Raw genomic sequence first — 111251 nt, 5'->3', positions numbered from 1 at the left:
CAATTATACGGACTTTATCCACTATTTTCCTATAATAATTACCAAATTGTCTAGAATTGTAGTGAAACTAACCAACTGAGTATCTTATCAATACTAAATTTCAAAATAAGTATAATATTTAAATTAATTTTCTTAAATTAAATAATGGTAATTTTTATCAATAAATCTAAAAAATCGTTACAATAGAATTAATAATAATTCGATTACAGGAGACTACTCATGAAAAGGATGCTTTTTTACATATTATTATGCTTTATATTAGCAATCATTGGACATGGCTATGTTATCTATAGATTTATAAATGAGGGTGTTTTATTTACGGGGCCCAATGATGGCATGGAACAAATGATACCGATGCAAATGTATTTGTATGATAAATGGAGTCAAGGTCAATGGTTTTACGCCACTGATTTCGGATTAGGTGGAGATTTTTTCACTGACCTAAGTTACTATTTTTCAACCAATATTTTGTTTATACTTAATGTAATTTTCATCTTTCTCATAAAGTTAGCGATTGATTGGGACACGCAAGACATTATGTTTTGGATGACAAATGCTATTGTATTGTCCATTTTTAAATCAACATTAGCGATGTTAGCAACTTTTGGTTTTGTACGCTATATTACTCAAAATAAAAGCATCGCAGTACTAACGTCATATCTTTTTGTCATATCACCACTCTATTTTAGATTTACTGTATATTGGCCATTTTTCAGTGATATTTTTATATTATTACCGCTACTCTTATGGTCTATTGAATTATTTTTACAAAAAGAAAAAAAAGCCATGTTTATCATCGTAGTCACAGTTTCCTTAATAAATAACTTTTATTTTGCGTATTATCAACTCATCGTAGGTCTAATCTATTTTACAGTTAGACTAATATTTAAACATAGACATGATATCGTACCTAGGTTTAAAGCAATATATACCATCTTCATTGCTGCAATTTTAGCATTTGGTTGCAGTCTTTTCTTTTTTTATCACGGTTTACGTGCTTATACCAATAACAGACGTATACCTTTTAATGGAGACGTAGATTTTTTAGAACCTTTCAACCAAAACACGAATGTATTTTATGACAATTACTTAATAGTCATTTTATTTATAGTAATACAAGCACTGTTATCATTTAAACTATACAAGCATTTTTATTTTAAGTTATTTGCAATTTTTATGATACTTACTATAGGTGCTAATTATTTGCCATTTGTCGACCAGCTCTTTAATGGTTTTTCTGCTCCCCAAAAAAGATGGCATTACCTAATTGCTTTTAACGCTGCATTACTCATTGGGTTATATGTAAAATACTTTAGCACGTTAACAATTAAAAACTATATTTTTTCTTCAATCATCAGTTTAAGTTTTATTTATGTGAGTGCATGGATTTATGATGATTTTGTTGCATGGCTCTGGTTTACACCTATTGTTTGTTTGATAGGCTTGCTAGTACTATGTCTTAAAACTTCAGCTTATCGTAAACGTTTCATTTATTTTTATTATACTGCCATATTGATATTAGCGACACTTGTAGTAGCCGTTTTTATACGCAATCAAATTTATTTTGAAGACCATGTTGAACGAGCAAATCGCTATTATGTCAATGCAAGTCTATTTAACACACCGTTACAAAGACAATTAGTCTCTGAAATGAATCATTCAAAAACGGAAGATGAACGTATCGATTGGCGTGTTAATGAACAAGATAACACACCGATGTATCAATTCTTTAAAGGTTCAAGTTTATATTCAAGTATTTTTCATCATAACATTTTAGACTATTACTATGATGATTTGAAAATTAACCTTCAATCTGAATCAGTGAGTAGATACCAAAGTACTAATGGACGACAAAATATTAGCAGTTTATTTTCAATGAAATATTTAATGTTAAAAGATTACGAAAACAATGTGCCTAGTTATTTTAAAAATGTAAAAAGTGAGGGACAATACCACATTTATGAGAATACTTTAAACTTGCCTACTGTAAAAGTGACTAATCAAATATATAATTCCGACACTTTAAAAACGCCTATCGATCGAGAACATGCGATGTTGGATGGTGTTGTTATAAAAAATTCAGGTAAACCTTACACGGATAACGCACAAAACCTTATCGATGCGACTAAAATATCTTACCAAAATATAAAAGTGAAAAATAATCAACAAATCTATCTGACCAAAAACCAAGGTCAGATTAAAATTCACGTCCCAAATCACATAAGAAAACGTTATTCAGACTTTTATTTAAATTTAAAAGTTCGACGTGGTCAACCCGACAGTAATTATACAATTAATATAAATAATTATGCTAACCACCGGTTGTATAACAATTCGACCTATAAAACTGGTGTTGAAAACCAACTATATAGTACACAACCAGACAAAGATGGTAATATTAACATAGCTATTAACCCTAGAGGTAGTTATTATTTTGATATTCAAAGTCTTCATGGTGAAAATTATAGCAAACTCAAAAAAGCCTATAATAAGAAACAAAATCATTATTATAATGACATTAAAAATGGAGTAAAAGTGAAGTTAGCACCACATACAAAGGGAATTGCAACGATTAACATTCCATATCGTGACGGTATGGTGGCTTATGTAGATCATAAAAAAGTAAAACCTAAAAAAGTAAATTATATGATGACTGGCGTACCAGTCACTAAACAAGATAGTGAAATTATCATTAAATACCGCCCTAAATATTGGTTTACGATGATTATAATTTCAGTTATAAGTATCTTAATAAGTATTTTTTGGTGTCTAAAGAAAAAATCTAAACTTAAATAAAGGAGTTTATCTGAGATGAGGTATGACCGTGTTTCATAGAATTTGGTCCCACAAACTAACAAGATTTTTAACAATTCTTTTAATGGGCGTCGGCGTAGCTTTATTAACGTTCACACCGTATATTTATCGCTATTTAACTGACGGTACTGTATTTAGTGGTCATGGTGATGGTTTTAGGCAAATGATGCCTTTCCAAATGTATCTTTACGAACACCTTAGCCAATTCAAAAGTTTTTATGACCATTCTTTTGGTTTAGGTGGAGATTATGTTAAAGATTTATCCTATTACTACGCAACCTCACCTTTTGTACTAATTAATTTTTTATTCGTATGGTTATCTGAAGTAATATTTAATAGCAACCCTAGCGACATCACGTATTGGGCAAGCAATCAATTAATAGTAGCTTTTTTCAAATGCATCGCTACATATATCGTTGCGTTCTATTTCTTTAATTATATCAAGCTCAAAAAACACATAGTATTTTTGGCTTCAATGTTATATGCAGCTTCAACAACCGTTATTTATTTTAATTTTACTTGGTCATATTATGGAGATTTATTAATTTTTCTTCCCCTATCTTTGCTCGGTATTGAACGGTTTTACAAAGAAAGAAAAATAGGATTATTTATTTTTTCTATTGCTTTAACATTATTTTCTAATTTTTATTTTAGTTATTACGAAGCCATTGTAATTTTGAGTTACTTTATCTATAGATGTGTATTTCCTCATGCAAAAGATATTGTTACTAGGAAACAACAACTTTGGATGATTCCTACAGCTGTTATATTAAGTTCTTTAATTGCTATTTGGGGCTTTTATACTGGCGTTTCTTCTTTTTTAAACAATGATAGAGTAAGTAATCCTAATTTTAATTTTGGTGTCATTACAGATTTCGCACGACAAAAACATTTTTTTACAAACGGATTTTATATCACTGTGACTATCATCGCACTCATTGCCTTACTATCTTTTAAACTATATCGACATTATTATTATAAACTTTTTGCGATTGCAACTTGGATCATGCTTATAGGGTCACTAACCCCTCTTTTCGATAGTATGTTTAATGGGTTCTCAACGCCTGAACGCCGTTGGGTTTATATATTTGCACTTACTACTGCTGGATTAATAGCATTGTTCATTCATTATTTATCTGAATTATCTTTGAAGTCGTATATATTCGCTTCCCTTCCAGTATTAATGATTATGGGAATCATGCAAATGATCGTTAAAGTCCAGAAAATGACATGGATGGGCATCTGTCTCGTAATTATGATTTTTATCGGCATATTGCTTTATAAAAAATCACTATTCAAATTAAAATGGCCGTCTATTGTGCTAATCATATTATTCATTATTCAACAAGCGATTATTTTAGATAACGACCATTTCAATAATGTTCAAAAATACGAATCAACTGTTTCATCAATGCATGATTCAAAATATAAAAGTCCTGCACTAGCGAATAAAATAGATAAAATTAAACAGCATCAAGACGATCCATTCAGTAGAATTGATTACATGTCACAATACGGCTTGAATTCACCAATGATATATCATTTTAACGGTATTGCATTATATTCAAGCATTTTCGATGGCGACATTTTAAAGTATTATGATAAAACATTACAAATCAATATGCATACGGATAAAAACAGCACTTATCGTCTACTTTCAAATAGAGCAAATTTGATGGCACTTTGGGATGTCAATGATCGTATACGTCGCCCAGAAGACAAGAATATCCCCTATGGCTTTTCTAAGCATAGTACAATCAAACATTCTGATGAGGAATCCTTTATACATTCAACAAATAAAGCCAATTATCCAAGTGCGCACATTACAAATAAAGTATTCGATAAAAAAGATCTCAAATCGCCTATGGATAAAGAACAAGCTATGTTACAGGGGGTAGTTTTTGATCAAGCAGATGAATATTCTACAAATCAACAGTTCACACCAAATAAAAACTTACTATCAGAAACTTCTACCAATTTAATTAATGCAAAGCGTACGCAAAAAAATAAATTAACCGTTTCTAAGGATGGTGGAGGTGTCCATTATCAGTTACCAGCATCTATTGCAAATCAGTATGAAGATCTCTATGTAGAGATGGATGTTGAATTGTTAGGGCCAGACAAGGCTCACAATGTTGGTGTGAATGAATATAATCAACATCGTAATAACCTATCTTATAAATATAGACGTTTTGTCACTCCAGTAACGATGCGAGTAAAATCTGTGCAAGACTTGAATATAAAATTATCTAAAGGTAATTATCGCTTTAATGTTAAAGGAATTTATGGAGAAAACTATGATGTATTAAAGAAAGCACATAAACAACTACATTCTGTGAAAGTTTCACAAAATTCACGTCATTATACAATTAAAAAAAATAAAAATGATGAAGGCTACCTCGTATTGCCAATGCCTTATAGAGATGGAATGAAAGCTTATACAGACAAAGGCAAAACATTACCAGTTAAAAAAGGTAATGGTATCATGACAGTAATTCCTGTAGAGCAAGGACAAAAGACAATTACACTTAAATATACACCGCCCCATACATGGTTATTAGTAATAATAAGTATTATTGGAATCATTTTAAGTTTCGTTTATACAAAATGGATTTATATAAAAAAATGATAATATCATCTTCAAATTGATTACAAAATATAAAAAAGAAGCAGTTCCGATTAGGAACCGCTTCTTTTTTATGACTTTTATGCTGATTAACGAATTTCTTTAATTCTAGCAGCTTTACCACGTAATTCACGTAAGTAATATAATTTAGCACGACGTACTTTACCGCGACGTTTAACTTCAATTTTTTCGATTTTTGGAGTGTGTAATGGGAATGTACGTTCCACACCTACACCTGAAGAAATCTTACGTACTGTGAAAGTTTCTGAAATACCTCCACCGCGACGTTTGATTACAACACCTTCGAATACTTGGATACGTTCGCGAGTACCTTCAATAATACGTACGTGAACTCTTAAAGTGTCACCTGGACGGAATGAAGGTAAGTCTGTGCGTAATTGTGATTGTGTTACTGCTTCGATTAATTTGTGATTACTCATTATTTTTTCTCTCCTTCAACCTATGTTCTTGCCTAGACAAATATATAGCAGCGGATCATAGTGATTTTCGTGTGTGTCGCACACTTAAATTATTTTAGCACACTGTTATTCATTTTTCAATTGCTTTTTGTATCTTTCTAAAATATCTTTGTCTTTATCCGTAAGTGGATAATTTTCTAATAAATCTGGACGCTTTTCCCATGTACGTATCAGTTTTTGTTCATGACGCCATTGATCAATATGCGCATGATTCCCTGACAATAATACCTCTGGTACGTTCATATCTTGATAGGAACGTGGTCTAGTATATTGTGGAAATTCTAATAATCCATCCTGAAAAGAATCATCTTCATGTGATTGTTGATTACCTAAAACACCTGGAATTAATCTTACTATTGCATCGGTCATTACCATCGCAGGTAATTCTCCACCTGTTAAAACATAATCTCCCATAGAAATTTCATCCGTAACTAAATGCTGACGGATACGTTCATCATATCCTTCATAATGCCCACAAATAAAAACTAAATGTTCGGAATGACTGAGTTCCTGTGCAATTTCTTGATTAAATGGTCGACCTTGTGGACACATTAAAATCACACGTGTATTTTCTGTTTTGTCAATGTCTTTCATTGCATTAAATATAGGTTCTGGTTTAAGCACCATACCTTGCCCTCCACCGAATGGATAATCATCTACTTGATTATGCTTATTTTCAGCAAAATCTCTAAAATCGACAGTATTAATTTGTAGCATTTCCTTATCTTGCGCTCTTTTTAAAATCGATTGATTTAATACACCGTCAAACATTTGAGGGAACAAAGTTAAATAATCTATCTTCATTACTCCAACAGTCCTTCCATAGGCGTAATATCAATTCGTCTACCTTCAATATCTATATGTTTAACAACATCTTCTATATATGGTATAAGATATTCTTTATCACCTTTGACAACCCAAACATCATTGGCACCCGTTTCAAAAATTTCTATCACTCTTCCAATAGGTGTTTCATTATCATCGAATACGGTACAGCCAATAATATCTGAGTAATAGTATTCATGCTCCCCTAATTCAATTTCTTCGTGGTCTCTATCTTGTAAAAGGATTTCACCTTTTAGGTGCTCAATATCATTAATATTGTTGATACCTTCAAAGGTCAACATGTGCAACCCTTTATGCATACGATATGTCGCAATTTTCAATTCTAATGTTGGTTCGTTTTGACGTTCTATCATCACAGTTTCACCTGGTTGAAAGCGTACATCTGTAAAATCTGAGTGAGATTGGACTTTAATTTCGCCTTTTATACCATGTGTATTGATAATTTTGCCTATTTCTACTTTCATATAAGCTCCTCCGATAATGTATATGTATCATTGAAATTCGTTATTTTTTTATTTTTCGACTAAAATAATTATAACATGAATTGTTAGTATTATTTTAAACCTTCTCTATATGTTATGAGCTAAAATATTGTATAAATCATCTTAAGTCATTCTTGATCAATGTATTCACTCGTATAAGCCTACTAAATTGTTGATGTTGCTTTATATAAATGATTACCGGTATGCTAATTTAAAAGGCTGGGACAAACGAATTGTCTCAGCCTTTTATGATTATATTGGCATGCACAATGGTTAACATTCAACCATAGTCATCCATACCGAGATGAGTCGTCGAAATCATTTTAAATGACTACGATTTCCACGACTCTCTCTTTTTTAAAAATTTTTATGTGCTAATAATGACGATTATTTTTGATCGTCAAATTTTTTCAAGATACCTTCTCTTGATAAGATGTTGTGTACAGTATCTGTTGGTTTAGCACCATTTTTCAACCATTTTAATGCTAACTCTTCGTCAATTTTAACTTCTGGAGCATTTACATTATTTGGATTATAAGTTCCGATTTGTTCGATGTTACGACCATCACGTGGCGCACGAGCATCTGCTGCTACGATACGATAGAATGGATTTCTTTTTGAGCCTAAACGTGTTAAACGTAATTTAACTGCCATTTATATTCTCTCCTTTGATTGTTCTAATTTTTATTTTCTACAAGAAATAATATTAACAGTTATCTAGAAGTTTGTAAAGAGTTTCTTCTTTACCATTTTATACTTTTAATCACTTCATTGTACCAATATTATTTTCGATATCATCGTAAACTTGACATTAACTATTAAACACTATAAATTGAAAATAAATTAAATATTAAATGCACTAGGGGTGTTTTTTAACTGAGATGAGATTTACTCAAACCCTTTGAACCTGATCTAGTCCATACTAGCGGAGGGAAGTGTTACAAAAATAACAAAGCTATATCAACATATTAACTATAGATTGTAGATTTTTAGTACACAGCTTCTCTTATGGAGGTTGTGTATTTTTTTATTTAATAAATGATTCTAGGAGTGAAATGATGAGTAAAACAATACTTATAACTGGTAGCAGTAGAGGATTAGGAGCATCCATTGCAAAAACTTTAGGTAGCCAAGGGCATCATGTAATTATCAATTATTTTCAGAATAAGACATTAGCAGAAAAGGTTGTAGACGAAATTGGTCACGAACATGCAATTGCGATTCGTGCTGATGTCACAGACAGAGCACAAGTAGATCAATTAATTGCAGAAGCCACCAATCATTTTGGAAAAATAGATGCTGTTGTGAATAATGCGCTTATAGGGTTTAAATTTGATCCTTCTCGCCAAAAATCATTTAAAGACTTAAATTGGTCAGATTACCAACAACAAATTGACGGCACTCTAAAAGGCGCTTTTAATGTAACCCAAAGTGTTATCGACCAATTTATTGAGCATAAATCAGGTACTATTATATCTATCGGAACGAATTTATACCAAAATCCTGTCGTTCCCTATCATGAATATACTACCGCTAAATCAAGTTTAATCGGTTTTACAAGAAATATTGCTGCTGAACTTGGTCAATATGGCATCAAAGCTAATGTCGTTTCTGGTGGTTTATTAAAAACTACAGACGCCAGTGCTGCCACTTCAGATGAAGTATTTGATTTAATTGAACAGACTACACCATTACATAAAGTAACAACACCACAAGATGTAGCAAATATGGTGGCATTTCTAGTTAGCGATCAAGCTAATGGTATCACTGGTCAAAATATTACCGTAGATGGCGGTTTAACAATGAACTAAAATATGGAGGGCATCAATTATGACGCACGATCAACATCTCAATATAGGTGTATTAATTTACGGTTGTGGCCATCACCAAGCTGCATGGCGTATGCAAGATTCTAGTATTGAACGAATCGGTGATATCAATTATTATCAATCGTTAGCTCGACTATCAGAACGAGGCTTGCTAGATGCTATATTTTTTGCTGATAATCAATCTTTCCCTGCAAAAACGGATAATGACATGCCTGCTTTTTGGTTTGACCCTTTAATGAATTTAGCAGCAATTGCGCAAGTAACTCATCATATAGGTCTTGTTGCGACTATCTCAAGTACATTTTCGAATCCTTTTACTGCTGCAAGACAATTATTGAGTCTTGATCATATGAGCCAAGGACGTGCAGGTTGGAATTTAGTAACATCTATGACGGATTTAGAAGCTGCAAATCATAGCATGTCTAGTTTACCCGCACATCACGAACGCTACAAAAAAGCAGATGAATTTGCATGTGTTATGAATCAACTATTAACATCTTGGAGCTTAGAAGATTTTGTACATGACAAGACACAAGATATTCTAATCAATGCAAATCATATCCATGCCATTAGTCATACTGGAGAACACTTTAAAGTACAAGGACCTTTAACAACACCAAGTAGCCTACAAGGAAAACCTGTTGCTATGCAAGCTGGTGCATCCGACCCTGGTATTGCACTAGCTACGAAATACGCAGATGCCGTTTATGCAGTAGCTTGGAATATACAACAAGCTACTACATTTAGAAAAAGATTAAATCATCAACTGGAATTAGCAGGTAAATCAAAGAACAGTTTAAAAGTCTTTCCAGGACTAGTCACATATGTCGCACCAACATACGAAGAAGCTTATGCTAAAAAGCAAAAACTAGACACACATTTAGCAACTGAAACAGCATTAAATCAATTAGAATTTTTCATTCATCAAGATTGTCATAATTGGGATTTGGATGAACCGGTCCCACCTTTACCACCATTGGAATCTTTTAATGGCCCTAAAGGTCGTTACCAAACTGTATTGGAAATTATAAAAGATAAAAACCCAACTTTACGACAATTGTTAGGCTATCTCAGTGCAGGTGGTGGACACTTGACACTCATCGGAACGCCTGAACAGATTGTTGACGAAATGGAACGTTGGTTCAATGCAGGGGTAGCTGATGGATTTAATTTAATGCCACCAACTTTACCAAATAGCTTAGAAGATTTTGTAGATTACATCATTCCTGAATTACAAAAAAGAAATCTTTTTAGAATACAATATGAGGGTAAGACATTTAGGGAAAATATGAATTTACCTAAATCAAATTAAATAACTTCCCACCTACACATAAAATTTCATCACTTAATATTTTCCATGATTTTGTAACGCGCTGACGCCTAGGGTTATGATATGAGCGAGAGACTACTGGCTCGAGCCATATCCCCAGGCAAGCATGCACGAGCAAAATCACTTATGATTCATATAAAAAGGACCAATCCATTTTCATACGGATTGGTCCTTTACTTTGTAATATGCCTTATGTTCTACTCACTGCTTTTACAACTATTTTATAGACAAAATTGTTAAAATGGTAAATTCATACCATTTAACATATTCTCCATTTGCTTACGTTTACCTTTTTTACCTTTGCCGCCACCAGAAAATTGCTTCATCATTTTCTTCATTTCATTAAATTGTTTCATCAATCTGTTAACTTCTTGAACAGTACGTCCTGAACCCTTAGCTATTCGTTTTTTACGTGATACATTTAATGTTTCTGGATTATTTCGTTCATTAGGTGTCATAGATTGAATAATAGCTTTAATATGGTCAATTTGTTTATCATCCATATTAAGATTATTCATCCCTTTCATTTTGTTCATGCCAGGAATCATTTTCATAATGTCATCTAATGGGCCAAGGTTTTTAACTTGATCTAATTGTTCTAAGAAATCTTCCAAAGTAAATGAGGACGTACGCATTTTCTTTTCTAAATCTTTCGCTTTATCTTCATCTACATCTTGTTGTGCTTTTTCTATTAAACTTAATACATCACCCATACCTAATATTCGAGAAGCCATACGTTCTGGATGAAATGGTTCTAAACCATCTAATTTTTCACTCATACCAACAAATTTAATTGGCTTTTGTGTCACTGATCTAATTGATAAAGCAGCACCACCACGTGTATCACCATCTAGTTTAGTCAAGGTTACACCTGAAACTTCTAGCTGTTCATCAAACGATTGCGCTACATTTACTGCGTCTTGACCAGTCATCGCATCAACAACAAGCATAATCTCATCTGGTTTAGTAATTTCTTTTACATCACTTAATTCTTCCATTAATGCTTCATCAACATGCAAACGACCTGCCGTATCAATAATAACAAAATCTAAATGTTCTTCCTTTGCGTGTTTAATGGCATTTTCTACAATTTGTTGAGGTTTTACTTGATCCCCTTCACTGTAAACAGGAATATCAATTTGCTTACCAACAGTTTGTAATTGGTCAATCGCAGCTGGTCTATAAATATCGGCTGCTACTAATAATGGTTTTTTGTTGTATTTTTTACGCATGAGTAATGCTAATTTACCTGCAGTTGTAGTTTTACCTGCACCTTGTAAACCAACCATCATCACAACTGTTGGCGGTTTATTGGCCATCTTGATGGTTGCATTTTCGCCACCCATCAGTTGTGTAAGTTCTTCTTGTACTATCTTAATGACTTGTTGTCCAGGTGTTAATGACTTCATTACATCTGAACCTAAAGCTCGTTCTGATACGGTTTTGACAAAATCCTTTACGACTTTAAAGTTAACGTCTGCTTCAAGTAATGCTAGTCGAACTTCTCGCATCATTAATTTAATATCTGCTTCTGTAACTTTTCCTTTGCCACGGATCTTTTGCATCGTCCCTTGAAGACGATCGGATAATCCTTCAAATGCCATATCATTACCCTCCTTTATACTCTCAATTATTCCAAATCTTCAAGCGTTTGAAGATACTGTTCAATTATTTCTGGCTCATCAATATGCTTTTTGATCGCTTCATATATGTTTTGTCGTTTTTCAAAATTTTGATAAAGGCCTAGTTTCATTTCATAATCTTCTACTAAATCACCAGTTCTTCTTATGTTATCATACACTGCTTGGCGGCTCACATCAAACGTATCTGCAATCTCACTTAAAGAATAATCTTGTAGATAAAATAGTTCTAGATAGTTACGTTGTTTTTCCGTTAATAATGATTGATAAAAATCAAATAAATAATTCATACGTATGGTCTTAATTAAATCATTTTGTGTCATCTGTATGACCTTCATTCTGTACATCCGTGCTATCTGTATGATCATCCGCTGCATTTGAATCATCAACATTTTGTTCAATCATATCAGCAAACAGTCCATATACATAGCTTTCTGGATTAAATGGTTGTAAATCATCTAATTTTTCACCTAAACCAACATATTTAACTGGTATTTTTAATTCATTACGTATCGCTAAAACGATACCGCCTTTTGCAGTACCATCCAGTTTAGTTAATACAATACCAGTCACACTCGTAACCTCTTTGAATGATTTAGCTTGGGACAAGGCATTTTGTCCAGTAGTAGCATCTAAACAAAGTAGGACTTCATGAGGCGCTTCAGGTACTGCTCTACCTATCACACGTTTTACTTTTTCTAGTTCATTCATCAAATTAGATTTGTTTTGTAAACGCCCAGCAGTATCACATATTAAAATATCTACACCCTTACTTTTAGCTGCATTAATGGCATCATACATAACCGCTGCAGGATCCGAACCTTCTTTTTGACTCATTACTTCTACGCCAACACGCTCTCCCCAAATTTTGAGTTGTTCAATAGCACCAGCTCTAAAAGTATCACCAGCTGCTAGCATCACTTTCTTACCTTCAGCTTGGTAGCGATGTGCTAATTTACCAATTGTTGTCGTTTTGCCCACACCATTGACGCCTACCATTAAGATGACATTTAATCCTTCATTTTCAATGTTCATAATTTCTGAGTGTTCATCGTCTTGATGATAGATTTCTACAATTTTTTCTACGATAACTTCTCGTAAATCTTCAGTTTCTGAAATATTACGACGTTGTGCTTCGGTACGTAATTCTTCCACGAGTTCCATCACTGTGTTAAAACCAACATCTGCAGTTATTAACATTTCTTCCAGTGCTTCAAAGAAATCTTCATCAACTTTACGATAACGTGCAATTAAATTGTTTAACTGCTCTTGGAAATTTTCACGTGATTTTTCTAATCCAGCTCTAAATTTTGCACCAAGTTGTTGCGCTTCAATTTCTTCAAAGTCCTCAATTGAAATTAATCCATCGTCATCAAAATCAGCTTCTTTTAATTTTTTTGGCTGCTTTGTTTTTTCCTTAGGTGCTTCGGATGATTGAGGTTGATCTACATCTAATTCAGATTGTTGTTCTTGTTCTAATTCGTCTGGTTTTTGATTTTCTGCAGACGTTGTGAATTTATCTTTTAGTCGTTTGAAAAAGCTCATACTTGTTCCTCCTTAATGACTTCATCAATCGTATTTAAATTGACACTTACTAATTTTGATACACCTGACTCTTGCATCGTTACACCGTATAAGCGATCAGAAAATTCCATTGTACCCTTACGATGTGTAATGACAATAAATTGAGTTTGGTTTGATAATGCTTTTAAATATTGTGCATAACGTATAACATTGGCTTCGTCTAAAGCTGCTTCTACTTCATCTAAAATGACAAATGGTGCCGATCTCACTTTTAAAATAGCGAACAACAAAGCAATTGCACTCAAAGCACGTTCCCCACCACTTAATAGTGATAAGTTTTGCAGTTTCTTACCTGGTGGTTGAACAATAATATCTACCCCTGCTGATAAATAATCATCATCTGTCAAGCGCAACTCTGCTTGTCCTCCACCGAATAATGATTTAAATACTTCAGAAAAATGACCTTGTACAGCGTGAAAAGTTTCTTTAAATCGTTCTTTCACTTCATTATCCATTTCTTCTATTAATTGTTCTAACGTCGCTTTGGCTGCTCTTAAATCAGCACGTTGTTCATTCAAGAATGTATAGCGTTCGTTGATTTCTTCAAATTGTTCAATTGCATTTAAATTTACGGGGCCTAATTCTTCTATAGACATTTTGGTTAATTTTACTTTTTTTCGTAAACTGTCAATATCCTCTTCTAGTGTATATAATTCACTTGCCCGTTCATAAGTAAGATGATACTGTTCGCTCAAATGGTCTATCGCATGATTGATTAGCACATCTAAACGAGATTGTTCTGCTTTAATATCTTGGTAACGATTTTCAATCGATAAAATATCTTGATTTGCTACTTCCAACTTACGCTCTGTTGTCTCAATTGTATCATTCAAAGTTTGGCGTTGTGATTTAATAGTAGCCAAGTCTTCTGTTAATTGCGCTTTATTACTTTTACTTTGTTCAATATTATTTTGAATCGTTTCGAAAGCTTTTTCACCAGTTATCTCATCCGAATTAAATAATTCAATTTGCTCACTCAATTTTTGTTTTTGCTCTTTTAATTGTTTAAGTTGATTAGTTAACCTTGTTTCCGTTTGCTTTTGAGTACTTAATCTTTCTTTAACTACTGCTAAATCAGATTGTTTTTGATGTAATTTTTGTTGTATTAACGTTGTACTCTCTTTACCTTCTTTTGATAATTTTGTATAGATATTAATATCTTCTTCTAATTTTTGCAATTGCGTTTGGATTGTTGCCAATTGCGCTTTTTTTTCATTTAAGGTTTGCTTACTTGTTTCACTTTGGTAACCATCATTTTTCTCAAATTCAAATTCTTCATGCTCATTTTTTAAATGTGTTTCTTGTTTACGTAATCTATCTAATTCTAAGTCAAATTTATGTACGTTTTGTTTTATCGTATTATAACTTTGACTCGTATCGAAATAAGTATTACTTAACGCATCGGCTTCTTCTTTAATTGCTTGAAATTGTTTTTCAAATGAAGCAGTTTGTTGCTGATAATCTTCTAATTGCGCACGCATTGTTGAGAGCTCATCTTTTTGAGATAAAATGCTCTTACTTTTGCGATCACCACCACCAGTCATGGAACCTCCTGGATTTACAATATCTCCCTCTAACGTTACGATACGTGTTCGATACCGAATTTTTCTAGCTAATTCGTTAGCATTTTTCAAGTTGTCTACAATTATTGTATTGCCTAATAAATTTTGAATCACATGTTTATAATCATTTTCAACTTGTATCGCACTTGAAGCAACGTTCACAAAACCAATTGAACTATTAGCTATCTTCAAAATATCGCTGGCAATATTACGAGGTTGAATGACGTTTAATGGTAAAAATGTAGCTCTTCCTAGACCATTTTGTTTTAAATATTGTATTGCTTGACGACCATCTTTTTCAGAATCCACGATGATATGTTGTAGCGAAGCACCTAATGCAGTTTCAATCGCTTTCGTTAAATTCGAAGGTACTTGGATAACTTCTGCTACTGCACCACGGATGCCAGAAAGTTTATTATCTTTCATTTTCAATATGTGTTTTACACCATTGAAAAAATAACTATATTCTTCTTGTTGTGTTGCTAAACTATCAATACGTGATTTTAATTTTTCATTAAATCTGTATGCTTGATGTAATTTCTCTTCGTATTCATTTTGTTGATTTTTAAGTTGCGTTAGTTTTTTTTCATAAGATGCCAAATCACTTTCTGCTTTTTTCAACTCTTTTTTCGCGATTGAACTTTGTTTCTCTGTTTCAGTGATTTGAGTTTGAATATTTTTTAATTCCTTATATGCATCAAGCAAGCGTGAATCTAAACGTGATTGCTTCGTTTCATTTTCTTGAATTGTATGCTCTAAAAAGCGTATATCATTATTGACATCTGATTGTTCTGACATGAGTTGATAGTATTCATCTTTTATTGATTCTAACTTTTCATCATGTTGTTCATCGGACACATAAAGTTGTGATTCATATTGTTGTATCTCTTCATTTAGATCATTTTGTTTCGTTTTTAACTGTTTGATTTGTTCTTTTACTTCTGATTGCTCTTGCTTTAAATTTGTCACTTGTGTCTCTAAGCTTTCTTGTTCTTCTTCAAATCGTGCATTGGTTTGCGATTGATTCTTCTTACGTTCTTCTAACACATTCAATTGTCCAGCAAATTTTTCAACTTCTTCAGTCGCTTTAACAAGTTTAAAATTTAAAGATTCTATCTTTTCATCTAATTGTTGCCGTTCAGATTTATATTGATTTAATGATTGTGTATGCTGCGCCTTTTCCGCATTTTTTGAAGCTTGTTGACTTTTTAAGCGATTGAGATTTTCGTCTAGTTCATAAATATTTTGATTATATTGTCCAATATCATAAACAGTGACCAACACATCACTTTTTTCCATTTCACTAGACAGATGTTTATATTCTTTTGCTATTGCAGCTTCTTCACGTAATGGTTCGACTCGACCTTCTAAATCAAATAAGATATCTTCTACACGCGTCAGGTTATCTTCTGTTTGATCTAATTTTTGCACAGAAGTTGCCTTTCTTTTTTTATATTTTAGTACACCTGCAGATTCTTCCAATATTTGCCTTCTATCAATTGGCTTTGCATTAAGAATTTCATCTACGCGACCTTGAGATATTATACTGAATGCTTCTTTTCCTAATCCTGAATCTAAAAATAGTTCTATAATATCTTTAAGTCGTGATCGGTCATTATTTAAATAATATTCACTTTCCCCGCTTCTATATAAACGACGTGTGACTACGAGTTCTTCTGTATCAACATTTAATTTACCTGAACTATTATCTAATTTTAATTTTACTTCAGCAAAATTTTGAGCTTTTCTATGTTCTGCACCAGAAAAAATAATATCTTCCATCTTTGCGCCACGTAATGATTTAGCAGATTGTTCACCCAAAACCCACTTAATTGCATCTGTAATATTACTCTTACCACTACCATTAGGTCCTACTATTGCCGTGACACCTTCATCAAACTGTACATTTGTATGTTCAGCAAATGATTTAAATCCAAAGGCATCAATAGATTTCAAATATACCATGCTATTCTCCTTTAAAGTGTTTCTCAGATGCGAGATAAAAACAACGTAATGCAAATACGTTCATGCTCTCGCTTCTATATGATTAGTGCATCAATAAATTTGTCACAGCGACTTGCAATGATTACATGCTTTATTAACTCATCTATTAGAAATGCTTTCACATCATTCATTAACGCATCTTAAATTATTTACATTTTCGTCCAACATGCGCTAAATCGTCTGTAAGCTACACCACAATATACGATGGAACTGACATTAAACCTCTTTATTTTTCAAGAGTTTATAAGCACTTTCTGCTGCTTGTTGCTCTGATTCTTTTTTCGTTTTGCCTTTGCCTATCGCAACCGGCTTGTTTTCTAAAATCACTTCCGACGTAAATAAACGATGATGTGCAGGACCTTCTTCATTGATTAAACGATAAGTAACGTCACCTTTGTTTTGCTGATGCACATATTCTTGAAACTGTGTTTTAAAGTCGACGACACCATCCAGTTTATCGTCTTCCACAAATGGAAAAATCACATTTTCAGCAAATTTCCAAACAGCGGTTAGGCCTTGGTCCAAATACAGTGCACCTACAAAAGCTTCAAATGCATCTGATACAAGTGAGGGTCTTGTTCTACCACCTGTTTTTTCTTCTCCTTTACCTAACAAGATAAGTTCGTGTAATGCAATTTTATTCGCGAATATTACAAGTGAAGGCTCACAAACAATTGTCGCACGCATTTTCGTTAAATTACCTTCTGGCAACTCTGGATATTTGTCAAACAAATAGCGTGAAACCGTCAATTCTAATACCGCATCTCCTAAAAATTCTAAACGTTCATTATGATCTAATCTATCCATATTGAAATCATTGATAAAGCTCGAATGTGAAAATGCTTGTTGATATAAATTCACTTTATTAAAATTCAAATTTAATTCTTGCATTTTTTTTGAAAACTTTTCTTGGAATGCATTAACCATTTCCTTTTTTTTATGATTCGTCAATACTTTTCCACCTCAATTTAAAGTAATTTTGTATATACTTATGCCTTTATATTTTACGTGAATTTATTATAAAACTAAAGGGAAAACTGCTAATCATACATTCATTTTATCATTTATAGTACATTAATCCTCTTTAACGATTACTATTGATATGATTACTAAAGTTAACTGCTTTTTAATAGAAAAAATCTGAGCCGTAAAATCCACGACTCAGATATTTGTTTATTATTTTTCCATACTATTGATAAAGTTAACTGCATCACCAACAGTGTTGATTTTTTCAGCTTCTTCATCTGGAATTTCAGTACCAAATTCGTCTTCTAATTCCATAACTAATTCAGCAATATCAAGTGAGTCAGCGCCTAAATCATCTTTGAAAGATGCATCTTGAGTTACTTTTTCAGCGTCAACACCTAAACGGTCAACGATGATATCTTTTACTTTGTCGAAGTTTTCCACGTCGATTCACCTCCTTTTAAAAGCCTATGATAGACTTTTATATTTTCCCATTTTATCGATTGAAATACAAGTAGTATTTCAATGAATTACATACTTAGAGCATGACATACATCCATAAGTCATATCAAGTCATGTTCAAAATGGTATGTCCGTACAGTTACACTATTCCATAAACATACCACCATTGACATGTATTGTTTGACCAGTAATATATTTTGCTTTGTCTGAAGCTAAAAATGCTACTGTATTTGCAATGTCAGTGTCTTCTCCAAATCTTGCTAATGGAATTTGTTGCAACATTTGATCTTTTAAATCATCTGATAATGCATCTGTCATGTCAGATACAATAAATCCTGGTGCAACGGCATTAACTGTGATATTTCTTGAAGCTAATTCTTTCGCAGCAGATTTAGTCAATCCAATAACGCCTGCTTTTGTTGCAACATAATTAGCTTGGCCTGGATTTCCTACTGCACCAACTACACTAGATAAATTGATGATTGACCCACTTTTTTGTCTTAACATTTGTGGTGTAACCTTTTGAATACAGTTAAACACACCTTTTAAATTAGTGTCGATAACGTCATCCCATTCACTTTCTTTCATACGCATCAACAAATTATCTCTAGTAATACCTGCATTATTGACTAATACATCGACTGTACCAAATTGGTTTACTACTTCTTTAATCATTGCTTTTACTTCATCGCCATTGGCAACATTAGCTTGAATTGCTAAGCTTTCTACACCTTTAGCTTTCACTTCTTCTACTACAGCCTCTGCTTTTTCTCTATTACCTGCATAGTTTACTGCTACGTTATAACCTTCTTCAGCTAACTGAATTGCTATACTACGACCAATACCTCTAGATGCTCCAGTTACTAATGCATTTTTAGTCATTTTCATTCCACCCTTTTACGTCTTCTAATGTTTGAATTGAAGTAAGCTTAACATCTCTATTTATTTTTTTTATTAATCCTGAAAGTACTTTACCTGGCCCAATTTCAATAAAATGGTCGACACCTTGATCAAGTAGCCATGTCACAGAATCTATAAATTGAACCGGAGAATATAATTGTTTAATCATATTCTCTTTAATTTCTTTAGCATCTGTTTCACCTTTAGCATTTACATTTTGTACCACTGGATAATTGGCGTCGTTCCATTCAAATTGTTCGATATAATTTGCAAAGTCCGATTCAATAACTTGCATCATGGATGAATGGAAAGGACCAGAAACGGCTAAAGGCATGACGCGTTTAGCACCCAAAGATTTTCCTTCAGCAACAAGTTGATCTATTAATGTTTTATGCCCTGAAACCACAATTTGTCCAGGTGCATTGATATTAGCAGGTTCTATGACTTCGTCTTCTGTTGAAAGTTGTTTGCAAATGTCATCAACTTCACTGTAATTTAAACCTAGGACAGCTGCCATGCTACCAACACCATCAGGAAAAGCTGCTGCCATCAATTGTCCACGTTTACGAACTATTTTTACCGCGTCCTCAAACTTTAATACGCCACTCGCTACTAGACTCGCGTACTCACCTAAGCTATGACCCATTGTATAATCTGCATCAATTTGTTTTAATGCCATTAATAAAGCGGTACTATGTGTAAGTAATGCTGGTTGTGTATTTTCAGTTTGGCCTAATTTACCTTCGGCATCTTCAAACATTGTTTCTAAGATATCAAAATCCAATTGTGCTTGTGCTTCATTTAAAATTGATGTTGCGGCATCAATTTCATTAAACAAATCACTAGCCATGCCTACTTTTTGTGACCCTTGTCCAGGAAAAATAATCGCTGTTTTACCCATTTTTTGACCCCACCGTTTCTCTCATTGTATCTACTATATTTAATTCTCCAGCAACCTTAGCTTGACGAATTGCTGAATAAAATGCCTTGGCATTAGAACTACCATGTGCTTTTACAACGATACCATTCAATCCTAGTAAAACTGAACCACCATATTCTGCATAGTCCATTTTTGTAGTTAACTCATTTAAATCTTTGCGTAAGACTAACGCTGCTAATTTATTTTTTAAACTACTTAAAAGTGTAGATTTCAACATTTTTCCTATAGATTTTGCTACACCTTCTAGATTTTTTAGGATCATGTTACCAGTATAGCCATCTGTGACAACGACATCTGCAGCATCATCCATTAATACTTTCGCTTCTACATTACCAGCAAAATGAAATTCTTGTTGTTCATCCATTAAATTAAACGCTTTTTTAGTTAATGTATTTCCCTTAGCTGCTTCAGTTCCTATATTAAGCAATGCTACAGAAGGTTGTTCAATATTACGTATTTTTTGTGCGTAAATATTGCCTAATTGTGCATATTGCAATAAGTGTTCTGCTTTAGCATCCGCATTTGCACCGACATCCATAAATACAAAACCTTTACCTGATACAGTAGGTAAAGTAAGCACTAATGCTGGTCTTTCTACACCTTTAATTCTACCAACAATAAATAGTCCTGCAGACATTAATGCACCTGTATTACCGGCTGATACACATCCATCCGCTTCACCAGATTTTACTGCTTCAGCCATGCGCACCATCGAACTATTTTTTTTTCGTTTAATTGCTCTTACAGGGTCATCTTCCATCGTTATCGCTTCTGTACAGTGACGTACTTCCACTCTTTCGTGATTAATATTACATTTATTTTGGTCTCCAAATAATATAATTTCTAAATCTTTAAAATCATTGACCGCTTTTTCAACAGCTTCTAAAACGATGCCAGGTGCGTCATCGCCACCCATCATGTCGATAGCTATTTTAACCATTTTGTTCATCCTCACTTGTATAATACATTTTGAATGTACCTCTAAATACTAAAGTATCTTTGACATACGAATTTACTTTTATCTTAAAATATTTATTCGTTATTTCGACAGCTTGTGCTTCAGCACGTACTGTATCGTTTAATTTAACTTGTTTTAAAAATGAAACATTACTTTCTTTAGTTAAAACGACTGGTTTATGTATAAGTGCCACACATAATGAATTGGCCTGTGCAAACAACACATGACCTCTGGCAATCTTATTTCTTGTAAATACTGAATCTTCATCAATATTAATCAGAGATGTTGCTTGATGATCTGGTTCAACGTTAATCACATCACCTATGATTTCACTTCCATCAATAGATCGAATACTTTCGTGATTTTTTCTCGCAACGGATTTTATTCTTTTTCTCAATTCAGGAATATTTAAGTGTGTACGATCCAACCTTATTGTTTGGATACTGACTGAAAAAAGACTGCTTAAATCAAGATCAGTAATAAAGGGATTTTTTTCTATTTCTTTTTTTATCGCTTCACGACGTTCTTGTTTTTTTAACTTCATAGTTTACTACTCCCTAATTTTAGTACCAAGTCTTAAACATTCCTAACATATCATAACACTTTCTATTTCAATTGCTCAACTAAAAACATAAGACTTTCTCCATTATATTGAGTTAAAGCTGAACACTTTTATAACCAAAGCAAAAAAAGTTTTTAAAGTTAATATATAACTTTTAATAATAATATGTTAAATTATATAAAAATAAAATTTATCGTTTTTAAAACACTTAACTATTAAAAATTTTTCAGAAATACATAGATTATTCATTCCAATTCAAAGGGGTTGTAAACATTGAAAAAAGTAGTGACCAATGCATTGCTATCTGCAACATTTTTTGCAGCTTTTTCCACTCAGAGTAACGCAAAAGAAATCAATAGTATCGTTCCTGAAAACTTAGAAACTTCAACTGAAACAAAAATTTCCAATAAAATAGATGTAGAACATTTCCTACAAAACAACGCTACATCTGTGCTCAATACAAATAAAACTAAAACAGAATCTATTAATAAAAATGCATTTAAACAATACAAAGTAATCAATAGCAGTGTTGATTCAACTGGTGTTAAACATTATGAATTAAAACCAAAAATCAATCATATTTTAGCTAATGATAGCACAATTAAAGTCCATGTGAACTCTGATGGAAACGTATCACTTATCAATGGTCATATACACAGACAACATATCGACGTTAATAATACGGTGAAACTATCTTCTTCCCAAGCAGAAAAATTAGCCTTTAAAGCAATTGGTAAAAAAAGCAATGACGTTACAAACATTGATGGCTTTAAAGTAGTGTCTAAAAACAAACTAGATGTTAATAGTAAAAAAGAAAGATATATATATAATATAGAATTAAATTACATATCTCCTAAGCCTGCACATTGGCAAATACAAGTTGATGCTAGCACTGGGGAGATATTAAAAAAACAAAATGTGATTGAACACGCTTTAGAAAAAGGTTCTGGTATCGGAGTGAATGGTGATAAAAAATCACCACTTAATGTATCTAGCAACAATGGACAATATACTTTAAATGATACAACGACAGATGCACATATTAATACTGAAAGTGCCAATGGAACCACTGATCAATTTTCTCCTATCATAAATGATTCAAAATATTTTGATGAAAAACAACAACGTCCTGGCGTCGATGCACACTATTACGCAAAAGCAGTTTATGATTATTATTTAAATACACACGATAGAAATAGTTACGACGATAATGCTGCTGATATTAATTCAGTTGTCCATTTTGATAAGAACTATAATAATGCAGCATGGACCGGACAATATATGGTTTACGGTGACGGTGATGGTCAAACATTTAATCCCTTATCAGGCGCTAAAGATATTGTTGCTCATGAATTAACACATGCGGTAACTGAAAGAACTGCTAATTTAGAATATGTAAATCAATCGGGTGCACTCAACGAATCTTTCTCAGATGTATTTGGGTATTTTATTGACCCTGATAACTGGCTGATGGGTGAAGATGTATATACTCCCAATCAAGATGGTGACGCTTTAAGAAGCTTAAAAGATCCAGAAAAATACGATCAACCAGCACATATGGATCAATTTTATACTGGCGCTGAAGATAATGGTGGTGTCCATATTAATAGTGGTATTCCAAACAAAGCTGCATATCTCACGATACAATCAATTGGTAAAGAAAAAGCCGAGCAAATATACTATCTCGCATTAACTCAATATTTGACGTCCAATGCTGAATTTTCTGATGCCAAAATTGCCTTAAAACAAGCAGCAGATGAATTATATGGCCATAATAGTAACGAATCACAATCTGTAGCACAAGCATGGACTAAAGTAGGTGTAGGCTCGTAAATATAAAAAAACAGCAGTTTAGCAAATGACACGCTAAATTGCTGTTTTTGTTAATCAAAACTAGTATATAGTAAATTATCTTCTACAAATGTTCTTAATCTTTGATACTCATCTTCAAAAAAAGCACCGGATTGAATTAATTCTGCTGCCTCATCTCTCGCTACTTCTAACATTTTATAATCTTCAACAACATTCGCTACTAAAAAGTCAGGTAACCCACTTTGTTTCACACCAAAGAAATCACCAGGTCCTCTCATTTCTAAATCACGTTCACTTAATTCAAAACCATCTGTTGTTTGTGTCATTACATTCATACGTTCTATCCCTGTTTCAGTTTTCGGTGAAGCAATTAATACACAATAGCTTTGGTGTTCACTTCTACCAACACGTCCTCTTAATTGATGTAAAGTCGATAATCCAAATCGATCCGCATCATATATCATCATAAATGTTGCATTAGGGACGTTAACTCCTACTTCTACCACTGTCGTTGACACTAATATATCAATTTCATGTTTACTAAATTGTTGCATCACTTGATCTTTTTCTTCTGAGGTTAATTTACCATGAAGTAGTCCAACTTTTCCTTTACCATAAAAGGCTTGTAAAGATTCGAACAATTCAACTACATTTTGTACATCTTCTAAATGCTCTGAACTTTCTATCAATGGACAAATCACATATGCTTGTCTACCTTTTTTTAATTCAGCAGACATTTGTTGTAATACACTTTCGTATGCTTCATGTTTAGACCAAGAGGTTATAATAGGCTTCCTACCCTTTGGTAACTGTTTGATTGAGGATACATCCATTTCTCCAAAAACTGAAATTGCTAATGTGCGTGGAATAGGTGTCGCTGTCATAAACAAAACGTTTGTCATCGCGCCTTTTTCTCTCAGCAATTGTCGTTGATTGACACCAAAACGATGCTGTTCATCTGTAATTACAAGGCCCACATTATTAAAGACAACATCATCTTGAATAAGCGCATGTGTACCAATAATACAATCTATCTCATTTTGCTCGAGCTGTTCCAACAAAATTTTGCGTTTTTTCCCTTTTACTGAACCTGTAAGTAAAGCAATGTTCATTCTGTCACCAAAGATTTCTGCAAGACTTTCAGCATGCTGTTCTGCAAGTATTTCAGTAGGTACCATTAAAGCAGATTGATAACCTGCTGTTTTTAATGCATACATACAAATTGCAGCTACGACTGTTTTTCCTGATCCAACATCACCTTGTAACAATCTATGCATGCGAATAGGCGCTTTTAAATCTCTAAATATCTCGTTTACACTTTGCTTTTGTGCATCAGTTAATTCAAATGGTAAACATGATATAAAATTTCTTACTAATTGAATATCATAATCAATTTCGATTGCGTCATCTGATATTTTTTCCAACCTATTTAGCCATTGCATTCTAAGTTCAAACATAAATAATTCAATAAATGCGTAAGTTCTTCTCGCTTTGAGCAATGAAGTTTTGTCCGGTGCAAGGTGTAATGTTTTGATTGTATCTTCTAGTGTTTCTAATTTATATTTTTCTCTCAATGAATCTGATATCCATTCATGAATCGTAACATGTTCTAAAACTTGCCTAATCATATCACGTAATGGTTTTTGCTTTATCCCTTCTTTAATTCGATAAATGGGTTCAAATTGTACATCTTCCATTGCTGGTTGATTAAAAAACATTCGATTTCCGTTAATTTCTTGCTTATTTCTATTCCATTTTCCTTTAATCGTAACCGTTTGGTGTAGTTCTAGTTTCTTTTTCAAGTAGGGTTGATTAAAAAATACACATTTTACTGCAATATTGTTAACCATTAAATGAACTGTCAACTTAGATTTATTCCTACCAAAAAAAGCGACAGTGGGTGTTGAGTATACTTCCCCAACAACAGTCACCATCGCTTGATCTTCTGCTTCATTCAAGTCAACTACAGTATTGTCTTCATAACGCGTTGGTAAATATAAGATTAAATCTTCTACTGTATAAATGTTCAATTCATTTAATACCGCTAACCGCTTAGGACCTAAACCCTTGATTTGTGATAATGGAAATGGGCTTTCTATTAAATTGACTTTTGACATTTTAATCACCAAATATTTCTTGTTTTAAACGCTGTCCTGTCGGTGTGCCTGCTAAACCTCCACGACCAGTTTCACGCAACGCTGAAGGCATCGTTTGCCCTATTTTATACATTGCTTCTATTACTTCGTCTGTCGGGATTCTGGAAGTTACACCTGCTAATGCCATATCGGCTGAGACGATTGCATTAGATGCCCCAGCTGCATTTCTTTTTACACAAGGTACTTCTACTAATCCAGCTACAGGGTCACATACTAAACCTAGCATATTTTTCAAACAAATTGCAAAAGCTTCCGAAGATTGTTGTGGTGTACCACCTGCAAGCTCAACTGTCGCACCTGCAGCCATAGCTGCGGCCGATCCAACTTCTGCCTGACAACCACCTGCTGCTCCAGATATCGATGCATTATTTGCTACAACAAATCCAAATGCGCCTGAAGTTAATAAGAAATTCAACATATCTTTACGTGTAGGTTCTAATCGTGGTTTCAAACCAAACAGAACCCCAGGAACGACTCCAGCTGAACCAGCCGTTGGTGTAGCACAAATTTTACCCATTGCTGCATTTACTTCATTTGTTGCTACTGCTTTGCTCACAGCATCTAATAATGTTGCACCAGATAAAGATTTACCTGTTTTTAAATATTCTTTTATTAAAACAGCGTCTCCACCTGTTAGACCAGTCGTTGAAGTTACGCCTTCTAAGCCTTCATCTAATGCATTTTCCATAGTTTGTAAATTTTTATCCATATGTGCATATACTTCTTCTTCTGATAAACCAGTAACTTCCATTTCTTGCTCAAGCATCACTTCATATATTTTTTTATCTTCTGTCTCACATTTTTCAATAAGTTCTTTTACACTTTTAAACATTGATATCCCTCCATTAGGCGTCGCCCATGAGTGAGACTGTCACTACACCATCGACGTTTTTTATTTTTTCTATTATTTCATCATTGATAGCATCATCTAATTCACAAGTCATTAATGCTTGGTCACCTTTTTCTTTTCTTGAAACTTGCATGCTACCAACATTAATACTGGAATCACCTAATATATTAGCTACACGGCCGATCGTACCAAATGTATCTTTATGGAATACTAAAAGTGCTGGATAGTTACCACTAATTGCAATACTAAAACCATTGATTGCAACAACTTCTATCTTACCGCCACCAATTGACACACCTTCAACAGAAATTTCTTTTTCTCCGTCTCTCATATTAATAATTGCAGTGTTTGGGTGAGAGCGTTCTTCTGCCATTTCAATAAAATTCACTTTCATGCCAATTTCTTCAGCAGTCTCTAAACTTTTTTGGATTCGATCATCGTCTGTATCATATCCTAATAAGCCACCCACAAGTGCTACATCTGTACCATGGCCCTTATATGTTTCCATAAATGACCCATACAAATATATATCAACTTGTTTTGGTATTTGATTAAATAAATCTTTAGCTACTAAGCCAATTCTGACTGCACCTGCTGTATGTGAAGATGATGGACCAACCATTGTTGGACCAATTATATCGAAAACTGTTTTATATTTCATAATGGATACCCCACCCTTATTTTTAATCATTCTAAAGTGTTGCGCTTACATTTTATTTGCACCTTTATTATTATAACAATTTAAGTTAACATTATAAACTAATTTTAGTTGTACTGCTTTTAATTCAAAATTATTACAAATTGCACACTATTGTGAATTGAATACACATATAAACATAATGAAAATAATTATTCTTTACCGTGAATATTATTACGATATTTACATCTATTTAGTATATACTTCTTTAAACATTAACTTCACCCATTTTTTTGCGTCAAAATAAATATACGTAACCAGATATGACACATACCTAATTACGTATATTGATAGAAATTTTTGTCGTTATCAACAAACTAACATTATTCCACAGAAAACAGATATTGATATACAGGCTGATCACCTTGATGTTGATCTATTTCAATATCTGGATACGTTGTTTCAATCCAGGATTCAACATTAGATGTTATATCACTATTGGCATCTTCACCGATAATCATAGTGATTATTTCACTTTCGTCCGTAATCATTTGAGACAATAACTGTTTAACAGTCTCAAATTCATCTTCATTGCTTGTGACAATTTTATCCTCGACTAATCCCATAAATGCATCTTTTTTTATTTCTACACCATCGACTTTGGTATCTCTAACAGCGTAAGTAACAGAGCCAGAAGTTATCACTTCTAATGATTCAATCATGCGTGCTTTATTATCAATTAATTCGTCTGATTCATCATAATTAAATAATGCAGCTATTCCTTGTGGTATAGATTTCGAAGGAATCACAATAGCTTCAGCATCTACAATTGATGCAGCTTGTTCACTCGCCATCATAATATTTTTATTATTTGGCAAGATGATTGCACGTTTACATTGGGATTGTTCAATCACTTTCACAATATCTTCAGTAGAAGGGTTCATTGTCTGGCCACCACTTATTAAATGTGTCGCACCCATGGATTTAAACAATTCTGATATGCCTTCTCCCATAGAAATAGCGATGACAGCAGTGTCTACTGTTGAAGTTTCTTGATTAGATTGTTGTGTATTTGTACCTTTTTGTTCTTTTTTTACAACTTCACGATGTTGTTCTCGCATATTCTCAACTTTTAATTTAATTAATTCACCATATTGTTGTCCGTAATTAAAAACATCGCCAGGTTTTTCTGTATGTACATGAACTTTTACAATTTCATCATCATTAATAACTAATAATGAATCCCCAAATTGACTCATTTCTTCTCTAAAAGTATCTTCATCGAATACTTTTTTATTTACCCCAAAACGAACCATCATTTCGGTACAATATCCATAAACAATATCTTCAGTATTAATCACACCGTGGAAGTCATGTTCTTCATTCACTAAAGTTTCTGTATCTAATTTTGGAGTTTCTGCAGTTACAGTTTCACCTTTTAAAGCTTTTAGAAAACCTTCATAAACGATAACTAATCCTTTACCACCACTATCAACTACACCAACTTCTTTTAATACAGGTAATAAATTAGGCGTATTCTCTAAAGAAATTTGGGCTTGTTCTATAATATATGTCACAAGTTCAATGCAATCTTCTGTTTCTTGTGCCTTTTGTATACCTGCATCCGCAGCATCTCTAGCAACAGTTAAAATTGTGCCTTCTACGGGTTTCATAATTGCTTTATATGCAGTGTTAACACCAGCTTTAAAACTTTCTGCTAATTGCTCTGCATTAATTTCGCTAAAACTTTCTAAATTTTTGCTAAATCCTCTAAAAAGCTGTGATAAGATAACGCCAGAATTTCCACGTGCCCCCATTAATAAGCCTTTTGAAAATGTTTTACCTAACTCGCCAATATGCTGTGATAAATTCTCTTCTACTGCTTCTCTGCCTGATGTCATTGTTAAGTTCATATTTGTCCCTGTATCCCCATCTGGCACCGGGTATACATTTAATGAATCTACTAAATCTGAATGATTAGATAAATTTTGTGCCCCTTGAATAATCATTTCGGCAAATAATTTACCATTTATTTTACTAACCATCTCGTTATGTCCTCCTAGTTTTTCTTGCCATTATCCACTCGTACGCCTTGTACAAATATATTAATTGAATTTACTTTAACTTTTAATGTTTGTTCTAATGTATATTTGACAGTTGATTGAACATTGCTTGCAACTTCTGATATCTTTGTACCGTAACTTACAATGATATACATATCAACATCCAACACACTATTTTCTTCTCTCACAACAATGCCTTTTGCATAATTTTCATAACCTAAAATTTCAGCAATTCCATCTCTTACTTGTTGTCTAGAAGCCATTCCTACAATGCCATAACATTCTACCGCTTTACTACCCACAACTGAAGCTATTACTTCGTTTGAAATGTCTATGCTACCATAATCATTTGTAATTTCTAATGTCATTTTATTGGGCCTCCTAGTTTATGGTTCTCAGTTTATTTTGATACTTTAAAACTTTATATTAAGATTAAAAAATACAATATTATCCATAGTTTACAATTATATCATAAAATGAGTGTAACAAAAGTAGAAGCTATGTAAAGAAATTTTTTTCATTTTATTGCCATTATTTTTTTTATGTGGTACATTATTCAAGTATGTAGTAGATATGTGTATTTATATTTATTAAAGGAGGTACTTTCATGGGCAAACAATGTTTCGTAACAGGTCGCAAAGCTTCAACTGGAAACAATCGTTCACACGCTTTAAATTCTTCTAAAAGAAGATGGAATGCTAACCTTCAAAAAGTTAGAATTCTTGTAGACGGAAAACCTAAAAAAGTTTGGGTTTCTGCACGTGCTTTAAAATCTGGTAAAGTAACTAGAGTTTAATAAATATAATGCACGAAAAAGACCAATCCTTATGTGGAGGATTGGTCTTTTTTTTATAATTAATTTTGCTACGATTTATCAATCTTTACTTTTAATCATTAATACGCTACCTGAATAAATAGAAACAGTACCTCGTGGTTTTATTAGTTCATTAGATATTGTCAGCGTAGAACCGAGTTGTAAAGATGCTTGCTTCAATTCATATTTAAAATTAATTAATGAAATAACAGTAGGATACGCAATTGGGATGAATGATATATATGGATAATTGAAGTCTCTTTCAACACAATGATCTTTAGCAGATAAATATGAAATTTCATTTTGGTGATCAATGATTTTAATATTAATTTTCTTTTTTGTATATTCTGGCTTCTCTAAAATTTGCAATGCACCCATAAAATGGTCTAAACGCCCACCGGTTGCTCCATAAACACATATTTCACTATAGCCTGAATGGATTGCTTGATCGATACCCAATGCTAAATCAGTGTCATCTTTTTCAGAATGATATGGATTAATTGCTAGTTTTTCAGCCAAATAATCCTTTTCTTCTTTAGTTATTGAATCAAAATCACCGACTGCAAATTGAGGCATAATACCTGATTCAATCAAAATTAATGCACCTCGGTCAATCCCTATCCATGACTCATTTGCCTTATTTTGTAAAATATTTTCTGGTAAATTTCTTGCACCACATAATAAATTGACTTTCATTGACTTCAACCTTTCAATGTTTGCGTCACTTGTTTATAATCTTTTTGTTTAAAGAAATATGAACCAGCTACCAACATAGTGGCACCATGTTCGATAACAGTTGCAACTGTTTCATCGTTAATGCCACCATCAACTTCGATTTCAAATGATAAGTTTAATGCTTTTTTTATCTTAACTAGTTCGTCCAATTTGCAAATGCTATCTTGAATGAATGTTTGACCGCCAAATCCAGGGTTAACTGTCATGACAAGTACATAATCCACCATTTTCAGCACTGGCATAATCGTATTCACCGATGTACCTGGGTTAATGACTACACCAGCTTTTACATTTGTCTTTTTAATCTGTTGTATTACTCTATGAATATGTGGTGTTGCTTCCACATGTACTGAAATCATGTCTGCACCCTGTGCTGCAAAAAGCTCCACATATTTTTCTGGTTCTTCTATCATTAAATGCACATCTATTGGTAAATTAGTACCCTTTCTAACGGCTTCTAATATAGGCAATCCAATTGAAATATTTGGAACAAATTGACCGTCCATCACATCAAAGTGCACACCATCAACACCTGCATCTTCTAATGCCTTTAATTCCTTTTGTAATTGTAAAAAATCAGCTGATAATAATGATGGATATAATTTTGCCACTTAATATCTTTCCTTTCTGTTTGCAATTTCATTAAATAATTGTAAATAATGTTCATATCTAAAGTGAGCTATATTCCCTTTTTCTATTTCATGCTTAACGTTACACTTGGGTTCGTTTATATGGTTGCAATCTCTAAATTTACAAAGTTCACCATATTCATTGATTTCCATGAAATAATGTTTCACTTCATCTTTTTGAATATGATTAAAATCTAATGCGCTAAATCCAGGTGTGTCAGCTATAAAGCCATTTTTCCGTTCAAATAATTCTACATGCCTTGTAGTATGTCTCCCTCTATTTAACGCTCTAGATATATGTTGTGTTTCAATATTCAATTCAGGAAAATATCGATTTAATAACGTAGATTTCCCAACACCTGATTGACCGCTTAATACTACTAGTCCTTCTCCCCATTGCATGAAAACTTCATCGATATGATCTTCAACACTTATAAATTGTGTATAATATCCCATATCTTCATAAACTTTTAGTGTCTGTAATATTTTGTTTTCCATGCTAGGTGGAGTAATATCACGTTTAGTTACTAATATGCGAGGTCTCATATGATACGAGTGTGCTATGACTAAAAATCTATCCAATAACTGAGTTGAAAATTCAGGTTCTACCGCACTCATCACTAATACTAGATGATCAACATTGCTAACTGGAGGTCTTTTTAATTCATTTTTTCGTTCGTGAACACGGTGAATATAACCTTCTGTAATATTTTCAACTTCAAAATCTACAACATCACCAACAATAGGTGAAAATTTATTTTTTCTAAATAATCCACGTGGTTTTGTGTCGTACATTTCGCCATTTACATCTACGCGATATACACCACTTAATGATTTTATGATGCGTCCTGTTTTCACTTAGGCACCCCTCTTTTAAAAGCTTTACATACTATATTATAGCAAAGGCTTTTTAATTTAAATACGATTTGAGACTATTTCAGTTAAAAATAAATAACAGAGCATTATTACTACATGGAATGATAGCAATAATACTCTGTTATAAACGTTTTTTAAAAGTAGTTCGCAGAAGCCTTTGGCTTCTGCATAAGCGCAACTAAACTCCCTTCACTTTGTTCGTTAAGTTGCGCTAAAAATCATAAGGAATATCTTTATCAGCTACAATCTTGCCATCAACTCGAATCGTATAACCCGCCGTCTCTCCTTTTTCAATCGTCATTGGAATAGTAACGGTTTTATCATCTTTAATTTTGAAGCTTTGTGCAGCTGATGATCCTTTGTCATCCTTGTCTCTCACATATACTTTCACTTCTTGGCTTTCATCATCATCACCCGTATAGGGAACTTGATAGGTTTCTGTATATGTTTTAGTTTGAGGTTTATCATCTTCTTTAGATGACTTATCTTCTTGCTCCTCAGAATCTTTATCTTCTTTTTTCTCTGATGCTTTCGGTTTACCTGTAGATACTACGAATTCTACGGTAGAACCTTCATCTACTTCTTCGTCTTTAGGTGATTGACTAATGACATTGTCCTTTTTAACTGTTTTATCAGAGCGTTTTTCTACAGTAACTACTTTAAATCCTTTAGATTCTAGTTCAGATTTAGCTGTCTTGAATGATTTTTTCTCATAATCATCCACATAAACTTGTTTAACACCTAATGATTCAGTCAATTTAATGTCACTATCATTTATTTTCACTCTATCACCTGGCGAAACACTCTGTGCTTCAATTAAGCCTTTAGCTACATTTTGTTTCGTATAAGATTGGTCTACTTTTGCATCATCAATTCCTAATTTTTTTAATTTATTTAATGCTTCTGCTTTTGGTAATCCATATAAATTTGGCATTTCTGCAGTTTTAGGTCCTTTTGATAATACAATGTCCACTTTACTTTGTTGTTCTAAACGTTCACCTTTACCAGGTGATGTTTTAATAATTTTATTCTCAGGATATTTATCACTATAAGCTCTTGTAGTTTTGCCTAATTCTAGTTTGTTATCCTTTAAAATACCTTCAGCTTCTTTTTCAGTCTTACCTATTAAATTAGGTGTTTCCAAATATTTATTACCAAACATTCCCATGGCCATAAAACCAAATAATCCAAACAACAGTAATACAATGATTAAACCATAGAAAAACTTTTTCTTTTTTGATCTTTTTTTCGGAGGCATTGTATATAATTGTTCCTCATTTGATTGAAAATATTGTTGATTAACAATTGGAATTTGCATGGTTTGATTCATGCTTTTTGCTTTATCTTCATCACGAGTCTGATTAGCAATCTCTGCTTTATCAATAGGCACTGTTTTAGTGTCAGCGTCAACAGAATGATAGGGTGATTCATTTTCACGCTCTTTTGTCAGGACAGTAGACAAGTCATCTTGCATTTCCTGAACCGATTGATAGCGATCTTTCTTATCTTTTTCAGTCGCTTTAAGCACGACGTTGCTCAATGATTGTGGGACTTCAGAACGTTTGTTAGAAACATTAGGCATCGGATCTTGGATATGTTTTATAGCGATGCTTACTGCTGTTTCACCGGAAAAAGGAGGTTGTCCTACTAACATTTCATACAGTACAACACCAATAGAATATATATCAGTGCCGTTATCTGTTACATCACCGCGCGCTTGTTCAGGAGAAAGGTATTGAACCGTCCCTAAAACATGATTTGTTTGGGTCATCGTCGTTTCGCTTAATGCTTTTGCAATACCAAAATCTAATATTTTTAGTGTTTGATCACGATTCACCAAAATATTTTGAGGTTTTACATCACGATGAACAATCTTTGTATCATGTGCATGCTTTATTCCTTCAATAATTTGTTCAGTAAATTTGATTACGGTTTTGATGTCTAGAGGTCGATGTTGTTGAATATATTCTGATAAAGTGGGACCTTCTATGTACTCCATCACTAAAAAGAAATTTTCATCATTTTCAGTGACATCAAAAACATTAACGATATTTTTATGTGAAAGTTGTGTTAAATTGTGGACTTCACGTTCAAAACGCTTAATTGTTTCTTCTTTTTCACCAGAAGGTATCCTAATAGCTTTAATTGCTACATTGCGATTTAAAATTGTGTCATCAGCCAAATATACCGTGCTCATGCCACCGCCGCCAAGCTTTTTTATCACTTTATAACGTTCGCTTATTAATTTTCCAATCATACCTTATCTCCTTCAATTTCTGCTAAAACAATACTCACATTGTCATTCGTTTCTTGAGATATTGCTAATTCAATAAGATTCCGGCCGTGTGTTTCTAAATCATTTTCTTGCATTAATTCTTCTTGAATCATATGATTTCTCGCAAAATCTGTTAATCCATCCGAGTTAAGTAATAGAAAATCATAAAAATTAGTTCTTTTTACAAAAATATCTGGTGTTACTACCTTATCCGTACCCATAACTTTTGTAATAATATTTTTTTGCGGATGATTGAATGCTTCTTCAGCACTAATTTGACCAATCATCACTAAATGATTAACGAAAGAATGATCGTTTGTAATTTGTTCAATCTCTCTACTATTAACCAAATATCCTCTTGAATCACCAATATTTGCCACCACTACATAATCATCAAATACTAACGCACAAACACAAGTTGTTCCCATGCCAAAATAGTCTGTATTATCAACAGAGAGTTGATATAATTCACGATTAATCGCTTTAAGTGTACTTCTCAGCCAATCCTCGGCTTGGTTAGGTTCAATTAAATTTTCTTCTTCAAAACGACGTTGCAATTCATCTGTTACAAATTGACTTGCTACTTCTCCTGCTAAATGTCCACCCATACCATCACAGAGTACAAGTAATTGTTGTTCTGTTTTATTATAGAACACACCACCTGCATCTTCGTTCTTATCACGATATTGACCTGTGTCAGTAAAAAATTGTGCTTTTAGCATACTATTACCTCGTTTCTACTTTTCGTTCCTTAGCTCTTAATTGACCACATGCTGCATCTATATCAGCACCTTGTTCTCTTCTTATAGTTGCATTAATACCTAGTCTCTTTAATTCTTTTTCAAATTTAAAGATATCTTCTTTAGGCGTCTTGACGTAATTTCTTTCTGGTACATGGTTCACAGGTATTAAATTTACATGACAGTTTAATTTTTGAATTAAATGTGCTAACTCTCTCGCATGCTCAACTTGATCGTTGACGCCTCCAAATAGACCATATTCAAATGTAACACGTCTATTTGTTGTTTCTTGATAATATTTAATGGCTTCCATTAATTTTTCAACATTATACGCTCGGTTAATAGGCATTAATCGAGAACGAATTTCGTCATTAGCCCCATGTAAGCTTACTGCAAAATTGATTTGAATATCTTCGTCAGCAAAATCATAAATTCTAGGTATAATACCAGAAGTAGAAACAGTAATATGACGCGCACCTATATTTAAACCATTGTCATGATTAACAATCTTCAAAAAGTCCATCATTTCATCATAGTTTTCAAATGGCTCACCAATACCCATGATGACGATTTGAGATACACGTTCTTCGGTTTCATCTAATGCTTTTTGGACAGTAAGCACTTGAGATACAATTTCTCCCGCTTCTAAATTACGCTTTAAGCCACCTAGTGTAGATGCACAGAATGTACAACCTATACGGCAACCCACTTGAGTAGTAACACATACGGAATTACCATATTCATGTCTCATTAATACTGTTTCGATTGTGTACCCATCTTGTAATTCAAATAAGAATTTGATTGTACCATCTTTGCTTTCTTGTTTAACTACTGTCGTCATCACTGTCATTGCAAAATGATCTTTCAATAGTGCTCTTAACTCTTTAGACAAATTTGTCATTTCATCAATGCTGTCTACTCGTTTTTCATATAACCATTCAAAGATTTGTTTCGCTCTGAATTTTTGTTGCCCATTTTCCTTTAACCAATTTTCCATTTCATCATATCTTAAAGAGTATATAGATTGCTTTTCAAAATTGGGAAGAAATTTATTCTTTTTCTTCTTTTCTGCAGTTATCATTATTTATTGGTCCTTTCTTTTTATCCTAGTAATGAAAAAGCCATCAGAATTAAAATGCTGAGGTAACACTTGTAAAGTTTTTACCTTTTCTCCACTGATTGGATGTTCAAATAAATCAAATTCAAAATCTTTATTTTCTTTTAAAAATGTATATATTACATTTTCATTTTCTAACTGTTCTATTGTACAAGTTGAATAAACTAAAGTGCCTCCTGGACGTAAATGATGTTTCACATTATTTAAAATTTCTAGTTGAATATTCACTAAAGATTGAATACTTTGCTGACTTTGTTCGTATTTGATTTCTGGCTTATGTCTAAGTACACCTAAGCCACTACAAGGTGCATCTACTAAAATCTTATCATACACTTTATCATAATTTTCCGTCGCATCGTGACTAAAGGCGGAAATGTTAGATAATCGTAATTTTCGAATGTTAAAATCAATCAAATCAATTTTATGTTCATGGATGTCTGTCGCATCTACATGTCCAGTACCATGTAGCCTTTCTGCTATATGACATGCTTTTCCGCCAGGTGCACTACAAGCATCTAATACAAGGTCGCCATCTTGAAGATTCATCACGTCAGCTACAAACATAGAACTTTTATCTTGGATAGATACTAAACCATCTTTAAATACGCGTGACTCTATAATCGGTTTACCACTAATATGTAAACAAATTGTAATGTCATTATCTTGCGTTACAGTGTAACCTTCTTCTTCTAAACGTTGCATCACATGTTCAACTGAAATTCTTGTCAAATTAACCCTTACAGTTGTTGTCACTTTTGTTAAAAATGATTGTGCAATTGCTTCAGTTTCTTCTATTCCAAAGTGTGTCACCCAGTGATCAACAAGCCATTTAGGCAAACTATACTGAATAGCAATTCGCTTCTTATCGTCCGAAATTTCATTGAAATTTGGTAACTCACTGCGCATAAGGGTTCTCAAGATTCCATTAACCACATTACCGTTATGTGGGCCGCCTTTATATTTTGCTATATTAACAGCTTCATTAATAATCGCATGTTCAGGAACTTTATCCAAATACATATACTGATAGATACTCATCCATAGTAACTGTCTGACCCAACCTTTAAGTTTAGTTTGTACAAATGGTTTCAAATAATAATCTAGTGTATATTTTCTTTTTAACGTACCATATACTAATTCGGTTAATAAATTCTTATCAGCTCGATTTAACTCATTATTTGTTAATACCTCATTAATAATAATATTACTATAAGCTTTATCATTAATAATATCTTGTAGTGTTTCAAAAGCTAATAACCTTACATTAGTTTCAATTGTCATTTTAATACCTTCCCAACGAGTGTTGATTGTACACCACTTAAGTAATTAGCTGTAGGCATTCTCTTTTTACCAGCAACTTGAATCTCTGTTAATGCAATCGCATCACTAGAACCTGTAGCCACAATAATTGCTTTCTTAGTTGTCTCTATTATTGTACCTGGCTCACCGTCTTTATCTTTTTCAATACGTGAAGCATAGACTTTTAAGTTTTCTCCATCCATAATTGTGTAGGCAACCGGCCATGGAGATAGACCTCTAATATGGTTATAAACTACTTCAGCAGGTTCTGACCAATCAATTTTTTCATCTTCTCGACGAATGTTAGATGCAAATGTTGCTTCGTCTTCATTTTGAACAATACTTTCATTCGTACCATTAATGATAGAAGGAAGGGTTTCTTTTAATAATTCAGCACCTAAAAAGCTTAATTTATCATGCATTACACCAACGTCATCTTGTGGTTCAATATCGATCGCTTTTTGAGCTATAATATTTCCAGCATCCAATTTCTTAGCCATATACATGATAGAAATACCAGTTTGTGTTTCTCCATCTATAATCGCTTGATGTATCGGGGCTCCACCTCTATATTTAGGTAATAATGATGCATGCACATTGATAGCACCTAACTTTGGTGAATCCAATAAACGTTGTGGTAATAATTGGCCAAATGCCGCAGTAACAATTAAATCCGCGTTTAAATCAATCAACATCTCTAATTCTTCAGATTTTGACAGTTTTTCAGGCTGATATACAGGAATCGCATGTTCTATTGCAACTTGTTTCACTGGTGGTGGTGTTAATTTTCGTTTTCTGCCAACTGGTCGATCAGGTTGAGTAACGACTGCAATCACGTTATGTTCTGCAATTAACATTTCTAACACTTTTGTTGAAAAATCTGGTGTCCCCATAAAAATAATTTTACTCATTTTCAAAATACGCCTCCACTTCTGCTTCAGTCAAAATTTTATCTGCACGTTCTGTAAAAAGTTTACCTTCAAAATGATCAATCATATGCAATATCATGCGTGCAATATCATCATATGCAGTCATTTCTACTTCGTTTCCATTTTTATCGTTACTTTTAACAACAATCATTTTACTTCTTTCAACTTCACCATAAATGTCAGGTAATGAAATAGAGCCCTCTAACTCAGTTACTTTTTGGTCAGATTCTCGAATGATTTTTGGATTAATAAGTTGTAACAATCCATCTATTTCCATATCTATAATAGCTACCTTTTGTAAAATGCCAATTTGCGGGGCACATATGGCAGAAGCCTCAACTTCATACATTGTGTCTTCTAAATCGAGCAATAATTGAGCTAAGTTTTCGTCAAATCGTGATACATCCGGCACGTGCTTTTGCAAAATTGGATTTTCTGCTGTAACAAGTTGCTTTATTGTCATACAAATTACTCCTCATAAAAATTCATCATATCATTATAACTTATTTTAGTTAAATTTGCACCAAGCTTTGATGAAATACACGAACTGAAATCACATATATTTTCACTTTAATTTTATTCCGTCATCACAAATATAACCGTAAGCCCCCTATACAAGCTTACGGTTTACAAAATATTTATTATCCAGTTAATGTTGTAATATCATAGTGATAACTTATTTATTTGATTGCCAGATTCATCAAAATTATATTCGTTCAACCAATTCTCAAACTTAGTTTTATATACTGACCACTCATCATCTAACATAGCGAGCCAGTATGTATCTCTACTTCTTTGTTTATAAATAGTATGATTTTTAAACAAACCTTCATATTTAAAGCCAAGTCGTTTAGCTGCTTTTATAGAAGGCTCATTGAATGCATCACATTTCCATTCATACCTTCTATATCCCAAAGTATCAAAGATATATTTTGCTAATAAGTAGTGTGTTTCTGTAGCAATACGTGTTCGTTTCATTTTATTAGCATAATGAATATGACCAACTTCAATTGTTGCATTTGGTTCATTTATTCTAAGTAATGATAAAATACCTACTACATCATTATCAAATTGATCTATTATAGCAAAAAAATATGGATCCTTTGTTTGTACTTTATTTTTTATATAGGTTGCAAAATCATCATAACTTTTAGGCTGCGCGTCTGGTAAATACGTCCAATTAGGTGCATCTTCTTGCTCCTTAAAATGAGTGAATAAAGGGTTAATATGTTTTGAAGCTAATTTTTCTAATCTACAATACTTCCCTTCTAACACATCAGCCGTTGGTGTTTTGGGTTGAGAAAAATCGATTAATGACTTACCGATAGGTTGTTCAAACTGATTATATTCCATTTATATCCCCCCTTTTAATCAATGACTAGAGAACTTTATCGCATAATTTATCACGCGAAATATTAATCATTAAAATGTTTAGCAATTGCGTATAATACATCTATACCAATTTTTATAAATTAATATTATGTTATCATTGTAACTTATAATGCGAAAGCATTTTTATTAATCAGTTTATATTCTTTTTAATATTTTATAATATGAATTAATTAAAAAGTAGAAGTAAAAAGAAATAAATACTAGCTGAATGATATTCTTCTTACTTCTACTTTTTCATTTTATATTTATATTTATTTTAACTATAGCAAGACATTACTTTATTATTTCTTCAATAAAATAAACCTTAAATTTATACCTTATATTAAAATTTAGTTTATTTAGAAACATCCAAAACGTTAAACTAAATAAACGATATAATAATAATTAGCTTTATATCTATTACTGTTTCGCTTCACTATTTGCTAACTCAATGGTCATGGATGATACATTTTTTATAAAACCAATTTTAGAATATAATGGCTCTGCTTGAGTCGAAGCTTTTAAATTAACGATATTCACCTGTTCTGTTTTACACTTTAATAAAAGCTCTTCTAGAATTTGTTTACTCAAACCTAATCCTCTATATAATTTAGTTGTATAAACATTAGTAATATAACCTTCTACACCATAATGATTATCATATGCAGGTGGTATCTGTTGGAAGACAACAGCTCCTGTTGCTACAACTTGATGATTATCTATCATAAATACTTGGTAGATGTTTCCTTTATCGAAAACATCTTTAAAATATGCTCTCATATTATCATCAATATCTTCAGTACCATGCATGCCTTGATCAAGTAATTGTTCTTTTCTTAATTTTATAATTGTTTCAATATCATTTTTATTTGCAATTCTCATCTCCATATCTAGTACTCCTTTAAAAAAATATGAGCAAATAAATTTACTATATCTATCAATCATATTCAACCATTAATATTTAATATTCAATAAAAAGAGAGCCTTAAAACCAATAAAATACTGATTTTAAGACCCCCCTTTTATACACTGCAATTAATCCATTTACAACAACAACCTACATCATCATTTGTGGATTGATGTCTATCTTCAGTGATAATTTGTCTTTTAAATACTGATCATGATAAAAATCATCTAAATACTTTAATGCTTCGTGCAATGAAGGTTCGCTTTTATATTTTATTAATATTTGGAAGCGATATTCATTATTAATCCGTGATAAAGCTGCTGGAGAAGGGCCTAGAACTAATGCCTTATCTGATAAATGCTGTAACAATATTTTGTGTATATGTTTAGAAGCTTCCATTACTTTTTTCATATTATTATGCGCAATCGTAAAATTAATTAAAAAGAAATATGGTGGATATTTACCTAACTTTCTATAATTCATTTCTTTTTCGAAAAAGGAATGATAGTCATTATCTTGAACATCTTTAATAGCATAATGATCAGGATTATATGTTTGTATAATCACCTGTCCCTCTTTTTCATGACGGCCTGCACGTCCTGAAACTTGCGTCAACAATTGATATGTACGCTCACTAGCTCTAAAGTCAGGCAAGTTTAACATCGTATCAGCATTTAATACGCCAACCAAAGTAATATTTGGAAAGTCCAAACCTTTCGCTATCATCTGTGTCCCCAGTAAAATATCCCCTTTACCTGAACCAAAGTCATCTAATAATTGTTCGTGTGCACCTTTTCGAGAAGTGGTATCAACATCCATACGAATAATTTTTGCTTCCTGAAAATTTTCTTGTAATAGTTCTTCAACTCTTTGTGTACCTGTGCCTACCTGTCTGATATGTTCACTTTCACAGTTGGGACACTTATTAGGTGGTACTTCTTGATGACCACAATAATGGCATTTCAATTGATCCGTAGACTTATGATATGTGAGAGAAATATCACAGTTAGGACATTGAGGGACATGGCCACAATCTCGACACAACATAAATGACGCATATCCACGTCTATTTAAAAATAAAACAACTTGTTCTTTTTTATCTAAACGCTCTTGAATCGCACTACGCAAATCTTCTGAAAACATAGAACGATTGCCAGAAGCAAGTTCAGCACGCATATCTACGATATTCACGTCTGGCAAAGCTTGCTGATTCACTCTATGAGGTAATGATAATAGTTCATAAACACCTTTAGTTGCACGTGCATATGTCTCTAAACTTGGTGTAGCACTGCCTAATACTAAAGGGCAATGATGATATTGACTGCGCCATTGTGCAATATCTCTAGCATGGTATCTAGGATAATCCTCTTGTTTATAGGAAGACTCATGTTCTTCATCAATAATGATCATACCTAAATCTTTGAAAGGTGCAAATACACTTGAGCGAGCTCCTACACTCACACTCGCTTTTCCATCTCTAATTTTTTGCCATTCATCATAACGTTCCCCTTTAGATAATCCTGAGTGTAAAACTGCTACTTCGTCTCCAAATCTTCGTTTAAATCTTAATACCATTTGAGGAGTGAGTGCAATTTCTGGCACTAACATCATCGCTTGTTTACCTTGATTGAGTACATTTTCTATAGTTTGCAAGTAAACTTCCGTCTTACCAGAACCCGTTACGCCATGTAATAAAAATGTACGTTGTTCACCTTTATTAATCGTCTCGAGTATCGCATCATATGCATCTTGTTGTTCTTGCGTAAGTTGTTGCTTTTGATCTTGTTCAAATACCCGTGTTGCAAAAGGATCTCGCTCTACAGTTGTATCATATTTCTCAATAAAGCCTTTACGGACTAACGTCTCAATGCTAGATTTTGAAAAACCCATTTCTTCCAACTGTTTTAAAAAAACTACGTGATGATTTTCATCAATTAAATAAGCATATAATTCATATTGCTTTTTTGATTTTTCCAAAGATTCTAATACTGTATCATCATTAAAGCCTTCGACAATGCGCACTGCGCGTTGTTTCTTTTTCTTTAAACTTTGAGACAAAATCGTATCTTCAAGAATTGCACCTTGCTTTAAAAATGGTGAAATGAGCGTTAAGTCTTCATTTTTTTGTGCTACTTTATATGCATAATGTCCTTCCGAATCAAATCGTTTCAACAATTTTTCTGGTATGGCTTCAGTATCTTTAACTGCAAATACTTTAGTATATTTGGCTTTGATTGCGCTTGGAAGCATAACCTCTAACATAGAAATTCGTTTTGTAACAAAATACGTATGATACCAATCTGCAAGTTGTATTAATTCTTTCGTTAATTCAGGTTTAATATCTTGTATTTCTTTTATTGCTTTTAATTTTGATATGTCCATACTAGTGTCGGTTTGCTGAGTGATGTCCATAACATAACCTTGAATCGTTCTCGGTCCAAAAGGTACAATCACGCGCATACCAACTTCAACCATCGCTTGAAATTTTTGTGGAATTAAATAATCAAACGTAAAGTCAACACTTTTAGATGGTATATCTACGATTACTTTTGCTATCATTTTATTTCCACCTTGTTTCTAAACTGTCTAATATATGCTCCGCTAATATGACTTTTTTATGTTTCCCTAATGATATTGTTTCACCGTTTTTATAGTACATAGTATATGCATTATCATCAGAGCTAAACCCAATGGTACGATCGCCAACATTATTCGCTATGATGACATCTGCGTTTTTACTTTTTAGTTTTTTTTGAGCATATGATTCAATATTTTGTGTTTCTGCTGCAAAACCAACTAAAAATTGTTTATCTTTATGCTCACCCAAGTATTTTAAAATATCGGGTGTGCGTTTAAAAGTAACAGTCAAATCACCTTGTCGTTTTTTAAGTTTATGTTCTAATAATTCAGTTGGAGCATAATCTGATACCGCTGCAGATTTAAAGACAATATCCATCTTATCGAATCGCGTTTTAACCGCTTCAAACATCTGTTGTGCACTTTCTACTTGAATGACTTCTACATTCTTAGGTGGTGTTAGATGAGTTGGACCAGATATAAGTGTCACGGTCGCCCCTCTTTGAGCTAAAGATTCTGCGAGTGCATATCCCATTTTACCTGATGAGCGGTTGGATAAATAACGAACAGGGTCTAGCTCTTCTATGGTTGGCCCCGCTGTCACCAATGCTTGTATACCGTTAAATCTACTATTTTTTGTCACTGACGTGTTGTTTTTAAAATACTGATTTAATCTTTCTACAATTTGTAAAGGCTCTTCCATTCTTCCTTTTGCTACATAACCACAAGCTAGGAATCCTTCACCAGGTTCTAAGAAATAATAACCGTCCGAACTTAATGTTGCTAAGTTATGTTGCGTTCTTTTGTTCTCATACATATGTACATTCATTGCAGGAGCGATAAATTTGGGTGTTTCTGTAGCTAATAATGTTGATGTAACCATGTCATCAGCAATACCATTTGCTAGTTTAGCGATGGTATTTGCAGTTGCCGGTGCTACAACAATCGCATCTGCCCAATCTCCTAAAGCAACATGCTGAATTTCTTCTGGATTGTGTTCTCTAAAAGTACTCGTATAAACAGGATTTCTACCAATAGCCTGAAAAGCTAAAGGAGTTACAAACTCTTGTGCATGATCTGTTAACATCACTCTCACGTTATAATCAGCCTGTGTGAGTTTACTCGTTAAATCTATTGCTTTATACGCAGCGATACCACCAGTGACAGCAAGTAAAATATTTTTCATCGTAGTTTTCCTCCAAATCGTTAATATCTTTCTATTAATTGTTTAACTTTGTAGTTTATATTTTGAAATTTTAAATATATCTAAATATGAACAAATGTTTTAATTCTGTATCAAGGTCGTACAAATAACTACACAATGTATTTTATGTTACTCAGCCAATGAATTATTTTATGCAATATCTTATTTTAGCTTCATTGCTTTAAATATAAATATGATTACTGCTTATTATACACAAATTATTGCCCAAATTAAAAAAGCACACCTTGGCTATGAAACCTCAAAGTCATCACATGCGTCTGACTTTTGAAGTGCACATCATTAACCTGGTGTACTTTTCAAAAATATAAAATTATATGATTTAATATTCGCTTAGAAAGTGTTATTTTGTAGTTTCAGGATAAACTTCGCCGCCAGCTATTTCTTCCAAAGCTTTTCCCACTGCTTTTTCTGAATTATATTTGTTTAATAGTGTACTATTTGGATGCTCGTCCAACTCACGTGCACGTTTAGCTGCAGTTGTAGCGATTAAATATTTTGATGTGATTTTAGATGTTAAATCATTTAATGGTGGATATAACATTATTTTTTTGCCTCCAATATCATTTTTCTATATTTTGCTTCAATTCTTTCCCTTTTCAAATGCTCAGCTTCAACAATGGATTGAATACGTTGCTTAGCTAATTCTACTTCATCGTTAACGACAACATAATCGTATAAATTCATCATTTCAACTTCTTTACGAGCTTCAAGTACTCTGCTTTGAATTTTTTCGTCTGACTCAGTACCACGCCCTACTAAGCGCTCACGTAAATGATCTAAACTTGGTGGAGCTAGAAAAATAAATAATGCATCAGGGAATTTCTTTCGAACCTGTTTGGCACCTTCAACTTCAATTTCTAAAAATACATCATGTCCTTGGTCCATAGTATCTTTTACGTATTGCACTGGTGTACCGTAATAATTTCCCACATATTCTGCATATTCTATAAATTGATCTTGTTTAATTAACGCTTCAAACTCTGCCTTTGTTTTGAAGAAATAATCTACACCATCGACTTCACCTTCACGCATATTACGTGTCGTCATCGAGATAGAATATTTATAAGATGTGGTTGGGTCATCAAATATTTTTTTTCTAACTGTACCTTTTCCTACACCAGATGGTCCAGAAAGTACAATCAACAAACCTTTCTCATTATCCATGCCTTACTACCTCTCTAAGCTATTCTTCTATTATTAAACTATGATACCATAATGAGCGTTTGGTTGTATAGCATACGTTCAAACAAACTTTGCTCATGACCAAATCTTTTCACCATGTTACAATATGATGAATGACTAAAAATAAGGTGGCTGATAGTAATGGCATACGATGGTTTATTTACACGAAAAATGGTAGAATCTTTACAATTTCTCGTTGATGGTAGGATTCATAAAATCAATCAACCTGAAAACGATACAATCATCATGGTAATACGTCAAAATCGTAAAAACCATCAACTTCTACTCTCGATCCATCCTAGTTTTGCTAGAATGCATTTAACGAATAAAAAATATGATAATCCATTTGAACCACCAATGTTTGCAAGAGTATTCCGTAAACATTTAGAGGGTGGTTTCATTAAAGCTATAAGACAAATCGGAAACGATAGACGTGTAGAAATAGATATTCACAGTAAAGATGAAATCGGTGATACCACATACCGCACAGTTATTTTAGAAATAATGGGTAAACACAGTAATTTAATGTTAGTAGATGATCAACGCAAGATTATTGAAGGTTTTAAACATTTAACTCCAAATACAAATCAATATCGTACAGTTATGCCTGGGTTTCAATATGAAGCGCCCCCTACCCAAAATAAAACAAATCCATATAGTATTACGGGTACAGAAGTTTTAAAATTCATCGATTTCAATAGTGGAAAAATCGCTAGGCAACTGCTAAATCAATTTGAAGGCTTTAGTCCCTTAATTACGAATGAAATTGTCAATCGTAAACAATTTATGACGACCGACACGTTACCAGAGGCATTTAATTCAGTTATGAATGAGACAATGGAATTACCTACTCCTGTTTTTCATAAGAATCATGAAACAGGAAAAGAAGATTTCTATTTTATGCACTTAAATCAATTTTACGATGATATGGTTGAATATGATTCTCTACATGATTTATTAGATAGATATTACGATGCTAGAGGAGAAAGAGAACGCGTTAAACAACGTGCAAATGATTTAGTCAAATTTGTACAGCAACAACTGCATAAATATCAAAATAAACTCAGTAAATTAATCGACGAACAAGAAGGTACTAAGGATAAAGAAATACAGCAATTATACGGTGAATTAATCACTGCAAATATTTATAGAATTAAACAAGGTGATAAGTATCTGACGACTACCAATTATTATGATGGTCAGGAAGTAACCATTCCCTTAGATACAACAAAGTCACCAGCTACAAACGCTCAAATGTATTATAAAAAATATAATAAATTGAAAACACGTGCACATGAATTAACACGACAAATCGATTTAACAAAAGAAAACATCACATATTTTGAAAATATAGAACAACAACTCGCACACATATCTGTGGATGACATTGATGATATTAGAGAAGAGCTTGCTGAACAAGGTTATATGAAACAGCGGAAGCAAAAAAATAAGAAAAAGAAACCGACCATTCAATTGCAAACGTATGTTTCAACTGATGGAGATACCATACTTGTAGGAAAAAATAATAAGCAAAATGATTATTTAACGAATAAAAAAGCCAGCAAACAGCATCTTTGGTTTCATACGAAAGAGATCCCAGGGTCTCATGTGGTTATCTTAAATGATGCGCCAAGTGAAAATACTATTAAAGAAGCGGCTATGCTAGCCGGTTATTTTTCAAAAGCTGGAAATTCTGGTCAAATACCAGTTGATTACACTGAAATTAGACACGTTCACAAACCTTCTGGCGCAAAACCAGGATTTGTAACATATGATCACCAAAAAACACTCTATGCTACACCTGATTACGATCATATTCAAAAAATGAAGGTGACATGATAACACCAAATACTTTAAAGCATTAGTAACATATTTCAATCTAAAAAAAGGCTAAGATTATGAGTAAGCAGCACATGTAACACGTGCATGATACTTTATCTTAGCCTTTTTAATATTTATTTTTTATCTGGTAATGCAAGCTGAAAATTAACGCCAAATCTATCTACAATCCATGTAAATTCTCTGAATGGTGGCATTTCCGTTTTAGGCATTAAAATTGCCCCACCACTTTTCAATTTGCTGAATAATCTTTCCATTTCTAACGGACTATCTACAGTGACATATAAAGACATTGCTGGATTCATGTCTACATCGACACCATTCATATTATCAATCGCCATAAAAACTTGATCTTTTAAGCGAAAGATAGCATGTTGTACGGCACCAGTGGGTTCTTTATCATCTTCTTCATATTTAACCATCGCTAATATTTCTGCATCTTCAAATGCATCTACATATAAATTGATTGCTTCTTCTGCTTGTCCATTGAACATTAGAAATGTCGTTATTTTGGGAATTGCCATTTAACTGCCTCCTTAAAACATCTTAGTTCTAGAATAAAACAAATGCTTAAAAAAATCGAACGAATAAAATTTGCAATTAACAACACATCACATGAAGTGCTCCTTTGCCAATCTATCATTAAGATAAATTTATAAATCCATTACCTAATACATCTCTCACATCATGAATGACTAAAAAGGCATTTTCATCTACCTCATTTACAAGCTTTTTAACTCTAGTTACTTGTGATTGTGGAACTACAACATACAACATGCTTGTTTCATGTTTACCATAACCACCTTTACCCTTTAAAAGTGTTGAACCTCTACCTGTAAAGCTATTGATTTCATCACTTATAATCTCATTTCTACTTGATATCACAGTCACCGCTTTTTTAGGATGGAACCCTTCTATAATGAATGCAGTAGCACGTTCAGTTATAAATATCATAATTACAGTAAATAAGACGTTTTCTAAAGGTAAGACAAATAAAAAAGACAAGACAACTAATCCATCTAAAACAAAAATGCCTTGCGATGTTTTGATGTCAAAGTATTTATTTAGCATCTTAGCAATGACTGATGTCCCACCTATCACACCACCAGAAGCAATTACTAATCCAATACCTACACCTACTAAAACGCCACCAAACGAAGCATTTATTACAAAATTATCAATACCTGTCTTAAAATTTTCAGTTAAATCTAAAAAGATTGAAATCGCTGTATTAGCAATAAACGTATATACTGCTGTTCTGGTACTTAAAAAACGCCAGCCTACAATAATGACCAATGTATTAATAATTAATGAGGATATCGCTGGTGAAAAACCAAAGGCATATTTTAATGCTAATGACATACCCACAGTACCCCCATCACCTAAATTAGACTCTAATATAAATGAATTTACAGCAATCGCACTTACAAATGCGCCAATTAAGCATACAATAATATTTTTAGTATGGTTTTTTAAAAGTTGCTTCATACGTTTCATATCATATCCCCTTACATTTGATAATATAAAATTAAATAAGGTAAGCTAAAAAAGTGTATTCAAATCATGCCTCACTTTAATTTTACAAATTTGTTTTTTATACTCACAAATCTATTTAAAACCAAAATAAATGAAAATATAACATTTGTTACAGTTACATAGTATAATTGCAAATGTAACACAACCCATTTCAATATACCACTTCATGTAGTTTGCAACATTAATTTGTAAAGTGTGTAATATTGAAAGCTTTGACGGCTTAAAACCATAAAATCACTTTACTTTTAAATATTTATAGTTAAAATAAATACAAATATAATTGGAGGTATTTCATGTTTTATTACATTATTCCATTACTGATTGCCGCTTTAGTGATACTCATTGGCTTTATCATCATTAAAATTATGATTCGTTAATCCATTTTATATCATAACTTTATAACGATACTTTTTAATCATTTTAATAACATTAATCATTTCAATCATTTTTGTATTATATTAAACAAAACACGCAGTAAAGTAGACATTAAAACCTTGTCTACCATACTGCGTTGCTGTTTTTTACGTTACTTTCTACAATTAATCTTTTTTTAATCTTTCTTTACGATTTCACCAGTTTATCAAATTTTTTATTTAAATTCTTTACTAAAGAGCGTTACAAGTAGCAAAATAATAAAAGCTGCAATAACTGCAGTTAAAAATATAGGCATATACGCTAGGTGTGTAGCATCCTCAATGCCATTTGTAATTGCATGTCTTAATGTATCATTAGAAATTTGATTCACTTGTTCTAATATTTTAGTAAGATTGCCTGAATTATGTTCCATCGTTTTCATTAACGAAACGGGTATATCTTTAAAACCAAAATGGGCTGAATTTATACTTTCTTTAATTTTACTACCCATTTGGCTATATCCGAATTGAATGAATGTCGTAAACATAGTCGGTGCAATTGTTATGCCGACTTGTCTAGAAACGGATAATGTTCCAATTACAGTACTATTATTTTTATCTGAATGTGCTGATCTAGTTGCTAATACAGTCATTGGTGCACCAATAGTAAAACCAAAACCTAAACCTGCGATAATTGAAAATATTAAAAATGGCGTAATTGAATAAGTTAAAAAGGCTAACCCTCCATACCCAATTATGCTAATGATACTCGCAATCACTAATGCAAATATCGGGCCTTTTTTATCAACAATCTTCCCGCCCATTGACGCGCCAATACCTGAAGCTAACGCTAAGGGTGTCATCCAATAGCCACTGTTCTCAGCTTTAACATGCAATACATTTTCAACAAAGGAAGGAATGAAAATAATGGAACCAATTAACATCCCTGATAAAACGCCCATAATCAATACTACTGAAAAAGCTGGTTTTTTTAATAAATAGAAAGGTAAGAACGCATCTATATCAGTTGCTTCGTTTTTATATTCTACTAAAATCAAAATACCATAACCAATGATTGCCAATATAAATAAACCAATCACTGAAAAGCTAAGTATACTATTAGCAATGTTATTCGTTTGTATATTATTAATCGCAAACATCATCAGCAACGTTGAAAATGAAAATATAATGATGGCGTACTTATCAATTTTAGTTTTAACTTTTTCTTGTGTTTCTGGCATTTTAAGAATCATAAAAATAACAATCATTACTGCCACTGGCACATTGATTAGGAATAGCCAATGCCATGTTCCACTTAGGTTAATTAATAAACTTCCTATATTTGGCCCTAATACCGAAGCAATACCATTCATTGCACCTAACCCACCAAGCATGCTACCTTGTTTTTCCTTGGTGTAAGTAGCTATAATATGTGAACTAGCGATTACAAATAAACCGCCTCCACCAAATGATTGAATTAATCGTGCAATAATAAATATTGTATAATTTGGACTTAAAGCAACTAACAATGATCCTAAACCAAATAAAATGACTTCAATAACAAATATTTTTTTACGACCATACATATCAGCAAGTTTACCCGCTATAGGTGTAGTTACAGCCATACCTAATGTGTAAATCGTTATGCCCCATGACCCCATTTGTGCTGAAATTTCAAAAGATTGATTTATTGTGGTTAACGCTGCACTAATAATGCCGTTGTCTAAAGCTGCCATAAACACACCAATGAGTAAAAATAGTGCAACAATATCAAATTTTTTTTGATTCAAGTTCATTCATTCCTTTCTATCTTGGAATTTCATATGATACTCATTATTTAAAACCTATTTTGTGAACTAAATATGAACAAAATATATTTATATATTAAAAAATGCCTAAAAGACCTTTTATCAATATAAAAGTCTTTTAAGCATTTTTTAACCAATTTAATTAAATAAATTTTTAATGTTGTCTCAAATTCTCATAATATATTTACATATATCGTTTATTTAATATGTCCTTTTTGCTTTAGATTTAATTTTGATCTTTTATAAATATTTGATTCTGTAGCGTTAAACAACCATTTATTTTCGTCTTCTGAAGTTGTTTGTGCTCTATAGTCTTCTGATTTTTTGAGGAATTTATTTAAATGAGCAAAATGATTATAAGCTACATTTGAGTCTTTTGTCATAACATCCCCTCCATCTAACATTTTATGACAAGTTATCTCTCCAATCAACTAATGTAGTAATATCATTTTCAGAAATTTCTCCATTTTCTCTAGCAACCTCAATTAGTTCATTATAATTGCTTAATGTATAGAAGGGTATATCAGCTCGTGCAAATTGGTCATCTGCTTTTTTCAAACCATAAGTAAAGATTGCTACTACACCTAATACATTTGCACCTGCAGCTTTTAGTGCATCTACTGCAGTTATTGAAGAGCCACCTGTAGATATTAAATCTTCTATAACTACTACATTTTTACCTTCACTTGATGCGCCTTCAATTTGATTCTGTTTACCATGACTTTTGCTTTTTGATCTAACGTAATTCATCGGTAAGTTCATCACTTCTGAGACATATGCTGCATGTGGAATCCCGGCTGTTGCAGTTCCTGATATAACTTCAATATCTTTAAAATGTGTTTCAATCAATGCTTGCAGGCCATCTCTAATATGAGTACGTACATCAGGAAAACCTAGTGTGATGCGATTATCACAGTATATTGGCGATTTAATACCTGAACTCCAAGTAAACGGATCATTGGGAGATAATGATACAGCTTTTATATCTAACAATGCTTGTGCAATTGATTTAGTCATGTGATTTCAACCAACTTTCTTTAATTTTTTGATAACTCGTTACCGGATTTTCACTTTGTGTAATCGGTCGTCCTACAACAATGTGTGTAGCGCCTAAAACACTTGCTTTTTCTGGTGTCGTAATACGTTGTTGATCATCTGAAGAAGTGTTTTCTGGTCTGATGCCTGGTGTCACTTTCAAGAAAGATTCACCTAATTCCTGTTTTACTAAATTTGCTTCAAGTGGTGAACATACAACGCCATCTAATCCTGATAATTGAGCTAGACGAGCATAATTCAACACTGCTTCATCCATTGTACTTTGGATATTTTGTTCATCACGCAACATTGTTTCTGTAGTCGACGTTAATTGTGTAACCGCAATAATTTTAATATTACTGTTATATTTTCTAATACCTTCTACAGCACGTTTCATCATTTCTGAACCACCAGCTGCGTGTACATTTACTAAATCGACATCTAATTTGCTTAAGCCTTCCATTGCTTTACCAACAGTGTTAGGAATATCATGCAATTTTAAATCTAAGAATATGCTATGACCACGTTTCTTAATATCAGTGATTAATGAAGGCCCAGTTTGATAAAAAAGTTCCATTCCAACTTTGACAAATAAAGGTTCATCAAATTGATTTAAAAATTGTGTAACCGCTTCTGCTGATTCAAAATCTAAAGCAATGATAGGTAGATTATTTTGCATATATATCGCCTCTCATCTATAGCTATTTTATTATATTTGCCAAGCGTGTATGGACATATGACAGCAATAATATTTTGGAATTTTTTTCATACTGACAAGGACGACTAAGAGAAAAATTTCATAAATATATTTTTATCCTAGCCGTCTATTGCCAATAGCATTTCTTTGCATTAAAGTATAAAAATTATTTCAGTTTTTTTATTATATTTTACATATTTTTCATCGTGAAAGTCATGCTTTCTATAACGGATGTTAATGCTTCTGCAGTATCTAATGAAGTTAGACATGGTACGCCATTTTCAACAGAGGCACGTCTAATTTGAAAACCATCACGTTCAACTTCTTTCCCTTTTGTCATCGTATTGATCACAATTTGAACATCATTCGTTTGTATACGTGATAATAAATCGTTTTCTCCACCAATTTTACCTACAGTTTCTGCAGTGATATGGTTACTTTCTAATTTTTTAGCAGTACCTTCCGTAGCTAATATTTTATAGCCGACTTCATTTAAGCGAGCCGCGATATTCACAATTTCATCTTTGTCTTTATCACTTACGGTCATCAATACCGTACCATAATCTTTTACTTCCATACCACTTGCTGTCAAACCTTTATATAATGCTTTTTCCATGGTTAAATCTTTCCCCATGACTTCCCCAGTTGATTTCATTTCAGGTCCTAAGGTAATATCTACATTTTTCAATTTGTTAAAGCTAAATACCGGAGCTTTAACAAAGACACCTTCACTATATGGTTGAACGCCCTCGTTATAACCTAAATCCTTAAGTTTCTCACCTACAATAGCGCGCATGGCCAACTGTGCCATTTGAATATGCGTAATTTTACTTAAGAAAGGAACTGTACGACTTGCACGAGGATTCACTTCTAAAACATAAACACCATCATGTGCAATGACAAATTGTATATTGATTAGACCTATGATATTTAGCCCTTTCGCTAAGCGAATTGTATAATCTTCTAATGTTTTAAGTTCATTTGGTGTCAACGATTGTGGAGGATATACCGCAATCGAATCACCTGAATGGACACCAGCGCGTTCAATATGTTCCATAATCCCTGGAATAATTACCGTTTCACCATCAGAAATAGCATCGACTTCAATTTCTTTACCTGTGAGATATCTATCAACTAATACAGGATGATCCGGACTCGCTTTCACTGCTTGATTCATATAATTGGTTAACTCTTCATCGTTATACACGATTTCCATGGCACGTCCACCTAATACATACGAAGGTCTAACTACTACAGGATAACCGATTGTACGTGCATTATTGAGCGCTTCATCAGTTGACGTTGCTGTCTTGCCTTTAGGTTGAGGTACATCAATTTTATGTAACAGTGCCTCAAATTCTTTACGATCTTCCGCACGATTCAAATCTTCGAGTGACGTTCCTAAAATTTTCACACCATACTTTTCAATTTTATCTGCTAAATTAATCGCAGTTTGACCACCAAACTGTACTACTACACCTTTTGGCTGTTCAATATTTATAATATTCATGACATCTTCTTCTGTTAATGGCTCAAAATATAATTTGTCTGAAATTGAAAAGTCTGTAGATACTGTTTCAGGGTTATTATTGACGATAATAGCTTCATAACCAGCTTGTTGAATAGCCCACACAGCATGCACAGTTGCATAATCAAATTCGACACCTTGACCGATTCTTATTGGCCCTGATCCCAAGACTAATATTTTTTCTTTTTCAGTGATAATGGATTCATTTTCTTGTTCATACGTACCATAGTAATATGGTGTAGCTGATTCAAATTCTGCTGCGCATGTATCTACCATTTTATATACTGGTGAAATATTATGTTGTTTTCTTAAGTTATAAACTTCTGATTCTGACATATCAAAACGATGTGCAATAACGCGATCACTAAACCCATAACTCTTAGCAAATTTTAAATAATCTATATCTCCTTTGTGTACTTTTAAGTCATGTTCTATATCAATGATGTGCAAGAATTTATTTAAGAAGAAGTAATCAATCTTAGTCAGTTCGTGTATTTCTTCTAAAGATGTACCTCTTCTTATCGCTTCTCCTATAAAGAATAAGCGCTCATCATCTTGGTCTTGTATACGCGCTTTTATATAATCTAAATCGTATGTTTCACCATTTGGTAATCCCAAATGATGCACGCCATATTCGAGTGAGCGAATTGCTTTTAATAAAGACTCTTCATATGTTCGGCCAATCGCCATTACCTCACCAGTTGCTTTCATTTGTGTACCGAGCACACGTTCACCCTTTTCAAATTTATCGAAAGGAAAACGTGGGATTTTTGAAATAACATAGTCCAACGTCGGTTCAAATGCAGCATAAGAGGTTTTAGTGATTGGATTCAACATTTCATCTAATGATAAACCTATCGCTATTTTTGCAGCTAATTTTGCAATCGGATAGCCTGTAGCCTTAGAAGCTAAAGCTGATGAACGTGACACACGTGGGTTCACTTCAATTATATAATATTTCATTGAGTGTGGGTCTAATGCCAGTTGTACATTACAACCACCTTCAATGCCTAAAGCACGAATAACTTTTAACGACACATCACGTAACATTTGATATTCAACATCTGATAAAGTTTGACTAGGTGCTACTACAATTGAATCGCCAGTATGTATGCCGACTGGGTCTATATTTTCCATGTTACATACAACAATGGCATTATCATTTTTATCTCGCATCACTTCATATTCAATCTCTTTAAAACCTGCGATTGATTTTTCAATTAAGCATTGTGTTGCCGGACTGTAATGTAAGCCATTCGTTACCACTTGTTTAAACTCTTCATCATTATGGCAAATACCACCACCAGTACCGCCCATCGTGAAAGCCGGTCTCACAATTAATGGGTACCCTACCGCTTCTTTAAATTCAAACGCCTGTTCTAGAGTATTGACGATATCGCTTTCTGGAACTGGAACATCTAGCTCATTCATTAAGTCTCTAAATAATTCTCTATCTTCCGCTTGTTGAATAGAAGCCAATTTAGTACCTAGTAATTGTACGTTGTTCGCTTCTAATACACCGCTATCATGTAATTGAATCGCCATATTAAGCCCTGTTTGACCACCTAATGTTGGTAACAGCGCATCAGGTTGTTCTTTACGAATAATACGTGCAATAAAGTCATGCGTTAAAGGTTCAATGTAGACTTTGTCAGCAATTTCATTATCTGTCATGATTGTAGCTGGATTTGAATTTACTAATATAACGCGATAACCTTCTTCTCGTAATGCTAAGCATGCTTGTGTCCCCGCATAATCAAATTCTGCAGCTTGGCCTATAATAATGGGTCCAGATCCTATAACTAAAATCGTTTTAATATCGTTACGTTTAGGCATTTGTCAAAATCTCCTTTTCTTTAAAGTCATGCATCATTTTAATAAATTCATCAAACAAATAATTTGAATCTGTAGGTCCAGGACTTGCTTCAGGATGATATTGTACTGAAAACGCAGGTAATGATTGGTGTCTTAAACCTTCAACTGTACCGTCATTAATCGCTATATGTGTTATTTCTAAAGGTGTACTGGCTAATGAATCTTTATCGATCGCATAACCATGATTTTGGCTAGTTAATGCTATTTTCCCACTCTTTAAATCTTTCACAGGATGGTTTGCCCCTCTATGTCCAAATTTCATTTTAAACGATGTAGCGCCTTGTGAAAGTGCAAATAATTGATGGCCTAAACAGATACCAAAGAAAGGAATTTTTCCTAAAATACCATTAATCATATTAATTGCAACTTTGACTTCTTCTGGATCACCAGGTCCATTAGACAACATGACTCCATCTGGTGACATTCTAATAATTTCTTCTGCTGTCGAATCATAAGGTACAACTGTAACATTACAACCACGTAAATTAAGTTCTCTCACAATATTTTGTTTTTTACCAAAATCTACAAGTACAACACTTAAATCATAACCCGTAGAGACATATGGTGTTTTGGTAGACACTGTTTTCACTTCATCTCTAGGTAATTCAATTACTTTCAACTCTTCTATTAATTGTGGAATATCTGCCTTATTATCTGTAAAAGCTGCTTTTAAAACGCCATAGTTTCTAATTTTTCGAGTAATACTACGTGTATCCACACCTGAAATACCTGGTATATCATAATCTTTTAACACTTCGTGGAATGTTTTTTGCATGCGAAAATGACTCGGATATGTGCTTGCTTCTTTGACAACAACACCATTCAATGTTGGTATCAAAGATTCAAAATCATCTCGATTAATTCCGTAGTTTCCTATTAATGGATAAGTAAACGTAATAATTTGCCCTGTATAAGATGGATCTGATATCGTTTCTTGATACCCAGTCATAGCCGTATTAAATACTATTTCGCCTTTCGTTAAATGGTCCGATCCTAATGGATAACCTTCATAATATGTTCCATCTTCTAAAACTAAATAGCGTTTTTGCAACATTACTTTTCCTCCTTAAATTTAACTTCACCTTCTACCAATGTTAATACTGGAGTTCCGTATACTTTTTCACCTATAAATGGTGTGTTTGACCCTTTTGACGCAAAATCTTCTGCCCTAATCTCTTTCTCGTCTTCTAAATTAATGGCAGTAAGGTCAGCTAAACCACCCTCTTCTAATCTTCCATAAGGTAAATCAAATATTTGAGATGGTTTAATCGTTAAATAGTCAACCAATTGTTGCAATGACCAGTTACCATTTTTTACAAAGTGTGTATACAATAATGGAAATGCTGTTTCACTACCAACAATGCCGAAAGGCGCTTTTGTCATTGGTTGTGCTTTTTCTTCTTTCGCATGTGGCGCATGGTCTGTAGCAATACAATCAATTGTCCCATCTAATAATCCTTCGATTAGTGCAGATCGATCTGCTTTACTTCTTAAAGGTGGATTCATTTTATAAATTGCATCATCACCAGGCACATCATCTTCTGTTAATAATAAATGATGCGGTGTCACTTCTGCTGTTACATGAATTCCTGCCTTTTTAGCATCTCTTATAGCTCGTACACTTTCTTTTGTAGATACGTGACAGACATGGTAATGTGCACCTGCTGCTTCAGCTAGCAAAACATCTCTCGCAATTTGTACCGCTTCACAAATATTAGGTATCCCCGGTATGCCTAATGCTTTACTACGTTCCCCTTCATGCATAGCGCCGCCATATATCAAGCTATTATCCTCACAATGAGCAACGACTGCTTTATTCACTTTAGCTGCTTGTTGCATAGCTTCATACATCATATTTGCTTGTTGTACACCTACGCCATCATCAGTAAAAGCAAATGTGCCTAACTGGGCTAAAGCTTCAAAATCAACATGTTCAGTACCTGCTTGCCTAACTGTGATTGCACTATATGGTAAAACTCTGACGTGTGCATTTTCGTCGATTAATTTGTTTAAACGTTCTAAATTTTCAACAGAGTCAGGTACAGGTCGTGTATTTGGCATTGGACAAACTGTCGTAAAACCGCCTCTTGCAGCTGCTTGTGTTCCCGTTGCAATTGTTTCTTTATGTTCACCGCCTGGTTCACGCAAATGTACATGAACATCAACTAAACCTGGAGCAACAAAATGTCCTTTTAAATCAATGATTTCAACATCGGCATCAACCTCTATGTCTGACGCAATTTTTTTTATGGTTTTACCTTCTATTAAAATTGAAGTGGTTTTAAGTTCACCATTTTCTAAGATTTTCGCATTAGTTAGCAATTTCATTTATTGCTGCCTCCTTTGTTTGTAATATATACTCAATTACTGCCATACGTGTATACATACCATTTTCCATCTGTTTAAAGATGCGAGATTTTTCTGCTTCTACTAAGCAATCATCTATTTCAACACCGCGATTGACAGGCGCGGGATGCATAACAATTGCAGATGACTTCAATCGATTATAACGCGCTTTTGTCAAACCAAAATTTTCATGATAATTTTGATTTTCAAAATTCATTGTTTCTTCATCACCATGTCTTTCATGCTGTACTCTTAGTAGCATGACAATGTCTATGTCCTCTATGACTTTATCTATATCAACATAAGGTGCTTCTAAAGTGTCATCTCTCCACGCTTCTGGACTTGAGAACATCACATTTGCACCGAGTGCGGTTAAACTTTGAAAGTTACTTCTCGCTACACGGGAGTTTTTAATATCTCCACATATTAATATATTTAAATCTTTAAAGGTTTCATACTCTTCGTATATTGTCATTAGGTCTAATAAACTTTGTGTTGGATGCTGTCCACTACCATCACCTGCATTAATAATCGGTAACTTAAGTGAATTTAAATCATTATAGTATGTTGTATCTGAATGTCTAATTACTAGAACATCTGCACCTACTTGTTCTAATGTTTTACACGTATCGTATAAGCTCTCACCTTTTTGAACAGAAGAAGTGCTCGTCTCGAAATCAATCAGTTTTAATCCTAATTTTTGCTCTGCTACTAAAAAGCTACTTTTCGTACGGGTAGAATTTTCAAAAAATAAGTTTGCTACAAATTTGTCTTCATAATTATGTGGTTTAAATGATCCATTTTTAATACCACTTGCAATTTCTATTAGTTCATAAATCTCATTTGTAGTTAGATGTTCCATTGATAGTAAGTTATCCATTTTTTCAGCCTCCTAGTATTGAAATAGACGTTTATTTATTTGACTCAATCTCTTGCGGTAAAATTAAGTTTAGTAGAATACCTGCCAATGCTGCTAATGCCATCCCTTCAATTTCTAAATTTATACCTATACCATTCAGATTGAAGACTAGGTTGCCAATACCTATAACTAATATGACTGATGCGATGACTAGATTTCGGTTACTTGCAAAATCAACTTCACTTTCTACAAGCATTCGCAGACCACTTGCTGCAATAATTCCGAAAAGTAATATCGATACACCTCCCATAACAGGGGTTGGTATAGATGAAACTAATGCTGTGAATTTGCCTACAAAACCTAATATTATAGCGATGACTGCAGCACCTCCAATAACATATATACTATAAATTTTCGTGATAGCTAAAACACCTATATTTTCTCCGTATGTTGTACTTGGTGGGCCACCTATAATACTTGCAAACATCGTTGACACTCCGTCACCAATAATTGATTTGTCTAATCCTGGATCCTTAAAGAAATTTCTTCCTACGATTTTGTTAATCACCATTTGATGTCCAATGTGCTCACTAACTGTCACAAAAACGATTGGTATTAAGACAAGTACTAAACCTAGATGAAATGATGGTGTGTAATCTTTAAATGGTAGGTACACTTCTGGAAGTTGCAGCCATTTTGCTTCAGCTACAGGTTTAAAATTAACAAGCCCCATAAATATTGACACAATGTACCCCGTTATAATGCCGATTAATACAGGTATAAGGGACAAGAAGCCTTTAAAGTATCCTTGAACTATAATCGTCACCAGCAGCGTAATCATTGCTACTACTAAATAACTTAAGTTATAGCCTTTCATATCTCCTGAATTTTCAAACATCGCCATATTGACTGCGGTAGGTGCCAGACTCAAACCAATCACCATAATAACTGGTCCAACAACAACCGGGGGAAGTAAGTGCATAAGCCACCCTGTTCCACTTAACCTAATAGCTAATCCAATAAGCACATACATCACTCCGCTCATAAACAATGCTACTAACATGTCACCTAAGCTATGTGAATTCAATCCAGTTATGATTGGTGTGATAAATGCGAAACTTGAACCTAAATATGCGGGTATTTTCGCTTGTGTAATTAATATATATAATAATGTCCCTATCCCTGATGCTAGTAAAGCAGATGATATTGGTAATCCAGTTAAAAATGGTACGAGGACAGTCGATCCAAACATTGCAAATAAATGTTGAGTGCTTAGAAATGCCCATTGTCCTAATTTAGGTTTATCTCGTACATCTAATACTGGTTTAGCTGTCCGTTCAAACATTGTTTCATTTTCCATGACTTTCCGCTTCCTCTCATAAAAAAAGTCCCTTTACATTGTTTTCATGTAAAGAGACTTAAAAAGTATCTATCCTCAAATCAAAATTCAGCTTGTTCAAACAACATTACGACTTAAATCATCAGCATTGCTGTTTGAATAGTTAGCTTAAATTAAGTTCAGATGATATGGAGAGAATCTATAGTATATGTTTTTTATAATATAACTATATTTTGAAGTGTGGCTTCCTAGCAACTTGCCTTTGACTTCCACATGATTCTCTTCCCTTTCTCAGTCTCTCGTACTGAATTAAAAGGTGTTGATTTATTCAATTACAACTGCATTTCTACTATCTATTTCACTAAGAAAAACCGAGACAGCTTCTTCTCTAGCGGTCGGTATATTTTTACCAACAAAGTCTGCGCGTATTGGAAGCTCTCTATGTCCACGATCAATAAGCGTTGCTAATCCTATTTTTCTAGGTCTTGCATATTGAAGTACTGCATCAAGCGATGCTCTAACTGTACGCCCAGTATATAGAACATCATCCACAATAATCACGACTTGATTTGTTATATTGACATCAATTTCATACGTCTGTTCTGCCACTTGATCTATTGTCTGTTCTAAATCATCTCTAAATTGTGTAATATCAATCGTACCTGTCGGGACAGTTATTTCCTCAATTTGTTCAATTTTTTGTTGGATACGTCGTGCTAAAAATGCCCCTCTTGTTTTAATGCCTAATAAAATTAATTCATCAGTACCTTTGTTGTATTCTAAGATTTCGTGTGCAATACGTGTAACTGTTCTTTGTATTGCTGCTTCATCCATAATTACGCGTTCTGACATTTTGGGCACCTACCTTAATTTTAATGATATTAAAAAAACCTCACATCTTCAGAAGACATGAGGTAGCGTAATAAAATATTACAAACAAAATGTAGAGACATATCTAAAACTTAGATGATTTCTCCATCATAACCATTTTTGTACTTGTGATTATGACTTTTATCGCGTTTTACGAAAAACTACGATGGCTTTAGCTATTGTTATAACTTAAATACTTTGTTTGTATATTCTATTTTCATTACATGTCTTCGAAGCCTCTCTGGACTTTCAATTAAAGACGTTCGTTCTTTATTAAACTGTCATTATATTATCATGAATAACATATCGTTGCAAGTCTATATTAGAATATCGTTCGTTTTATAAAAGCGATCGTTTGCCTTTAAATCATTTTTTCACTTCTATTCATGCTTGTTGGGGTGAGATAACGAAATCTAATTAATAAAATTAGATTTCTGTTCCAATCCCATTTATATATCATGGTATTATCTAAAATTCACGATATAACTTAGCAAAGCATTATTAATTATCAGATTTACGAATATCATTTAAGAGTTGCTCAAATTCCTCTGGTAAAGGTGCTGTCTTTTCAATATACGCTTGTGTAACTGGATGTTCAAAACCGATTACTGCAGCATGCAATGCTTGACCACCAATATCTAATGTTTTTTTCTGACCATATTTGGGATCTCCTACTAATGGGTAACCAATGTATTTCATATGCACACGAATTTGGTGAGTACGGCCTGTTTCTAACTGACATTCTATTAACGTATATTTATTAAAATGTTCTAATACATTAAAGTGAGTAATCGCGTCTTTACCATCATCAACTACAGCCATAGATTGGCGGTCATTCTTATTTCTACCAATAGGTGCATCAACAGTACCATAATCATGTGGAATGTTACCATGTACCAATGCAATATATTTACGCGTTACTGATTTATCTATCAACTGTTCTACTAAACTACGATGTGCAACATCATTTTTTGCAATCATTAATAACCCGGAAGTGTCTTTGTCAATACGATGTACAATTCCTGGACGTATCTCTCCGTTTATACCAGATAAGTCTTTCATTTGATACATTAGTCCATTTACTAATGTACCCGTATAATGACCTGCTGATGGATGTACTACCATCCCTTTAGGTTTATATACAATTGCGACATCATCGTCTTCATAATAAAAATTCAGATTAAGATTTTCTGGTTTAATATCTGCCTCAACAATTTCTTTCTCAGTTACTATAATTTTATCATTTGACTTAGTTTTATAATTGGATTTTATCACTTTACCATTGACTTTAACCAGGCCTTCTTTAATCCAATCTTGCATTTGAGTACGTGACCATTCAGTATTAAATTCAGGCAATAATTTATCTATTCGTTGTCCTACATTAGCTGGGTCGTCTATATTAAACTCATGAAATTCCATACACTATCTCTCCTATTCTTCTGTCCTCATATCCCTTAATAATGCGATTATTACTAAAACGACGCCTATAGTTAAACTAGAATCAGCTACGTTAAATATTGGAAAATTATAACTAAATATATAAGTATCAACAAAGTCTACAACTTCACCATTTAATACACGATCAATAAAGTTACCTAAAGCACCAGCAAACAATAAACTTATAGCAATTTGCATTAACAAATTATGCTTCGCTTCTTTTATAAAAAAGACAATGAGTATGATCAGAATAATGACAGTTATAATATAGAAAAAAGCCATCTTTCCACTTAAAATTCCCCATGCTGCACCATTATTTCTATGTGAAGTGATACTCAAAAAATTAGGGATTACTTCAAATGAGTCACCAATTTGCATTGTTTTAGTTATTATAAATTTTGTGATTTGATCTAATATAAGTATAACAATTGTTATAAATATAGAAATACCAATATAGTACTGACGTTTCATGTCTGTACCTCCTATTTGTTCTTCGTGCGGTCGCTTTTTACAACAACTCTCATTATATCCTAATCAAACTTATAAAAAAAGTTACAGTTCAAATAATAAGTTGATTTTTTAAAATGTTATTAAAATAGACATTATTCTAGAGTACGGAATAATAATTAAACCTAAATTGAATACCATCAGGTCCAGCTAATAATTTATGTGTTGTTTCTGGAAAATGAAAATCTACACACGCTAAACCATAAGTTCTATGATTTTCTATACGTTTTACACTTGATAACCAATTATTCACTACGAGATGTTGGTGATAACCATTTGAAGCTAAATAAACCGCACTGTCAGTTTCTACAGAAGAAGGTACCAAACCAATGTAATTTTTATAATATTGCTTAACTCTATTTAATCGAATTGTTTTTAAATTTATATATCCAATAATACTTTCATTAGGAATACCTTGCCACTTCTCATCTGAGACATAAGTTAGTAATTTAGGTACATTTAATGGTTTTGTTTCTAAAACTGCTTTTTCATTTTCAATAGACCATTCATCAATGGGATTATCTACATAAAACTCCAAGCCGTTTCCTTCCGTATCTTCTAAATATAATGAAGTTGAAATGTTGTGTTCGCCACCATTGATAGGTATTTTATATTCACTGAATTGCACAAGCAAGTCTGCTAAGTCTGTTTTAGATGGTAATTTTATCGCTAAGTGAAATAAACCTGCTTCTGAAACAAGAGGTTCTCTTCCCATATTGATTTGATTAAGTGTCATGAAGTGATTCAGATTACCAACCTCATATTGAATTGTAGAATATGATTCATTTACTACATTTAATCCAATAATATCTCCATAAAATTTTTTCATTTCATCTTTATCTCTTACATTTAATATAATGCCATTTACAAAATGGGCACTTTCGTTATGGAACATATTTAACACCTTTCTAATTGCTTATTGCATCCATTATATCTGATTTATTTAATTTTAAATTTTAATATGCTCATTTTAATCTTACTTTTGGATTCGTGAAATAACTCGTTTCATTTTTATATTAGCGAAAAGAAAACCTGGGACATCGTACTGATGTCTCAGGTTTTTCAAAAATATTAGTCATAACTTGTTTTAATGTAAAAATACATATCGCACTTTTTATAATTCTATTTAAATACATCAGAACAAAACCGTTTAATATTTTATGAATAACGTATTTGCCATGTTCTTACTTTAACATTTATCAATATTTAAACAAGTGTTTTAACTACTGCTTGACAACGTGGACATAGGTTATCTAATTCACCTACTGAACCCAATGATTCACTATAGTTCCAACAACGTTCACACTTTTCTCCGTGAGCATGTTCAATGTGGATATCACCATATTGATATGATTCTCCATTTTCAACTTTATCAACTACCTCCGCTTGTGAAGTAATAAATAATTGTTGTAGGTCAGAGAATTGTTGTAAAAATGTAGTCGCATCAAAGTTATCATTGCTACCGATTACCACTTTGGCTTCTAATGATTTACCAATTACTTTTTCATTACGCGCAACTTCTAAAGCACGGTTCACATCGTCACGCAATTTCATAAATGTATTCCATTTTTCCATGAATTCAGCATCAACTGCTACACGTTCAGGCATACGTGTTAAATGAACACTTTCTTCCTCTACATGTGGGATATGTGACCACACTTCTTCAGACGTATGCGCTAGGATAGGCGCTAATAATTTTGTCATGTCTACTACAATTTGGTACAACACTGTTTGCATACTGCGACGTTTATGTGCATTCTGCTCTTCAATGTACAAGATATCTTTACCGTAATCTAAATAGAAATTACTTAATTCAACGTTAATGAAATTTTGTAATTCTTGATATATATCTAAATAATCATAATTATCGTAATTGTCTAGCGTATTCGCAGTAAATTCACGTAATCTATTTAATAAATATTTATCTACTTCTAATAGCTCAGATTCTGCAATTGCATCTGTTGAAGGATTATAATCATTTAAATTACCTAACATAAATCTTAAGGTATTTCTAATTTTACGATATACATCAGAAGTTTGTTTTAAAATTTCATCAGAAATACGCACATCTGATAAATAATCTACACTACTTACCCAAAGACGCGCAATATCTGCACCTTTTTGTTTGACGATTTGATCAGGTACAATGACATTACCTAATGATTTACTCATCTTTTTACCTTCACCATCCATCACAAATCCATGTGAAAGTAACATTTTATATGGTGAAATTCCTCTCGTAGCAACAGAAGTTGTAATTGAAGAGTTAAACCAACCACGGTACTGGTCACTACCTTCTAGATATAAATCAGCAGGATATGAAAGTTCCGGACGTTCTTCTAATACACCACGGTGTGATGATCCAGAATCGAACCAAACGTCCATGATATCTGTTTCTTTTGTAAACACACCATTTGGACTGCTTGGATGTGTGAACCCTTCAGGTAGTAACTCTGCAGCTTCTCGCTCAAACCATACATTTGAACCATGTTCTTGGAATAAATCTGCAACATGATTAACAGTTTCCTTAGTCATAATAATATCGCCATTTTCCGCATAAAATACTGGTAATGGTACACCCCAAACACGTTGACGTGATATAACCCATTCGCCACGATCTCTTACCATGTTATAAATACGAGTTCTACCCCAATCAACCTTGAAGTGTGTATCTTCGATTGCATCTAAAATATCTTGACGTACTTTATCAATAGAGGCAAACCATTGTGGTGTTGCACGGAAAATAACAGGTTTTTTAGTACGCCAATCATGTGGGTAACTATGAGTAATAAATTCTAATTTTAATAATGAACCATTTTCTTTTAATAAATCTGTAATTTCTTTGTTCGCTTTATCGTAGAACATACCTTCAAATTGACCGGCTTCTTCTGTAAATACACCTTTATCATCTACAGGGCTAATAACAGGCAAGTTATATTTTTGACCTACTACAAAGTCGTCTTCCCCATGTCCAGGTGCCGTATGAACACACCCTGTACCAGCATCTGTTGTCACATGTAATCCATTAATCACGAGTGACACACGATCAACAAAAGGATGTTGTGTTTCGATATACTCTAAGTCACTACCTTTGAATTCTTTTTCTAATTCAATGGCATCTTCGTTCCATCCTAATGCTTCAGCAACATTAGCAACTAAGTCTTTACCGATGATATATTTGTCACCATTCACATTATATTGACCATAAATTAAATCTGGGTGTACTGTGATCGCAACATTCGATGGTAATGTCCAAGGTGTAGTAGTCCAAATAACGAATTTTGCATCTTCATCAACAATACCTTTGCTATCTTTAACATCAAATGCTACATAAATAGATGGCGAACGCTTATCTTGATATTCAATTTCTGCTTCAGCAAGCGATGATTCACTAGATGGTGACCAATAAACTGGTTTTTTACCTTTGTAAATAAGACCTTTATCAGCCATTTCACCAAATAAACGAATTTGTGCAGCTTCATATTCCGGTTTTAATGTAATATATGGATCAGCAAAATCTCCTTTAACACCAAGGCGTTTAAAATCTTTTTTTTGATTTTCTATTTGTTCTAACGCAAATGCTTCACATTTTCTTCTAAATTCAGCAATTGATAATTCTTTACGCTTAACACCTTTTTTAGTAAGCGCTTGTTCAATTGGTAACCCATGTGTATCCCAACCAGGAACATATGGTGTATAGAAACCTTGCATTGTTTTATAACGCGTAATAAAATCCTTCAAAATTTTATTTAACGCATGTCCCATATGTAAGTTACCATTTGCATATGGTGGACCATCATGTAAAATATAATGTTCGTTATCTTTATTTTTGTCTAATGCTTTTTGATAAATATCATTAGCATCCCATTCTTCTTGGATTTTTGGCTCTTTATTCGGTAATCCTCCACGCATTGGAAAATTCGTTTTCGGCATTAATAACGTATCTTTGTAGTCCATTTCCTACACTCCTTATTACAATATTCTGACTTGATTAGTATTTAACAATAAAAAGAACTCTAAGTTCAATTAACAGGGACGATATATACCGCGTTACCACCCTGATTAACTCAACTTAGAGTTCTCTCATTGCATGTTATTCAGTTAAAACTACAGTGATATAAGAAACAAATATATATTAGGCTCACACTATCCCTAACTCGCTTGAATATATCGACTGTTTCTTACGCGTCTGCTGTTTATTGTTTATTATTCTCATTATCTGTTGAACCGCTGTTATCTGTTGCTTCTGCATCCGCCTCTGCCGTACTATCTGCTTCAGCTTTTGCTTTCATCGCTTTTTCTTCTTCAGTTAATTCATTTTCATTTAAATGATTAATATTCTCTTGTGTTACTTGTTCAGAATCAAGGTCATAATTTAATAAATAATCCCAATCATCATTTTTAAGTAAATCTAACTGTGCTTCTACTAACATACGGAAACGAGATCTAAATATTTTAGATTGGCGTTTCATATCTTCTGTTTGGAAAGAAAGACGACGAGCTTTTTCAACTGCATCATTGACAATACGATCTGCTTCGCTTTTTGCTTTAGCAATTGTTGCCTCTGCATCTTTATTGGCTGCTGCTTTCGTCTCTTCTCCAGCTTGTTTCGCTTGAACTAATGCATCGCTCACAGATTGATGCACATCTTTATAAGATTGAATATTTGTTTCTTTATCTTCGACAACTTTTTCTAGTTGTGCTTTATCTTCTTTTAAACGTTCAATTTCATTACTGAGCTGTTCTAGATAACTTTCAACTTCAGTTGGTTCAAAACCCGTTTTCACACGAGTAAAGGATTTGTTTTTTATTTCACTTGGTGTAAAAGCCATGCGTCATTATCCTCCTTCTATCATACACTATTTTGTAATTTCATTAAATATCATAAATAAAATTTCATCTAATATGGTATCATTGCTTATATTAGTCGTTAAAATTCGGTTGTTCTACACCTTATAAGTATAACTTATTTAAATAAAGTTTTGTAGGAAATTCGTACTTTATCTTTTTTTGTTTTTCCACCAATATCAGTAATCATTGCTCTGCCATACCCTTGAATAGATAGTAAGTCACCTTTATCCAGTTGGAAATCTGCAGAATCAATAATCGTATGATTAACTTTAACACGTTTCTTTTCGATTAACTGTTTGCTAATGGAACGAGATTTACGAATCATTTCTTTTAGAACGACATCTAAACGTAAACCAGTTACGGTTGTTTCGGATGAGTACCAGTTCTCTACTGATTGTATCATATCTTTTATTGGTAGCGCATTTAGTTTAACTGTCGCGCCTTTAATTTTATTTAATTCCAATATAATATATGATTCTAATTGCTTTGTCAAAGTAAATTGTATGCGATTATCTACAACAATATCACCTAATTGGTCTCTTTCGATTCCCAATGACATAATTGTGCCCAAGACATGTTGGTGTTGAAGTGTGACAAATTTTTGAGGATAATCGATTTCAAAAAGAATGATTTCAAAATCTTCCACCTCAGGTTGAAAGTAATCTGGTGCTATGATGGCTCTTTGTCTCTCAGCATATGGCCCACCATAAAAAGTAACTTCTAAATCTTGAAAACTACCAACTACAACATTTAATATATATTGGCCTCTGGGATCTAAAAAGGAAGTTAATACAGGTGCAAACTGGTCGTTGGCACGATAACACTTATCGATGAGTTGATCGATTAATTCATGTTCTTCTTTTCTAAAATGTTGATAAATATCGATGTGATTTCACTCCAAATATAAGTTAAAGCACCTCTCGTTTTTAACGTTAGGTGCTTAACATTTATTTTATAATTTATTCAAATATCATTTATCCTCAATACAAAACTTACACTAAATAATTTAAAATTAAATTAAAAATATTTTCTAAACCAGTTCGGAATAATACAAGTACAATTATTGCAACAATGGATGAAATATCAATCATGCCAATAGGTGGAATAATTTTACGGAATGGTTCTAAAAACGGTTCATACAATTTTGATAAAAATTGACCGAATTTATTTTCACGTGCGCCTGGAAGCCATGACATAAAGAAATATACAATCATCCCAAAGTAATAAATTTGAACCAAGAATAAAATAAATTGAAATATATTTGCTAATAAACCTATATCCATGAATGTTTACCTCTATTCACCTTGGTATTCCATATTTTCGATTTGATCTGTTATGCTTCCTGCAACTTCAACATTATCTGGCGTACATAAGAATATGTCAGAACCTACACGTTGAATGTCTCCACCAATTGCATAAACGGTACCACTTAGAAAATCGATAATTCTTTTTGCAGATACTTTATCAATACGTTGTAAGTTCACTAAAGTTGCTCTGCGATTTTTTAATTCGTCCGCAATGTCTTGAGTATCTGAAAAGACGCGTGGTTCAAATAAACACATTTTAGAACTTTCTTGCGTAAAACCATAATTGTTTTGATCTTGATTATTCATGTTCACAACGTTCCTAGTATTATTTTTAGGTGCACTGTTATTCATTTGATACTTCCTTTCCCCGGTTGATTGTTGTAATCTTGTTGGTTGTTTTTTGGGTACGGACTGTATGCGTTGTCTTTCTGTATTGTCATTTTGTTGATTATTATAATTTGTTTGAGACTGCGCTTGTTGTCTATCTTGTTCTTCTTCAGGTGGCGCTTGTAAATCATCGTCTTCCTCTTCAACTACGAAAAAACCACTAAATAAATCTTTTAAAGCCACGGGGCTCACTCCTCTTTTCCTACAAGTTTAGTCCCAATTCTCACAAATGATGCACCTTCTTCGGCTGCTAAATGGTAATCATTACTCATTCCCATTGACAATTCTGTGCATGGTGCATAATTTAAATTGAGCGCTTTAATTTCATCTCTCTTTGCTCTTAATGATTTGAATAAATCTTTAATATACGGTTCATCATCCGTATAAGGTGCCATCGTCATAAGACCAATTATTTCTATGTTTTCATATTGCTCTAAATCCTTAATAAACGTATCTACCTCATCTAAAGCGATACCTTGTTTTGACGTTTCTCCAGAAACGTTGACTTGAACAAAACATTTCACTTTATGTTCAGCTCTTTTATTAATCTCTTTTGCTAATTTCAGACGATCTAAAGCGTGAAAATAGTCGATATCGTTAATGACCTCTTTAACTTTTCTTGTTTGTAAAGAACCGATAAAATGCATGACTACATCGTCTGGTAAAGCTGCTTTCTTTTGTTGAAAACCTTCTAAACGATTCTCACCAAAATGTCTAATACCTGCTTGATAAGCATTATTAGCTCGCTCTATTGTAACATATTTTGTCACTGCTATCACGTGCGGGACTGTTGTAATATTACCTTTTTCGCAATGTATTTTCAATTGTTCATTTATTTGCGCTAAACTTTGTTGTACATCCAATTTTTATACACCTCTTAGTTATTGACCAATATAAGCTAACATTCGACCTGTATCGCCTTTCTCTACTCTATATGAAAAGAATAAATTTAAATCTTCCGATGTCGCATAATTCGTTATATAAATATTATTTTTCGGAACACCATCATACTCTAACAACATAGCATTCGCCTTTTTTAGGTCTATGCCATGACGATTGTCACCTCTTGTTTCGATATATTGATGAGCATCTATAGGTAATTGCTCAAACTTGCTTTTAATATCATCATTAATTTCATATGAATTTGCAGTTGCTGGTCCAATAACAACGCTTAAGTCGTTCCAATCAAATGGTATACATTTTAACATTTGATTGACAATTTGACCTACTGTGCCACGCCAACCTGCATGAGCTAAGCCTACAAAGTGATGTTTTTCGCTATAAAAATAAATTGGTACACAATCTGCATAACACATAGTTAATAAAATGTCATTTTCAAATGTATACATACCATCTATACCATGTAATGCATTAGAAAGACTATCAATATTAGTACCTTTATCTTTGTTTGTAATTTCAACTACCTTATTTTCATGTGTTTGAATCGGGAAAACCCATTGATTTCTCGGAAACTGAATTACAGAAGCAAGTAACGCTTGGTGTCTCGTTACATTATCTTGATCATCATTAATGTATCTAGCCATATTAAATGCATCTTTCGGGTAATGGCTGTATCCTTCTTCTCTTGTTGTTATACCCAATTTCACATTCTTTAATTGATTATCGTCATATTTTAAAATATGACGATCTTTGATAAATTTCTCTTGCATGCTATAAACCTCCAGCTATTCAACATTTATAAACTATCTAAAGACATTCGGGAGATTCTAAATAATTGAAAACTATATTTTTCTACATAATAATGTAGTTCACAACAAATGATATGCCAACTTCTAAATTCAAAAAAGTCATCAGATCTTTGGACCTGATGACATTTATATATTTTATATTGCCTAAATTATTATTAATTATTATGAAAAACTAACAGAAGAAGAAGTCCATTCGAGATTAACGTCTAGTTCTTCTAGAACGTCTTTCTTCACGATTTCTGATAAAGCTAGGAATATCATCTTCATTTGTAGTATGTGTTCTACCTTCATTTGCACTGTCTGTCGTTTGTGATGCACTAGAAGAGAATGAATCTTCTTTTGCAGTTGTACTTCCAGATGATGCACTGTTGCCAAATCCAGTATTTGAAGCTTTGCGACCTTGAGATGAAGGTTTATCTTCAAATCCAGTAGCAATGACTGTTACTACGATTTCATCTTGTAATTCTGGGTTAATCACAGTACCGAAAATCATATTAACATCTTCATCAGCTGCATCTTGAACAATGTCTGCTGCTTCTTGTGCTTCAAATAATGATAATGACTCTCCACCAGTAATGTTCATTAGCACACCTTGCGCACCTACAATAGAAGTTTCTAATAATGGAGAAGAAATAGCTTTTTTAGCAGCTTCTACAGCACGGTTTTCACCAGAAGATACACCGATACCCATTAATGCAGAACCTTGGTTAGACATAATTGTTTTAACGTCTGCAAAGTCAAGGTTAACTTCACCTGAAACAGCGATTAAGTCTGAAATACCTTGAACACCTTGACGTAATACATTGTCTGCTTCTTTAAATGCTTCCATCATTGGTGTTGACTTATCAACAATATCTAATAAACGGTCGTTAGGGATGACGATTAATGTATCAACAGCAGCTTTCATTGATTCTACACCAGCAGCTGCTTGTGTTTGACGCTTACGGCCTTCAAACCCGAATGGACGTGTAACAACACCAACTGTTAACGCTCCCATTTCTTTTGCAATTTTTGCTACAACTGGAGCAGCACCTGTACCAGTACCGCCGCCCATTCCTGCTGTTACGAATACCATATCAGCACCTTGGATTGCATCTTCAATTTGCTCACGAGATTCTTCGGCAGCTTTTTTACCAATTTCAGGGTTTGCACCAGCGCCTAAACCACGTGTTAATTTTTCACCAATTTGGATTTTAGACTCAGCTTTAGATAAGTTTAAAGCTTGTCCATCCGTATTGATTGAAATAAATTCAACATTATTCATACCATGATCAATCATTCGGTTAACAGCGTTATTTCCGCCGCCCCCTACACCGATGACTTTTAACGTCGCTAAATGATTAAATCCTTGTTCAAATTCTAACATTTAAATTTCCTCCTAGTTTTAGTGGCCAATCAATCGAATAGAGATTTCATAAGTTTCTTGAACTTACTTTCTTCTTTGTCTTGAGGTTTACTTTCTTCTTCTTGTTCTATGTTGTCTTCATGTTCGTATGCCTCAGACGCTTCTGGTTCTTCTATATCAGAAGTTGATGTATGTGGCTCTTCTTGTTTGTTTGATTTCTTTTTGAACCAATCAAATCCGCTTGACTTCGTACTATTTTCTCGATCATTTGATTCTATGACTTCTTCTTCAAATTCTTCACTGTCATGATTATTTATTGTAACATAATCTAGTAATTCGTCGAAAGTAATGCTACTAGAAATCGTTGAAATCGCTGAAGAAAACTCTGGTTTTCTTATACCCATTTGGGATGGCGTATGAATTCTTACTTTTTCACTTACCATGTCTTGCAGCAATTCTTTAACGCCTAGTAAATTGGCCGAACCACCTGTTACAACGAAACCACCATTTACTTTTGTAAGACCTAACTCTTGTAATACATCAAACACATTAAAGAATATATCTTCCACACGTGCTTCTATCACATCTGCCAAATCTTTTTGAGTAAATTGTGCTTCTTCTTCGCTATTTATTTGATCAATAGTAAACACATCATGATCTGACGCTGAATCAAAGAAAGCGTGACCATATTGATGTTTGATTTTTTCAGCCGTTTCATAAGAAGTATTTAAACCTTTTGCAATATCTTCCGTTATATCTCTACCAGCCATTTCTATAGCATCAGCATCTACAAGCTCTCCTCTTTCGTAAAATGCCAATTGTGTTATATCCTCACCAATGTCAATAATGCATGCGCCAAGTTCTTTCTCAGTTGCCGAAAGTACTGAGCCATAGTTATATGCATCAGAGTATACATCTAATACATCTACACCACAAGATTCTACACATTTAATCATGTTTATTAAAATTGATTTTTGAATCGCAATAACACCAGCTTCAACTTTCAAACTATGTCTTGCAATGAGTTCTTTAGGATCTGACACTTCATTATCGCCATCCACAACAAATTTAATTGGGAAAGCGTTTATTATTTCTGTTTCGGGTACATCATTTTTTTCACGAATACCTTCAAGTACACGCTCAATGTGTGTACCATCTAGTTCAGTATCTTCATAAAATTCAATTTCATTTGACTCATCAAATACCTCAGTTCCGATAATTGGAAGTTTTAAAAATACTTCCTTAACATCGACGCCTGATGCAATAGAGGCTTTTTTGATTGTATCTTTAACCGCTTGTTTTGCGATGTCGAAATCATCAATAAGACCATTTTTTATACCACTTGTGTAGGTCTGTCCTGTACCTATCACATTTATTCCATTGTGAAATTTTTCGCCCACTATCGCTTTAACACTTGACGAACCGATATCTATACTTACATAATAATGCTCTTCCATAGATAGGCACCTCCTGACAATAACTTATTCATGTTCACACTATTAACAGTTTACAATACGTTTTGACGCTTGTGAACTATAAACACATGTATTTGTCTAAATTTTTTAATTATTTTTGTCTGATTCTTTATTTATCTTATTTAAGGCACTTTGTAACTCGTCTTTCGCCTTATCTTCTTCTGTGTTTCCTTTGTCAACATTTTGATCACTTGTTGATTTAGTAGTACTTCCACCACTATAAGGAATAAAAGAAGCACCAACAGACAAATCAATGTAGCCTGATTTTTTTAAGCTTCCTGATTCATCACGTTCTAACGACTGTGACATTTGAGGATAATACTTCATTTTATTTGCAATAGTATTCAAATTACCCACAATTTGAATCTCATCTGTCGTATATAACTTGATTTGGTTTTGTAAATTTTCTTGCGGGTCATATTGCACTTCGGCGATCATGCTACGCACTTTTGTAGGCATTTTTGCTAATTCTTGTATTATTTTTTCTTTTTTCTCTTTTTTGAATCCTTCAAGGACGGGACCGTCATCTGTTACATTACTTTCTTCATAATTTTCTAATTCTGTTCCATCTTCAAGAATCGGTACATAATGATCTTTCTTTTTAACTAAACCAACGATTTGGCTTTCTGTCAGTTTAACCTTCACCTTATTCGGCAATACTTTAGTTACTTCTGCATGCTTTATTAATTTATTCTTTTTTAAATTATTAACAGCTGATGAAGTACTATAGGTATACATTCTAGAGTCATCTTTTATATCTATCGCTTTTTTTATAGAAGCTTTAGATACATTGTCATTACCTTCAATTGTCACCGAGTTGATTTTACTCAATGGCGTGAACATATAAATAAGAATCAGTAAAATAATAAATAGCAAAATACCGAAGATTGCGTATTGGATTTGTTTTTGTTTTTTACGTCGTTTTGCACGTTTCTCTTTTAAATATTCAGAATCAAATTCACTAACTTTATCTGACATTTATTTCACAACCTTTAAAGTGAAGGTAAGTGCGCTTGGAAGCTCTTAATAAACTTATTTCCGCGCTCTTCAAATGTATTGTATTGATCCCAACTTGCACAAGCTGGTGATAATAATACAACGTCATTAGGCTCAATAACTGATTGTACTTTATCGACTGCATCTTCTACATCTGTGGCCTTTATTACATATTTACCTTGATTCTCGCCTAATTTCACAAATTTTTCTTGCGTCTCACCAAAGGTCACCATCACTCTGACATTATTCATATATGGAATCAATTCATCAAATCCATTGCCTCTGTCTAAACCACCACACAACCAAATAATGGGTTGTTCAAATGAATTTAGAGCAAACTGTGTCGCTAAAGTATTGGTAGCCTTAGAATCATTATAATATTTATTGGTTTTGTTTGAACCTACATATTGAAGTCTATGCTCTATACCAGAAAAAGTTGTCAAACTATCTATTATGGCTCTTACTGAAACCCCTGCTAACAGTGCCGCTAACACAGCTGCGAGTATATTTTCTAAATTGTGTTCACCAGGTAATACTAAGTCATCTTTATGAATAAGTCGGAAACCTTTAAATGTAATATAACCATCTTTTACGTATATACCATCAACCTCTTGTTGTGTAGAAAAGTAATACACTTTTGCTTTTAAGGATTCTGATTCAATCAGGTGACGTTGATGATAATTACATATTAAATAATCCTCTTCAGTTTGATTTTTATATATTTGTTTTTTTGCATTTTGATAATTCTCTAAATTCTCATGATAATCCAAATGTGCAGAATAAATATTTGTAATAATCGATATATGCGGCTTATATTGATCGATACCTAGTAATTGAAATGAAGAGAGTTCAGTTATAAGGTAATCCTCTTCTTCTACTTCTTGTGCCACTTTTGAAGCTACATAACCTATATTGCCAGATAATTTACCAGTAATTCTACTTTTTTTAAACATATCACCTATTAAAGAAGTGACCGTTGTTTTTCCATTTGTTCCAGTCACGCCAATAATGGGCGCTTTGGAAACTAAATAACTTAGTTCTACTTCAGTAAGTATGTGTAATCCTCGACATTCCGCTTCTTGAATTAACGGAACCGTGTATGGAATACCTGGATTTTTAAAAATGAGTGGTTCATTATCAAGTAAGGAAAATGGATGCGCTCCACCAACAACTTTGACACCCATATTTTCTAAATCGATTGCATGTGCATCTTGGCTTAAATCTTTGCCATCGTTAACAACGACATTTGCACCAAGTTTTTGTAACAATTTCGCAGCTTCATACCCACTTTTTGCTAATCCTATTACTAATACATTTTTATTTTCTAAACCTGTATATTTCAGCAATTTAATTCACTCCAATCCATAAGCCAATAAGACCTGAAATAATACCAACTGTCCAAAATACAGTAACAACTTTTCTCTCATTCCAACCTACTAGCTCAAAGTGGTGATGTAGTGGTGACATTTTGAAAACTCTTTTTCCTGTAAGCTTATATGATGTGACTTGAATCATAACTGATAATGTTTCAGCTACAAATACAAAACCGATAAAAATAAGTGACAATTCTTGATTTAGCATAATTGAAATTGTAGCAAAAATACCGCCTAGAGCTAAACTACCTGTATCTCCCATAAATACCTTAGCGGGATTTAAATTAAAAGGTAAGAATCCAAGTAATGCGAAAATCATGATAATACAAAACAAGCCAATAGAATTTGCGCCTTGGATATATGCCATAAGCGCATACATAATAAATCCAATAATAGAAAGCCCAGTAGAAAGTCCATCTAATCCATCTGTTAAATTGACCGCATTAGAAAAACCAACCTGCCAAAATACAATGAAAATTACATATGCAATTGATAATGGTACTTCTAAACCTGTAAATGGAATATGAATTCCCGTTGAAAAGTCTGTTAGATTAAACACTTGGCTTAATATGAAGAAAACAACTGCAATAGCGATTTGAGCAAGGAATTTTTGTTTACTCGTTAATCCTTGATTGTTCTTTTTAACAACAATGATATAGTCATCAATAAAACCAATTAATCCAAAACCAATCGTCACAAACAACAACAATATAATCGGATTTGCATTATCCATAAAAATAATAGCTAATATTGATGTGACAATGATACTAAGTAGGAAAGTTAATCCTCCCATCGTCGGTGTACCTGTTTTTTTCATATGGCTTTGAGGGCCTTCTTCTCTTATACTTTGTCCAAATTTCATTCGCTTTAGTGTTGGTATCAATACAGGGACTAATATAAATGTTATTAGTAGTGCAATGATCGCTAGTAAATAAACCATATTATGCTCCTTTAATATTAAATTGGATTGATGTCGTTAATGCTAAGTGCAACTTATAAATCATATGTAACGAGGCAGTAAGTATGTTTCAAATTTCAAAATTATATTTTGTATTCAACATTTAAATTACTACCTCGCATCAATTTTCAAATGATACATTTTAACATGTTTTACCAGTGACGTCAGAAATACAATAAATTTTTATTCACTTTGTTTGTCACTGTTTGAATCTGAGTTATTATCATCTTTTTTATTAGAATCATCTTTGGACGATTCTTTTTCTTTGGATGATGTCGTCGAAGCCTCACCATTAACCGCTTCTGCAGATAACGTCACTTCTACTTTATCTTTTTTATCAACTTTTTGTCCTTTACTAACAGATTGATTAGAAACGAAGCCACTACCTTTTGTAGTTACTTTTGTTTGCGTCAAGGTTTCAAAAGCAATCACTTCTTCTTTTGTCCAACCTGTCATGTCTGGCATAGTTATATCCCCATCTGTCAGTAATAATACCTTACTATTCGGTAGCACTTCTTTATCTGGTGATACTGATTGTTTAACAACTTTATCTCCACTTCCTATGACAATTGGTTCGAGAGACTTACCATTCACCTTATCTTGTGCTTTTTGCGTTTCCTGACCTTGAACATCTGGCACTTTACTATACTTCACATCAGATTTATCTTTAGAATTTTTATCTCCTACGTTTAAGTATTTCAATGTGTTTTCCATAATAGGTTTAAACGCTTTACTTACACCCATTTCATAAGCTTCTTGGTCATTTTTTTGGGCTAAACTCATACCAGCATACACTATTACTTCTGGATCATCTTTAGGTGCATCACCAATAAAACTTACAAAGTATGGATTTTCCCCTTGAACATAACCACCATTATCAGAGTCAGCAACTTGTGCTGTACCTGTTTTACCTGCTACGTCATAACCATCAATTTGATAGTTTTTAGCATGACTATCTTCACTGTTTACAACTTTGTCTAATTCAGTACGCACTTTCTTAGCAGTGTCTTTAGTAATTGGTTTTCCTGCAAACTCTTTTTTACCCTTATAAAAAGTATCATCAGTAACAGGATTGCTCACGCTATCTACAAACCATGGTTGCAGCATTTTACCTTCATTATTAAAAGCGGATTGCGCTCTTAACATTTGGACTGGTGTTACAGTTGTAGATTGACCAAATGAGGATGTTTTTTGCTGTGCTTCATTATCCCAAGCTATACCACCTGTAGATTCACCATCAAACATACTCTTAGTAGATTTACCAAAACCAAATTTTTCATACCATTCTTTCATCTTATCTGAGCCAACTAAATCTTGTAAGTGCATCATTAAAGTGTTTGAAGAATACGTGAAACCAGTAGACATTGAGATTTTTCCCCAACCTACTTTATTCCAGTCAGATATTTTAGAGCCCATTACTTCTCTAGGTTCAGCAGTATATTTTTTATCAGGTTTAAATTTACCTTCTTGAATTGCTGCCGCTAGACCATAAGATTTAAAAGTTGACCCTGGTTCATATGTGTTTTGATATAAATCATTTGCCCATTTTTTTCCAAAATCTTTACCAGTTTCTGGATTAAAAGTTGGTCTTTGACTAAATGCCAAGATTTCTCCTGTTTTCGCATCCATCACTACGGCAAACAAATCTTTTGGCTTATAATGTTCAACCATGCCATCTAGCGCTTCTTCAACGAAAACCTGTATATTTGAATCAAGTGTTAAATGTACGTCATCTCCACGTTTAGGCACTTTTTCTTTTTTGGTGTTTGGTGCAATATACCCCCAAATATCATGAATATACGATAAAGCACCTTTTTGTCCTGAAAGATAGCTATCAAATATTTTTTCAACACCTAAAGCACCTTTTAATTCTCCACTATCTGGATCTTTTTGAGCTATACCTATCAAGTGAGATGCAAAGTTTCCATTAGGATAAAATCTTTCAGTTTCTGGATATAACGTCACACCAGGAAGTTTCATTTTTTCAATTTTTTCTTTCTCTTGATACGTTAAATCTGTGCCTTTTTGACCAAATTCAACTTGAAAGGCTTTTTTATTATCTAGTTTTTTCTCAATTTCTTTTGCTGACATATCAATCACTGTCGCAAGTTTTTTTGCAGTTTCTTTTTTGTCTTTTACATGCTTAGGTTTATCGCTGCCTTCGCTTGCTTTTTTATCAACAACTGCCACAACTTTATACCGTTCCACATCTTCCGCTAACACTTTGCCATTTCTGTCATAAATCTTACCTCGTTCTGGTTGCTGCTGACTATTTACTAAGTATTTTTCGTTCGCTTTCATAATTAAATCTTCACCAGAAGAGTGTCCTGTCAACATAATATATGAGTATCTTAAAACCAACGTAAAAAAGAGCAGTCCAAATCCAAGAATGAGTAGGACTGCCCCTATTTTACTTTTTTTAATTGAAAACTTCGGTTTCTTTAATTTAATTCTTCGCTTCGCCATTATTACGCACTACCTTTACATTATCGTTCTTAAGGCTCATTCCATCTTTTTTGGCCTTATCGTAAATGCGTTCATATGAGGAGTTCTTTTTAATTTCAGATTTTATTGCGCTGTTTTCACTAGATTGTTTTTCAATTTTTGTATCTAAATCTGCAATTTTTTCTCGAGTTTCATACGCATCCATTTTTAAAGATAGCATATAAATACTTATTAAAGCAATCACTGTTATAAGTCCTATGTATAACATCTTTTCAAACTTAGTTAGCTTGACAATTACTTTACGCTTAACTGTCTGGGGTTGACTCTGGGGATGAGGCGACGGTTGCGTTTGTGGTATTTGTTGTTCTGCTCCACTATACGGTTGGTATATCTTCTCTACTGCCACTCAAAAATCACTCCTTATTTTAGTATTTCAGCTATACGTAACTTGGCACTACGCGCTCGATTATTTTTTTCTAAATCTTCATCTGTAGCAATAATTGGTTTTCGATTAACTCTTTTCAATTTTGGTGTATAAGCTTCTGGAATAACAGGTAAGCCTCTTGGCACTTCGGGGCCTTTTTCATATTCTTGGAACATTTGTTTACAAAGGCGATCTTCTAACGAGTGGAACGTAATCACAGATATTCTTCCGTTCACTTTCACAAGCTCGATTGCTTGTTCTAATGAATTTTCAAATGCAGACAATTCATCATTAACTGCAATTCTAATTGCTTGGAAAATCCTTTTAGCAGGATGCCCGCCTTTTCGTCTTGCCTTAGCAGGTATTCCTTCTTTAATAACATCCACCAGTTCTAAAGTTGTTTCAATTGGCTTTTGTGCTCTATTTTGTTCTATTCGTCTAGCAATTTGTTTCGAAAATTTTTCTTCGCCATAACGATGAAAAATTCTCACTAATTTTTCAAATGACCAATCATTAACTACTTCATACGCTGATAATGATTGGGTTTGATCCATACGCATATCTAATTTCGCATCATTATGATAACTAAAACCTCTTTCAGGTACGTCTAATTGGGGGCTAGACACACCCAAGTCATAATAAATGCCATCTACTTTTTCAATATTTAAATCATCTAAAATTTCAGTTAATTTTCTAAAGTTGCTATGGACGAAGGTAACTTTATGTATATGGTCTTTCAATACTTCTTTTGCATTTTCAAGGGCTGTTGTATCTTGATCAATTGCAATAAGTCTACCTTCGTCTCCAATTTGATTTAATAAATAGAGGGCATGGCCTGCTCCACCTAATGTACAGTCGACATATATGCCATCTTCTTTAATATCTAAATAATCTATAGTTTCTTTTAGCATAACGCTGACATGATGAAACAATTTAACGCCTCCATTTAAAAATCAAAGTCAATTAAGTCTTCGGCAATATCTTCAAAACTATCTTCTGATTCATCATAAAAATCATTCCAAGTTTCTCTATCCCAAATTTCAATACGGTTTGAGACACCTATTACCGTACATTCCTTACTCAAATTGGCATATTTCCTCAAATTTTGAGGAATATTTATACGCCCTTGCTTATCTAATTCCACTTCAACAGCACCTGAAAAGAACATACGCATGAATTTACGCGCATCTTTTTTTGTCATTGGTAAGGTTTTCATTTTCTCTTCAATTACTTGCCATTCTTCTAAAGTGTAACCAAATAAGCATTTATCAAGGCCACGGGTAATTATAAAACGCTCATTTAGGTCATAACGAAATTTGGACGGAACAATCATACGTCCCTTAGTATCCAATTGATGCTCGTATTCACCCATGAACATTTATAATCACCTCACCTTCTTATATATATAATTTACCACATCTCACCACTATCCTCCACTAATTATACAAATTTCACCAAAATTTCTTGAAACATAGAAAAAAACACCCGATTCATCTTTTAAATGAACCGGGTGCTTCCCTTGATACTCTAAGGTTTTATCAATATATGATCAAATGTGTATGAAAGTGGTGGATAAGTGGAGGGACTAAACACATCTATCCCAAAATCATTCATAATTTGAAGTGGATTCCAAATTCTTTCTTGTAATCCACCCATTGGATGGAGTGTTTGACTTATGAGCTCAAAATGTTTCATGCTAATGTCATTTTCTCTTTCAACATTCAATAAATACCGTTTTATTAAATAATCAAATTGCTTTTGGTGAATTTCGTTATTTTTGTTCAACAATACCTTATTATCATGATTGTCTTTAACTTCTGCCTGAAGAGATTGAAACAAATCATTTTGCTGTTCTTTTAAAGCTTCAATCTGTTCTATAAAAGATTGCGAAGCTTTAGATCTAATAAACTTTGTTTTATCTGCTTCAATTCCTTTTTCAATGATATTATTACAATTCAATCGATATTGTGCTACTAATTTTTCTATTCTGGTATTTAAATACGTAATCCTTAATCGTGGTAAAACGATAGGCATATCTACTTGTAATGTTCGAAAAACTTCACTTAATTCTGTCCAATATTTAATTTCACTAGGGCCGCCTATGAATGCTACTGTATTAAATAGCCATTCTTCCATTACTGGTCTCGTAACGACATTATTAGAAAATTTTTCTGGGTCTGTTTCTACCATATTAAGAAGTTCTTGTTCCGAAAACGATTTCTCTGATTTATTTAAATAGAAACGTCCATTTTCAAAAGTTAATAGTTGTCTTACACCACCATCATCCATAAACAAATGTACATTCGTCTCTGTCTGTATCATTTGATCTAAACCGTCAGTGATAGTTTGAGCCTGTGTTTGCCTAAAGGCATCGTCAACTAAATTATGATTTTTAATAATGTCCTTGAACATTGGCTTTTCTAAACGGCGCAATGCTTTATCATTTGCATCTATCAGTAATAATCCGTAATGTTTGAAAACTTCGTGTAATAACGCTTTAAACATGTCAGTCCAACCATCATAGTTATCGATAATCTTTCTACACATGTTTAGTAGTTTTGGAGAAGCCTCAGTTTCTTTTAATTCTTTGAAAAATTCATTTAATGCTTTATGTAACGCTTCTTTATCTGGCGTATACTTTGAAACACTAGATTCTGGAGGCGTCATAGTACTATATTTTATTTTTTGTAACGTTGCCGTATGTTCATTAAAAACATAAGTATGATTTACTTCATCAAAATCATGATCTTCACCTGCAATCCAAAAAACAGGGACAACATGTGTATCGTAATCTTTCGATAGTTTTTCACTTAATGTAATAATCGAAAATATTTTATGAAACGTATATAAAGGTCCACCAAACAAACCAGCTTGTTGACCACCGATTACAACTTTCGCACCTTTACTAAGCGCTTTTAAATTTTTATTTTGTTGATAATCTAATGTTAAATCATCCATATATGCTTCAATGATTTTGGCTAGAGACGCTTCTCTTCCGTTATTTTCTGAAAGTAGTCTTTTTTTATAATTTTGTTCATCCATTGCATCAAGATGATAATACTTAGCTAAAGTTGAATCACTATTTTTAATATTCGCTATAAATTGATCTTTTTCATTAAGTTTCGTTGTCATACAATCCATTCGTAATTCTCCTTACGTTACTCTATTCCTATTTAGTATAAAGTTTATATTCAACATTGACAATTTTACGGCTTATAAATTTATTAGAAAATATACTTACTCTCTTTCAACATTGTAATCCAATGCTTATACATACGATCAGTACCTTTAAATATATTAAAACAAAGCACAAATTAATATTGATTTTACATAAAATGTTTTAAGCATTCATTTTTGTGAAATATCCAATAAAATAAGGTATAATAGTTAGTAATAAAGCAAAGGGGGAAGCTAAAGTGAGTAATGTTAAACGACTAGATATTAATTACAAAACAGATGAATTATTTGAAGATTTTAGGAACTTCGGAAATGAAGATTTATATTTAGTAGATGAATTACGCGGTGAAATGATAGACGCTAGTTCGGACTCACCATTTTATGGCATATATGTCGGTGATAGGTTAGGTGCTCGTATGGCTTTATACCGTAAAGGAGAAGTTGAAGAAGTATACTTCTCAGATTTTGATGATTATAATATTTTATGGAAATTAGAAGTTTTACGTGATTTCCAAGGTCGTGGTTACGGCGAAGCACTGCTAGATTTTGCTAAGGAACAAGGTCAACCTATTAAAGTCATTGCTCGTAATCAATCAAAAAATTTCTTCATTAAACATGGCTTTAAAGATATCGAACAACAAAATAAAGACGGTCACGATATACTTATTTGGACACCATGATTTTCCTGTCCAATACCACTAAATAATGATACACGCATTTTTAATATATAGTATATGTTTTTTATAAAGTAAACTTTTTCATTTCTTAAATTATCATTAACATAATATGAAGCGTGAATTACAATCAATTTTTCTGATTATAATTCACGCTTCTTTTATTTTGCTATATCTAACAATTGATCAAGCGATTCGATAGTATAATCTGGATTAATTTCTGTATCATTTATTTTATTTCTTGGATTAAACCAACATGTTTTTATTGACGCATTTTTTCCACCTAAAATATCTGATGTTATTGAATCACCAACAATCATTGCATGAGCTCTTTTGTCATGACCGATTTTATTAAAAACAAAATCAAAAAACTCTGGCATAGGTTTTTGATATCCAGTTTGCTCAGATACAAACACACCTTTAAACCAATCTCCCATTTCTGTTTTTGCTATACGTCTTTGTTGTGTTTCCAAAACTCCATTGGTAACAATATATAGATCGTGAGTGTTTTTGAGCATGCTCAATGTTTCCACCGTATTCATAAAATACTTTATTGGGGCATTTGCGAGTTCATCCCGAAAGATTACATCCGCTTCTTGCCCATTCACATTGATTTGATGTAAATCAAAATACACTTCAAACCTTTTACTTAACACTTCAGTTTTTGTTAATTGATTTTGTTGAAACGCTTCCCAATGTGCTTGGTTTACAGTTATAAATTGATTTAAATCATTTTGATCTGTCTCTAAATTATATTTTTTTGTAAGTTGATGAAATGCATATGCTTCAGCATCATGAAAATCTACAATTGTATCGTCAAAATCGATAAGCAAACATCTTTTATTCATAGTATTTTCTAACCCCTTAATGAATTCACTTAATAAAGTCAATTAATTATGTCATCGTTAATGTATAAACATAGTCGAATTTTATTTCATCATACCATATTTCAAATATTAGCAAACAAAAAAGGCCAAGGTTATTACCTTGGCCAGTCCGTCATAGAAATTCAAATTAAAATCCGAATAATTTACTTGCTAAACCTACACCATTTTCTACGATATCTACTATACTAGTGCCTAATTTAGCACCGTCTCCTGCTATGCCAGCTTGTACTGTATCTTTAATTGCATTAAATAAACCTTCCATTATAAACACTCCTCATTACATTATTTAGAATAAATAATCTGCTATTTTTTAAAATCCGAAAAGTTTTCCTAGTAAACCTGCACCACTTGAAACGATATCTACAATACTTGTACCTAATTCTGAACCGTTACCTGATTTTGCTGCTTCTACTGTGTTTGCAATTGCTTCTGCTAATTTAGTCATAATTTATTTCTCCTTTATTATTTATATATTTATATTAGAATCCAAATAATTTACTTGCTAAACCTACTCCGTTTTCTACGATACTTACGATACTTGTACCTAATTTAGCACCGTCTCCTGCTATGCCAGCTTGTACTGTATCTTTGATTGCATTAAATAAACCTTCCATTATAAACACTCCTTATTATAAGATAAATGCTTATGACTGCTTTTTATGTTTTAAACGATACTGTTAATTTGTTATTTAATTAAGTATCTTTTGTTATCTATAACTATAAGACATTTGCATATAAATTTGTGTTTTATTTCATACTTCGTTAAATAGTAGTAAAAACTGTAGCAAAAGATACATTGGTTTACAGTTTTGAATGCCCAACTGTATTTTACGCAATTCCATGTCATACAATTTACAAAATAGAATTTATTTATAAAATTTATATATAAATAAAATTAACAAATGCTTTAACGATGATTATATTTGTTGCGGTATTTCTCAATATTTTTATCTGACAGTTTATACATGCATTTATTGATTTGATACAAACATCAAAAAAGCGCCACTTCAAATTGAAGTAGCGCAAACGCAAATAATCATTAAATTATATTACCTTATAGTTATATATTCAATACCACTTAGCATTAGCCTAAAACATATTTATTGTCTTAATCGTCTATATACAATTTAAGCAACTAATAAATTTAAATGATTACAACAATATATAATAATAATTGTTATGCCATAACTATATGATCAAAGCCGCGTTTAAATTTACAAGCTAAAGCATTACTTTCTGACAAAACTTTCATATATTTTGAGTATAATTTACTTGATTCAATAACAAATTTCATAAGTAACCCTATTTTGCAATTAGTAGTTTAACTTTATTAAGCCATAAATTAACAGTATATGTTGTTCACTGCGCATGTAAAAAAACAAAAAAAAGACCGCTAATATATTAGCGATCTAGTCAGTAAACACATAATTTATTATGTATTTTACGTTATTAGCGTCCTGGGAGGGATTCGAACCCCCGACCGATGGCTTAGAAGGCCATTGCTCTATCCAGCTGAGCTACCAGGACATTATCTTTTGAACACAAGAATAATTATATCTAATTTACACTGATAAAGCAATACTCTATCCCTTAAAAATAAATATGATTTTTCACTATTGTAAACTTTTTATCATAATATTGCTAATTTATTTAAATTCTTTAAATAGTACAATCCATTAACGTGAGCACTATTTTTACAACACTGAAATGTAAAATGTTTCTTACATTCAACGCTTTACAGTAATACGAAGATGAACCTACGATTCAATCATTTCTAGACGTAGATTCACCCCACTTATTTAGAGTACAAAATTTTCACTACTGATGATTTCATGATTTCGATTACGGAAATTTAAAGTTGCTTCTAATCTCGTATCATCAATAAGCAATTCTGCATATGTTTCTTCAATATTACTTCTCGACTGTGAAATACTACCTGGATTTATGACATGCACACCATTTATTGTTTCATGTTTAGCAACATGTGTGTGACCATAAAAAGCAAATTTACAGTCTGCTGCTTTTGCTTGTTCCGCTAAAGGCATTCTTGTACGATTCACTTGATATAAATGACCGTGAGTTAAAAATGCCTTAATACCATTTATATCGATTGTTTGCTCATTTGGAAACTCAGGATAAAAATCAGTATTCCCTTTTACTCTATAAAAGTAACTGAGTTCACTATCATCATAAGCGAATTCAGAGTCACCTAAGTGAATGGCAGCATCTATATCCTCATGCTGATTTATAATATCAAATAGCACACCTTGTTCAGTATGATTGTCACTAACTATAATCCATTTCGACATTATTGATCACCTTCTAGATATTCTTGTAGCTGTTCTATTGCTTTACCTCTATGACTAATTTGTCCTTTTTCTTCTGCAGTTAGCTGAGCCATTGTTTTATTTTTGTCTTCTACAAAAAAGATAGGATCATATCCAAAGCCATGTTCACCAATTTTATTTAGTGTGATTTCTCCTTGTACAGTTCCTTTAAATTGTACTGTATCTTCACCCGGTGCGCTCATGCTAATAACACAAACAAATTGTGCACTACGGTCTGTTTCATCACCTAACTGAGTTAGAAGTTTTTCAATATTTGCATTATCATCTTTTGTTTCTCCAGCATAACGCGCTGAATATATACCTGGCTCTCCATTTAAAGCAAAAACTTCCAATCCACTATCATCAGCAATAACACGCTTATTTAATGCTTCTGCAGCTGCTTCAGATTTTAGTCTTGCATTTTCTTCAAACGTGTCACCTGTTTCCTCAACGTCAAAATCTTCGATGAGTTCTGAAATGCCTATAACATTATAATCAGGGAAAATAACTCTAAAATCATTTATTTTCCCTTTATTATTTGATGCAATAACAATATCTTCCATTTTTACGCCTCACTTTAAACTTCTATTTTTTCAACTGTTGCTTTCATATTTAACCATTCTTCAATAATACGTTCGATATGTTCTGTTTCTCCTGTCGCAAAAAATTTATGTGCGGGCTGTTTCTTATAACCTGCGTGTTCATTACTGAATGTTAATAATGCACTCACTTCTCTGGCTGTTTCTAGTCCAGATGAAATAACTACTTTTTCTCCGTGAAAATAATCATTAATCGGCTGATAAAGTAAAGGATAATGTGTACATCCTAAAATAACTGTATCTGCTTTGCTATTTCTCCACTGTTTTAACGTTTGATGTATAACGATACTCGTAATCGTTGGATCCTTGTATCTCATTTGTTCTACGAGAGGCACAAAGCCTGGGCATGCCACACCAGATACTTCTACATTTGGATTTATTTGTTTAATGTGATGTCGATATGCCTCTGATTTAATCGTACCTTCTGTACCTAATATTAAAACATTTTGATTTTTTGTTGTCATAATCGCTGTTCTAGCACCTGGTTCAATAACGCCAATAACAGGTATTGCCAATAAGTTTTGTAAATGTTTTAATGCCACTGCCGTTGCAGTATTACATGCAATCACTAACATCTTGATATCAAACGTCATGAGTTTTTCAGCTAATTCTGTAGTAAATTGTCTTACCTCAGAAGCTTCTCTTGGTCCATATGGACAGCGTTTTATATCTCCTAAATAATAAATGGTTTCATTTGGTAATTGGCGCATGATTTCTTTAGCAACTGTTAAACCTCCAACGCCAGAGTCAATAACTCCAATTGGTTTCTCCATATCTTGTTCATCCTTATATATTTACTTGTCTTTTATTGTAGCATAGCTGCGTTTTCAAAATCATTTTCCAAGACCTAAAATACAAAATAGCAGACAATTCAAATATTATACTTATCAATAGGTTAGCATCATTGAATCATAGAGTCATACCAGTTCTTCGCTATTTAACAAAATTCACAATATTACTAATGGAAAATTTTTATATAATCAGATAATCTATATATTAATATTTTAATACACTAATAACTTAAAATTTTTATTATAGTATATATACTTTTTTAAAGCTTAATCACTGTATTAAATTTGTATCTATAAAATATTTCATAAAAAAATGCCAACAAAGTTTAAACTTTGTTGGCATTTTCATTATATATTAGTTTACTTGGTGGTCTGAACCAAAGAATGATTTGAACATATGGAAAGAAGTTTCACGGTTTAATGCAGCAATTGATGTCGTTAAAGGAATGCCTTTCGGACATGCGTTAACACAGTTTTGTGAGTTACCACACTCTTGTAACCCACCTGCACCCATCAATGCATTTAAACGTTCATCTTTAGTCATTGAACCTGTTGGGTGTAAGTTAAACAATCTAACTTGTGAAATAGCTTGCGCACCAACAAAATCGTTGTTTCTTGTAACGTTTGGACAAACTTCTAAACATACACCACACGTCATACATTTAGATAATTCATATGCAGTTTGACGTTTTTTCTCTGGCATACGAGGACCTGGTCCAAGGTCATACGTACCGTCAATCGGTACCCATGCTTTCATACGTTTCAAATTATCAAACATTCTACTACGATCAACTTGTAAGTCACGAATAACTGGGAATGTACTCATTGGTTCTAACTTTATTGGTTGTTCTAATTGATCAACAATTGCTGTACAAGATTGTCTTGCTTTACCATTGATAACCATAGAACAAGCACCACAAACCTCTTCTAAACAGTTCATATCCCAAATAACAGGTGTTGTTTTCTCACCTTTACTATTGACTGGATTACGTCTAATTTCCATTAAACAAGCAATAACATTTAAATTCTCTTTGTAAGGAATTTCAAATTCTTCTTCATAAGGATTAGACTCTGCATCATCTTGTCGTTTAATGATGAGCTTAATTGTATTTTGATTTTGTTGTTGGCTTTGTTGTTCATCTTGCGCTTGAGTTTCATTTACTTCTTTAGTATCTGCCATTTTATTTACCTCCTTTAGAACTACTTGAATAGTCACGTTTACGAGGTGGGATTAAACTTACATCTACTGGTTCGTATGTAAATTTAGGCGCTTCTGTTTTTCCTTGATATGATGCTAAAGTCGTTTTTAACCATTCTTCGTCGTTTCTTTCAGGGAATTCAGGTTTATAATGTGCCCCACGAGACTCATTTCGGTTATATGCACCGATTGTAATTACACGTGCTAATACTAACATATTCCATAACTGACGCGTAAAGAATACCGCTTGGTTACTCCAAGTTTGAGTATCTTCAATATCAATATTTTGGTAACGTTCCATCAATTCTACGATTTTCTTGTCTGTTTCCAATAATGCTTTATTATCACGTACAACAGTAACGTTTGCTGTCATGACTTCACCAAGTTCTCTATGAAGTTTATACGCATTTTCTGTACCGTTCATTTTCAATAAATTATCGAATTTATCTTGTTCTTCTTTAACACGTTTTTCATAAATACTATCATCTAAATCAGTATATGATTTTTCAATATTAGCGACATATTCAATCGCATTTGGTCCTGCAACTGTTCCACCGTATATGGCAGATAACAATGAATTAGCACCTAAACGGTTACCACCATGTTGTGAGAAATCACATTCACCAGCTGCAAATAAACCTTTGATATTTGTCATTTGATCATAATCTACATAAAGTCCACCCATTGAATAGTGCACCGCTGGGAAGATTTTCATCGGTACTTTTCTTGGATCGTCACCAGTGAATTTTTCATAAATTTCAATGATTCCGCCCAATTTTACATCCAACTCATGCGGATCTTTATGTGAAAGGTCAAGGTAGACCATGTTTTCACCATTAATACCTAATTTTTGATTCACACATACATCAAAAATTTCACGTGTAGCTATATCACGAGGTACTAAGTTACCATAATCTGGATATTTTTCTTCTAAGAAGTACCATGGTTTACCATCTTTATATGTCCAAATTCGGCCACCTTCACCACGAGCTGATTCACTCATCAATCGTAGTTTGTCATCGCCAGGAATTGCTGTTGGATGAATTTGAATAAACTCACCATTTGCATAAATCGCACCTTGTTGATAGACGATTGACGCAGCAGAACCAGTATTAATCATTGAGTTAGTTGTTTTACCAAATATGATACCCGGACCACCAGTAGCCATAATAACTGCATCTGAACCGAATGATTTTATTTCAGAAGATGTCATGTCTTGAGCCACAATACCCCTAGCCATATTGTCATCATCTTTGACAATGCCCAAGAATTCCCATCCTTCATATTTTGTAACTAAACCATCCACTTCATAGCTACGTACTTGTTCATCTAAGGCATACATTAATTGTTGACCTGTTGTTGCTCCAGCATATGCCGTTCTATGATACATGGTACCACCGAAGCGACGGAAATCTAGCAAACCTTCATTTGTTCTATTGAACATTACACCCATACGGTCAAGTAAATGTATAATGTTTGGCGCTTCCTCTGCCATTGCTTTTACTGGTGGTTGATTCGCTAAGAAATCTCCACCGTAAACTGTATCATCAAAGTGAACAGCAGGTGAGTCACCCTCACCTTTTGTATTCACTGCTCCGTTTATGCCACCTTGTGCACATACAGAGTGTGAACGTTTAACAGGCACTAATGAGAACAAGTCAACATGTGCGCCTTGTTCTGCTGCTTTAATTGTTGACATCAGACCGGCAAGTCCTCCACCGACAACAATAATTTTCTTCTCTGCCATAAATAGTCACTCCCCTAAATATATCTGAAACATTTTTAAATTATACGAAAGCAAGGATAGCACTTATTCCGATATATGAAACTACGATAAATACAACAAGTGATACCCATGTAAAGATTTGTTGTGATCTTTTAGATTGTAAAACACCCCATGTAACTAAAAATGACCATAAGCCATTTGCAAAGTGGAATGTTACAGCAAGTAAACAGATGATATAGAAAATTAACCAAATTGGATTAGATACAATATCATGTACCATATCGAAGTTAACTTCTTCACCTAATGCACGCTGAATACGTGTTTGCCACAAATGTATTCCGATGAAAATAAACGTTATAATACCAGTCAAACGTTGTAATAAGAACATCCAATTTCTAAATTGAGAATAATGTCCTACGTTTTCTTTTGCCGTAAAGGCAATATGTACACCATATACCGCATGATAAAGAATTGGAATATAAATCACGATAAACTCCAATGCAATCAAGAATGGTAAAGATTCCATAAATCCAGCAGCCTTGTTAAACGCTTCAACGCCTTTTGTAGCTTGATGGTTAACAAGTAGATGCACTAATAAGAATCCACCTATCGGTATTACGCCTAACAAAGAATGTAAGCGTCTTAAATAGAATTGATTTTTCGAATATGCCAAAAGGAAGTCCCCCCTGTGAAACAATTAATTTTTTGGTATCTTTTTTTAAAGTATAAATGTGATGATACTTATCAACTAAAACTAAACAACAACATGTTATGCAATCGCTTTATATTTATAGCAATATAAACTTCAACATGTATGTATAAAACAATGAAGTAATACCCCTAGTTGAATTTGACAATTGTTTTATTATATAGATTTAAGTGATAACTTTTCTCAATTAGTAAACGCTTCCATATACTTTTAAAAAAAGAATTCCTGTTATTTGCTATTGTAACACTAATTCATAAAATTTTGGGCATGAGAATGATTCTCATGCCATATTCTTTTTTATCTATTTGTTATATAGTGCGTGATGAAGATTCTCAGCAACTTTTTGAGGTAAACCAGAAGATTTTAAATCCTCAATGCTTGCCTCTTTCATTTTCTTTATGGAACCAAAAGTTCGTAATAATTTAGTTTTTCGTTTAGAACCAATACCATCGACGGTATCTAATACTGATTGCAAGCCAGTTTTTTGGCGAGTTTGTCTATGAAATGTAATTGCAAATCTATGAACTTCGTCTTGTATTCTTTGAAGTAAATAAAATGCTTGGCTATTTTTTTTCAAAGGTACAATCTCTGCACTTTCACCGTATAAAATCTCTGAAGTTTGGTGTTTATCATTTTTACGCAACCCAGCGACTGGTATATCCAAACCTAATTCGTTTTCAAGCACATCGATAACCCCGCTCATATGACCTTTACCACCATCAACGATGATTAAATCTGGTAATGGAGTACCTTCATTTAAAACACGAGTATAACGTCTACGCACAACTTCTCTCATAGATTTATAATCATCTGGGCCATCTACCGTTTTGATTTTATATTTGCGGTATCCTTTTTTATTTGGTTTACCATCAATAAACGACACCATGGCTGAAACTGGGTGTACACCTTGGATGTTTGAATTATCAAAAGCTTCTATACGAATAGGTGTCTGAATTCCCATGCGGTCACCTAATTCTTCAATCGCCTTCACGGTACGTGATTCATCTTTAGCAATGAGTTCAAATTTATTCTCTAAAGTAACTTCAGCATTATGATTTGCTAAATCAATCATTTCTTTTTTCTTGCCCTTAATCGGCTGAACTATTTTTGTATCTACAACCGATTGGATAATATCTTTGTTTAAATTTTTAGGAATATGCACTTCTTTAGGGAGAATATGTTGATTTAAATCATAAAACTGACCTATAAAAGTATAAAATTCTTCTTCTTCTGTTTGCTGCAGCGGAATCATAGTAGCATCTCGTTTAATCATATTCCCTTGTCTTATGAAAAACACTTGAATACACATCCAACCTTTTGACACACTGTAGCCAAATACGTCTCTTATAGTATTATCTGAAGTAGTGATTTTTTGTTTCTTAGTTAAATTGTGAATATGTTGGATTAAATCTCGATACTCTTTTGCTCTTTCAAAGTCTAACGATTCACTCGCTTCGTTCATTTTCTGTTCTAAGTTATTCAGTATTGTTTTATCTTCACCATTTAAAAAATCAGTGATTTCTTTAGTCATTTCCGCATATTTATTTAAATCTACCGGGTAAACACAAGGTCCTAAACACTGACCAATATGGTAATATAAACACAATTTGTCGGGCATTTTATCACATTTTCTAAATGGATAAATTCTATCTAATAACTTTTTTGTTTCTTGAGCTGAATAAGCATTAGGATAAGGTCCAAAATATTTTCCTGTGCCTTTTTTAACTGTGCGTGTCACGATTAAACGAGGATACTTTTCTTTTGTAATTTTGATAAAAGGATAACTTTTATCGTCTTTCAACAAAATGTTATATCTCGGTTGATATTGTTTAATCAAATTAAGTTCGAGTAGTAAAGATTCTGTTTCACTCGAAGTTACAATATATTCAAAGTTTCTAATTTCTGAAACAAGTCGTGTCGTTTTAGCATCATGTGCACCTGTAAAATAAGACCTTAATCTATTTCTTAATTTTTTAGCCTTGCCGACATAAATGACTTGATCATTTCGATCTTTCATTAAATAGCAACCTGGTTCAGTGGGGACTACCGTTAATTTTTGTTTAATATCTTCTTGGTATTTTTCCATTTAAGTTCCCCTCCTTTCTTAATAAAAGTACATTGTTAAAATAGTAATTATAAAAATTTGCATAACAGTTATATAGAGATTAACGCTTGTTTGCAAATAAAACTTTTCAACTCTTACCTACATTATAGAATATACATTAGCATTAAACCAAAGTATTCATTTCCATATCAAAAATCTAACAACTAGATATTTTAATTGTTATTCATAAAATGCTTTCATCCTCAAAATGGAAGTGTGGCTCTGAAAAAAGACACTTCAAACAACTTTGACTTCAGTTGGAATAACAAAAAGTCACAGAAAAAACCTGAGACATTCATAGATGCCCCAGGTCGTTGCGTTGTACTTTTATAAATGTTTCTCAATAACTTCTGCTAAGTTTTCTTTAGGTTGGAAACCTACAACTTTATCGACAGGCTCGCCATCTTTAAATAAGATTAAAGTTGGGATACTCATTACTTCAAATTTAGCAGCTGTTGATGGATTTTCATCTACATCAAGTTTTAAAATATTAGCTTTTCCATCATAATCACCAGCTAATTCTTCTAATACTGGAGCAATCATCTTACATGGGCCACACCAAGTTGCCCAAAAATCTACTAAATTGACACCTGATTGAATATTTTCATCAAAGTTTGAATCTGTTACTTTTACGATTGCCATAACTGCCAATCCTCCTTAAATTTCAAATGATGAAGAAATTATAACAGACTTTAAGCAAATCTGCATACCTCTTGCTCACATTTATTTCAATTCTGCGACGGTCACGCCAAATCCACCTTCACTTGGCATGCCGTTCCTATATGATGACACATTTTTATGTTGTTTTAAATGTTTTTGCACACCTTTTTGCAACGCACCAGTTCCTTTACCGTGAATAATATATACTTGTTCGTAATTACTTAACACTGCTTGATCTAAATACTGATCAACGGCAACCATTGCTTCATCATAACGGTAGCCACGTAAGTCTAGTTCCATTTTAATACTTTGACGATTTTCACGTTTAACCATTTTAGAAGGTGCTTCTTTTGTCTTTTTTGTTTTTTCTAAATCGCTGGTAGGTAATTTCATTTTAATGATGCCCATTTGAACAACTGCTTCATTATCATCTAGTAACTCTAATATTTCACCTTTTTGCCCATATGTTAGAACTTTTACTTCATCGCCAACTTTAATTTCATCCCATTTTTTCTTTTCAACATTTTGTTTCAATGATTTGGCTTCATATTGATCATCTAACTGTTTCTTTTTATTGATGAGCTCATGTTCTTTTACATCGGCACCTTTTTTGTCTCTAAGTTCACGTAATTCTTTAATAATCTCATCAGCTTCTTTAGTAGCGGCTTTCACACGCTGATTGGCTTTGTCTTTCGCCTCGCTCATTAATTGTTTCTCATGATTACGATATTTATCGTATTCTTTTTCAAGTTCATCATGTGTTTCTTGAGCTTCTCTCAGTAAGCTATCTAATTCAATTCTCTGTTCGTCTACACGTTTAGAATTTTTCTCTAATGAAGCAATCATTTCATTTATTTCTTGTTCATCTTGTCCAATCATTGCTTTCGCATTTTGAATCACTTTCATATTAAGGCCTAATTTTTTTGAAATATCGAAAGCATTAGAACGGCCCGGCACACCCATGAGCAACTTATATGTTGGGCTTAATGTATTTACATCAAACTCTACACTAGCATTCATTACTCCTGATCTGTTGTAACTATATGCTTTAAGTTCAGGATAATGCGTTGTCGCCATAACTAATGAGCCTATTTCATGAACATAATCTAGGATACTCATAGCTAAAGCAGCACCTTCACTTGGATCTGTTCCAGCACCAAGTTCATCAAAAAGTATCAAACTATTTCTGCTTGTATGCTGTAAAATTTCAACAATATTTTTCATGTGTGATGAAAATGTTGATAGTGATTGTTCAATAGATTGTTCGTCTCCGATATCACAATAAACATTTTCAAAAATGCTTAATTTACTCCCGTCTAAGGTAGGTATCAACATCCCTGATTGTGCCATCAAAATTATAAGTCCCAGTGTTTTTAACGTTACTGTTTTACCACCTGTGTTAGGTCCAGTGATGATTACCGTTTCAATATCGTCGGCAAATTCAATCGTATTAGCTACAACCGTGTCTCTATCTAATAAAGGATGAAATGCTTTAGGTAAATAAACAGTTCGTTCACTTGTAAATTCAGGTTTCGTGCCTTTGATTGAACGTGCATAGCGCGCTTTAGCAGTTAAAAAGTCAATTTGTCCCATAATATTTTCCGAAATTAAGCAGGCATCTGCTTCAGCGGCTACATAACCTGTTAACTCAGTTAAAATTCGTTCACTTTCAGCCGCTTCATCATTGCGCAGACGACTAATCTGATTATTCATTTCAACAATAGACGAAGGTTCAATATAGAGTGTTTGACCAGAAGCTGATTGGTCATGAACGATACCATTAAAATCTTGACGATATTCTGCTTTTACAGGAATAACATTGCGGTCATTACGTACCGTTATAATAGCATCTGACAATTTTTTCTGATTTGCTTGACGTTTTACGATTTTATCTAAGTTTTGTTTTATCCGTTGCGTCGTACCAGAAATTTTACTCCGGATACCTTGTAGTTCATAACTCGCATTATCGAATAAATCATTAGCATCACATTTTTGATGAATATGTTGATACAACTCTGAAAGTACAGGCAATTGTTCCATCCTATCATGTAGAATAGCATAATTCACTGCTTCCTCTTCTTCCAATAAATTATTATAAAATGTTTTATATTGATTTTGAATTTGAATTAATCTTTTAATTGTATTAAGTTCTTTAACACTTAATACACCACCAATTGTAGCCCTATGAATCAATGATGAAACCTTTGATAATCCACTCAAACTAGGTAAACGGTGTTTATTGTATATTTGAGCAATTTCATCTGTTTCATTCATTTGAAATTCGACTGTTTGAATATCAGTTGCTGGTTCCATTTCAACAACTTTCTCTCTCCCTAAATCACTCATTGTTTCTTTTTCAACAAGTGTTTTAATTTTATCGAACTCTAGGACATTTAATGATTTTTGTCTCATACAATCCCTCTATTTCTTCAATTTTATATTATTGTCAATAAATGCTTTAAAAGATTCTCGATCCATTGTGTTTATAACTCTCTCTTTATTTACAAATCCTTTTTGTGCAGTAGCTATACCGTATTTCATAAATTCTAAATGGTCTACGTGATGCGCATCAGTATTAATCGTTAGTTTCACATTCGTATGCTTTTTAACTATATCTGCATTTAAATCTAAGCGTTTAGGATTCGCATTGATTTCTAAAATAGTATTTGTTTCTTCTGCGATTTCACATAATTTATCAATATCAGGCCCATAACCTGCACGTTTACCTATGATACGCCCCGTTGGATGTGCAATATGACGGACATAAGGATTACGACATGCTTGCTCTAGACGAAACATGATATCTTCTTGAGATTGGTTAAAACTTTGATGTATCGCTGCAATGACATAATCTAGCTGTGCTAATATTTCATCATCATAGTCTAAACGTCCATCAGGTAAAATGTCCATTTCAATGCCTGAGTATATATCAATATCATCATATTTTTCGTTTAGTGCTTTAATTTCTTCATTTTGTCGCAACAACCGTTCAACAGAAAGTCCATTTGCTACTTTTAAACTCTGAGAATGATCTGTAATAACCATAAACTGGTAACCTTTAGCGATATTAGCCTCTATCATATCTTCAATACTAAACGCGCCATCACTATATGTTGTATGCATATGAATATCACCATTGATGTCATTGATATTGATTATATCTGTTAAATCTTTGTCAAATTCACTACCATCTTCACGTATTGAAGGTGCAATCCAATTTACTCCAAAATGATTATAAATTTCTTGTTCACTATTATATTGAATTAATGAACCATCCGCTTCTTCTATACCATACTCACTAACCTTCTCGTTTTTTTCTTTAGCCAATTGACGGATTCGAATATTATGTTCTTTTGAACCTGTAAAATGCTGTAGTGTATGGTAAAAAGCAGATGGCTCGATTAATCTAAAATCTACACCAATGGTTTCATCATCATAGGTTAACTCTAACGAAATTTTCGTTGCTCCAACTGCTACTTCTTTAACCTTGTTAGGGATTTTTAATAAAGCTTTTTGAACTTCTAATGGTTGTTCTGTGCTTATAATATAATCTAAGTCCTTACTCATTTCTTTATAGCGACGGAAACTCCCTGCAACTTCGTATTTTTCTATCGACTCGATTGAGGATAAATAATCGCTAACTTCTATATTGAGTCCTCTCATTTGATCAATTGGATAACGCTCTTTTTTCGCTCCTAACGCTTTTACTGCTTCAAGGATATTTTGTTCAGTTTTTTTAGCGAATCCACTTAGCTCACTTACTTTTCCTTCTTCACACGCTTTTTGCAATGCTTCTTTTCCATCAATATTAAGCGCTTTATATAATTTCGCTATTTTTTTGCTACCGAGTCCTTGTATTTTAAGTAGAGGAATTAATCCTTCTGGCACTTCTTCTTGTAATGTTGCTAAAGTCGTAGAATGACCTGTTTCTCTATATTCATTAATCACCTCTCCTACGCCTTTACCAATACCTTTTAACTCTGTAACATCTTCGATTTGGTCTAAAGGGCGCTCATCTATTTCCAAGCTTTGAGCAGCTTTTCTATAAGCAGAAATTTTGAAAGTGTTTTCGCCTTTTATTTCCATATATACCGCAATTTTTTCTAATAATTGAATAATTTCTTTTTTAGTCATTTGTTTCACTCCATAGAAAAAGGTCAAGACAGCATCACCTAACCATTTTGGTATTTAAGTTATGCCTTGACCTCCTAGTTTTTTAAAGCTATAAATTTCACATCACTATTTTTATAGTTGTGTGATAAACATTGAGATAAACGGAATATGTAATAATATATGTTCTGTTATAATCGAATTAGATAGTTGTTGCTGTATCATCCTATTAGGATAAATGGCACAACTATACAACAAAATTATATTAATAGTTACTGATGGAATAATACTTAACATCATACCAAATAACCTGCTTGTTATATTCGGTAATTTTTGTTTAAGGGTATAATCGAATATAACGATAATGCCATAACATATGACTTTTGTAATCAGCGCTATCGTTACAAATGCGACAATATGCTCAAATCGTTGCTGCAAATCTGCAAATTGAAATGCAAAATTCATATCGTAAGCGCGTGTCTTAGGATATGGCACAAATAACTCCAAACGCTGTGCTATCTGTAAATAATATTTTTGAGCCATCCACAAAGCAAAAATAGTTGCACTTAGATGTATCGTCGATAACCACACGCCTCTTCTAAAGCCAATGATGCCAATATATATGAAGATGACAACTATCGCTAAATCAAAAATCATTAATCTTCACTATGCTTCAATTGATTTATTTCTTGTCTTAAACGGTCATTTTCTTCTTCTACTTGCACTTTTTCATGCATGATATTAACCGCAGTAAGAATTGCTTTTCTAGTTGTATCTAAACCTGCACTTTTACTTGCTAACTCTTTGAGTCTCTCATCTACCAAATGTGCTACATAACGGATATGCTCAGGATTATCTTCTCCGACTATTGTATAATGTTGATCATTTATAGTTACGTTAATCCGATTTTTAAACTCACCCATATAATAACTCCTGACTTTTAAATTTTATTTCTAATCTGAATGATTTTACTTTATTTATATTTATATGTTGGTAATTTATAATATTTATTACGAACTATTATACACGACAAGATATTTTTTTGTAAGAGGTGTGAATTGTTCTATTTGAAATATTTAATGATTATACAACAATTATTTAAATCATTTTTATTTCATATCATATTGCCATTTATATCATAAATAGCTAACTTATTTAAATTTATGATATGATATGCATTATCCAATTTTAAAATAAGTTATTTGAACAAAGAGAGGTCACTAAATGGCTAATATAGTACAAAAATTAACAAACCAAGAAATACAACAATTAATGACTAAAATTGATTTTAATACGACTAATCTTTCACAAGGTATGAAAGCACGGACGAAATATCGTAACACCGCTATTACGATATACAATTCTAATAAAGTAATGTTTCAAGGTAAAGATGCCGAATCTGTAGCAAACGCTATGTTGCCTAATAAATCAATACCTTCAAAAAGCGACACCAAACACAATCAAAGCAAACAAACTAAACAGCACATCTCCTATAATCAATTTCAATGTATCGGCAGCGACGAAGCAGGTAGTGGTGATTATTTCGGGCCACTAACGGTTTGTGCAGCCTATGTATCCAAAAAGCACGCTCAAATTTTAAAAACACTTGGTGTAGATGATTCTAAAAGACTTACTGATGCTAAAATTATAGAGATTGCCGAACAAATTATAACTTTCATCCCGCATTCTTTATTAACAATGCATAATGAAAAATACAATGAGAAACAAAAAGCCGGTTGGTCTCAAGTTAAAATGAAGGCAGTGTTACATAACGAAGCTATAAAAAATGTCGTTGCAAAAATTGACACGGATGAACTTGATTATATTGTGATTGACCAATTTGCTGAGCCTGGTGTATATAAAAGATATGCACTTAGCAATCTACCGTTTGAAAATAAGACAAAATTTGAAACAAAAGGTGAATCAAAGTCTATTGCAATTGCTGCTGCAAGTATTATTTCACGTTATGCCTTTGTGAAAAATATGGATCAACTATCAAAGCATGCAAAAGTTGAATTACCTAAAGGCGCTAGCAATAAAGTAGATTTAGCTGCTGCAAAAATAATTGATAAAAACGGTGTCCAATATTTAGACGCTATGACTAAAAAGCATTTTGCGAACAGAACAAAAGCTTTGAATTTAATAAATAAAAAACATCAATAAACGATAATTTATAACCCAAAACGTTCTTAATGTAAAAAACAAAGCCTTGAATCATCGCCACATTTGGCATAGATTCAAGGCTTTATAATATTATCTAATCGTCGCACCTTCTGCTTGTAACGCTTCTAAAATACGATCGTGTACTTCATTTACTTTATCATCAGTGAGTGTTTGTTTTGTATCTAAATATGATAAACGAAGTGCAATTGATTTTTCATCTTCTGCCACATGTTCACCTTCATATACATCAAAGACTTCTGCATTTTGTAAAATGTCGCCACCGTTATTTTTAATCACATTAACGATTTTGGCTGATGGCATCGCGCGATTAATGACTAATGCAATATCTCTCGATACACCAGGGAATCTTGGAATTGGTTGATAATTAATATAACCAACGGAAACTGACATCAACTTATCATAATTGAGTTCAAATACATAAGTTCGTTTTAAATCATAGTCGTTTTCAGTTTGTGGATGTAATTCCCCTACAAATCCAACAATTTCATTATTCAGCTTAACCAATGCAGTTCTGCCTGGATGTAATCCACTTATTTCACCAGCTTCATATTCAAATTGAACATCTAAAATTTCAGCAATACGTTCAACAACACCTTTTGCTATAAAGAAATCAATCGCTTCTTTTTTACTTTGCCAAGTATTGACAGCATAATCTCCTGTTAGTATACCACTTAAGTATTCTACTTCGTCTGGCAATTGATCTTTTCCATTGCCAAAGAATACACGGCCCAATTCATAAAGCGCAACATGATGATTACTTCGAGCAACATTATAAGACACATCATCAATAAGATGTGGAATCAAACTCTGTCTCAAAGTGGCATGAGCTTCACTCATAGGCATCAGTAATGATATCGTTGAGCGATCCTGCAATGCAAAATCAGTTGCACGTGCTTTATCTACAAGTGAATAATTAATCGCTTGGCTTAATCCAGCACCTTCTAATGTCGCTTTAACAATTCTTGTTTTTGCTTGTCTATCATTTAGTGTGCCTGGTGTTACGTGTTCAAAAACTGGTAACGTTGATGGTATTTCATCATAACCATAGATTCGAGCAATTTCTTCGATTAAATCTTCTTTTATTGTAATATCTTTACGGCGCGAAGGAACCATTACTGTCAATGTATTACCTTCTTGTGTCGTTTCAAATCCTAATTGAACAAATATCGCTTCAATATCTTCTTTAGATAATTCAAAACCAATTGTTTTGTTCACTTTTTCAACTGTGATTTCAATAGGTGTCACAAATTGACCTAGATTGCCTTCAGCTACACGATCTTGTAGTACTGTTCCACTTGCATATTGTTGTAGCAAATAACATGCTCTGTCCACGGCTTCGTCTACAAACTCGGTTGCAATACCTTTTTCAAATCGACTTGAAGCTTCACTACGTAAGTTTAGTCGTCGAGAAGTATGTCTAATTGAAACTGGGTCGAAAATCGCACCTTCAATAATGACATTTGTAGTATTTTCAGTCACCTCTGAGAAATCTCCGCCCATCACACCTGCAATTGCAATTGGAGTATTACCATTAGTAATAACAATATCGCTATCTTTTAATATTCTCTCTTGATCATCTAGTGTTGTCATTTTTTCCTCTGCCTTAGCTTGACGCACTTCTATTTGATCAGAACCAATTTGATCTTTATCAAACATATGCAACGGTTGACCATATTCTAATAATACATAATTTGAAATATCAACAACATTATTGATTGGTCGAATACCTGCTTTAATCAATCTCATTTGCATCCATTCTGGTGAAGGATGAATTTTAACATTTTTCACTATTCTAGCACTGTAATAAGGCACCTTGTCCTGATTTTGAACATTGATACTTAATTCATTTGTGGCTTGTTCATTCGTTAATTCACTTTGAGTTTCTGGCTTTTTCATTGGCACATTATAAAGTGCAGCTGTTTCATAAGCAGTACCTATCATACTTAACGCATCTGCTCTATTTGGTGTTAAATCAAATTCCATAACTTGATCATTTAAATATAAAGCAGTAAGTGCATCAGTACCAGGTTTGACATCTGAAGTAAATACATATATGCCTGATTCAAATTGCTTTGGAACAAGGTTTGGCGAAATACCTATTTCTTGTAATGAACAAATCATACCTTCCGAACGTTCACCGCGTAATTTTGCTCTTTTGATTTTTATACCTCCAGGTAAACGTCCACCTACTGTAGCTACAATGACGCTCTGCCCTGCATCAACATTTGGTGCACCACAGACAATTTGTACTGGCGCTTCTTCACCAATATCAACTTGGCATAAACTTAATTTATCTGCATCTGGATGGGGTGCTTTAGATTGAACATAGCCAACCACTAAATTTTTAATGTCTTTTGTGTAATCAATAATATCATCCACTTCAATACCTGTGCGTGTTATTTTTTCTGCAAGAACATTTACAGGTTGATTAATTGCTACAAACGACTCTAACCATTCTTTTGAAATAAACATTATAATTCACCTCTATCTTCTACCGCTTTAAATTGATCTAAGAAACGCACATCATTTGTATAAAAATGTCGTATATCTTCGATACCATACTTGAGCATCGCAATTCTATCTGGTCCCATGCCAAAAGCAAAACCTGTATATTTCGATGCATCAAATCCAGCCATTTCTAAAACATTAGGGTGAACCATACCAGCACCTAAAATTTCTATCCACCCTGTCTGTTTACAGACATTACAACCTGCTCCGCCACATTTGAAACATGATACGTCAACCTCTACAGATGGTTCAGTGAATGGGAAGTAGCTTGGGCGCAGACGAATTTCTCTGTCTTCACCAAATAGTTGTTTAGCTAACAATTCTAATGTACCTTTTAAATCGCTCATTTGAATATTTTCATCTACAACTAATCCTTCAATTTGCGTAAATTGGTGACTATGCGTTGCGTCATCAGAATCACGTCTGTAAACTTTACCAGGACATAAAATTTTCACTGGCCCTTGGCCATTACGTTGTTCCATTGTTCTTGCTTGAACCGGTGACGTATGCGTACGCATTAAGATATCTTCAGTAATATAAAAACTATCTTGCATATCTCTCGCCGGGTGTGATTTTGGCAAATTTAATGCTTCGAAATTGTAATAATCTTTTTCAACTTCATATCCATCTACAATTTCATAACCCAAACCTAAAAATAAATCTTCAATTTCCTCAATCGTTCTTGTTAACGGATGCTTAGCACCTATTGAAATTTTACGGCTAGGTAAAGTCACATCGATTTTTTCTTCTGTTAATTGTTGCTCTAATTTTGCATTTGCTAAAATCTCTCGACGTGATTCAATCTCACCTTCAATTGTTTGTCTCACTTCATTTACTTTTTGTCCGTATGCTGGTTTTTCTTCATTCGATAATTCTTTCATATGTTTCATCAAACCAGTCACAGAACCTTTTTTACCTAGATATTTGACTTTGACATATTGTAGTTCTTTTTCATTTTGAGCTTCATTTATATCTACTAATGCTTGTTGTTTAATCTCAGACATTGCCTCTGTTTGCGCCATACTTTGCCTCCTATTTAAAATCTATATTTTCAAATGATCAATAATTGCATACAAAAAAGCTTTCACCCCTTAAAACTGGGACGAAAGCTTTCCGTGGTACCACCCAAATTTATGCACACGCATACACTTGTAATCTTTGATAACGGAAATGATTTCCGACTTAAATTTCTTTAAGTAACCAAAAAGATGAAAAAAACTAATCACAGTGGATTATCTTTCAGTCTATGAATAATCTCCCTTGAACAACTGCTACTATTAGTTTACGTCTTTTTATAGGTTAATATTTTCATTGATGTGTTTATTATATACGAAATTCATTCAAAGGGTCAACCTTTCAAATGATACAATAATATACTTCCTGCAATTGCAACATTTAAACTTTCGGCTTGACCATATATAGGAATGTTTAAATTCTGAGTCGTTTGTTTTAATAAATCAGGATTGACACCTTCTCCTTCATTTCCAAGGAGCAGTGCAAAACTTTCTTGATGCTTCACTTGATTATAAGGAATCGCATGCTCTAATGCTGTACCATAAACATTTCCATTAAAACCTTCGATAAATTCACTTAAATCTCTCGTTATAATAGGTATATGAAAAACGCTACCTTGACTTGCACGGAGTACTTTGTCTTGATAAGGATCTGCGGTTCCTTTTTCTAACACGATTAAATCGATGCCTGCTGCATCTGCAGTGCGTATTAATGTTCCCATATTTCCTGGGTCTTGTATACGATCTAGTAACAGTACTTGTTGATATGCTTTTTCCTCATAATGCACTTTTTCTATAATCGCAAAGAACCCCTGCGGCGTAACCGTACCAGACAGTGATTCTGCTACTTTTAAATTGATTTCATATACTTCTTCAACATCATTTACGAGTTGTTCATCTAATCTATCGATATCAATAGCAAATAATTGAAGGATTTTGATATTACTCTTATGTGCTTCGTCAATTAAGTGTACGCCTTCGATAAGCACATGACCTGTTTTATCTCTTTCACGTTTCTTTTTCAATTTATTTGCGTTTTTAATCTTATTGTTTTGTGCAGAAGTTATCATTTCCATAATATAGCCTCTTTATTTCAAATTTTAAATATATGTCTTATATTTGAACTTAATTGTTTGCATCTTCTAGCTAAGTCAAACTGATTTTCTAATATTATACTATCTCCACTATAACTTACCATATCACCTTTTTCAGGCAAAACATTATCAAGCAACTTACACTTATATGTTTTAGCAAATTGTGGATTGCTTTGATTCATAATTTGAAAATGTACGTGCGGTTCCATTGTGTTGCCCGAATTTCCTACTCGTGCAATTAATTGTCCACGCCTTATCTGCTCTCCGACACTGACTTCAAAGGAATTTGGTTTAAGATGCGCTATCATACTAAACTCTTTGTCCGTGTGTTTAATAATGATGTAATTACCTTCTGGATGTTTCATATTATTTTCTCCTGGTAGTGCATCTGCTATACCGTCTACGATATCTATTACAACACCATTTGCTGGAGCAATCACACTTTGATTATAACTATAATAACTTTCACAGCAATTAGGATTGCCATGATAAGTCAGATGATTTTTCACTAGAATCAGGTCTAATGCATAACGTTGATTTTTGTATGAGTAATGATGATTTACAAGCTCATTTTCACCACCAGCGTATACAAACCACGTGTCTAGAACTGGTATCGTATACCTTAATTTCGTTTCTTTATGTCTGTTTGACAAATTCATAGGAATAAGCACGAAACCAATAATTTCATGATACTTATTTAACGTCACACTAATACCAGATGTTTTCTTTACATCTAACCATATGTATTCTTCTTTATAATTGAGTTGTATATGTTTGTATAATTTATTTTTATGTCTAATTGTATTATATGATTTCAATAATCTTTCTAACTCGTGATAGGAGGAAATTTCTTGAAAATAATCACTAAACTGATTATACAACCATTCGCTGTCACTATTTTCTATTTTTTCTAATATTACTTGTGCATTTATTTCAATCATCATTTACACAACCCATCAATTGTATATAACATTACTATTAAAAATAAAAAATCGCTCATAAATTATTATATGAATAATTAATGAACGATTAATCTCGGCTAAACATTAGCCTTTAAATAAATGAAATTATTTAGATACAACTTCTTCACCTTTGTATGAACCACAGTTCTTACAAACACGGTGAGATAATTTGTATTCACCACAATTTGGGCATTCTGTCATACCAGGTACTGAAATTTTAAAATGCGTACGACGTTTATTTTTTCTTGTTTTTGACGTTCTTCTTTTTGGTACTGCCATGATATATCCTCCTTATATTCATACATTACTAAATTATTTTCAGACTCAATAATCTATTATACTATAAATTATTTAAATCCGCTATTGCTCTTCGTCATATAATTGTTGTAGTTTTTGAAGCCTAGGATCGATTTGCTCAGCTTCCTCTTCTTCAGCAAGCTCAACCGCTTGTTCCTCGTCAATAACTTCCCAACCATTACCTTCACGTAGCATCTGATCGCTATTATTTGCAAAAGCACGCATTGGCTTTTCTATAATAACAAGTTCTTCAGCAATATCTTTTAGATTAATCATGCCGTCTGTGGCATCATGATAATGCTCATCCTCTTCGTCATCACCTATATACGCGTTACCTTCCAAATCAAAAATTTCTTGTGATTTTATGTCAATTGGCACTTCGACTGGTACTAACGTACGCGCGCACGCCATCGTATAGGTTCCAGTTATATGCATATCTGCAATGACTTCATTTGATTTGACAGTTAGTTCACCCTCAACATCAATATCAGATAAATCTATTAAATCTAATGATTTTACTAAATGATCAAAATTCACCGTTTGATGGAACTCAAATGGTTTATCTTGGAATTTTCTTAATTGTGTTATTGACCATTTCATATGGCTTCACCTCTAACAAGCACAAAATTTATTTTAACTTTATAGACAAAAGTTGTCAAGATTTTTTCTTAACACAAATTAATCTGATACAATATCTATAATGAATTCTGAAAGGGAGAATTGCAAATGAAAAGCGTTGCACTAGTCACTGAATATAATCCTTTCCACAATGGTCACTTATACCATGCCCAGACATCAAAGTCAATAACTGCTTCTGAAATATCTATAGCCATTATGAGTGGTAATTTTGTTATGAGAGGTCAACCTGCCATATATAATAAATTTACACGTACTCGAATGGCATTGAGTGCAGTGGATTTAGTCATTGAATTACCAGCGGTAGCTGCATTATCAGCAGGCCAATATTTTGCAGAAACAGCTGTCCAAATAGCGAGTTACGTTGATGCAGATCATCTATCATTTGGTAGTGAATCAGGTGACATCGATTCATTTCATGAATTGCTACAAAATATCTCTAAAATAGAACAATCGCCTGAATTTATTAAGAAACTAAAAGAAGGCAAAAGTTATCCAAGAATATTAAGTGAACTTTTAAACAATCATACATTATTATCTTCACCCAATAATACATTAGGTATTTCTTATATGCGAGCGATTCAAAAGTTAGCACCTCATATCAAACCTTGGACGATACCAAGAGAAAGCAGTCACCACCATGATTCCAATATTTCAAATTTAGATTTCGCTAGTGGCACTTCCATTCGCAATGCAATACAAGCCCATAACGACCAATGGAAATCAGTTGTTCCCGACTCAATACAACAGCTCTATCAAGAACCACAAGCAACTGTAGAAGATACGTTTCCATATATTAAATATGCTGTTTTAAGTCATACGCCACAATCTCTGAAAAATATCTATACGATGTCCGAAGGATTAGAAAATCGCATATTAGATAAAATTAGATATGCTACATCATTCGAGCATTTCATGTCACTTATTAAAACAAAAAGGTATACTTATACGCATATACAGCGTATTTTAATGAATGTTTTACTAAACTTTCAACAAAACCATAAACATAACGCTGTAAATGCAGTGCACATTCTTGGTATGTCAGCAAAGGGTCAACAATATTTAAAATACTTAAAACAAAAATTTCCAGAACGTCATTTTATTACGCAAATAAATCAACAAAACGCGCATTTATTTGAACGAGAAATCCATTCAACAAATATTTATAATTTGCTCACACACCATACAGAAACAGATTTCAATACACATGTCATACGTACTGAAAATGACTGAATGCAAATCAAAACAATTAAAACAAGATCCTAGTATTGGAGCCTGTAACCAAATTTTTAGAATTTTATTTACAGGCTTTATATATAGCGTTATTTTTATTATTTAGCTTAATTTTCAATAGTAGTATCTCATAGGTATTTTCAGTAATAATGGTAATTAATTACCTACATTTTGACTTTTATCAAAATAAATCCGTTTGTCTCATTTAGTTTTCGTATTTATAGCGTACGAAAATGACTGATGTCTATATTAAACAGCTCGAATCAACACTATGTATATAATTCAATTAGTTTCTGTTCATCGACATCATATGATAAATCTACAAAATAGTCGAGTTGCCAATTTTGAGTAAGTTTTGCAGTTTTGTTTAAGTCTTTTTCCCAACTTGGATAAACACGAAAAGCCATCTTCCCTTTTTGCTTTTCAGAACTTAAAATATTTTTGCGCATAAGAATTTCTTTTTGAAAAATGAATTGTCCTTTTTTCACTCCATCTAATATATTAATAACTAATTTATCTTCCATCTCATCATAATTAAAAGGTACGTTGTTTCCATGATCATTTTTACGCCATATCGCAACAAAATAGCCGTGTTTCTTTGGTGTTTTTTTAGCTAATCTACTTTTAAAAGTGACGTGATTAAACATAAAATTGATAGCTTCATATGCTTGATTCCAGTTTTCAATATTTAAGGCTTCAAACGAAAAGGCTAATTTCGTTTCTTTTAATTTATTAAATAGTGAGTTCGAATTATTATTAATGGTTATCATCCTTTTGATAGGAATTTTTCATCACAGGTGTACATTGTTGACTTTCTCTCTGTTGCTCGAAAGCATAAGAACCACTAACCCAACAAGTTGGGATGTGTATTTTGGATTACTTGAG

Annotated in this window: 99 protein-coding genes, 1 tRNA gene and 1 riboswitch; of the genes, 10 read left to right on the top strand and 90 right to left on the bottom strand. The window is 33.0% G+C overall.

From position 1 onward, the window contains the following. Window positions 1-219 precede the first annotated feature (219 nt). Window positions 220-2796 carry a YfhO family protein gene (locus tag KA833_RS05710; protein WP_210128116.1) on the top strand — a complete coding sequence of 859 codons (2577 nt, stop codon included), beginning with the start codon at window positions 220-222 and terminating at the stop codon, window positions 2794-2796. A gap of 28 nt (window positions 2797-2824) precedes the next feature. Continuing rightward, window positions 2825-5443, top strand: coding sequence for a YfhO family protein (locus KA833_RS05705; RefSeq protein WP_145381278.1), 2619 nt, complete (start codon window positions 2825-2827; stop codon window positions 5441-5443). Between the two features lie 86 nt (window positions 5444-5529). Here the strand turns inward: KA833_RS05705 and rplS are convergent, their stop codons facing one another. The 4 genes from rplS to rpsP all read right to left on the bottom strand — a co-directional run bounded on the left by rplS (window position 5530) and on the right by rpsP (window position 7901). Continuing rightward, entirely contained in the window at window positions 5530-5880 is a 351-nt protein-coding gene (gene rplS / locus KA833_RS05700) for a 50S ribosomal protein L19 (RefSeq protein WP_019468465.1), read from the bottom strand. A gap of 105 nt (window positions 5881-5985) precedes the next feature. Then, window positions 5986-6723 carry a tRNA (guanosine(37)-N1)-methyltransferase TrmD gene (gene trmD / locus KA833_RS05695; protein ID WP_046208652.1) on the bottom strand — a complete coding sequence of 246 codons (738 nt, stop codon included), beginning with the start codon at window positions 6721-6723 and terminating at the stop codon, window positions 5986-5988. Further along, window positions 6723-7229 (bottom strand): ribosome maturation factor RimM, encoded by a 507-nt coding sequence (rimM, locus tag KA833_RS05690; RefSeq protein WP_064209040.1) that lies wholly within the window; start codon window positions 7227-7229, stop codon window positions 6723-6725. Before rimM ends, trmD begins: the two co-directional genes overlap by 1 nt. Window positions 7230-7634: 405 nt before the next feature. Then, window positions 7635-7901 carry a 30S ribosomal protein S16 gene (gene rpsP / locus KA833_RS05685; RefSeq protein ID WP_019468468.1) on the bottom strand — a complete coding sequence of 89 codons (267 nt, stop codon included), beginning with the start codon at window positions 7899-7901 and terminating at the stop codon, window positions 7635-7637. A 197-nt stretch (window positions 7902-8098) separates the two neighbouring features. Beyond that, a riboswitch (TPP riboswitch) is annotated at window positions 8099-8198 on the top strand. Window positions 8199-8305: 107 nt separating this feature from the next. Here rpsP and KA833_RS05680 point away from each other — a divergent pair. Both KA833_RS05680 and KA833_RS05675 read left to right on the top strand, forming a co-directional pair. Then, a complete protein-coding gene (locus KA833_RS05680) occupies window positions 8306-9058 on the top strand; it encodes a 3-oxoacyl-ACP reductase (RefSeq protein WP_070658417.1) in 753 nt (250 codons plus the stop codon). A gap of 19 nt (window positions 9059-9077) precedes the next feature. After that, window positions 9078-10388, top strand: a complete 1311-nt coding sequence (locus KA833_RS05675; protein ID WP_064209042.1) for an LLM class flavin-dependent oxidoreductase — start codon at window positions 9078-9080, stop codon at window positions 10386-10388. Window positions 10389-10642: 254 nt separating this feature from the next. Here the strand turns inward: KA833_RS05675 and ffh are convergent, their stop codons facing one another. The 10 genes from ffh to fapR all read right to left on the bottom strand — a co-directional run bounded on the left by ffh (window position 10643) and on the right by fapR (window position 21966). Further along, complete coding sequence (gene ffh / locus KA833_RS05670; RefSeq protein WP_046208656.1) at window positions 10643-12010, bottom strand: signal recognition particle protein; 1368 nt, start codon at window positions 12008-12010, stop codon at window positions 10643-10645. A gap of 26 nt (window positions 12011-12036) precedes the next feature. Next, the gene (locus KA833_RS05665; protein WP_204180068.1) at window positions 12037-12369 is read right to left on the bottom strand and encodes a putative DNA-binding protein; all 333 of its coding nucleotides are present in this window, start codon (window positions 12367-12369) and stop codon (window positions 12037-12039) included. Continuing rightward, window positions 12356-13591, bottom strand: a complete 1236-nt coding sequence (gene ftsY, locus KA833_RS05660; protein WP_210128114.1) for a signal recognition particle-docking protein FtsY — start codon at window positions 13589-13591, stop codon at window positions 12356-12358. The genes KA833_RS05665 and ftsY overlap by 14 nt, the downstream gene beginning before the upstream one ends. Beyond that, entirely contained in the window at window positions 13588-17157 is a 3570-nt protein-coding gene (gene smc / locus KA833_RS05655) for a chromosome segregation protein SMC (RefSeq protein WP_210128112.1), read from the bottom strand. The genes ftsY and smc overlap by 4 nt, the downstream gene beginning before the upstream one ends. A 255-nt stretch (window positions 17158-17412) precedes the next feature. After that, a complete protein-coding gene (gene rnc / locus KA833_RS05650; protein WP_371090939.1) occupies window positions 17413-18123 on the bottom strand; it encodes a ribonuclease III in 711 nt (236 codons plus the stop codon). Between the two features lie 249 nt (window positions 18124-18372). Continuing rightward, window positions 18373-18606, bottom strand: coding sequence for an acyl carrier protein (locus tag KA833_RS05645; RefSeq protein WP_019467939.1), 234 nt, complete (start codon window positions 18604-18606; stop codon window positions 18373-18375). Window positions 18607-18768: 162 nt separating this feature from the next. Beyond that, window positions 18769-19506, bottom strand: a complete 738-nt coding sequence (gene fabG, locus KA833_RS05640; protein ID WP_046208661.1) for a 3-oxoacyl-[acyl-carrier-protein] reductase — start codon at window positions 19504-19506, stop codon at window positions 18769-18771. Further along, window positions 19499-20425, bottom strand: coding sequence for an ACP S-malonyltransferase (gene fabD / locus KA833_RS05635; RefSeq protein ID WP_210128110.1), 927 nt, complete (start codon window positions 20423-20425; stop codon window positions 19499-19501). Before fabD ends, fabG begins: the two co-directional genes overlap by 8 nt. Next, on the bottom strand, window positions 20418-21404 hold the full coding sequence (gene plsX / locus KA833_RS05630; protein WP_210128109.1) for a phosphate acyltransferase PlsX: 987 nt from the start codon (window positions 21402-21404) through the stop codon (window positions 20418-20420). Before plsX ends, fabD begins: the two co-directional genes overlap by 8 nt. Beyond that, window positions 21397-21966, bottom strand: coding sequence for a transcription factor FapR (gene fapR / locus KA833_RS05625; protein WP_046208664.1), 570 nt, complete (start codon window positions 21964-21966; stop codon window positions 21397-21399). The genes plsX and fapR overlap by 8 nt, the downstream gene beginning before the upstream one ends. A 291-nt stretch (window positions 21967-22257) precedes the next feature. On the opposite strand from fapR, the gene KA833_RS05620 reads away from it, so the two are divergent. Then, complete coding sequence (locus KA833_RS05620; RefSeq protein ID WP_210128107.1) at window positions 22258-23817, top strand: M4 family metallopeptidase; 1560 nt, start codon at window positions 22258-22260, stop codon at window positions 23815-23817. Between the two features lie 50 nt (window positions 23818-23867). Here KA833_RS05620 and recG read toward each other — a convergent pair whose 3' ends face one another. The 5 genes from recG to KA833_RS05595 form a co-directional block, all read right to left on the bottom strand. Further along, window positions 23868-25913: an ATP-dependent DNA helicase RecG gene (gene recG / locus KA833_RS05615; protein ID WP_210128105.1), complete on the bottom strand. Its 2046-nt coding sequence runs from the start codon at window positions 25911-25913 to the stop codon at window positions 23868-23870. Window position 25914: 1 nt separating this feature from the next. Continuing rightward, window positions 25915-26784 carry an L-serine ammonia-lyase, iron-sulfur-dependent, subunit alpha gene (sdaAA, locus tag KA833_RS05610; protein ID WP_046208667.1) on the bottom strand — a complete coding sequence of 290 codons (870 nt, stop codon included), beginning with the start codon at window positions 26782-26784 and terminating at the stop codon, window positions 25915-25917. Between the two features lie 13 nt (window positions 26785-26797). After that, entirely contained in the window at window positions 26798-27463 is a 666-nt protein-coding gene (sdaAB, locus tag KA833_RS05605) for an L-serine ammonia-lyase, iron-sulfur-dependent subunit beta (RefSeq protein ID WP_046208668.1), read from the bottom strand. A 359-nt stretch (window positions 27464-27822) separates the two neighbouring features. Next, on the bottom strand, window positions 27823-29484 hold the full coding sequence (gene fakA / locus KA833_RS05600; protein ID WP_210128103.1) for a fatty acid kinase catalytic subunit FakA: 1662 nt from the start codon (window positions 29482-29484) through the stop codon (window positions 27823-27825). Between the two features lie 14 nt (window positions 29485-29498). Beyond that, window positions 29499-29870 carry an Asp23/Gls24 family envelope stress response protein gene (locus tag KA833_RS05595; RefSeq protein ID WP_019467949.1) on the bottom strand — a complete coding sequence of 124 codons (372 nt, stop codon included), beginning with the start codon at window positions 29868-29870 and terminating at the stop codon, window positions 29499-29501. A 239-nt stretch (window positions 29871-30109) separates the two neighbouring features. Here KA833_RS05595 and rpmB point away from each other — a divergent pair, with 239 nt between their 5' ends. Continuing rightward, the gene (gene rpmB / locus KA833_RS05590; protein ID WP_002483503.1) at window positions 30110-30298 is read left to right on the top strand and encodes a 50S ribosomal protein L28; all 189 of its coding nucleotides are present in this window, start codon (window positions 30110-30112) and stop codon (window positions 30296-30298) included. Between the two features lie 78 nt (window positions 30299-30376). On the opposite strand, the gene KA833_RS05585 is transcribed toward rpmB, so the two are convergent. The 15 genes from KA833_RS05585 to gmk form a co-directional block, all read right to left on the bottom strand. Then, entirely contained in the window at window positions 30377-31012 is a 636-nt protein-coding gene (locus KA833_RS05585; RefSeq protein WP_210139534.1) for a thiamine diphosphokinase, read from the bottom strand. 5 nt (window positions 31013-31017) lie between these two features. Further along, window positions 31018-31662 carry a ribulose-phosphate 3-epimerase gene (gene rpe / locus KA833_RS05580; protein ID WP_192946278.1) on the bottom strand — a complete coding sequence of 215 codons (645 nt, stop codon included), beginning with the start codon at window positions 31660-31662 and terminating at the stop codon, window positions 31018-31020. Continuing rightward, on the bottom strand, window positions 31663-32538 hold the full coding sequence (gene rsgA / locus KA833_RS05575; RefSeq protein WP_210128099.1) for a ribosome small subunit-dependent GTPase A: 876 nt from the start codon (window positions 32536-32538) through the stop codon (window positions 31663-31665). It lies immediately after the preceding gene. 229 nt (window positions 32539-32767) lie between these two features. Continuing rightward, entirely contained in the window at window positions 32768-34813 is a 2046-nt protein-coding gene (pknB, locus tag KA833_RS05570) for a Stk1 family PASTA domain-containing Ser/Thr kinase (RefSeq protein WP_210128090.1), read from the bottom strand. Beyond that, complete coding sequence (locus KA833_RS05565) at window positions 34810-35553, bottom strand: Stp1/IreP family PP2C-type Ser/Thr phosphatase (RefSeq protein WP_210139533.1); 744 nt, start codon at window positions 35551-35553, stop codon at window positions 34810-34812. Before KA833_RS05565 ends, pknB begins: the two co-directional genes overlap by 4 nt. 4 nt (window positions 35554-35557) lie before the next feature. Beyond that, the gene (rlmN, locus tag KA833_RS05560; RefSeq protein ID WP_046208675.1) at window positions 35558-36652 is read right to left on the bottom strand and encodes a dual-specificity RNA methyltransferase RlmN; all 1095 of its coding nucleotides are present in this window, start codon (window positions 36650-36652) and stop codon (window positions 35558-35560) included. Between the two features lie 3 nt (window positions 36653-36655). Then, a complete protein-coding gene (rsmB, locus tag KA833_RS05555; protein WP_225792175.1) occupies window positions 36656-37963 on the bottom strand; it encodes a 16S rRNA (cytosine(967)-C(5))-methyltransferase RsmB in 1308 nt (435 codons plus the stop codon). Window positions 37964-37965: 2 nt separating this feature from the next. Further along, on the bottom strand, window positions 37966-38898 hold the full coding sequence (fmt, locus tag KA833_RS05550) for a methionyl-tRNA formyltransferase (protein ID WP_064209127.1): 933 nt from the start codon (window positions 38896-38898) through the stop codon (window positions 37966-37968). Beyond that, entirely contained in the window at window positions 38891-39379 is a 489-nt protein-coding gene (locus KA833_RS05545; RefSeq protein WP_046208677.1) for a peptide deformylase, read from the bottom strand. The genes fmt and KA833_RS05545 overlap by 8 nt, the downstream gene beginning before the upstream one ends. A gap of 200 nt (window positions 39380-39579) precedes the next feature. Continuing rightward, entirely contained in the window at window positions 39580-40269 is a 690-nt protein-coding gene (locus tag KA833_RS05540; RefSeq protein WP_070037915.1) for a GNAT family N-acetyltransferase, read from the bottom strand. A gap of 438 nt (window positions 40270-40707) precedes the next feature. After that, entirely contained in the window at window positions 40708-41175 is a 468-nt protein-coding gene (locus KA833_RS05535; protein ID WP_046208679.1) for a GNAT family N-acetyltransferase, read from the bottom strand. A gap of 169 nt (window positions 41176-41344) precedes the next feature. Then, a complete protein-coding gene (priA, locus tag KA833_RS05530; protein WP_210128084.1) occupies window positions 41345-43753 on the bottom strand; it encodes a primosomal protein N' in 2409 nt (802 codons plus the stop codon). A gap of 1 nt (window position 43754) precedes the next feature. Continuing rightward, window positions 43755-44957: a bifunctional phosphopantothenoylcysteine decarboxylase/phosphopantothenate--cysteine ligase CoaBC gene (gene coaBC / locus KA833_RS05525; protein WP_204180078.1), complete on the bottom strand. Its 1203-nt coding sequence runs from the start codon at window positions 44955-44957 to the stop codon at window positions 43755-43757. 379 nt (window positions 44958-45336) lie between these two features. Continuing rightward, the gene (gene rpoZ, locus KA833_RS05520) at window positions 45337-45537 is read right to left on the bottom strand and encodes a DNA-directed RNA polymerase subunit omega (RefSeq protein WP_046208682.1); all 201 of its coding nucleotides are present in this window, start codon (window positions 45535-45537) and stop codon (window positions 45337-45339) included. Beyond that, entirely contained in the window at window positions 45537-46160 is a 624-nt protein-coding gene (gene gmk, locus KA833_RS05515) for a guanylate kinase (RefSeq protein WP_046208683.1), read from the bottom strand. Before gmk ends, rpoZ begins: the two co-directional genes overlap by 1 nt. Before the next feature lie 159 nt (window positions 46161-46319). Between gmk and KA833_RS05510 the strand changes: the two genes are divergently transcribed. Continuing rightward, on the top strand, window positions 46320-48017 hold the full coding sequence (locus KA833_RS05510; RefSeq protein WP_073342352.1) for an Rqc2 family fibronectin-binding protein: 1698 nt from the start codon (window positions 46320-46322) through the stop codon (window positions 48015-48017). A gap of 116 nt (window positions 48018-48133) precedes the next feature. On the opposite strand, the gene KA833_RS05505 is transcribed toward KA833_RS05510, so the two are convergent. The 32 genes from KA833_RS05505 to bshC form a co-directional block, all read right to left on the bottom strand. Then, entirely contained in the window at window positions 48134-48541 is a 408-nt protein-coding gene (locus KA833_RS05505; RefSeq protein WP_046208685.1) for a VOC family protein, read from the bottom strand. A 118-nt stretch (window positions 48542-48659) separates the two neighbouring features. Continuing rightward, window positions 48660-49514: a YitT family protein gene (locus KA833_RS05500; RefSeq protein ID WP_046208686.1), complete on the bottom strand. Its 855-nt coding sequence runs from the start codon at window positions 49512-49514 to the stop codon at window positions 48660-48662. Window positions 49515-50142: 628 nt separating this feature from the next. After that, window positions 50143-51702 carry an MFS transporter gene (locus KA833_RS05495; protein WP_238394752.1) on the bottom strand — a complete coding sequence of 520 codons (1560 nt, stop codon included), beginning with the start codon at window positions 51700-51702 and terminating at the stop codon, window positions 50143-50145. A 209-nt stretch (window positions 51703-51911) separates the two neighbouring features. Beyond that, on the bottom strand, window positions 51912-52097 hold the full coding sequence (locus KA833_RS05490; protein WP_210128082.1) for a hypothetical protein: 186 nt from the start codon (window positions 52095-52097) through the stop codon (window positions 51912-51914). Window positions 52098-52119: 22 nt separating this feature from the next. Further along, the gene (pyrE, locus tag KA833_RS05485; protein ID WP_046208689.1) at window positions 52120-52731 is read right to left on the bottom strand and encodes an orotate phosphoribosyltransferase; all 612 of its coding nucleotides are present in this window, start codon (window positions 52729-52731) and stop codon (window positions 52120-52122) included. Further along, the gene (pyrF, locus tag KA833_RS05480; RefSeq protein ID WP_046208690.1) at window positions 52724-53428 is read right to left on the bottom strand and encodes an orotidine-5'-phosphate decarboxylase; all 705 of its coding nucleotides are present in this window, start codon (window positions 53426-53428) and stop codon (window positions 52724-52726) included. Before pyrF ends, pyrE begins: the two co-directional genes overlap by 8 nt. A 208-nt stretch (window positions 53429-53636) precedes the next feature. Next, a complete protein-coding gene (carB, locus tag KA833_RS05475) occupies window positions 53637-56810 on the bottom strand; it encodes a carbamoyl-phosphate synthase large subunit (protein WP_210128080.1) in 3174 nt (1057 codons plus the stop codon). Beyond that, entirely contained in the window at window positions 56803-57903 is a 1101-nt protein-coding gene (locus KA833_RS05470) for a carbamoyl phosphate synthase small subunit (protein WP_210128078.1), read from the bottom strand. Before KA833_RS05470 ends, carB begins: the two co-directional genes overlap by 8 nt. Next, a complete protein-coding gene (locus KA833_RS05465; RefSeq protein ID WP_070658394.1) occupies window positions 57903-59177 on the bottom strand; it encodes a dihydroorotase in 1275 nt (424 codons plus the stop codon). The genes KA833_RS05470 and KA833_RS05465 overlap by 1 nt, the downstream gene beginning before the upstream one ends. After that, window positions 59161-60075 carry an aspartate carbamoyltransferase catalytic subunit gene (locus KA833_RS05460; protein ID WP_046208694.1) on the bottom strand — a complete coding sequence of 305 codons (915 nt, stop codon included), beginning with the start codon at window positions 60073-60075 and terminating at the stop codon, window positions 59161-59163. Before KA833_RS05460 ends, KA833_RS05465 begins: the two co-directional genes overlap by 17 nt. Window positions 60076-60106: 31 nt before the next feature. Continuing rightward, complete coding sequence (locus tag KA833_RS05455; RefSeq protein WP_046208695.1) at window positions 60107-61414, bottom strand: uracil-xanthine permease family protein; 1308 nt, start codon at window positions 61412-61414, stop codon at window positions 60107-60109. Window positions 61415-61717: 303 nt separating this feature from the next. Continuing rightward, window positions 61718-62245, bottom strand: a complete 528-nt coding sequence (gene pyrR / locus KA833_RS05450; RefSeq protein ID WP_046208696.1) for a bifunctional pyr operon transcriptional regulator/uracil phosphoribosyltransferase PyrR — start codon at window positions 62243-62245, stop codon at window positions 61718-61720. A 519-nt stretch (window positions 62246-62764) separates the two neighbouring features. Beyond that, window positions 62765-63682 carry an RluA family pseudouridine synthase gene (locus KA833_RS05445; RefSeq protein ID WP_064209065.1) on the bottom strand — a complete coding sequence of 306 codons (918 nt, stop codon included), beginning with the start codon at window positions 63680-63682 and terminating at the stop codon, window positions 62765-62767. A 12-nt stretch (window positions 63683-63694) separates the two neighbouring features. After that, window positions 63695-64171: a signal peptidase II gene (gene lspA, locus KA833_RS05440; RefSeq protein WP_064209066.1), complete on the bottom strand. Its 477-nt coding sequence runs from the start codon at window positions 64169-64171 to the stop codon at window positions 63695-63697. A gap of 136 nt (window positions 64172-64307) precedes the next feature. Beyond that, a complete protein-coding gene (locus tag KA833_RS05435) occupies window positions 64308-65102 on the bottom strand; it encodes a VOC family protein (protein ID WP_210128076.1) in 795 nt (264 codons plus the stop codon). A gap of 311 nt (window positions 65103-65413) precedes the next feature. After that, window positions 65414-68164 (bottom strand): isoleucine--tRNA ligase, encoded by a 2751-nt coding sequence (gene ileS / locus KA833_RS05430; protein ID WP_046208700.1) that lies wholly within the window; start codon window positions 68162-68164, stop codon window positions 65414-65416. 239 nt (window positions 68165-68403) lie between these two features. Then, window positions 68404-69039, bottom strand: a complete 636-nt coding sequence (locus KA833_RS05425; RefSeq protein WP_046208701.1) for a DivIVA domain-containing protein — start codon at window positions 69037-69039, stop codon at window positions 68404-68406. Window positions 69040-69173: 134 nt separating this feature from the next. Further along, a complete protein-coding gene (locus KA833_RS05420) occupies window positions 69174-69944 on the bottom strand; it encodes a YlmH family RNA-binding protein (RefSeq protein ID WP_210128118.1) in 771 nt (256 codons plus the stop codon). Window positions 69945-70050: 106 nt separating this feature from the next. Continuing rightward, window positions 70051-70341, bottom strand: a complete 291-nt coding sequence (locus tag KA833_RS05415; RefSeq protein WP_046208703.1) for a YggT family protein — start codon at window positions 70339-70341, stop codon at window positions 70051-70053. A 12-nt stretch (window positions 70342-70353) separates the two neighbouring features. Beyond that, complete coding sequence (locus tag KA833_RS05410) at window positions 70354-70935, bottom strand: cell division protein SepF (RefSeq protein ID WP_046208704.1); 582 nt, start codon at window positions 70933-70935, stop codon at window positions 70354-70356. A 5-nt stretch (window positions 70936-70940) separates the two neighbouring features. Continuing rightward, window positions 70941-71615 carry a YggS family pyridoxal phosphate-dependent enzyme gene (locus tag KA833_RS05405; protein WP_210128074.1) on the bottom strand — a complete coding sequence of 225 codons (675 nt, stop codon included), beginning with the start codon at window positions 71613-71615 and terminating at the stop codon, window positions 70941-70943. An 18-nt stretch (window positions 71616-71633) separates the two neighbouring features. Continuing rightward, window positions 71634-72422 (bottom strand): peptidoglycan editing factor PgeF, encoded by a 789-nt coding sequence (gene pgeF, locus KA833_RS05400; protein ID WP_070658380.1) that lies wholly within the window; start codon window positions 72420-72422, stop codon window positions 71634-71636. A 238-nt stretch (window positions 72423-72660) separates the two neighbouring features. Next, the gene (gene ftsZ, locus KA833_RS05395) at window positions 72661-73827 is read right to left on the bottom strand and encodes a cell division protein FtsZ (RefSeq protein WP_046208707.1); all 1167 of its coding nucleotides are present in this window, start codon (window positions 73825-73827) and stop codon (window positions 72661-72663) included. A gap of 29 nt (window positions 73828-73856) precedes the next feature. Next, window positions 73857-75263: a cell division protein FtsA gene (gene ftsA, locus KA833_RS05390; protein WP_070658378.1), complete on the bottom strand. Its 1407-nt coding sequence runs from the start codon at window positions 75261-75263 to the stop codon at window positions 73857-73859. Window positions 75264-75368: 105 nt separating this feature from the next. Continuing rightward, window positions 75369-76259 (bottom strand): cell division protein FtsQ/DivIB, encoded by an 891-nt coding sequence (locus KA833_RS05385; RefSeq protein WP_052722066.1) that lies wholly within the window; start codon window positions 76257-76259, stop codon window positions 75369-75371. 14 nt (window positions 76260-76273) lie between these two features. Further along, a complete protein-coding gene (gene murD / locus KA833_RS05380) occupies window positions 76274-77623 on the bottom strand; it encodes a UDP-N-acetylmuramoyl-L-alanine--D-glutamate ligase (protein WP_046208709.1) in 1350 nt (449 codons plus the stop codon). A gap of 1 nt (window position 77624) precedes the next feature. Continuing rightward, entirely contained in the window at window positions 77625-78590 is a 966-nt protein-coding gene (gene mraY / locus KA833_RS05375; protein WP_046208710.1) for a phospho-N-acetylmuramoyl-pentapeptide-transferase, read from the bottom strand. A 201-nt stretch (window positions 78591-78791) separates the two neighbouring features. After that, on the bottom strand, window positions 78792-81074 hold the full coding sequence (locus KA833_RS05370; RefSeq protein ID WP_046208711.1) for a penicillin-binding protein: 2283 nt from the start codon (window positions 81072-81074) through the stop codon (window positions 78792-78794). Further along, window positions 81055-81459: a cell division protein FtsL gene (gene ftsL, locus KA833_RS05365; RefSeq protein ID WP_046208712.1), complete on the bottom strand. Its 405-nt coding sequence runs from the start codon at window positions 81457-81459 to the stop codon at window positions 81055-81057. The genes KA833_RS05370 and ftsL overlap by 20 nt, the downstream gene beginning before the upstream one ends. Window positions 81460-81473: 14 nt before the next feature. Next, window positions 81474-82409, bottom strand: a complete 936-nt coding sequence (gene rsmH, locus KA833_RS05360) for a 16S rRNA (cytosine(1402)-N(4))-methyltransferase RsmH (RefSeq protein ID WP_046208713.1) — start codon at window positions 82407-82409, stop codon at window positions 81474-81476. Window positions 82410-82423: 14 nt separating this feature from the next. Then, window positions 82424-82855 carry a division/cell wall cluster transcriptional repressor MraZ gene (mraZ, locus tag KA833_RS05355; protein ID WP_046208714.1) on the bottom strand — a complete coding sequence of 144 codons (432 nt, stop codon included), beginning with the start codon at window positions 82853-82855 and terminating at the stop codon, window positions 82424-82426. Window positions 82856-83004: 149 nt separating this feature from the next. After that, window positions 83005-84618 carry a bacillithiol biosynthesis cysteine-adding enzyme BshC gene (gene bshC / locus KA833_RS05350; protein WP_046208715.1) on the bottom strand — a complete coding sequence of 538 codons (1614 nt, stop codon included), beginning with the start codon at window positions 84616-84618 and terminating at the stop codon, window positions 83005-83007. 275 nt (window positions 84619-84893) lie between these two features. On the opposite strand from bshC, the gene KA833_RS05345 reads away from it, so the two are divergent. Then, on the top strand, window positions 84894-85334 hold the full coding sequence (locus KA833_RS05345) for an N-acetyltransferase (RefSeq protein WP_046208716.1): 441 nt from the start codon (window positions 84894-84896) through the stop codon (window positions 85332-85334). 155 nt (window positions 85335-85489) lie between these two features. Here the strand turns inward: KA833_RS05345 and KA833_RS05340 are convergent, their stop codons facing one another. The 17 genes from KA833_RS05340 to zapA all read right to left on the bottom strand — a co-directional run bounded on the left by KA833_RS05340 (window position 85490) and on the right by zapA (window position 101362). Then, window positions 85490-86176 (bottom strand): YjjG family noncanonical pyrimidine nucleotidase, encoded by a 687-nt coding sequence (locus tag KA833_RS05340; RefSeq protein ID WP_046208717.1) that lies wholly within the window; start codon window positions 86174-86176, stop codon window positions 85490-85492. A 166-nt stretch (window positions 86177-86342) separates the two neighbouring features. Beyond that, window positions 86343-86477 (bottom strand): beta-class phenol-soluble modulin, encoded by a 135-nt coding sequence (locus KA833_RS05335; RefSeq protein ID WP_019469303.1) that lies wholly within the window; start codon window positions 86475-86477, stop codon window positions 86343-86345. 48 nt (window positions 86478-86525) lie between these two features. After that, on the bottom strand, window positions 86526-86660 hold the full coding sequence (locus tag KA833_RS05330; RefSeq protein ID WP_046208718.1) for a beta-class phenol-soluble modulin: 135 nt from the start codon (window positions 86658-86660) through the stop codon (window positions 86526-86528). Window positions 86661-86694: 34 nt separating this feature from the next. Further along, window positions 86695-86829, bottom strand: a complete 135-nt coding sequence (locus KA833_RS05325; protein ID WP_019469301.1) for a beta-class phenol-soluble modulin — start codon at window positions 86827-86829, stop codon at window positions 86695-86697. Between the two features lie 839 nt (window positions 86830-87668). Next, a tRNA-Arg gene (locus KA833_RS05320) sits at window positions 87669-87742 on the bottom strand. Between the two features lie 272 nt (window positions 87743-88014). Beyond that, window positions 88015-88524, bottom strand: coding sequence for a YfcE family phosphodiesterase (locus KA833_RS05315; protein ID WP_064209079.1), 510 nt, complete (start codon window positions 88522-88524; stop codon window positions 88015-88017). Continuing rightward, a complete protein-coding gene (locus tag KA833_RS05310; RefSeq protein WP_046207830.1) occupies window positions 88524-89105 on the bottom strand; it encodes an XTP/dITP diphosphatase in 582 nt (193 codons plus the stop codon). Before KA833_RS05310 ends, KA833_RS05315 begins: the two co-directional genes overlap by 1 nt. Before the next feature lie 14 nt (window positions 89106-89119). Then, window positions 89120-89914 carry a glutamate racemase gene (racE, locus tag KA833_RS05305; protein ID WP_046207831.1) on the bottom strand — a complete coding sequence of 265 codons (795 nt, stop codon included), beginning with the start codon at window positions 89912-89914 and terminating at the stop codon, window positions 89120-89122. A gap of 373 nt (window positions 89915-90287) precedes the next feature. Beyond that, window positions 90288-91112 (bottom strand): succinate dehydrogenase iron-sulfur subunit, encoded by an 825-nt coding sequence (gene sdhB, locus KA833_RS05300; RefSeq protein WP_046207832.1) that lies wholly within the window; start codon window positions 91110-91112, stop codon window positions 90288-90290. Between the two features lies 1 nt (window position 91113). Next, window positions 91114-92877, bottom strand: a complete 1764-nt coding sequence (gene sdhA, locus KA833_RS05295; RefSeq protein WP_046207833.1) for a succinate dehydrogenase flavoprotein subunit — start codon at window positions 92875-92877, stop codon at window positions 91114-91116. A 40-nt stretch (window positions 92878-92917) separates the two neighbouring features. Further along, window positions 92918-93529, bottom strand: coding sequence for a succinate dehydrogenase, cytochrome b556 subunit (sdhC, locus tag KA833_RS05290; protein ID WP_046207834.1), 612 nt, complete (start codon window positions 93527-93529; stop codon window positions 92918-92920). 337 nt (window positions 93530-93866) lie between these two features. Then, the gene (gene uvrC / locus KA833_RS05285; RefSeq protein WP_046207835.1) at window positions 93867-95651 is read right to left on the bottom strand and encodes an excinuclease ABC subunit UvrC; all 1785 of its coding nucleotides are present in this window, start codon (window positions 95649-95651) and stop codon (window positions 93867-93869) included. Window positions 95652-95996: 345 nt separating this feature from the next. Then, window positions 95997-96311, bottom strand: coding sequence for a thioredoxin (gene trxA, locus KA833_RS05280; protein ID WP_019469293.1), 315 nt, complete (start codon window positions 96309-96311; stop codon window positions 95997-95999). Between the two features lie 81 nt (window positions 96312-96392). Next, window positions 96393-98741 (bottom strand): endonuclease MutS2, encoded by a 2349-nt coding sequence (locus tag KA833_RS05275; protein WP_046207836.1) that lies wholly within the window; start codon window positions 98739-98741, stop codon window positions 96393-96395. A gap of 9 nt (window positions 98742-98750) precedes the next feature. Next, the gene (gene polX / locus KA833_RS05270) at window positions 98751-100463 is read right to left on the bottom strand and encodes a DNA polymerase/3'-5' exonuclease PolX (protein ID WP_046207837.1); all 1713 of its coding nucleotides are present in this window, start codon (window positions 100461-100463) and stop codon (window positions 98751-98753) included. Between the two features lie 111 nt (window positions 100464-100574). Beyond that, the gene (locus KA833_RS05265) at window positions 100575-101096 is read right to left on the bottom strand and encodes a CvpA family protein (protein WP_046207838.1); all 522 of its coding nucleotides are present in this window, start codon (window positions 101094-101096) and stop codon (window positions 100575-100577) included. Continuing rightward, a complete protein-coding gene (zapA, locus tag KA833_RS05260) occupies window positions 101096-101362 on the bottom strand; it encodes a cell division protein ZapA (protein WP_019469289.1) in 267 nt (88 codons plus the stop codon). Before zapA ends, KA833_RS05265 begins: the two co-directional genes overlap by 1 nt. A gap of 301 nt (window positions 101363-101663) precedes the next feature. Between zapA and rnhC the strand changes: the two genes are divergently transcribed. Further along, a complete protein-coding gene (gene rnhC, locus KA833_RS05255; RefSeq protein ID WP_046207839.1) occupies window positions 101664-102602 on the top strand; it encodes a ribonuclease HIII in 939 nt (312 codons plus the stop codon). A 90-nt stretch (window positions 102603-102692) separates the two neighbouring features. Here the strand turns inward: rnhC and pheT are convergent, their stop codons facing one another. The 6 genes from pheT to KA833_RS05225 all read right to left on the bottom strand — a co-directional run bounded on the left by pheT (window position 102693) and on the right by KA833_RS05225 (window position 109097). Beyond that, a complete protein-coding gene (gene pheT, locus KA833_RS05250) occupies window positions 102693-105095 on the bottom strand; it encodes a phenylalanine--tRNA ligase subunit beta (protein WP_046207840.1) in 2403 nt (800 codons plus the stop codon). Further along, entirely contained in the window at window positions 105095-106153 is a 1059-nt protein-coding gene (gene pheS / locus KA833_RS05245; RefSeq protein ID WP_046207841.1) for a phenylalanine--tRNA ligase subunit alpha, read from the bottom strand. Before pheS ends, pheT begins: the two co-directional genes overlap by 1 nt. A gap of 326 nt (window positions 106154-106479) precedes the next feature. Further along, window positions 106480-107220, bottom strand: coding sequence for a TrmH family RNA methyltransferase (locus KA833_RS05240; protein ID WP_046207842.1), 741 nt, complete (start codon window positions 107218-107220; stop codon window positions 106480-106482). A gap of 17 nt (window positions 107221-107237) precedes the next feature. Beyond that, a complete protein-coding gene (locus tag KA833_RS05235; protein WP_080937831.1) occupies window positions 107238-108182 on the bottom strand; it encodes a M23 family metallopeptidase in 945 nt (314 codons plus the stop codon). Between the two features lie 123 nt (window positions 108183-108305). After that, window positions 108306-108479, bottom strand: a complete 174-nt coding sequence (rpmF, locus tag KA833_RS05230) for a 50S ribosomal protein L32 (RefSeq protein ID WP_019469283.1) — start codon at window positions 108477-108479, stop codon at window positions 108306-108308. A gap of 81 nt (window positions 108480-108560) precedes the next feature. Next, the gene (locus KA833_RS05225) at window positions 108561-109097 is read right to left on the bottom strand and encodes a YceD family protein (RefSeq protein ID WP_046207843.1); all 537 of its coding nucleotides are present in this window, start codon (window positions 109095-109097) and stop codon (window positions 108561-108563) included. A 126-nt stretch (window positions 109098-109223) separates the two neighbouring features. On the opposite strand from KA833_RS05225, the gene KA833_RS05220 reads away from it, so the two are divergent. Continuing rightward, window positions 109224-110366: a nucleotidyltransferase gene (locus KA833_RS05220; protein ID WP_046207844.1), complete on the top strand. Its 1143-nt coding sequence runs from the start codon at window positions 109224-109226 to the stop codon at window positions 110364-110366. Window positions 110367-110635: 269 nt separating this feature from the next. Here the strand turns inward: KA833_RS05220 and KA833_RS05215 are convergent, their stop codons facing one another. Next, window positions 110636-111136, bottom strand: coding sequence for a MepB family protein (locus tag KA833_RS05215; RefSeq protein WP_046207845.1), 501 nt, complete (start codon window positions 111134-111136; stop codon window positions 110636-110638). Between the last annotated feature and the right edge of the window lie 115 nt (window positions 111137-111251).

Source organism: Staphylococcus sp. GDY8P67P, from assembly GCF_017892545.1.
Classification (GTDB): domain Bacteria; phylum Bacillota; class Bacilli; order Staphylococcales; family Staphylococcaceae; genus Staphylococcus; species Staphylococcus ureilyticus.
This window is presented reverse-complemented; position numbering and strand designations above follow the sequence as displayed.

What these genes read in the sequence shown, in the direction of transcription:
- KA833_RS05710 (WP_210128116.1), top strand. Translation starts at nt 220, where the DNA reads ATGAAAAGGATGCTTTTTTACATATTATTATGCTTTATATTAGCAATC.
- rplS (WP_019468465.1), bottom strand. Translation starts at nt 5,880, where the DNA reads ATGAGTAATCACAAATTAATCGAAGCAGTAACACAATCACAATTACGC.
- trmD (WP_046208652.1), bottom strand. Translation starts at nt 6,723, where the DNA reads ATGAAGATAGATTATTTAACTTTGTTCCCTCAAATGTTTGACGGTGTA.
- rimM (WP_064209040.1), bottom strand. Translation starts at nt 7,229, where the DNA reads ATGAAAGTAGAAATAGGCAAAATTATCAATACACATGGTATAAAAGGC.
- rpsP (WP_019468468.1), bottom strand. Translation starts at nt 7,901, where the DNA reads ATGGCAGTTAAATTACGTTTAACACGTTTAGGCTCAAAAAGAAATCCA.
- KA833_RS05680 (WP_070658417.1), top strand. Translation starts at nt 8,306, where the DNA reads ATGAGTAAAACAATACTTATAACTGGTAGCAGTAGAGGATTAGGAGCA.
- KA833_RS05675 (WP_064209042.1), top strand. Translation starts at nt 9,078, where the DNA reads ATGACGCACGATCAACATCTCAATATAGGTGTATTAATTTACGGTTGT.
- ffh (WP_046208656.1), bottom strand. Translation starts at nt 12,010, where the DNA reads ATGGCATTTGAAGGATTATCCGATCGTCTTCAAGGGACGATGCAAAAG.
- KA833_RS05665 (WP_204180068.1), bottom strand. Translation starts at nt 12,369, where the DNA reads ATGACACAAAATGATTTAATTAAGACCATACGTATGAATTATTTATTT.
- ftsY (WP_210128114.1), bottom strand. Translation starts at nt 13,591, where the DNA reads ATGAGCTTTTTCAAACGACTAAAAGATAAATTCACAACGTCTGCAGAA.
- smc (WP_210128112.1), bottom strand. Translation starts at nt 17,157, where the DNA reads ATGGTATATTTGAAATCTATTGATGCCTTTGGATTTAAATCATTTGCT.
- rnc (WP_371090939.1), bottom strand. Translation starts at nt 18,123, where the DNA reads ATGGTTAATGCATTCCAAGAAAAGTTTTCAAAAAAAATGCAAGAATTA.
- fabG (WP_046208661.1), bottom strand. Translation starts at nt 19,506, where the DNA reads ATGACTAAAAATGCATTAGTAACTGGAGCATCTAGAGGTATTGGTCGT.
- fabD (WP_210128110.1), bottom strand. Translation starts at nt 20,425, where the DNA reads ATGGGTAAAACAGCGATTATTTTTCCTGGACAAGGGTCACAAAAAGTA.
- plsX (WP_210128109.1), bottom strand. Translation starts at nt 21,404, where the DNA reads ATGGTTAAAATAGCTATCGACATGATGGGTGGCGATGACGCACCTGGC.
- fapR (WP_046208664.1), bottom strand. Translation starts at nt 21,966, where the DNA reads ATGAAGTTAAAAAAACAAGAACGTCGTGAAGCGATAAAAAAAGAAATA.
- recG (WP_210128105.1), bottom strand. Translation starts at nt 25,913, where the DNA reads ATGTCAAAAGTCAATTTAATAGAAAGCCCATTTCCATTATCACAAATC.
- sdaAA (WP_046208667.1), bottom strand. Translation starts at nt 26,784, where the DNA reads ATGTTTAAAAGTGTAAAAGAACTTATTGAAAAATGTGAGACAGAAGAT.
- sdaAB (WP_046208668.1), bottom strand. Translation starts at nt 27,463, where the DNA reads ATGAAATATAAAACAGTTTTCGATATAATTGGTCCAACAATGGTTGGT.
- fakA (WP_210128103.1), bottom strand. Translation starts at nt 29,484, where the DNA reads ATGGTTAGTAAAATAAATGGTAAATTATTTGCCGAAATGATTATTCAA.
- KA833_RS05595 (WP_019467949.1), bottom strand. Translation starts at nt 29,870, where the DNA reads ATGACATTAGAAATTACAAATGATTATGGTAGCATAGACATTTCAAAC.
- rpmB (WP_002483503.1), top strand. Translation starts at nt 30,110, where the DNA reads ATGGGCAAACAATGTTTCGTAACAGGTCGCAAAGCTTCAACTGGAAAC.
- KA833_RS05585 (WP_210139534.1), bottom strand. Translation starts at nt 31,012, where the DNA reads ATGAAAGTCAATTTATTATGTGGTGCAAGAAATTTACCAGAAAATATT.
- pknB (WP_210128090.1), bottom strand. Translation starts at nt 34,813, where the DNA reads ATGATTGGAAAATTAATAAGCGAACGTTATAAAGTGATAAAAAAGCTT.
- KA833_RS05565 (WP_210139533.1), bottom strand. Translation starts at nt 35,553, where the DNA reads ATGCTAAAAGCACAATTTTTTACTGACACAGGTCAATATCGTGATAAG.
- rlmN (WP_046208675.1), bottom strand. Translation starts at nt 36,652, where the DNA reads ATGATAACTGCAGAAAAGAAGAAAAAGAATAAATTTCTTCCCAATTTT.
- fmt (WP_064209127.1), bottom strand. Translation starts at nt 38,898, where the DNA reads ATGAGTAAAATTATTTTTATGGGGACACCAGATTTTTCAACAAAAGTG.
- KA833_RS05545 (WP_046208677.1), bottom strand. Translation starts at nt 39,379, where the DNA reads ATGACAATAAAGCAACTTGTTACAGCAGAAAATCCAATTTTGCAAAAG.
- KA833_RS05540 (WP_070037915.1), bottom strand. Translation starts at nt 40,269, where the DNA reads ATGGAATATAATCAGTTTGAACAACCTATCGGTAAGTCATTAATCGAT.
- KA833_RS05535 (WP_046208679.1), bottom strand. Translation starts at nt 41,175, where the DNA reads ATGGAGATGAGAATTGCAAATAAAAATGATATTGAAACAATTATAAAA.
- priA (WP_210128084.1), bottom strand. Translation starts at nt 43,753, where the DNA reads ATGATAGCAAAAGTAATCGTAGATATACCATCTAAAAGTGTTGACTTT.
- coaBC (WP_204180078.1), bottom strand. Translation starts at nt 44,957, where the DNA reads ATGAAAAATATTTTACTTGCTGTCACTGGTGGTATCGCTGCGTATAAA.
- rpoZ (WP_046208682.1), bottom strand. Translation starts at nt 45,537, where the DNA reads ATGTTATATCCACCATTAAATGATTTAACATCTAAAATCACATCAAAA.
- gmk (WP_046208683.1), bottom strand. Translation starts at nt 46,160, where the DNA reads ATGGATAATGAGAAAGGTTTGTTGATTGTACTTTCTGGACCATCTGGT.
- KA833_RS05510 (WP_073342352.1), top strand. Translation starts at nt 46,320, where the DNA reads ATGGCATACGATGGTTTATTTACACGAAAAATGGTAGAATCTTTACAA.
- KA833_RS05505 (WP_046208685.1), bottom strand. Translation starts at nt 48,541, where the DNA reads ATGGCAATTCCCAAAATAACGACATTTCTAATGTTCAATGGACAAGCA.
- KA833_RS05500 (WP_046208686.1), bottom strand. Translation starts at nt 49,514, where the DNA reads ATGAAACGTATGAAGCAACTTTTAAAAAACCATACTAAAAATATTATT.
- KA833_RS05495 (WP_238394752.1), bottom strand. Translation starts at nt 51,702, where the DNA reads ATGAACTTGAATCAAAAAAAATTTGATATTGTTGCACTATTTTTACTC.
- KA833_RS05490 (WP_210128082.1), bottom strand. Translation starts at nt 52,097, where the DNA reads ATGACAAAAGACTCAAATGTAGCTTATAATCATTTTGCTCATTTAAAT.
- pyrE (WP_046208689.1), bottom strand. Translation starts at nt 52,731, where the DNA reads ATGACTAAATCAATTGCACAAGCATTGTTAGATATAAAAGCTGTATCA.
- pyrF (WP_046208690.1), bottom strand. Translation starts at nt 53,428, where the DNA reads ATGCAAAATAATCTACCTATCATTGCTTTAGATTTTGAATCAGCAGAA.
- carB (WP_210128080.1), bottom strand. Translation starts at nt 56,810, where the DNA reads ATGCCTAAACGTAACGATATTAAAACGATTTTAGTTATAGGATCTGGA.
- KA833_RS05470 (WP_210128078.1), bottom strand. Translation starts at nt 57,903, where the DNA reads ATGTTGCAAAAACGCTATTTAGTTTTAGAAGATGGAACATATTATGAA.
- KA833_RS05465 (WP_070658394.1), bottom strand. Translation starts at nt 59,177, where the DNA reads ATGAAATTGCTAACTAATGCGAAAATCTTAGAAAATGGTGAACTTAAA.
- KA833_RS05460 (WP_046208694.1), bottom strand. Translation starts at nt 60,075, where the DNA reads ATGGATAACTTACTATCAATGGAACATCTAACTACAAATGAGATTTAT.
- KA833_RS05455 (WP_046208695.1), bottom strand. Translation starts at nt 61,414, where the DNA reads ATGGAAAATGAAACAATGTTTGAACGGACAGCTAAACCAGTATTAGAT.
- pyrR (WP_046208696.1), bottom strand. Translation starts at nt 62,245, where the DNA reads ATGTCAGAACGCGTAATTATGGATGAAGCAGCAATACAAAGAACAGTT.
- KA833_RS05445 (WP_064209065.1), bottom strand. Translation starts at nt 63,682, where the DNA reads ATGGAATTTCATGAGTTTAATATAGACGACCCAGCTAATGTAGGACAA.
- lspA (WP_064209066.1), bottom strand. Translation starts at nt 64,171, where the DNA reads ATGAAACGTCAGTACTATATTGGTATTTCTATATTTATAACAATTGTT.
- KA833_RS05435 (WP_210128076.1), bottom strand. Translation starts at nt 65,102, where the DNA reads ATGTTCCATAACGAAAGTGCCCATTTTGTAAATGGCATTATATTAAAT.
- ileS (WP_046208700.1), bottom strand. Translation starts at nt 68,164, where the DNA reads ATGGACTACAAAGATACGTTATTAATGCCGAAAACGAATTTTCCAATG.
- KA833_RS05425 (WP_046208701.1), bottom strand. Translation starts at nt 69,039, where the DNA reads ATGGCTTTTACACCAAGTGAAATAAAAAACAAATCCTTTACTCGTGTG.
- KA833_RS05415 (WP_046208703.1), bottom strand. Translation starts at nt 70,341, where the DNA reads ATGGATATAGGTTTATTAGCAAATATATTTCAATTTATTTTATTCTTG.
- pgeF (WP_070658380.1), bottom strand. Translation starts at nt 72,422, where the DNA reads ATGCAAGAGAAATTTATCAAAGATCGTCATATTTTAAAATATGACGAT.
- ftsZ (WP_046208707.1), bottom strand. Translation starts at nt 73,827, where the DNA reads ATGTTAGAATTTGAACAAGGATTTAATCATTTAGCGACGTTAAAAGTC.
- ftsA (WP_070658378.1), bottom strand. Translation starts at nt 75,263, where the DNA reads ATGGAAGAGCATTATTATGTAAGTATAGATATCGGTTCGTCAAGTGTT.
- KA833_RS05385 (WP_052722066.1), bottom strand. Translation starts at nt 76,259, where the DNA reads ATGTCAGATAAAGTTAGTGAATTTGATTCTGAATATTTAAAAGAGAAA.
- mraY (WP_046208710.1), bottom strand. Translation starts at nt 78,590, where the DNA reads ATGGTTTATTTACTAGCGATCATTGCACTACTAATAACATTTATATTA.
- KA833_RS05370 (WP_046208711.1), bottom strand. Translation starts at nt 81,074, where the DNA reads ATGGCGAAGCGAAGAATTAAATTAAAGAAACCGAAGTTTTCAATTAAA.
- mraZ (WP_046208714.1), bottom strand. Translation starts at nt 82,855, where the DNA reads ATGTTCATGGGTGAATACGAGCATCAATTGGATACTAAGGGACGTATG.
- bshC (WP_046208715.1), bottom strand. Translation starts at nt 84,618, where the DNA reads ATGGATTGTATGACAACGAAACTTAATGAAAAAGATCAATTTATAGCG.
- KA833_RS05340 (WP_046208717.1), bottom strand. Translation starts at nt 86,176, where the DNA reads ATGAATAAAAGATGTTTGCTTATCGATTTTGACGATACAATTGTAGAT.
- KA833_RS05335 (WP_019469303.1), bottom strand. Translation starts at nt 86,477, where the DNA reads ATGGAAGGTTTATTTAATGCAATTAAAGATACAGTACAAGCTGGCATA.
- KA833_RS05330 (WP_046208718.1), bottom strand. Translation starts at nt 86,660, where the DNA reads ATGACTAAATTAGCAGAAGCAATTGCAAACACAGTAGAAGCAGCAAAA.
- KA833_RS05325 (WP_019469301.1), bottom strand. Translation starts at nt 86,829, where the DNA reads ATGGAAGGTTTATTTAATGCAATCAAAGATACAGTACAAGCTGGCATA.
- KA833_RS05315 (WP_064209079.1), bottom strand. Translation starts at nt 88,524, where the DNA reads ATGTCGAAATGGATTATAGTTAGTGACAATCATACTGAACAAGGTGTG.
- KA833_RS05310 (WP_046207830.1), bottom strand. Translation starts at nt 89,105, where the DNA reads ATGGAAGATATTGTTATTGCATCAAATAATAAAGGGAAAATAAATGAT.
- racE (WP_046207831.1), bottom strand. Translation starts at nt 89,914, where the DNA reads ATGGAGAAACCAATTGGAGTTATTGACTCTGGCGTTGGAGGTTTAACA.
- sdhB (WP_046207832.1), bottom strand. Translation starts at nt 91,112, where the DNA reads ATGGCAGATACTAAAGAAGTAAATGAAACTCAAGCGCAAGATGAACAA.
- sdhA (WP_046207833.1), bottom strand. Translation starts at nt 92,877, where the DNA reads ATGGCAGAGAAGAAAATTATTGTTGTCGGTGGAGGACTTGCCGGTCTG.
- uvrC (WP_046207835.1), bottom strand. Translation starts at nt 95,651, where the DNA reads ATGGAAAAATACCAAGAAGATATTAAACAAAAATTAACGGTAGTCCCC.
- trxA (WP_019469293.1), bottom strand. Translation starts at nt 96,311, where the DNA reads ATGGCAATCGTAAAAGTAACAGATTCAAACTTTGATGAAAATATTCAA.
- KA833_RS05275 (WP_046207836.1), bottom strand. Translation starts at nt 98,741, where the DNA reads ATGAGACAAAAATCATTAAATGTCCTAGAGTTCGATAAAATTAAAACA.
- polX (WP_046207837.1), bottom strand. Translation starts at nt 100,463, where the DNA reads ATGACTAAAAAAGAAATTATTCAATTATTAGAAAAAATTGCGGTATAT.
- KA833_RS05265 (WP_046207838.1), bottom strand. Translation starts at nt 101,096, where the DNA reads ATGATTTTTGATTTAGCGATAGTTGTCATCTTCATATATATTGGCATC.
- zapA (WP_019469289.1), bottom strand. Translation starts at nt 101,362, where the DNA reads ATGGGTGAGTTTAAAAATCGGATTAACGTAACTATAAATGATCAACAT.
- rnhC (WP_046207839.1), top strand. Translation starts at nt 101,664, where the DNA reads ATGGCTAATATAGTACAAAAATTAACAAACCAAGAAATACAACAATTA.
- pheT (WP_046207840.1), bottom strand. Translation starts at nt 105,095, where the DNA reads ATGTTTATTTCAAAAGAATGGTTAGAGTCGTTTGTAGCAATTAATCAA.
- pheS (WP_046207841.1), bottom strand. Translation starts at nt 106,153, where the DNA reads ATGGCGCAAACAGAGGCAATGTCTGAGATTAAACAACAAGCATTAGTA.
- KA833_RS05240 (WP_046207842.1), bottom strand. Translation starts at nt 107,220, where the DNA reads ATGGAAATGATAACTTCTGCACAAAACAATAAGATTAAAAACGCAAAT.
- KA833_RS05235 (WP_080937831.1), bottom strand. Translation starts at nt 108,182, where the DNA reads ATGATGATTGAAATAAATGCACAAGTAATATTAGAAAAAATAGAAAAT.
- rpmF (WP_019469283.1), bottom strand. Translation starts at nt 108,479, where the DNA reads ATGGCAGTACCAAAAAGAAGAACGTCAAAAACAAGAAAAAATAAACGT.
- KA833_RS05225 (WP_046207843.1), bottom strand. Translation starts at nt 109,097, where the DNA reads ATGAAATGGTCAATAACACAATTAAGAAAATTCCAAGATAAACCATTT.
- KA833_RS05220 (WP_046207844.1), top strand. Translation starts at nt 109,224, where the DNA reads ATGAAAAGCGTTGCACTAGTCACTGAATATAATCCTTTCCACAATGGT.
- KA833_RS05215 (WP_046207845.1), bottom strand. Translation starts at nt 111,136, where the DNA reads ATGATAACCATTAATAATAATTCGAACTCACTATTTAATAAATTAAAA.